The sequence below is a fragment of the Methylobacterium sp. A49B genome (assembly GCF_053346215.1).
On record NZ_JBKFBO010000075.1, the window covers coordinates 1 to 86,040 of the forward strand.

The following is an 86,040-nucleotide window of genomic DNA, read 5'->3' on the forward strand; positions in this document are numbered from 1 at the left end:
CCGGCCGCCGGCCAAGCGCTCGGCGGCCCCCTCCCCGGCCCTCGCCTCTGCCCCCGCGCCCGGTCCGACCCGGCGCGAGCAGCGCGCCGCCGCCTCCGCGACCCTCGCCTCCGGCGTGCAGACCCTGACCGTCGAGCCGGACGAGGCCGGGATGCGGATCGACCGCTTCCTCACCGCCCGCTTCCCGCTCCTGCCCTTCACCCGCGTGCAGACCATCGTCCGCAAGGGCGAATTGCGGGTCGACGGCAAGCGCGCCAAGCCGAACGACCGGCTGGAGCCGGGCATGAGCGTGCGCGTGCCGCCGCTGCGCCTCGACCAGCCCACCGAGCGGCCGCGCAGCGCCGCCCGGGAGCAGGACGACGCCGCCTTCATCCGGTCGCTGATCCTCTACGAGGACGCCGACATGATGATCCTCAACAAGCCCTTCGGCCTCGCGGTCCAGGGCGGTTCGGGGACGGTCCGGCACGTGGACGGCCTGCTCGCCGCCCTCACGGGTCCGGACGGCCAGAAGCCGCGCCTCGTCCACCGGCTGGACAAGGACACGGCCGGGTGCCTGATCATCGCCAAGACCCGGCTCGCCGCCGCGACGCTGGCCAAGAGCTTCCGGTCGCGGGCGGCGCGGAAGATCTACTGGGCGCTCACCGCGGGCGTGCCGCGGGTCCGGCAGGGGCGCGTCTCGACCTACCTCGCCAAGGAGGAGCCGACCGACGCGGACGCGCGGATGCGGGTCGCCAAGCACGGCGACGAGGGCGCGAGCCACGCGCTGACCTACTACGCCATGGTCGATCAGGCCGCCCAGAAGCTGTCCTGGCTGTCATTCAAGCCGGTCACCGGCCGCACGCACCAGCTGCGCGCCCACGCGGCCCATATCGGCCACCCGATCGTGGGCGACCCGAAATACTTCTCTGTCGAGAACTGGGAGCTGCCGGGCGGCATCCAGAACCGCCTCCACCTCCTCGCCCGGCGGATCGTCATCCCGCATCCGCGCACCGGCAAGCCGGTCGACGTGAGCGCGCCGCTCCCGCCCCACATGGCCCAGAGCTGGAACCTTCTGGGCTTCGACGCCGCCCGCTACGACCCGATTGTCGAGGCGCCCGAAGCCTGAGCCAGGAGCCAGGGCACGATCGCGTCCGCGAGGGCGTCGGGGGCTTCAAGCGGCAGCATGTGGCCCGACCCGTCGATCACCGTCAGGGTCGCGCCCGAGATGCGATCCCGGATCTCCCGCGCCTCGTCGACGCTGCGCAGGGCGTCCTGCGCCGCGGCAACCACCAGGGTCGGGCACCGGATCGCGCCGAGTCGGTCGAGGTCGCCGGTGCGTGCCTCTCCGGCCTGACGCAGGAAGACCTCACCGCCGAGTTCGTCGCCCATGTGCCGGATGCGCGCGAGGAGAGCCGCGTCGCCGGCCCGGTCCGGATGCACCGACTGGACGATCGCGCCCCGGCTGAGGCCGCCGAATCCCTGCTCGCGGACATGGGTGACGGCGATCGCCTTCCGCGCCGCCTGCGCGCGGGTGTCGGCCCGCGCCGAGGTCGCGATCAGGACGAGGGCCTGCACGCGCTCCGGCGCGTGGACTGTGACGGCCCGGGCCACGTAGCCGCCCATCGAGAAGCCCACGAGGGCGAACCGGTCCGGGGCGTCTGCCAAAACGCGGAGCGCCATATCGTGGATCGTGGCGTCCTGCGTGAGATCGCCGTGCGTGATGGGACCGACCGGTGCGAGCCGCGGGGCCATGTCGGTCCATAGTTCCGGGCCGGTCATGAAACCGGGAAGCAGCACGAGGTTCATGCCCAGAACCGAACTCCGTCAAATTCACGTCAGCGCCGACCGTCGCGGCGCGGTGTCTTAACGAGGTGTTTCCCCGGATCCAAGGGTCTGGCGTCCTACACGCCTTGGCAACCGGTTGCGGCGCCTCATATGCTGCCCTGCACCCTTCCCACCCCGAAGGGCGATTCCGGACGGTTCGAGATCCTGACGCATGAAGCTCGCGATGCTGGCCTGCCTCGCCGCCCTGTGCCTCATCGGGCCGTCCGCGCATGCCGCGCCGGGTGACGCGCCGAAACCGGCCGCGCCCGCGCATCCGGCGGCACCCGACGAAGCCGGGTCGTCGCAGCCGGCCGGCACACCCGGCGAAGCGACGGCGTCGACCCAGGCTGCGCCCAGGGCCGCCGCGAGCGGCCGCGCCGAGCGCCGGCGGCGGTCCTACGCGGCTTGCAACCGGGCCTCCCATCAGCGCGGCCTGCGCGGGGGCAAGCGGCGGCGCTTCCTGATCCGCTGCCGGCTCGGCTACGAGCGGACCCGCAGCCAAGCCGGCCAGCCGGCCGCCGTCGGCCAGCCGACGCAGCCGGGCCGGAAGCCGTGAGGCGCCCCGACACCCGCGTGGCCGCACGGCGGGGATGCGGGTTGGCGCACCGCCCGCGATGAGGCTCGTCGTCTTCGACGTCGACGGCACCCTTGTCGACAGCCAGCATCTCATCGTGGCGGCACAGGGGGTCGCCTTCAAGGAGAACGGCCTGCGGCCTCCGGAGCGGCGGGAGGCGCTGTCGGTGGTCGGCCTCTCCCTGCCGCAGGCCTTCCGTCGCCTCGTCGGCGAGGACGGCCCGATCGCGGAACTCTCCGAGAGCTACAAGCAGGCCTACAACCGCCTGCGGCTCGATCCGGCGCACGAGGAGCCCCTCTTCCCCGGCATGGCCGAGCTTCTCGCCACGCTGCATGCCCGGGAGGACGTGCTCATCGGCCTAGCCACCGGCAAGTCGCGGCGGGGTGTCGACCGGCTGATCGCGCATTACGGCTGGACGGACTGGTTCGCCACCACGCAGAGCGCCGACGACGCGCCGTCCAAGCCGGATCCCACCATGCTGCGTCAGGCCATGGACGAGGCCGGCAGCGAGCCGGGGGCGACCGTGATGGTCGGCGATACGACCTTCGACATCGCCATGGGCGTCGCGGCCGGCGCTACCTCGGTGGGGGTGGCCTGGGGCTACCACCCGCCCGAGGCGCTCTACGGGGCCGGTGCCGTGACGGTGGTTCCCAGCGCCGCTGCGCTCGAGGAGCGGCTTCTCGGCGGGACCGAAGTGGTGCGGTGACACGGGAGGCTCGCGCGGCGGCCGGAGAACGCCTATCTCGCGGTCATGAGCGATGAGACGACTGACTGGCTCGGGCGACCGGGCGACGGCGAGCAGCCCGATCCGGTGCGGGCAGCCCGCGGCCATGCCAAGCCCGCCCTCCCCCGCCGGTTCTACACGGAGGCGGGATTCGCCGAGGATCCCGACGGCTTCCGCCTGACCCTGGACGGGCGCCCGGCCAACACGCCGGCCCGCAATCCGCTGCGGCTTCCGAACCGGGTCCTGGCTCAGGCGGTCGCGGCCGAGTGGACGGCACAGGACGCGGCGATCGACCCGGCCCGCATGCCGCTGACCCGCCTCGCCAACACGGCGATTGACGGCGTGGCGCCCCGGCACGCGGCGGTCGTGGCCGACCTGTGCGCCTACGCCGGCACGGATCTGGTGGCCTACCGGGCCGGCGACCCGGAGCGGCTCGTGGCGGCGCAGGCCGCCGCGTGGGACCCGGTCCTCGCCTGGGCCCGGGACGAACTCGGCGCGCGGGTGATCCTGAGCCAGGGCGTGATGCATGTGGAGCAGCCGCCCGACACGGTGCGAGCCCTCTCCGAAGCCGTGGCGGCGGTGACGGATCCGTTCGCCCTGGCAGGTCTGCACACCCTGACGACGCTCAGCGGCTCGCTGCTGATCGCGCTGGCGGTCCTGCGAGGCCGCTTGACCCCCGCGGAGGCCTGGGCGGCGGCGCATGTCGACGAAACCTACCAAGCCGAGGTCTGGGGCCGGGACGCCGAGGCCGAGGCGCGCCTCGCGGCCCGCCGCGCGGAGTTCGACGCCGCCGCTGCGTTCGTGCGGGTGCCCGGCTGAGCCGCCGCCTCGCGCAGGCCCCGTCTGCAGATGCAATCGCGCAACATCGCCGCGCTGCGGGAAAAACAGGCGCCGCGCCGGCTGACTCTGCACGAAGACTGACTTAAGGACGCTCTGTCCTGTGTTCGGATCGAGCATGAGCACCAATCAGTTCGACCGCTGCGGTTTCGAGGATGAGCTGGCCGCGCTGATCGCGCAGAACCAGTCTTCCGACGTTCAAGACAAGCGTCAGGCGCTATTCGAGGCGTTATTGGATCTCGAAGATCGCGCGAAGGCCGGCGCTGCCTCGATGTCAGCCTTGCGCAAGATCGCGGAGGCTCGATTCCTCGTCGGTATACTGCGCGATGCCGTGCGCCCCGTCCCGGTGGTCTCTCTGCGGACGGTGCTGCGGGCGCGCGGCCGTGCCGGTAGAGGCTCAGGCGCGCGTGCGCTCGCGGCGGCAGATCTGGACGCCTGAGGAGCCCTGCCGCGCATCCGGCAGGCGCTTATCCCGCGGACAGGGCGGCTCCGATCTTCGCCTCCAGCGCCGCGGGCTTGGTCGCCGGGGCGAAGCGCGCGATGACCCGACCGTCGCGGTCCACCAGGAATTTCGTGAAGTTCCACTTCACCGCCCGCAGGCCGAGCAGCCCGGGTCGGGCCCGGGTGAGATAGTCGTAGAGGGGGTCGGCCCCGGGTCCGTTCACGGCAATCTTGCCGAGCACCGGGAAGGTCACGTCGTAGCGCAGCGCGCAGAAGCGCTCGATCTCCGCGGCGTCACCCGGTTCCTGGGCGCCGAACTGATTGCACGGGAACCCCAGGACTGTCAGGCCGGCATCCCGGTGGCGACGCCAGAGGGCTTCCAACCCCTCGTATTGCGGGGTGAAGCCGCACCGCGAGGCCGTGTTGACCATGAGCAGCACGCGGCCGCGGTGCTGTGCCAGAGGGTAGGAGCTTCCATCGGCGGCGGCGACGGTGAAATCGTGGACGCTTGTCATGCTCGACCACTCGGCCAAAGCGGCCGCGGCTGCAAGATCCGATGCGTCATTCCCAGGGGTGCCGCCCGCCGCGAGGCGTGACAGGCCGCAGCACATGCCGCAGCCCGTTCGCCCTTGGATTTTAATGTGGTTTATAGCTGGGGCCACACGCTTGGCCTATGCACCCGTCAATCGCGGCGACGACCCTCGGCACGGCCGCGAGTGAGGGTTGGCCGTACCCCCCGCCTGGACCTGACCGGGGTGCGTGCATGCCGCGCTTCTACTTCCATGTGCACGACGGCCACTCCGAACTCGACCCGGACGGGACCGAGTTGCCGGACTGGCAGTCAGCCCGGCTGGAGGCCATCCGTCTCGCCGGCGACATCCTGAAGCACGACGCACACCGGATCGCCCTCGGCGAGGATTGGCGCATCGAGGTCACCGACCAGACCGGCCTGATCCTGTTCCAGATGACCTTCCTGGTGGTCGAATCGCCGGTGATGCGGAGAAGCATCGCGGCGGAACGCTGAAGCAGGTCCGCAAGCCGGCAGGCCGCGTGCCCCGGACGATTGCCCGGGCGCCCGCGTCAGGCGGGAACTTTCTCCACGTCGAAGCTCGGGCCCTGCGGGGTCATGCGGTCGCGGGTGACGATGCGCTCGCCGGGGGAGACCACGCCGAGGCTGACGTCGCGGTCGGGCAGGACCATCGTGGTGGTCTTGTTCACGTGGACCAGCACGTGCCGCCGCAGCGGGGCCGAGGCCGCGGCCCAGCGCTTCAGCTGCCCGTAGTAGGGTTCGCGCCGCCACGCGTTCGCTTGGCCGGGATCGACCTGCACATTCATGTTGCGGGTCACGGGATCGAGGCTGAGCACCATCTTGGCGCGGTCGGGCTTCCATTCCGGCCCGAGCCAGCCCTCCGTCATCCAGAGGCAGTGGAACGCCCGGCAATGGTCGGGGCGGGTGGCGTGGATGGCGCAGCCCTGCCCGGCCCGCGTGTGGCGACACCATTGGCCAGCGACGCTCTCCACCGCCGGCACGTCGTAGACCTTGCAGCACAGCGTGCAGGCGCCGCAGGCGCGGCCGGGAGCGGGGTGGGCGACGAAGGCTTCGGGGCTGAGCATGGGGCGTATGGCGCGTGCGGCATGCATCCGGCTGTGGCCGGACGCGGATCCGCCGGGCTACCTGCCGGTGCATCAGGTCGGTAGTGTGGCGGCGGATCCAAGCGGCTTGAGGACCTTGCGACCGATGCTCTCAAATCTCGCGACCCGTGACGTCGAAACCCTGCTCCACCCCTACACCAACCTGTCGACGCACCGGCAGGTCGGCCCGCTGGTGCTGGAGCGCGGTGCCGGCGTCCACGTCTACGACACGGAGGGGCGGTCCTACATCGAGGGCATGTCGGGGCTCTGGTGCACGGCCCTGGGCTACTCGAACGCGGAGCTGGTCGAGGCCGCGCAGGCACAGATGGCGCGCCTGCCGTTCACCCACCTGTTCTCCGGCCGCAGCCACGATCCGGGGATCGAGCTGGCCGAGACGCTCAAGGAGCTGATGCCGGTCCCGACTTCGAAGATCTTCTTCACGTCGTCAGGGTCTGAGGCGAACGACACCCAGGTCAAGTTGACTTGGTATTACAACAATGCCCTCGGCCGCCCGCGTAAGAAGAAGATCATCGCCCGCCAGAAAGGCTACCATGGCGTCACGGTGGCGAGCGCCTCGATGACCGGGCTCGCGGCGAACCACGCCGATTGGGACCTGCCGCTGCCAGGGTTCCTGCACGTCTCCCCCGCACACCACTACCGGGGGGCCGAGGCCGGTGAGAGCGAGGAGGCGTATTCCGCCCGCCTCGCCGCCGAGCTGGAGGAGACGATCCTGCGCGAGGGGCCTGAAACGGTGGCGGCCTTCATCGCCGAGCCCGTCATGGGGGCGGGCGGAGCGATCGTGCCGCCGCGCGGCTACTTCGCGGCGATCCAGGCGGTGCTGGCGAAGTACGACGTACGCCTGATCGCCGACGAGGTGATCTGCGGCTTCGGCCGGCTCGGCACGTGGTTCGGCAGCGAGGCCCTGGGCGTCCGGCCGGACTCCATCTCCTTCGCCAAGGCCCTCACCTCCGCCTACATGCCGCTCGGCGGCGTCAGCATCGACGCGCCGATGTACGACGCGCTTGTCGGCCAGAGCGAGAAGATCGGCACCTTCGGCCACGGCACCACCTATTCCGGGCACCCGGTGGCCGCCGCAGTGGCGCTGAAGGCGATCGAGATCTACCGGCGTGACCGCATCATCGAGGGCGCGGCCGAGAAGGCGCCCCATTTCCAGCGCCGGCTCTCGGCGCTCGCCGACCACGCCATCGTGGGCGAGGCTGGCGGCATCGGGCTGATCGGCGGCCTCGAGATCGTCGCCGACAAGGCCAGCAAGCGGCAATACGATCCAAAGGCCGGTGTGGCGGCGCGTTGCGTCGCCTTCGCGCAAGGAGAGGGCCTGATCGTCCGGGCGCTGGCCGGCGACCGGGTGGCGGTCTGCCCGCCGCTGATCATCACGCCGGACGAGATCGACGACCTGTTCGACCGGCTCGGCCGGGCGCTGGACCGGACACGAGACTGGATCCGCGCCGAGGGGCTGGAGGCGATGCCGGAGTGACGTCCGGGTCCTGCGCCGTTCCGGGTACCTGAACGCGACCCCTCTCCCGGACGCCCGGAACGGAAGTGGACGGTGTTCCGGGACCCGGCACGGGAGGTGGCGAAGCGTCCATCTGGATCAACCAGTGCCGCTGACGTGGCGCCCGCCCGTTCCCTCGGACGGGACCGCGTCCGCAGATCGGACGCGGCGACGGTTCAAACCGCCCCGCGTTGCGCCTCCGGCTGCGCATTTGCCTGGACACCGGTCGGTGTCAGCGGCGTGATTCGGAGCGTCGTGATCCGGTTCTTGGCCTTCCGCAGCACCTGGAAGCGGAACCCGTAGAAGTTGAAGGCCGTCCCCTGGTCGGGAATGGTGCGGGCCTCGTGGATGACGAGGCCCGCGATGGTGGTCGCCTCCTCGTCGGGCAGGTTCCAGTCCATCGCCCGGTTCAGGTCGCGGATCGGCACGCCGCCGTCGACGTTGACCGAGCCGTCGCCCTGCGGCCGCACGCCGGAGACCGTGACGTCGTGCTCGTCGGCGATGTCGCCGACGATCTCCTCCAGGATGTCTTCCAGGGTGACGAGGCCCATCACCTCGCCGTACTCGTCGACCACGAGGGCGAAGTGGGTCTTCTTGGTCAGGAAGGCCTTGAGCTGGGCCCGCAGCGACGTCGTGCCGGGCACGAACCACGTCTCCAGCGCCAGAGCCTCGACCTTGAGGCCGGACGCGTCGCCTCCCGCGGCGTCGAGGGCCCGCAGCAGGTCCTTGGCGTGGAGCACGCCGACGATGTTTTCCGGCGTCCCGCGCCACAGGGGCATCCGGGTGTAGGGCGAGGACAGCACCGCGCGCACGATGTCCTCGGAGGGCTGGTCGGCGTCGATCGCCCGCATCTTGGTGCGGTGGACCATCACGTCGGAGACGGTCAGCTCCGACAGGTCGAGGAGGCCGCCCAGCATGTCGCGCTCGGCCTTGGCGACGCCGCCCTCTCGATGCAGCAGCGCCACCTGCCCGCGCAGCTCGTCGGCTGCGGTGAGGATCGACTGGTGCTCGCCGATGGTGATGCCGAAAGGCTTCAGCATCAGCCGGACGACGTGCTCGATGGCGAGGGCCAGCGGCCCCATGAGCGCCACCGCGAAGGCCACCGGCCGGGCGGTGAGGAGCGCGGCCTGGTCCGGCTTGGAGATGGCCAGCGTCTTCGGCAGCACCTCGGCGAAGACGATGACCAGCACCGACATGCCGACGGTGGCGTAGATCACGCCGCTCTTGCCGAAGAGCGCCGTGAGCACGCTGGTGGTGAAAGCCGAGGCGCCGATCGCCACGATGTTGTAGCCGATCAGCATGGCGCCGATGAAGCGCTCGCGGATCGCCAGAATGCGGTTCACGATCGCGGCCCGGGGATCGCCCGCCTGCTCCAGGGCGTGCATCCGCGCCCGCGAGGCCGCCGTGAAGGCGGTCTCGGCCCCCGCGAAGAAGGCCGAGAGCAGCAGCGAGATCACCACGATGCTCGCGGCGAACCACAGGTCGATATGGGTGTCCATCGGTTCCGTCAGGGGCCCTCGAGCGGCGGGTCGGCCGCCCATATAGCGGGTCCCGCAGCTTATTGCGCGCCGATCCGGCGCACCGTCCACGTCGCCCAGTAGACCGGCCGGCCGTAGAGGCTCGACGCGTCGCGTCCGGAGGCGGTCGGGGCGAGCCGGTCGAGCCAAGTCAGGAAACCGGCCTTGCCCGGATAGATGGCGGGCGTGTCCAGGTTGCCCTGCGCGTCCGTCATCCAGAAATGGGCGCTCCGGTCGTAGCGGCCGCTGCCGTCGCCGCCGGAGCGCAGGCCGAGATAGGCCGGCGAGCGCCCCGCCTCCACGGGATCGGCATAGAGCTTCAGCGCGCCGATCCCGTCGAGGCTCATGTCGGCCGTGTATTGCAGGCAGATATCCGCCACCGGCCCGCCCGGCGCGTTGGCCGGCCTCTGGCAGGTGTAGGAGACCGCCCAGCGCTGCATGCCCTTGGCCCGCGCCACCCGGACGAGGCTGCCGGGCGGCAGCGGCCCGGCGAGCTTCCTGGCGACCGACCAGACCTTCGGGCCGGCGAGATCCTGGGCGGTCCGCAGATAGAGCGCGGTGCGGCGCTTCTCTGGGGGGAGGCCGCAATCCTCGGGGATCACGTCGGTGTAGACGTAGTGATACGTGCGATCGACGATGCTGATGGAGCCGGCCAGCCCGTGCGTCTCGAAGGCCGGCGCCGTGCAGGCGGAAGCCACCGGCTTGCCGGCCTCATCGATCACCGCGGCGGGCGTCGGCGGCTCGCTGCGTCCCCGACCGGCGCCTGCATCGAACGGCGTCCAGGCGAGCCCGTATCCATCGGCGGTACGCGTCCGGATCTCGAAGCTCCGGAAGTCGAGGGTGCGCGCCTCGATCTGGACGCGGCGCCGGACGTCGGCGACCCCTTCGATCGGGCCGTCCCGCTCGGTCCGTCGGCGCCCGCGTCGGCGGCGGCCCTCAGTCTCCGGCTCCTCCGCGCCGGTCACGCCGACGCGCTCCTGGCCGAGGAGGAAGACGTAGCTGTAGGCCTCCCCCGCCCAGTCGCGGCCCGCCACCGCGATCGGGTCGCGGGGACCGATCCCCTCGGCGGACGGCGTCGGCTCGGACCAGCCCCGCCTGCGCGCCCGCTCCTCCGGCAGTTCAACCCAGAATCGGTCCGCCGACGGCGGGAGCGTCGTGGCCAGGGCCTCGAAGGTGCGACCGGTGCGAAGGGCGCCTCCGTCCCGGCTGTCCGTCGCGCGCCGCTCCGGGCAGGCTTCCTCGCCGCGTCGGGCCGCGATTGGAGTCTGTCCCTGAAACACCGCCTGCAGGGGACCGGGGGCCTCGGAGCGGGGAAGCCGCAGGATCTGAACACCGCGCACGAAGGCGCAGGACGCGGGCGAGATCAGCACGCCCTCGGCCTCGGATCCCTCGCGGCAGATCTCAAGATCTCCGCCACCGGTGACGAAACAGCTCGGCGCACTGCCCTCGAAGCCGGCCGGCCGGGCCTCCACCAGCCCTGGCCACACCAACGCTGTGGCGAGAAGGGCGCTGAGCCCGACGGCGCCGGACCGCGCCCAGGCAGCGCGCCCGGACTGGCAGTCTCGGGTCCGGGCAACGACGGTATCGGCGGGCGATGTCCTGGCAGTCTTCAGAGAAACCACGTCTATCGCCAGCGTTGATCCGGGTGTCGGGGAAGTCTCGCAGCCTGTAACGCAGGGTCGACAGGCCGGAAAGGGGCGCGGATCACGCAGGCAGTCCACGGCGCGCGTTCTTGAGGATGGGGCGAACCCGGCGCCCGCTCGTCCGTTGTCGCGGCTTGAGGGCCCCGCGGGTCCGCCCCTGTCAGCGTCCGGAGATCAGCGCATGGATATCGCCGTCGAAACCGTCACCGACATCGTCATGCGGCTGCGCGCGATCGAGGTGAAGGAGGGCAACACCGATCCGGATTCGGGCTCCAACCCGATCGACGACGGCGCGACCGACGTACTGATCTCCGGCACCGACGACGCCACCGAGTCGGAGGTCCGCGGCATGATCGCCGGGCTCGACGACGATTCCCGCGCGGAGCTGCTGGCCCTGTTCTACGTCGGCCGCGGGGACATGGAGCCGGAGGAGTGGGGTGAGGCGGTGCGCTTTGCCCGCGAGCGCGAGGCCGCCGGCGAGGGTGTGGTGCCGACCCTGCTGGGCTCCCCGATCGCCGGCGATCTCCTGGAGGAGGGTCTCGACGCCCTCGGGCTCAGCCCCGAACTGCCGCAGGCCTGACCCTCTGAACGGCGGGCGGTGCCATGGCCTCGCGCGTGCGCAAGGGCGCCACGAAGGCGCTGCGGGTCCTCACCCGCCCGGTCCGCCGTGCGCAGGGCTACGGAGGCAAGGGCCGCGGCGGGCTCGTCGTGGAGCCCTATCGCGGCTACGGCTCCCGCGACGAGGTGTTTCTCATCGGCCGGGTCTTCCACCAATCGCCCGGCATCCCGGGCGAGGATCCCGAGTCCCTCCGGGCGCAATGGCGCGACCTGCGCCGCCGAATCGCCCGGCGCAAGGTAGCGGGCGTGACCGTGACCGCCCGGTTCGGCGACGCCGCCACCCGCGTCGAGACCGACCAAGACGGCTATTTCCGCGTGCATCTGCACCCGCGTGCAGCCCTCCCCGCCGAAGGAGATTGGCAACCGGTCGATCTCCTGCTGGAGGCCGAGCCGCCGATCCCCGCCGAGGGCGCGGTATTCATCCCGCCCGAAAGCTGCCGCTGCGTGGTGGTCAGCGACATCGACGACACGGTGATGCGGACCGGCGTCGCCAACAAGCTCAAGATGCTCTGGCGGCTGTTCGTGGAGGATGCCGAGAGCCGGGTCGCCTTCCCGGGCGTGGCGGCGCTCTATCGGGCGCTGCATGCGGGGGCCGGTGGCGACGCGGGCAACCCGATGCTCTACGTCTCCCGGGCGCCTTGGGGCCTCTACGAGATGCTCTCCGAGTTCTTCCAGCGCCACGGCATCCCGGCCGGGCCGGTGCTGTTCCTCAGGGAATGGGGTCTGTCCTGGACCCACCCCCTGCCGCGGCGAGCCACCGATCACAAGCAGGCGCTGATCCGGCACATGCTCGCCCTCTACGGCGACCTGCCCTTCGTGCTGATCGGTGACAGCGGCCAGCACGATCCGGAGGTCTACGCGCAGATCGTCGAGGAAAATCCCGGGCGGGTGCTGGCAGTCTACATCCGCAACGTGTCCCGCGACGCCGCCCGGATCGAGGAGATCGTCCGCCTTGCGGGCGCGGTCGCGCGGGCAGGCTCCAGCCTCGTGCTCGCCGCCGACAGCGTCGCCATGGCCGAGCACGCGGCCGCGATCGGCCTGATCGCGCCGGAAGCCGTGGCCGGCGTGGCCGACGAGCACGCGGCGGACGCGGAGACTGGACCCCGCCGGGAAACCGCCCGCATCACCGCCGAGCCGCCAAATGACAAGGCCGGCGCGGGGGATCCCGCGATCTCGCCCGACGCCATTGCGGAGGCCCTGGTCGGCGATGGCGCCGTCCCCGCGACGGTTGTGGTCGAGCCCGAGGAACCGGCGAGCCTTCCGTCCCTCCGCCGCTGAGCCTGCGGCCAGCTCGGTCGCTCACCGCCGACGGGCCGGCCCGCGGGGCGCCTCACGAAATGTTGCAACGCAGCATCCCGTGTCGCGCGCTTCACATCACGGGCGCGATGACTAGGTTCCGCCGTTCTCAAGCCGGTCCACGCTCTTCGAGGCTCCGGGAGTTCAAACGTGCAAACCTACACCCTCGCGATCGCCGACGGCGTCCTCTTCGCCTGCCTGCCCGACGAGGCCGACATCACGGCCGCGATCACGGACGCGACGGCCACCAGTTACGGCTTCGGCCTGAGCCTCGATATCGTCCGCGGGGCGACGCTGACCGACGCCGCCCGGCCCGACGACGAGGTCGTCTGGCAGGAGGGGTCGGACAGCGAATTGCTGGACGCGCACGGGCGCCGCTACCGCTACGCCGTCCGCCGCGCAGCCTGATCGGCAACCGCAGAAGCCCTGACACGTCGTCGCCCTGCGGTGCTACGGTCCCTCCCACTCGGTTTGGCGGGAGGTGGGATTTGGGGCTGATCTTTGCGGCGGCACAGAACCGTCCCACCGGCCTCTCGTGCCCCGCCTTCCGGAACTCCGCTGCCCGGGCCCGGTATGGCCGGGCGAAGACCGTCCCTGTGCGATCGCCTCGATGGGAGCGGCATTGACCGGGGCCGGACGCAGAGGCGGACTCGCGCGCTTTCTCATCCTCTATGCTGCGCTCTATGGGGCCTATGGCAGCCTCTCGCCGATCCTGCCCGGCTTCCTCGCTGAGCGGGGCCTCGGTCCGAGCGAGATCGGCATTCTGCTCGCCGCGGCCGGCGCCCTCCGCCTCTTGGTCGGACCCGTGGCCGGGTCGTTCGCCGACCGTCACCGGGCCGGGCGTGCGGTCCTGGCGGCAAGCCTCGGCCTCGCCGGGCTTGCCGTGCTGGCCCATCTCCCGGCTGCGGGGTTCGTGCTGCTCCTCGGCCCGGGTCTCGCATACGCCATCGGGACCGCGGCGCCCGCACCCCTCTCCGACGCGCTAGCCCTGGCGGCGGCGCGCGGCGGCGCCGAATTCCAGTACGGCTGGGTCCGCGGCGCCGGCTCGGCTGCCTTCATCGCGGCGACCTTGGCGGCGGGCGGCCTCATCGATGTGGGTGGATTGTCCGCCCCGGTGATGGCGAGCGGAGTCCTGTTTCTCGCCGCAGCGGCCGCGGCCCTGGCCGTCCCATCCGAGCCGTCCGTCGCGCCCGAAGCGGGATCGCCGTGGAGCGACGTCTCCGGCCTGATCAGGCTGCCGCGGTTCCGTCGGACGGTGGTGGCGGCCGCCCTCGTGATCGGCGCGCACGCGATGCATGACGGGTTCGCGATGATCCTGTGGCGCCAGTCCGGAATCGGGCCCGGCACCGCGGGCCTGCTCTGGTCGAAATCGGTCGCCGCCGAAGTCCTGGTCTTCCTCCTCGTCGGCCCGCCCCTGCTGAAACGGATCGGGCTTCCGGCCGGGATCGCGGTGGCGGCCGGCGCCGGTGCCCTGCGCTGGGCGGTGCTGGGTTCCACCACTGCCGTTCCCTGGATCGCCGCCGTGGAGGCACTGCATGGGTTGAGCTTCGCCCTCCTGCACCTCGCCTGCCTAGGCCTGATCGAAGAGGTTACGCCGCCGGACCTGCGCGCCACCGCGCTCGCCCTCTACGGCACCCTGGGCCTCGGCTTGTCGGGCGTGCTCGCCACCTTGGCCTCAGGGGCGCTCTACGGCGCCCTCGGTGCGTCGGGCTTCTGGGTCATGGCGGCGATCAGCCTCGCCGCCCTACCGCTAGCCGCGAGTCTGCGCCGGCCCTGAACGGGCGGGTTCTTTTCCCCGGCCTATGGTACGGACCCGGAACGGAGCCGCCCGAAAAACCCTGCATGCCCTTCGTCGCCGAGATTCTGATCCCGCTCGCCCTCGACACGCCCTACAGCTACGTGGTGCCCGCCGGTTTCGATCTCGCCGCGGGCGACGTGGTGCAGGTTCCCCTCGGGCCTCGCGAGATCGTTGGGGTTGTCTGGGGACTGGCCGAGACCGCCGGCGGCTCGAACCTGCGCCCGGTGACCGGGCGCCTGCCCTATCCGCCGCTCTCCGATCCGCTGCGCAGCCTCGTCAACTGGATCGCCCGCTACACGCTGGCACCGAAGGGCTCGGCGCTCGCCATGGTGCTGCGCCTGCCGGACGAGGCTGCGGCCGCCGAGACCGTCCGGGTCGCCGTGCGCATCACCGACAAGCCGCCCGCCCGGCCGACCGCCGCCCGCACCAAGGTTCTGGCGGTCGCCGCCGACAAGGCGCTCCGCGGCAAGAGCGCCCTGGCGAAGGAGGCCGGCGTCTCGCTCTCGGTGGTCGACGGCCTGATCGACGACGGTGCCCTGGAAGCTGTGGCGGTTGAGCCCGAGCCGGTCGCCCCTTACCCCGATCCCGACGCCCCGCGGGCGCCGCTCTCGCCCGCCCAGGCCGAGGCCGTCACCGCCCTTGTGGAGGGCTTCCCGTGGCGGCGGCCGCTCGGCGAGGACCAGCAGGCCGACAACCGGCCCGTCCTGCTGGAGGGCGTCACCGGTTCGGGCAAGACCGAAGTCTACTTCGAGGCGGTGGCCGACTGCATCCGCGCCGGGCGTCAGGCCCTGATCCTGATGCCCGAGATCGCCCTGACGGCGCAGTTCCTCGACCGCTTCGCCGCCCGGTTCGGCGTGCGGCCGGCGGCGTGGCATTCCGGGATCGGCGGCAAGCGGCGCGAACGCCTCCGCGCGGCCGTGGCCGCGGGCGAGGCGCTGGCGGTGGTGGGTGCGCGCTCGGCCCTGTTCCTGCCCTTCGCCCGCCTCGGCCTGATCGTGGTCGATGAGGAGCACGAGACCGCCTACAAGCAGGAGGACGGCGTCCACTACCATGCCCGCGACATGGCGGTGGTCCGCGGGCGCCTCGAAGGCTGTCCGGTGGTGCTCACCTCGGCGACCCCCGCCATCGAGACGCGCGTGAATGCCGCGAGGGGCCGCTACCGGCACGTCCTGCTGCCCGAGCGCTTCGGCGGCCGCCGCCTGCCCGACATCGCCGCCATCGACATGCGCCTCGACCAGCCGGAGCGCGGGCGCTTCCTCAGCCCGCCGCTGGTGAACGCGGTGAAGCACACCCTGGAGCGCGGCGAGCAGGCGCTGCTCTTCCTCAACCGGCGGGGCTACGCGCCGCTCACCCTGTGCCGGGCCTGCGGCCACCGCTACCAGTGCAAGAACTGCTCGACCTGGCTCGTCGAGCACCGTTTCCGCCGGGCGCTGATCTGCCACCAGTGCGGCTACGCGGAGCGGCGGCCCGAGGCCTGCACCGAGTGCGGCACCTTCGACAATCTCACCGCCTGCGGTCCCGGCGTCGAGCGGATCGCCGAGGAGGCTGCCGCCCTGTTCCCCGACCGGCGCATCGTCGTCCTGTCGAGCGATTTCCCCGGCGGCGCCGAACGCCTCCGGCAGGAGCTGGACGCGGTGGCGGCCGGGGAATGCGACCTCGTCATCGGCACGCAGCTGGTGGCCAAAGGGCACAACTTTCCCGGCCTGACCCTGGTCGGCGTCCTCGACGCCGATATCGGGTTGACCTCGGGGGATCCGCGGGCGGCGGAGCGGACCTTTCAGCTGCTCCAGCAAGTGACCGGCCGCGCCGGCCGCGGCGAGAAGCCCGGCCGCGCGCTGGTCCAGACCTACCAGCCGGACCATCCGGTGATCGCGGCTCTGCTGTCGGGGGATGCCGAGCGGTTCTACGCAGAGGAGATCCAGGCCCGCGAGGCGGCCGGCCTGCCGCCGTTCGGGCGGCTGGCGGCGTTGATCGTCTCGGCGAACGAGCGGGAGGTCGCGGAGGCGCATGGGCAGGCGCTGGCCCGCGCCGCCGAACCGCCGGAGGGCGTGATGGTGCTGGGTCCCGCCGAGGCGCCGCTCGCCCTGGTGCGGGGCCGCTACCGGTTTCGGCTGTTGGTGAAGACCGAGCGCAACGTCGACCTGCAGGCCTACCTGCGCGCCTGGATCGCCCGCGGGCCGAAGGTGCGAGGCAACGTGCGGGTTGCGATCGATGTCGACCCGCAGAGCTTTTTGTAGGACACTCGCCCCTCGGGCGGCGCTTCCCCGGTCGGAGACCGGCGGAACGCGGGCGGTTCCCGGAGGAGCGATCAGTGCTGACTTACACCAAGACGCCGGATTCGAATGTCGCCGAGATCGTGGTCGACGGGAAGATCACCGACGAGGAGATGAACGCCGCGATGACCGCCATGAAGGCGGACCTCGACAAGGGCGGCAAGATCAAGCTGCTTGAGGACATCCGCGCCTTCGAAGGCATGGAGCCGGCGGCCTTCTTCAAGGACCCGCGCTTCGGATTCTCGATGATGAAGAGCGTCAGCCACGTCGCCTTGGTGACGGACGCGCCCTGGCTGAAGGCCCTGGCCGAGACGTTCAACTTCGTCTCGCCGACCCAGATCAAGGTGTTCGAGCGCGCCCGCCTGGACGAGGCGCGCAGCTGGCTCGCCGCAGCTGCCTGAGCGGCCTCACTCGGCCTGCGCGGTGCGGTTGTCGCTGCGCCGCGCGGTCCAGCGACCGGAGCACAGGGAGCTGACTTTCCAAGTGCCCGCGCCGTTGCCGGCCTGGAGCCGCCCCGTCCCGGTGCCGCTCGCCGTCCCGTTGCTGACGGTGAGCCCGACGCTGCCGTCCGCGCCGACATGCCCGCTGACTCGCGCGCCCGCGGCGCCGGAGATCAGCCGCACCTGCCCCTCGCGGATCGCCAGCGCATAGGTGTACCGCGCGCTGCACACGCCACTCTCGGTCACCAGTTCCACCGACCATGTCCCGCTATGCGGACCGGATTCCGCGCGAGCGGGCAGGCATGCGGGGACGAACAGGCCGGCGGCGACAGCCGCAGCGGCGGTCAGCTTGGTCATCGTAGGGCTATCTTTCAGCGATGTGGCCACCGCACAGAGCGGCGTGCCTGGACAGAATCATCGATGGAGGATGACCCGAAGCTGAACGAAAGAAACGGCGAGAGTATGGCCACAGGCCGCATTGATAAGAATTGGCCTCGGCCAGCGCGCTGACGTACGGAATAGTCAAGCTGACGCTGGACAGCATTGAGATTAAATACCAGGTGCACCTGACGTCGGAATTTGTCGGGATTCCTGCGGCGATCTGCCGAGATCGTCGCGGGCGGGTATCGCACCGTCTTTTACAAGTCGCATGCGGCGCCAGCGGCAAGCGACTCGGGATTCGGCAGACCAACGCACGAAGCGTCTGGAGAGAGCTAACGGTGTCGCTCACGCGGCGCTTCGGGTGCCGCGTCCCGGAACGGGTTCCGCTATCGCTCCGCCTGTCCGGTCAGAGGCGCGTCACATGAACCACGGGGTGCCAATCGAGCGCGACGCGATCGCCCTCAGTCCGTCAGCGGCCGGGCTTCCTCCGGCAGCATGATCGGGATCCCGTCGCGGATGGGATAGGCGAGCTTGGCCGACCGGCTAATCAGTTCCTGGCGGGCGGAATCATATTCCAAGGTGCCCTTGGTCAGTGGACAGACCAGGATCTCCAGGAGCTTCGGGTCGACGCGGGTCGCCTCGACGGGCGCGGTGAGGTCATTGGCCATCGTTTGAAAAAACCTACTGCATCGTCGATTCGGGTCCGGAGCCGCGAACCAGCTCCATCTGCGTGACCGCGATCAGGATCTCGGCCCGGGTCTTCAGGTCGGGCGCTTCCAGCATCGCCTGCTTCTCGCGCACACCGAACGGGCTCATCATGCACAGGGCGTTGACCAGCGCCTCGTCGGGCGCCTCGTCGATACCGGCCCAGTCCACCTTGAGGTCGTTCGACTCCACGAAGTCGCGCAGCGCCTTGAGGACACCGTCGCGGTCGACGTGTTCCTCGCCCGCGCGCGGCGCGAAGTCCACCGCGAAGCTGTCGTACGAGACATGGCAGCGCCGATACGCGCTCGCCGAGGCGAGTTCGCTCTCGACGCGGAAGCGGCTGATGCCCGTGAGGGAGATCAGATAACGGCCGTCGCCCGTCTCGGCATACTGCGTAATCCGGCCCGCGCAGCCGACGCGGTACAGCTTCGGCGTCGACGCGCCCGATCCTTCCGGGTCGGGCTGGATCATCCCGATGATCCGGTCGGTGCGCATCGCGTCGTCGACCATCGCGAGGTAGCGCGGCTCGAAGATGTTCAGCGGCATCTGCCCACGGGGCAGGAGCAACGCGCCGGACAGGGGGAAGACGGGGATCACGGCGGGGCAGTCCGCCGGGCCCTTGTAGCTCGCATGCGTGCTCATGGCGCCTCCCTGATGGGCCTGTGCCGGAGCGCGAGCCGGCGCCTCACGAGAACAGAAGCGCCGAGAGCTTGCGCCGCCCGCGGATCGTGTCCGGATCCATCACGCCCCAGGCTTCGAAGAACTGAAGGAGTTGCTTGCGCGCGCCGTCCTCGTTCCAATCCTTGTCGCGCTTGCGCAGCTCGATCAGGTGGTCGACCGCCTGCCCGCGCTCGCCCCGGGCCGCTAGGCCCAGCGCGAGGTCGAACCGCGCCTGATGGGCGTCCGGATTGGCCTCGACCTCCCGCTGCAGCCCCGCGAGATCGCCGAGCGAGGCGGCCTGTTCGGCGAGCTCGAGGGCGGCGCGGATGCCGGCGAGCGCCGGGTCAGAAGCCTTCGCCTCGGGGACCATGGCCAGAACACGCTTGGCGTTCTCGACCTCGCCCGCATCGAGCTGCAGCTTCGCGAGACCAGCCAGAGCCGCGACGTTGTCGGGCTGCTGCTCAAGGATCGCCGCGTAGATCTCCGAGGCACCCGCGAGGTCGCCTTCCTCGATCAGGCCGGCGGCCTCGGCAATGGCTGCCTCGACCGGATCCTGGACGGGGCCGGCGACCCGGGCGATCAGATCCTTGATCTGGCTCTCCGGGACGGCGCCCATGAAGCCGTCCACCGGCTGGCCCTTCTGGAAGACGATCACGGCCGGAATCGACTGGATGCCGAGCTGACCCGCAATCGACGGGTGCTCGTCGATGTTCATCTTCACCAGGACGACCGCGCCGGCCGCTTCCTTGACGACCTTCTCCAGGACCGGGGTCAGCTGCTTGCAGGGGCCGCACCAGGGCGCCCAGAAGTCGACCAGCACCGGGCGCTGCATCGACTCGGCGATCACGTCCTGCCGGAAGCCCGCCGTTGTGGTGTCCTTGATGAGAGTGCCGGTATCGCCGGCCGGGGCGCTGCCCCCGGCAAGGGTGTCGTTGAGCATCGGTCTGGCTTCGGAACCTTTTTGGAAGGAGCGCCTTAAATGGGGCTTCGGGCGCCGTCTGACCAGTCCGGATGGTGTCGGCTGCTCAGCGCGCAGGCGCTGCGGCCGGGGCTCCCGCAGCTGTCTTGGCCGCCGTCACGAAGGTCCCGGCGAACAGGCGCCCGTCCGCCGCGCTCGCCTCGCAGGAGATCGCCGTCCGCCCGGGTTCCGGCGTGGAGAAGCGGCAGGCGCCTATGGCAAGGGTTGGCGCACCGTCCTTGCCGACGACCACCGCGTTGATCGGCTGCAGCGGGTCGGTCTCCTCCGTCGCCTCCTGCTGGGCGCCGTTGCCGCTGAAGCTGACCGCCGGACCGTCGGCAGTGCTGAAATCGAAGCTGGTGCGGTTGCGGCTCACCGCATTCGTGAGGACGTTGCTGCAGGTCGCGCTCAAGTCCTTCTCGGCGATCACGAGCTTCTCGCAGGTTCCTTCCAGCCGCAGCGCGGCCTGGGCGTGCGCTGCCGAGGGCAGGCTGAAAAGGGCGCAGAGCAGCGCGAGGCGCAGGCTGTTGATCATGGCGATCGGGGGTTCCTCCGGTTGGGATCCGAATTAGGCGCGCGGCGCCGGCCGTCGAGGGTTGCGCCGGCCCAGCGGACCAGCCGTGACCCGTGGCGCCAGGGATGCTTCAGCCGAACCGTCGCGCCCGATCGTTTGGGGCCGAGAAATCCAGATCCGGGCCCAGCGGCACGATGCGCGTCGGATTGATGGTCGGATGACTCTCGTAATAGTGCCGCTTGATGTGCAGGAGATTCACGGTGGGCGCTACACCGGGGAGCGCGTATAGGTCGCGCAGGTAGTTCGACAGGTTCGGGTAGTCGGCGATCCGGCGCTTGTTGCACTTGAAGTGCCCGACATAGACCGCGTCGAACCGGACCAGCGTGGTGAAGAGACGGATGTCGGCCTCCGTCAGCCGCGCGCCGAGAAGGTAGCGGCCACGGTCGAGGCGCTGCTCCAGGGCATCGAGCTCGTCGAACAGGGCCTGGACAGCGTTGGCATAGGCGTCCTGCGCGGTGGCGAAGCCGGCCTTGTAGACGCCGTTGTTCACGCGGTCGTAGACGCGCGCATTCACGGCGTCGATGTCGGCTCGCAGGTCATCGGGATACAGGTCGGCGCCCGTGCCGGTGAAGGCGCCGTCGAGCATCCGCAGGATCTCGGCGGATTCGTTGGACACGATCGTGTCGCGCTCCCGGTCCCAGAGGACCGGGACGGTGACGCGGCCGCTGTATGTCGGGTCGGCCGCGAGATAGACCTCGTAGAGGCGCCGGGCGTTGTGGATCGGGTCAGGCGTCGCGCCGGGCGTGTCACCGAAGACCCAGCCCTCCGAACCCATAAGTGGATCAACAACCGAGACGGAGATCGCATCCTCCAGCCCCTTCAGCGCGCGACCGATCAGGGTCCTATGCGCCCAGGGGCACGCCAGCGACACGTAGAGGTGATAGCGGCCGGCCTCCCCGCGGAACCCGCCCTCCCCGCTCGGGCCAGGAGATCCGTCGGCCGTCACCCAGTTGCGGAACGACGACGCCTTGCGCTCGAAGCGACCGCCCGTCGAGGCCGTGTCGTACCACTGGTCGCGCCAGACGCCGTCTACCAGGAGGCCCATGGGTCATGTCCCGATGCAGGAGGATGGTCGAGACGAGATGGGCGTCGCGACCGGCCGGAAAAGGGCTACCGCGCGCGATCCGCCACGCGGTTCCCGGCGCCGTGCGAGTTCCGCGCAAGGCAGGGCTGCGTGACCCCTTCTGTTGCGGTGCAGCAAGATTGTCCATGGTGAGCGCACGGGCCCGTGGATGAGCGTCGTCATCGCGTCCGGTGCCTGGCAAGAGCCGATGGAGGTGAAGTGATGTCGTTCGCGCTGGTGCCCGTCGCCGAGGCGGCCCTGTTCACGTTCGGGTGCGTGATGATCCACGCTCTGCGACGCCACGCGGACGTGGTCACGGCGACGCTTGCCTGCCTCGTGACCCTGCTCGTGCTGATGATCGGGATCGCCTACGCGCCGGAGTCCTTCGCCAAGTATCAGGCCGCGAGCCTCGGCGATTTCGCCCGCGTGGAGCCGGCGCTCTACTGAGCCGCGGCGGGCGAATCCCCAAGCCTGCCGGTCTGGATCCGCGCGAGGCGCCCGCCCGTCCCGCGCTGGCCGGCGACCGCCACGTCGAAGTCGTCCCGCGGCACCCGGGCCAGGAAGCGCTCGGCCAGCTCGAACAGCAGGATGTCGGGCCGAACCCGCGCGATGTAGTCCCAATCCAGGCTCGACGACCAGACGAAGTGGACCTCGCTGAAGCTCTCGGCGAGCATCCCCGTCAGCAGGAACGGGTCGAAATGCGCGCAGGAATCGCCGAACAGGACGAGGCGCCGCGGGTCGGCGCCCGCCGACCGGTTCCGGTAGACGACATGCGCGCCGACGTGGACCTCCCGGTCACGCCCCTCGGCCTCGTAGGCGGCCAGCAGAGCGCCGACCTCGACCCGCTCGGCGTCGCGCTGCAGCATGAAGCGCTCGATCCGCTCGCGCGGGCGGTCACGGAGCTTCTCGCCGATGTCCATGACCTCGTCGGAGACGATCTCGGGCCGCGCACCAATGTCGGCCGGCGGGATCGCGCCGAGGGCCCGCATGATCTCACGATAGGCCAGCAGGCACCCGCGCACCGTCCAGTGCGTATCGGTGCGCAGGTACAGCGGCACCGGCCCATTCCGGGCCGCCCGAAGCGGCGCCAGGAGATCGAGGTAGGCCGGATTCCGGGCGAGACCTCGGGCGAGACGTCGGGTCGAGGCTTTCGCCGGGGCGTAGCGAAGGCCGTCGGTCTTGTCGTCGTAGACCGAGAGCTTCTCCGGGACGATGACGTGCAGGCATCGGATACCCAGGCTCTCCGCTCGGATCGCGCGGGCCTTGATCAGCCGCGTCCAGGCGCGGAGCAGCAGCCAGTGGCGCAGCCCGCCCCGGTAGCGGTCCATGACGCGGTTGGTCCCTCCGGTGAGAAACAACCAGCCGTCGCGGCCGACATGCACGCTCTCCCTGCCTGAAGACATGACGGTGCTTTAGCCGCACCAGGATCGGGCGCCTAGACCGGACCCGGTGCGGCGAAGGCGCGTTCGACAGACATGCCTTCCTCGTCCGCCCTGGCGCTCGAAGTCCTCGAAGTCCCGGAGACAACGCGCCGTCTCCGCCCCACCCGTCTGTGGCAGCCGCGCCGGATCCTGGTCACGCCCGCCGCCCTGGAGCATGCGCACGGACGCGCCATGGTGGCCCGCGCCGAGGCGCAGGGCCTGCCGGTGGAGCGGCTCGCGTCCAACCGGATCCCGAGCCCGCGCGAGCCGGATCCGCGCCGCGCCTACGTGGCCGCCAAGGCGACCCTCGCCATCACGGTGGCGCCGCCAACAAAGCTGCGGCTCCAGCCGATCCCGCCCTCGGCCGATTGGCGCTTCGACCTCGCCGAGGGCTGTCCGGCCCATTGCCAGTACTGCTACCTCGCGGGCTCGCTCCAGGGGCCGCCCGTGACCCGCGCCTACGCCAATTTCCAGGCCATCCTGGGTAACCTCGCCGCTTATGCGGGCCAAGGCGCCGTCACCTCGAACTCCGCGGAGCGGGCCCACGAGGGGACCACCTTCGAGGCGTCCTGCTACACCGATCCCCTCGGGATCGAGCACCTCACCGGCTCGCTCTCGGCGGCGATCCGCCACTTCGGGGCCTGGGACGCGCCGGTGCAACTGCGCTTCACCACCAAGTTCGCCGCGATAGGCCCGCTCCTCGACCTGCCACACAACCGGCGCACCCGCATCCGCTTCTCGGTCAACGCCCGGACTGCGGCCCGTTACGAGGGCGGCACCGATTCACTCGACGCGCGGCTCTCCGCGATGGGACAGGCGGCGCGGGCCGGCTACCCCGTCGGCCTGACCATCGCGCCGATCCTGCCCGTGGCCGGTTGGGAGGAGGCCTATGCGGATCTGGTCCGCGAGGCTGCGGCGGCGGTGGCGGACGTGCCCGGCCTCGACCTGACCGCCGAACTGATCACCCATCGGTTCACCCCCGTCTCCAAGGCCGTGCTGCGCGGCTGGTATCCGGGCTCGGACCTGCCCCTCGACGAGGCGGAGCGTGTGGAGAAGCGCACCAAGTTCGGCTCGGTGAAGCATGTCTTCCCGAAGCCGTTGATGCAGGCGATGCGCGCGCATCTGACGGCCTGCCTTGCCCGCGACCTGCCGGCGGCACGGGTGCTGTACTGGACCTGAGCGGGTCCGGGCGCCATGTCGCCGGCCATGATGGACGCCGCCCCCCTGATCCTGACGCTCGCCTTCGACGCGCCGACCTTCGCGCGGTTCGACGGCGAGCGCCGACGCTACTTTCCCGAAGCCCTGAACCGCATCCCGGCCCACGCGACGCTGTTCCACCACCTGCCGGGCGACCGGGAGCGGGGCGTGATTGAGGCGATCACCGCGCTCGCCCGCACCGTCCCACCCCCTGAGGTCGCCGTGACGGGTCTGCGCTTCACCGGGCGCGGCGTCGCCTACGTGCTCGAATCCGAGGGACTCGCCGGCTTCCGGGCCCGGCTCGCCAAGGGCTTCGAACCCCACCTCACGGCGCAGGACCGCCAGGGCTGGCGCCCGCACGTGACGGTGCAGAACAAGGTCGCGGCGGAGACGGCCCGGGCTCTCCACGCCGACCTGTCGGCGGGTTTCGTGCCCTTCCGATTCACGGCACCGGCGACCTTGCTGTGGCGTTACCTCGGGGGGCCTTGGGAACCCTTGGCGCGCCTGCCGTTCGGGGAGAATGCCTGATGCGAGTAGCGTCCCGATCGGAACTGGCGTCATGAGGGCGCCTAGCAGCTTGCGGCACAACCGGTTGACCGAGCCCGCGATGGCGGTCTGGCTTCGGCTCCGCCTCAACGAGGTCGGCCCCCTCGTGGCCCTGCTCGGCCTCAGCATCCTCGGCTACGGATTCTTCTACCTCGCCCACGAGGTCGGCGAAGGATCCACGGCCGCACTCGACCGCAAGATCCTGCTGGCCCTCCGCAACCCGGCCGATCTCGCCGACCCGATCGGGCCGCCCTGGCTCGAGGAGACGATGCGCGACATCACCGGGCTCGGCAGCGTGTTCACGGTGCTGTTCATGACCTGTGCGGTGGCCGCCTACCTGGCGGTCTCCGGGCGGCGGCGGATCGGCTTCTACGTGCTGGCCGCGGTGGGCAGCGGCGAGCTGGTCTCGACAGTCCTGAAGGTCTTCTATCAGCGACCGCGTCCGGACCTCGTCCCGCACGGCATGGAGGTGTTCACGGCGAGCTTCCCCAGCGGCCACGCCACCATGGCGGCCATCGCCTATCTGACGCTGGCGACCCTGATCGCCCGAGTGGAGCGCAATCTGCGCGCGAAGGCGCTGGTCCTCGTCCTCGGCGTGACGGTGACGCTGCTCGTGGGCATCAGCCGGATCTATCTCGGCGTGCACTGGCCGAGCGACGTGCTGGCCGGCTGGTGCATCGGCGCGGCCTGGGCTTCCCTATGCTGGTTCGTCGCCCTGCAACTCCAGCGCCGCGGCGAGGTCGAGGCGCCGGACCCGCCGCCACCCGCCTGATGGCACCGCGGCGGTGTCGCCGCGCTCGGCGAGGACAGCGGCGCGTCCGCGCGCCGCGCCGAGGGCTGGAAACGGTAGCGCGGCCAGCGGCGTTCACCGTGGCGCGGTCGTCGGTGATTCTCGGGAGACTCCCCAAGCACTTTCCGGCCCGCAGCCGCGGCGTCTCGGCGCCGCTTCCCCCGATCCGGCAACACGGCGAGGCCCATGGCGGACGACACGCGGCTCTCTCGACGCAACCTCCTCGCGGCTGGCGGTGCCCTCGCGGGCGCCGCTGTGGGAGGGGGCGCACAGGCGGCGGCGCCGGCGCCGTCGGTCCCGGCCGATACCGGCGCGGTCCAGGGCGGCCGGGTCATGTTCCCGAACTGGCGCGGCCAGGGCGACCGCCCCCCGGCGCCGACGCCCGCGCCGCAGCCGCCGAGCCAGCGCGTCGGCTACTGCGTCGTCGGTCTCGGGCGCCTGAGCCTCGACGAGATCCTGCCGGCCTTCGGTGCGACCAAGCGGTCACGGCTCGCCGCGGTGATGTCGGGCTCTCCCGACAAGGCCAAGCTGGTGGCGCGTCAGTACGGGCTGCCTGAGAGCGCGGTCTACGGCTACGACGAGTGGGACCGCCTGAAGGCCGATCCGGACGTCCAGGCCGTCTACGTGGTCACGCCGAACGGCGTGCACCGGGACAACGTCGTGGCGGCGGCTGGCGCGGGCAAGCAGGTGCTCTGCGAGAAGCCGATGGCGGTCTCTTCGCAGGAGTGTCGCGACATGATCGCGACCTGCGCGAAGGCGAACGTCAAGCTGATGATCGCCTATCGCTGCCAGTACGAGCCGCACAACCGCGCCGTGATCAAGATCGCCCGCACCGGCGAGTTCGGCCGGCCGCGGATGATCCAGGCCTTCAACGGCCAGACAACCGGGCTGCCGGAGCAGTGGCGGCTCCGGAGGCCCCTGGCGGGCGGCGGCTCGCTTCCGGATATCGGGCTCTACTGCCTCAACACGAGCCGGGCCGTGCTGGGGGAGGAGCCGGACCTGATCCAGGCGCAGATCCACTCGCCGGACGATCCGAAATACCGCGAGGTCGAGGAGACGGTGAGCTTCACGATGCGGTTTCCGTCCGGCGTGATCGCGCAGTGTCTGACGAGCTACGGCGTCTACGAGGCGCGCTCGCTGACGCTCCACACCAGCAATGCCTCCGTCGATCTCCAGAACGCCTTCGCGTACGATGGGCAGCGCCTGTATATCGGCCACAGGGACGGCAAGAGCGCCGCGCGGGACGAGAAGGTCCTGAGCGCCAAGAACCAATTCGCCCTGGAGATGGACCACTTCTCCCGCTGCATCCAAGAAAACCTGCGGCCGCGCACGCCCGGCGAGGAGGGCCTGCAGGATCAGGTGCTCATGGAGGCGATCTACGAGGCCGCCCGCACCGGCGCGCCGGTGAAGGTCGGGCCGCCCGAGGGTGCGGGCGCCGGCCTCGACGTCACGCGGGGGGCGGAGCCGGAGGAGCCGAGCTGAGGCGCCTCAGAACGGCAGCAGGATATCCACGATCTGCTGGCCGTAGCGTGGCTGCTGCACGTCGGTGATCTGGCCGCGGCCGCCATAGGCGATGCGGGCCTGGGCGATCTTCGTCGAGTCGATCGTGTTGTCCGACTCGATGTCCTCCGGCCGGACCACGCCGGCCACGATCATCTCGCGCACCTCGAAATTGACGCGGATCTCCTGCTTGCCCTCCACCACGAGGTTGCCGTTGGGCAGGACCTGGGTCACCACTGCGGCGACGTTGGTCGTCACGGATTCCGCGCGCTGGACCGATCCCGCGCCGTCGTTGGCGGTCGCGGAGGTGGCCGACAGCAGCGCCGTGCCGCCGACACCGAGGGACTTGCCGACGGCGTTGTTCTCAAGGCCGAGAGCGTTCGGCAGGCCGAAGCTCTCGGTGTTGGCCCGCGAGCGCTTGGTCTCGTTGCTGATGTTCGCCTGATCGGTGACGTTGACCTTGACGGTCAGGATGTCGCCGAGCCGCGCGGCCCGCTGGTCCTTGAAGAAGGCCCGCGAGCCGGTGCGCCAGAGCGAGTTCGGCGCGTACGAGACCGGCTGCACGTCGGGCATCGGCATCCGCACCGGCTTGTAGCCCGGCTGGCTGGTGGGATCCTCGATCGCCGACAGGGCCGGGGTCGCGCCGACCTGCGAGAGCCGGTCAGCGGTGTTGCACGCACCGAGCGCGCCCGCGATCAGCGCGGCGGCGAGCGGGTTCAGGACGAGGCGGCTGGCCATCGGGCAATCACTCTTCGACGCGTACGGAACGGATGCTCAGCGCAGGGAGGCGGTCGCCTGGACCGGCGCGGCGGCGGCCTGCTGGGCCGCGGGGTTCGGGCTCACCGAGACCCGGCCGGGCCCGACCACGGTGGCCTGGAGCACCTTCTTGGAGGCGACGTTGACGACGTTGACGACGGCGCCCATCCGGCCGCCCTCATTGGCCAAGCCGCGCATCGACAGGCTGACGCTCGCGGTCTCGTACACGATGGTCACGCTCTCGCCCCGGGCGACGAGTTCGGGCGGAGCGGTGTCGGAGACTCGGAGCGCCGTGCCGGCCGGGAGCGGGTGCTGGGCGACTTCGCCCAGGATCGCGGTGCCGCTGGCCTGCGCGTCGGCCGCCACCGCCTCGCGCGGACGGCGTTCCATGATCACGTCGCCCTCCTTGACGGCTTCCCCGCGGTTGAGGCCGCGGGTCAGCACCGCGACTTCGCGAAGCTCGATGACCACGCCGGAGACCCGCAGCGAGGCCTGCCGCTCGCCCAGGCTGACGAGCCCCGCCACCCGGCGGGACCGCGGATCGTAGGTCAGGTCGAGGGCGGCCGGCTGGCCTTCGAGATCCGCCGGGGCGAGGAGGACCGGGATGTCGCCGTCGAACCGGACGGCCACGCCGCGGGGGTCGAGGCCGAAGCCCGCCTGCAGGCCCTGCTTGAGCGCGGCCTCGAGCTCCGGCGGTCCCAGGCGCCGTGCGGCGCGCTGAACGGCGATCTGCAGCCGGCCGCCGGTTTCGAGGCCGGCGAGGCCCAGCGCCGAGGCCGCGTCGACGATGCGGCGGGTCTGGATCGTGCCGGTGGCCCCCAGGGCCGGGGCGCGGAACAGCGGGCGCGCGGCGATCGCTGCCGGCGCGCCCTCGACGAGGTCGGCGAGCGTCAGTACGTCGCCCCGGGCAGTGATATCGCCGCGCAGCCGCAGGCCGTCCGCCCGCGCCATGGCGGGGATGGCCAGGGCGCCGATCGCCGCGAACGTCAGGAAAGCCAGCACGGCGCGCAGCAGTACGGCCGCGCCGAGAGGCGCCGCCCGCGGGCGGGCGCGGCGGACGATCGGGCTGAGGTCGCTCTCGTCCGCCGTCGTGCTGACGAGCGAGAGGGCGACGGGCTCGTGGGGCATGCCGGCATACATCGTCGGGGACCTGGGCGCGCGCGTCAGCTGCGGAACATCTGGGTGGTGGTGGAGAGCATCTGGTCGGCGGCGGTCACGACCTTCGAGTTCATCTCGTAGGCGCGCTGCGCGGCGATCAGGGACGAGATCTCCGTGACGGCGTTCACGTTCGCCTCCTCCAGGTAGCTCTGCTGGAGGTTGCCGAAGCCCTCGGCGCCCGGCAGGCCGCTGATCGCCGGCCCGGAAGCCGCAGTCTCGATGAACAGGTTGTCGCCGATCGATTCGAGGCCGACCTTGTTGACGAAGCGCGAGAGCTGGAACTGGCCCAGCGCCTGCGGCGCCGTCTGCCCGGGAAGGGTCGCCTGCACGGCGCCGGTGGCGCTGATCGTCACCGCGGTCGCGGTCTGCGGCACGGTGATCGCCGGGTCGAGCAGGTAGCCGTCCCGGGTGACGAGCTGGCCCGAGGCCGACAGGTCGAAGGAACCGTCCCGGGTGTAGGCGGTGCGGCCGTCCGGCATCGTCACCCGGAACAAGCCCTCGCCGCGGATCGCGACGTCGTAATCCTTCTCTGTCGACGAGAGCGTGCCCTGCGACATCACCCGGGCCGTCGAGGTCGTCTTCACGCCCGAGCCGAGGGCGAGGCCGGCCGGCAGCTGGGTGTTCTGCTCGGAGGTCGATGAGCCGGCCCGGCGCAGGTTCTGGTAGAGCAGATCCTGGAAGTGCACCTGCTGGCGCTTGTAGCCGGTGGTGCGCAGGTTCGCGATGTTGTTGGAGATGACCTGGACGTTGAGTTCCTGGGCCGCCATGCCGGTGGCGGCGGAGTAGAGGGCGCGCATCGCTCGAGGCTCCCTTACGCGACGTCGGCGAGGCGGCGGATCGCCGTGCCCCGCAGGTCGTCGAGGCGGGAGATCATGCTCGACACCATGGCGTAGGAGCGGTTCACGTCCATCAGCCGGGTCATCTCGATGACCGGCCGGACGTTCGAGCGCTCCAGCGCGGCGGGTTCCAGACGGCCCTCGAGGCCGGCCGGCCGCGCCGGGTCGGGGGAAGCGTAGAGGTTCGCCCCCTCGTTGGTCAGCCGCTGCGGGTTGGCGAAGGTGACGAGCTTGATCTTGCCGCGGATGCCGAGATTGGTCGACACCGTGCCGTCAGGGCCGATCGAGAGGCCGGTCTCCTGCGGGTTGATGGTGATCGGGCCGCCGTCGCCCGCGACCTTGTAGCCGTCGCTGGTCACCAGCGCGCCCTGCGGGTCGATCTCGAACGCGCCGTTGCGGGTGTAGCGCTCGCCCTGCGGCGACTGCACGGCGATGAAGGCCGAGCCTTTGATCGCGACGTTCAGGGGGTTGCCAGTCTGCTCGACCGGGCCCTGCCCGAGATCGAGCGTCGTGCCCTGATCGATCACGTAGGAGAGGCGCCGGTCCGGCCGGGCGAAGGAATCCGCGCTCGCCACCGGCATCAGGTATTCCTGGAAGCGGCTGTTGCGGGCCTTGAAGCCGGTGGTCGACACGTTCGCCATGTTGTTGGCGATCACGTCCAGCTCGCGCTGGAGCGCCACTTGGCTCGACACGCCGACGAAGAGGGCATTCTGCATCGTGGACCCGGGGACTCGTGCGCCGCGGAGGCGGCAACGATCCATTCAGCATACGTCGTGCCACGGATTTCCCACCGAATTTGCCCTCTGAATTGAAGGGCTTGGGTCGGATTTCGGTCACCATGCGCGAAGGACTGGCGCGCCCCGCGGCAAACCTGGCCCGGCAGGAATTGCCCGCTTAACGGCACGTTAACCCTGATGCTCCGATATCCGGGTGTACCGGGCCCGCGGCTTCCCGCGAGAGAGCATTATTTCATGGCCAAGAAGCCCAAAAAGGCCCCCGCCGAGGCTGGCGAGGCCGGAGCCGAGGCAGCCCCGAAGGGCAAGAAGAAGCTCATGATCATGGTGGCCGCCGCGGTCCTCGTGGTGGGCGGCGGCGCGGGCGCCTACCTGATGATGGGACATGGCGGTGGCCACGGCGACAGCGCTGAAGCCGCGTCGGGCGGCGGCCACGGGGGCGGCGACGGCAAGGGCGTCGGACCGGACGGCAAGAAGCAGGTGGTCTTTGTAGAGGTGCGGGAGATGCTCCTGAACCTCAGCCCGGAGATGCCCCAGGACAAGTCCCGGTTTGCGAAGGTGCGGCTCGCCCTCGAATTGAAGGACAGCAAGGTCGAGGAAGAGGTGAAGCCTCTGATGCCGCGCGTCGAGGACGCGTTGCAGATCTACATGCGCGAGCTGCGCGCCAGCGACCTCACCAGTTCGGTGGGCCTGTTCCGGCTGCGCGAGGAGCTGCTCCGGCGCATCAACATCGCCCTCTTCCCCGCGAAGGTGGAGGCCGTGCTGTTCAAGGACGTGATCGTCCAATGATCCGGCCGCTCACCCGTCCCGCCGCCAGGGTCTGATCGAGCGCGCCTGATGGAACCCGAGGACGAACTCCCCGAGGACGACTGGTCGGCGGCCCTCCTGGAGCAGGGCGCCGAGAGCGGCGACACGTCGCTCGCCGAGGAATGGGGTGCCGCCCTCGCCGAGCAGGGCACGACGCGCAACGCGGGCGACGTCGCCGCCGAATGGGCGACGATGATCGAGGATGGGGAGAGCGACAACCTCCCCGAACTCGCCGGCAACGACCGGGTGCTGAACCAGGACGAGATCGACGGCGTCCTCGGCTTCTCCATGCGCGAGCTCTCGGCCTCCGGGGCCGGGGGCGTGCAGGCCATCGTCGATTCGGGCGTCGTCCAGTACGAACGCCTGCCGATGCTGGAGATCGTCTTCGACCGGATGATCCGGTTGCTGTCGACCTCCCTGCGCAACCTGTTCCAGGACAACGTCGAGGTGACCCTCGACAACATCACGTCGGTGCGGTTCGGCGACTACCTTAACGCAATCCCGCTGCCGACCCTGCTCGGCGTGTTCCGGGCCGAGCAGTGGGAGAATTCCGGCCTCGTCACAGTCGACTCGAACCTCGCCTACGCGACCTTTGACCTGCTGCTCGGCGGCAAGCGCGGCGGCTCGTCGAGCCGCCTCGACGGGCGGCCGTTCACCGCCATCGAGATGACGCTGGTGCGCCGCCTCGTGGAGATCGTGCTGGGCGACTTGGAGATGTCGTTCCAGCCGCTCTCGCCGGTGACCTTCGGCATCGACCGGATCGAGACCAACCCGCGCTTCGCCACCATCACCCGGCCCGGTAACGCCGCGATCCTGATCAGCCTGCGCCTCGACGTCGACGGGCGCGGCGGCATGCTGCAGATCCTGTTCCCCTACGCGACGATCGAGCCGATCCGGGAGCTGCTCACCCAGAGCTTCATGGGCGAGAAGCTCGGCCGCGACCAGGTCTGGGAGGGGCACCTCGCCACCGAGATCTGGCAGGCCGACGTGACCATGGAGGCGGTGCTGCACGAGATGATGCTGCCTCTGAAGCAGGTCATGAGCCTCAAGGTTGGCGAGACGCTGATGTTCGACGCCAAACCGTCGGACCTGATCACCGTCCGATGCGGCGACTGGGCGCTGACGCAGGGCCGGATCGGCCGGGTCGACGGCCACATCGCCGTGCAGGTCACGCGCCCGCTGCGACGCTCGCGCACGACGATCCAGGCCTACGAGGCCTCGATGAACAACCGCTCGGACAGCTGAGCCCTGATGAGGGTCCCGACATGAGTCTCTTCGTCACCCTCGCCGCCGACATCCTGGTCGCCGTCCTGCTCGCGGCGACGATCGTGACCTCGCTGCGGCTGTCGCGACGGATCAGCCAGCTCAAGGGCGACGAGACGGCTTTGCGCCAGACCATCGGCGATCTGATGGTGGCCACCGGCACCGCCGAACGCGCCATCGCGGGCCTGCGCGCGGCGGTCGACGACTCCGATCGCATCCTCAATACCCGCCTGGAGACCGCCACGGCCCGCGCCGCCGAGCTGTCCCAGCAGGTCGAGGCCGGCGAGCACGTGGTGGCGCGCATCGGCGCCATCGTGGCGCAGATGCGGACCGTTCCGGCCCGGCCGGAGCCGCCACCCGCTCCGCCCGCGCCCGCCCCGGTCCCGGCCGCGTCCCGGCCAGAATCCAGCAGCCCGAACGGCGAGCGCCTCGGCGCGGCCGCCGCCGCCGCCCTCGCCATGAGCGAGCGCGCCCTCGCCCGTGTCCGGGCCCGCGCCGCGTGACCGGGGTCAAGGCCCCGAAGCTTCCACCACCGAAGCCTGAACCCGCCCCCAAGCCGGTTCGCACCGACACGGCGCTGCGGCGCTCGCGCCTGAAGCCCGTGCGGCCGATGCGGCTGCGCCTCGTCGATGCCGTGGCCCTGGCGGCGGGCGGCCTCCTCGTGCTGAAGCTCCTGACCCTCCTGCAGGCCGGCTTGCCGGAGACCGGCGCGCTGCCGGAATACGGCCGGGCGGTGGCGCGGGCGCGCACAGGCTACGAGCCCCCCGATCCGGCCACGACGGGATCGGTGGGGGCCAGGGAGGACCCAGCCGCGGCCGAGAAGGCCGTCGAGCCGCCCGCGCCGGCCGCCGCGCAGCCGGCGGCCGCGCAGCCGGCGACCCCGCCCTCCGTCCCGCCCACTGAGCGCGCCTTGCTGGAGAAGCTCGGCGCCCGGCGCGACGCCCTGCGCCAGAAGGGCGACGAGCTGGACCTGCGTGAGAAGATGCTCGGCGAGGCCGAGCGCAAGCTGGAGACCGGTCTCGGCGACCTGAAGAAGGCGGAGGACAAGGTCGATTCCGTCACCAAGGCGAAGGAGGAAGCCGAGAAGCAGGGTCTCAAGAACATCGTCACGATGTACGAGTCGATGAAGCCCAAGGACGCGGCCCGGGTGTTCGACCGCCTCGGCCACGACGTGCTGGTGCCGATCGTGCTGGCCATGAACCCGCGCAAGATGGCCGAGGTGCTGGCGGTGATGCAGCCCGATACGGCCGAGCGCCTGACCGTGGCGCTGGCCAACCGCGCCCGGGGCGGCGGCGTGCAGGCCCAGGCCGGTCCAGGGCTGCCGGCGAACGAACTTCCCGCGATCGATCCGGGGCCGCCGGCGCGATAGGCCGGCGCGCGTCCGGCGACATCCTGGGGACCAATGGCCGATGGTGCCGCCCCGGCGCCGCGGTGTAGGGTCCCTCGCCAACGACAATCGCCCCGGTCAGCGGGTGATGCTCTGGGAGAAACGGGATGTCCGAACCAGCAACCCTGCGCGGCCTGTCAGGCCTCAGCCGGGAGCCGGCCGCGCTCAAGGGCTCGGCCCTCGTGATGATCGACCTCCAGCAGACCTACCGCGAGGGTGTGATGCGGCTCGACGGCGTCGAGCCGGCGTTGCGCGAGGCGGAGGCGCTGCTGGCGCGCGCGCGCGCGGCCGGCATCCCGGTCTTCCACGTCCGCCACGATGCCGGTCCGGGCACGCCCTACGACGTGACGGCGCCGATCGGCCAGATCAGTCCAGAGGTGGCACCGCAGGGCGAGGAGCCCGTGATCACCAAGGCCTATCCGAGTTCGTTCGTCGGCACCGATCTCCAGGCGCGCTTGGAGGAGGCGGGCGTGAAGGACCTCATCCTGGCGGGCTTCATGACGCATATGTGCGTCAACTCCACGGCCCGCAGCGCCTTCAACCTCGGCTTTCGTCCGACCGTCGTGGCCGCCGCAACGGCGACCCGCGACCTGCCCGCGCCGGACGGCAGCGTGGTTCCCGCGCCCCAGCTTCAGGCCGCGAGCCTCGCCGCGCTCGGCGACCTCTTCGCCGTCGTGGCGCGTCGACAGGCCGACATTCCCGATTAGGGCGCTGCCGGGACGGCTCAGGCCGACCTCTGACCCAACGCGGCGACCACCTCCACGAGGCTCGGCCGCCGGTCCGGATCCGGCTGCGTGCAGGCCTCCACCAGAGCCTGCAGCCCGGGCGGGGGCGCCTCGCAGCGGTCGAGCACCTCGCCGATCAGGATGCCGACCGCCCGCACCTCGATCCGCGCCAAGCGGGCGCCCGCGTCTCCGCCCGGCAGCGCCGAGGCGGCGCCGAAATCGCTGAGCACAGCCGCGCCGGTGCCGGCATCCCACAGGGTGTTGTGGGCGTAGACGTCGCCGTGAAGCAGGCCGCGTCCGTGCAGGTGGGCCACGGCGCCCGCCACCGCGCGGGTGATCCGCAGGGCCGCCTCCGGGCCGACGCGCAGATCCGCATCGTAGATGTCGCGGCTGCAACTCGCGAGGCTCGGCGGTCCGGCGAGCACCCGCCAGTGGGTTGGGAGAAGCCGGAGCAGCAGCCCCTGCGCGCCGTCGGGATGGCCGTCGAGGCGGCCCAGCGCTCCGGTCAGCGCCGGATGCGTGCCGGCGGCGAGGCAGGCCTCCATCTCGCGCTCGGGCAGGCCGTCGCTGGTCATGGCGCCCTTGAACAGCTTGAGCGCGACCACCTCCCCGCGCCACCCGGCGCGGTGTACCCGTCCCGAGGCGCCCTCCCCGAGAAGGTCACCGACCTCCAGATCCGCCCACGGCACCCGGGGCGCCGGGGCGGGCTCCGTCGCCGGCTCGGCGGGATTACCCGCGTAGGCGATCCAGGCGAGCCGTGGCAGGCGGGTCAGCCAGGATGGCAACGTCTCGATGCGGTTGCAGGCGAGCCGGATCAGCTCCAGGTTCGATGCGCCCGCGAGCGTCTCCGGCAGCGCGCCGATGCGGTTGCCGGCCAGCATCAGCTTCTGAAGGCGTGGGCGCTCGCTGAGAGTTCCGGGCAGATGCTCGATCCGGTTGTCGGTGAGCGTGAGCCAGCGCAGGTCGCGCGGCAGGGCCTCGGCCGGAACCGCGCTGATGCCGCAGCCACGGAAGCCGAGCTGGCTCAGCGTCGGACAATCGCCCAGCACTGGCGGCAGGCGCGCAAACGGGTTGCCGGAGCCGAACAGAACCCGGAGGCGGCGCAGCCGCCCGAGATCCGCAGGAAGGTCGGTCAGGCTGCCACGGCCGAGATCCAGCACCTCCAGCGTGTCGGCCAGGGCGAAGACCTCGCGCGGGACCTCGGTAAGCCCGTCCGGCAGGCGCAGCTCCCGCGCGCCGCCGAGATCGCCGCGCCGCAGGGCCGCGAGAGTATCCGACCGGTCCAAGCGTCAGCCCCGCTTGAAAAAGGCGTCGGCGGCGCCCTGCGCCGCCTGCTTGGCGGATCGGGCTGCCTCGATCCGGGCGATTTCGGCCCGCAGGAGTGCGATGCGCTCGTCGAGGTCGGAGAGCGAGAGCGTGTCGAGGGATTGCCCGACCTCGTGGGTCACGGGCCTGCGCGGCCGGTCTTCGTCATCCCGCATGCTGTCCCTCCTTCAGGAACGGCCGTCCGGCGCCGTCCCACGGCAGGCCCAGATGGCCCGCCACCGTGGCGCCGATATCGGCGAAGCTGTCGCGCCGGCCGATGGCGCGGCCGGCGATGCCCGGCCCGAAGGCCAGGACCGGGACCTGCTCGCGGGTGTGGTCGGTCCCGGTCCAGGTCGGGTCGTTGCCGTGGTCGGCGGTGATCACCGCGAGATCGCCCGGGCGAAGCGCCGCCAGGATTTCAGGGACGCGCGCGTCGAACGCCTCCAACTCGGCCGCGTAGCCGGGCACGTCGCGGCGGTGGCCGTGCTCCGTGTCGAAATCCACCAGGTTGACGAAGATCAGGCCGCCGTCCGGCAGGTCCTGCAGGGCCTCGAGGCCGGCCTTGAGGCAGGCGGCATTCGGACCGGGCTTGATCTCGCGGCCGGTGGCGCGGTGGGCGAAGATGTCGCCGATCTTGCCCACGCTCACCACCGCGCGGCCGGCCGCCTCCGCCCGATCGAGGAGCGTGCGGCCCGGCGGCTCCACGGCGAAATCCTTGCGGTTGCCAGTCCGGCGGAAGCCTGTCTCCGGCGAGCCCACGAACGGCCGCGCGATCACGCGGCAGACCCGGTAGGGATCGCACAGGCGCCGCGCCACGCGGCACAGGTCGTAGAGCTGCTCCAGCCCGAAGACGTCCTCGTGGGCGGCGATCTGGAACACGCTGTCGGCCGAGGTGTAGCAGATCGGCCGCCCCGTCCGGAGGTGCTCGGCCCCGAGTTCGTCGATGATGGCGACGCCCGGTGCATGCCGGTCTCCGAGGATTCCCGGCAGACCGCCCTCGGCAATCAGGGTCTGCACGAGGTCGGTCGGGAAGGCCGGCGTCGTGTCGGGGAAGTGGCCCCAGGGCTCGGGCAGGGGCAGGCCGGCGATCTCCCAGTGGCCGGAGGGCGTATCCTTGCCGGCGGCCGTCTCGACGGCGTGGCCGTAGGCGCCTCCCGGGGGGCCCTCAGGGGCGAGATCCGGCGGAATCCGGCCGGACGCTCCGGCCGCGGCGAGCCCGAGCCCCAGCGCTGCGAGGTGGGGCAGCCGCAGCGGTCCGGCGCGGAGCCCCGCGCGGTCGCCGCGCCCGGCCGCGCAGGCCTCGGCGATGTGCCCGAGCGTGTCGGAGCCGGCATCGCCGTAGGCCTCGGCATCCGGCGCCCCGCCGATGCCGACGGAATCGAGGACGATGATGAGCGCGCGCGCCACGGTCAGGCCGGCTCCAGCTCGGCCGGGGCGTCGCTGTCGAGGGCGAAGGCGGCCTTGAACAGGGCGCGGGTATAGGCGGTCTGCGGGTTCGCGAAGATCGACTCCGCGGCGCCCTCCTCGACCACGCGGCCGTTCTGCATGACCACGACATAGTTGGCGAGCGCCCGAACCACCTTCAGGTCGTGGCTGATGAACAGGTAGGCGAGGCCGCGCTCGCGCTGCAGGTCGCGCAGCAGCGTCACGATCTGCGCCTGGACCGAGCGGTCGAGCGCCGAGGTCGGCTCGTCGAGCACGACGAAGCGGGGGTTGAGCACCATGGCCCGCGCGATAGCGATCCGCTGACGCTGACCGCCGGAGAACTCGTGCGGGTAGCGGTCCATGGCGGCCGGATCGAGCCCGACATCGGTGAGCGCCTTCGAGACCACGGCGCGGCGCTCGGCCCGGGAGCGGACGGCACCCTGGACCACGAGACCCTCGGCGACGATGTCGGCCACCGACATGCGCGGCGAGAGCGAGCCGTAGGGATCCTGGAAGACCACCTGCATGTCCCGGCGCAGGGGGCGCATCTGCGCCACGCCGTAGCCGTCGATGGCCTTGCCCAGAAACACGATCGGACCTTCCGAGCCGGTCAGCCGCAGCAGGGCGAGGCCGAGCGTCGTCTTGCCGGACCCGGACTCGCCGACGACGCCCACGGTCTCGCCGGCGCGGACCCGGAGGGAGACGCCGTCCACCGCCTTGACGTGGCCGGCGACGCGTCGGAGCAAACCCGCCTTCAGCGGGAACCAGACCTTGAGCGGACCGGCCTCGACGAGCGGCGGGGCATCGGCCGGGACCGGGTTGGCGCGGCCCTTCGGCTCCGAGGCGATCAGGCGACGGGTGTAGTCGTGCTGCGGGTTCGCGAAGACCGCCCGGGTCTCGCCTGCCTCCACGATCTTGCCCTTCAGCATCACGCAGACCCGGTCGGCGATCCGCTCAACGATGCCGAGATCGTGGGTGATGAACAGCATCGCCATCCCGAGGCGCTTCTGCAGGTCGGCGAGCAGCGCCAGGATCTGCGCCTGCACGGTGACGTCGAGCGCCGTGGTCGGCTCGTCGGCGACGAGGAGATCGGGCTCGCAGGCGAGCGCCATGGCGATCATCACCCGTTGGCGCTGGCCGCCGGAGAGCTCGTGCGGGTAGGCGCCCATGCGGCGCTCCGCGTCGCGCAGACCGACGAGGTCCAAGAGTTCAAGGATCCGCCGCCGGGCCGCCTTGCCGGTGAGCCCACGATGGAGGCCCAGCACCTCGCCGATCTGCCGCTCGATCGTGTGGAGCGGGTTGAGCGACGTCATGGGTTCCTGGAACACCATGGTGATGTCGGCGCCGCGCACATCGCGCATCGCCCGCTCGGGCAGGCCCGCGAGGTCGCGGCCCTTGAACAGGATCCGCCCGCCCGGGCGGGCCGCGCCGTCGAGGAGCCGCAGGATCGCCAGCGCCGTCACCGACTTGCCCGATCCCGACTCGCCCACCAGCGCCACGGTCTCGCCCCGACGGATGGTGAAATCGACGCCGTCGACCGCCACCGTCTCGCCCTCCCGGGACCGGAAGGCGACGGACAGTCCCTCGACGGAGAGGAGCGGCTGGGTTTCGGACATGGGCCCCTTATAGCGCGCCGGAGCGCGGACCCTAGTCTATCGTGCGGTCACGCCGCGACCCGATCGGTCTCACCCCTCGGATCCGCGCGCCAAAGCACACGACACCGGATGACGCAGGCCCGCCTGAGCCTTCCAACCCTTGCCCTCATCCTGAGGTGCCGGAGTGAAAGCGCAGGCCTCGAAGGAGGCCTCCAAGAATCGCGCGGCCGGCTGGAAGCCTCCTTCGAGGCCGCTCCGCGGCACCTCAGAATGAGGTGGGCGAGTGGGATCACCTCATCACGCCGCCAGGAGCGCGGTCGTGTACGTTACCCGCGCACCCGAGCGTCGGGTGAGGAGGTCGTCATGAGCGCGCACGGCGAAGCGTTTGCCGCGGAGATCTGGGCGGCGCTCGACGGGCCGCCCGCGGCCCTCGCGTCCCTACGCTTCGACGGGGCCGGCGCCCTGCCCTCGGCCTTCGCGGTCACCGATCTGGCGGCCGGCTCGATCGCCGCCGCCGGGCTCGCCCTCGCGGAGGTCGCGGGGGCGACGGGTTCCGTGAGCGTCGACCGACGGCTCGCCTCCTTCTGGTTCGCGGCCTCGCTCTGTCCGGACGGGTGGCGCGTCCCGCCGCCGTGGGACCCCGTGGCGGGGGATTATCCGACCCGGGACGGCTGGATCCGGCTCCACACCAACGCCCCGCACCACCGGGCGGCGGCCGAGCGGGTGCTCGGCACCCAGACGGATCGCGCCGGGATGGCGCGGGCGGTGGCGGGCTGGGACAAGGCCGAGCTGGAGGCGGCGATCCTCACGGAGGGCGGCTGCGCGGCCGAGATGCGCGGACTCGCCGAATGGATGGCGCATCCGGCGGGGCATGCCGTGGCCACAGAGCCGCTGGTGGCACTCCAGCCCGTTGCCGGCCGGTCGCCTTCGCGCTGGAGCCCCCGGGCCGGACGACCCCTCGCGAACCTGCGGGTGCTCGACATGACGCGGGTCCTCGCCGGGCCGGTGGCGACCCGCTTCCTCGCGGGGTTCGGCGCGGACGTGCTGCGGATCGATCCGCCCGATTGGGACGAGGCCCCGCTCGAGCCGGAGATGACGTTGGGCAAGACCTGCGCCCGGCTCGATCTGCGCCGGGCGGCGGACCGGGCGGTCTTCGAGGGGCTGCTCGCCGGCGCGGACGTGCTGGTCCACGGCTATCGTCCCGGTGCCCTTGACGGGCTCGGCTACGGAGAGGCGACGCGGGAGAGGCAGTCCCCCGGCCTCGTCGAGGTCTGTCTCGACGCCTACGGCTGGTTCGGTCCCTGGGCGGGGCGGCGCGGCTTCGACAGCCTCGTCCAGATGAGCTGCGGGATCGCCGCGGCGGGGCAGGACTGGACGCAGGCCGACCGGCCGGTGCCGCTCCCGGTGCAGGCGCTCGACCAGGCCACCGGCTACATGATGGCCGCGGCGGTGCTGCGGCTGCTCGCGCGCCGGCTCTCGGACGGCGTTGGCGGCCGGGCCCGGCTGTCCCTTGCCCGCACGGCGGCCTTTCTCGCGGGGGCCGTCCCGGCCGAGGCCGCCGGACCGCTCGCTCCCGAGACGAAGGCCGATCTAGCGCCCGAGGTGGAAACGACCTTCTGGGGGGCTGCCCGGCGCCTGCGGCCGCCGGTCTCGGTGGCGCACGCGCCGATGCACTGGACGCGGGCCGCGCGCCGGCTCGGAACCGATGCGCCGGCCTGGGACGATGCGCCGGCTCCGTGATAAACCCCGAGATCGAGTGGCCCGACGGCTTTTCGCGCGGATTGATCCGCAACCGAAGGTCGCTACAAGCGCCGGGGTGGCTATCTCCCCCCTGCGCCTCGGCGCGCTGCTCGCGCTTCTCATCCTGTTCACGGCGCGCCCCGCCGCGGCCGTTCCGTCCGAGGGCGCGACCGAGACCGTCGAGCAGGCGCTCTGCCGCCTCATCGACGAGTCCGCGAAGGCCCGCAGCCTGCCGGTGCCGTTCCTGACCCGGCTGATCTGGCGCGAGAGCAGTTTTCGCGTGGGCGTCGTCAGCCCGGCCGGCGCGCAGGGCGTCGCGCAGTTCATGCCGGGGACCGCGCGGGAGCGCGGGCTCCTCGACCCCTTCGACCCCGAACAGGCGATTCCGCACGCCGCCCACCTTCTGGCCGACCTGAAGAGGCAGTTCGGCAATCTCGGTCTCGCCGCCGCGGCCTACAACGGCGGCGCGGCGCGGGTGAGCAAGTGGTTGTCCGGCGACGGCGGCCTGCCGGCCGAGACTCGCGCCTACGTGGCCGCCATCACGGGCGTGCCGGCGGAGGATTGGCGGACCGGACCCGGCAAGGCGATCGAGTATCCCGAGGGTGTCGCCCCGGCCAAACCGGAGAAGGACGCGAAGGAGGCGAAGGAGGCAAAGCCGGAGGCGCCGCAGACCTGCCTGCAGGTCACCGCCAGCCTGCGCATCCCGGCCCGCGGCGACCGCTTCGCCCTCGGCCTCAACGAGGGCCCGGCCGCGCCGTGGGGCATCCAGCTCGCCGGCAACTTCTCGAAGGCGCTCGCCCTCCAGAGCTTCAACCGTGCCCGCAGCAGCTATGCCGGCGTGATCGGCGAGGTCCGACCGATGATCATCGGGACGCGCCTGCGCAACCGCGGGACCCGGGCCTTCTACCGGATCCGCATCCCAGCGCAGAGTCGGCAGGCCGCCGACGACCTGTGCGGCCGCATCCGCAAGGTCGGCGGCGCCTGCATCGTGCTGCGCACCTGATTTTCCGCGATCCGCCCCAGGAGCGTCATCAATCCGCCCTGAGAGCGGTGCCGTATGGGCCCGTCGGGACAACCGGATGGGATATGACACGGCTCCTCACCGCGCTCGCCAGCCTACTCTGCCTCGGACTCGCCGCCTTCGGGTTCACCGCCGCCTCGCCGCTCGCCCTGTTCGACGCGATCGGCCCGCGCGATCCGGGGGGGCGCCTCGCAGCGAAGGACCAGCCCTTCGGCGAGGGGCCGCGGCGGCGCCTCGACGTCTACGTGCCCGTCGCGGCGGCCGAGAACGCGCCGGTGCTCGTCTTCTTCTACGGCGGCTCCTGGCAGAGCGGCTCCAAGGACGACTACGCCTTCGTGGGGCACGCCCTGGCCGCGCAAGGCTTCGTCACGGTGCTCCCGGATTACCGGCTCTTCCCGGAGGCGCCGTTCCCGGGCTTTCTGGAGGACGGGGCCGCGGCCGTGGCCTGGGTGCGGGAGAACATCGCCGGCTATGGTGGCGATCCGCGCCGGATCGTGCTCGCCGGCCACTCGGCCGGCGCCTATAACGCCGTGATGCTCGGCCTGGATCCCCGTTACCTCACGGCCGCCGGAGTCGATCCCAAGGTGATCAAAGCCGTGGCGGGCCTGTCCGGCCCCTACGATTTCCTGCCGCTCGACCAGGACACCACCACCAAGGTTTTCGGGCAGGCGCCCGATCTGCCCGCCACGCAGCCGGGGAGCTTCGTCGGCCCGCTGTCGCCGCCGGCCTTCCTGGCGACCGGCGAGGCCGACACGGTGGTGAAGCCGCGCCACACGGTCAGCCTCGCCGCCAGGCTGCGGGCCGAGCACGTGCCCGTGCAGGAGCGGATCTACGCGGGGCTCGACCACAAGGACACGCTGCTTGCCCTGTCGGTCACCTTCCGGTCGAAGGCGCCGGAACTCGCCGAGATGGCCGCCTTCCTGATGCGGCAATCGGCCGGCCGCTCGCAGTACACGATGCGGCGCTGAGCGGCGCATCAAGGTTATCGCGCGATTGATCGGGGCACACGTCGGTTTGCCATCGCCTCAGGGCTGCCTGCCGCTAGTATGAGGCAGGCCGCACGGCGCGGCCCTCGCGGTGGGACGACATGGCTTCTGCGGACGCGGCGATCGGGGTTCCGGCCGACGGGCGGCAGCGCGGCATCGCCGGCCGCGACGTGCCGGACGTCGTGCGGGTACTCCTCAACGGCGCCGTCTTCGTCCTGCTCTGGAACCACCTGTGGCTCGTGGATCTGGCGGACCGGTCGTCCCTCGCGGCGGCCGAGGACGGCAGCGCGCTGACGCAGCTGCTCTTCCTCGTGACGGGTGGCGTGATGGCCTGGGCCATCCACCGGATCGGGATCCGCCACCTGCGTTCCCTCGCGACTTGGCCGCTGATGGCGTGCGGCCTCTGGCTCGCGCTCACCGCGCTGCTGTCGATCGAGCCGAGCCTGTCGCTGCGGCGGCTGACCCTGCTGGCGATCGCCGCCGGGCTGTCGGCCGGCGTTCTGATCGTCGCGCGCTCGCCCCGGCAGCTCGCCCTGACCCTCGCGGGCGCGGCCCTGGTGATCCTGATCGCATCCTATCTCGCGGTGGCCCTGGTGCCGAACCTCGCGATCCACTCGGCCTTCGACGTCAATTCCGATCCGAGCCATCCCGGCCTCTGGCGCGGGATCTTTCCGCAGAAGAACGAGGCCGGTGCCGCCATGGTCATCCTGGTGATCGTCGGCCTGTACGTCGCCACCGCGGCCAGCCGCGTGCTCGGCTGGACCATCGTGCTCCTGGCCGCCGGCTTCCTGGTGGCGAGCGGCTCGAAGACCGCGATCGCCCTCCTGCCGGTGATCCTCGCCGTCACGGGCCTCTGTCAGGTCTTCACCGGCGGCTTCGCCCGGTCGCTTCTGCTTCTCGGCCCGGTGATCGGGTTCTCGCTGATCTCGATCGGTTCCGTCCTGGTGGCGCCGATCCGGGACGCCGTCGGGGCGCTCCTCACCGACGCGACCTTCACGGGGCGCAGCGAGATCTGGCAATTCGCCATCGACAACATCTTCATCCGCCCCTGGCGCGGATGGGGGATCGGCGCGTTCTGGATGACCGAGCGCACCATGTACGGCGGCTCCGAGGAGCTGACCTGGGTGAACAGCGCCAACCACTCGCACAACGCCTATCTCGACACGGCGCTGATCGGCGGCTTCCCGTTCCTCGCCCTCACCGTCGTGGCCTTCGTGCTGGCGCCGGTCCGCGACCTACAGCGCGCGGCGGGCGGCACCCGGCTCGACGCCGAGACGCTGCTGTTCCTGCGCCTGTGGTTCCTCGGCCTCGTCTCGGCCTCCTTCGAGACGGTCCTGTACAATGGCAACAACGCCACCTGCTGCATGTTCATGATGGCGGTGTTCGGCCTGCGCCTGCGGACACGCTACGCCATCGCGGCCAACTGAGCGCAGGCCGCGGGCCTCAGTCGGGCAGCGCGAAGACCAGCAGCGCGTCGCCGGTACCGAAGCCGGCGGCCTTCGTGAACGACGCGCCCCCGGCCGCCACTGCCAGGTACTGCTTGCCGTCCAGCGCGTAGGTCATCGCCGGCCCGCTGATGCCGGCGCCGCACTGGAAGCGCCAGAGCACCCGGCCGTCGCGCGTGTCGTGGGCGTCGAGGTGGCCGTCCTCCTCGCCGGAAAAGACGAGGCCGCCGGCGGTGGCGAGGGTGCCCGCCGACAGGCGGCTCGCGGACCGCACCGACCACGCGATCTTGCCGCCATCGGCGAGATCGACGGCCGTGAGCGTGCTGAAGGACGGCTCGCCCTTGGCCTCGCTGGTCTCGGTGTAGCGGATCTCCGGGCGCCCCGGGGCCGCCGGCACGGTCTTGACCGTGTAGGTTGTCGCACCGTGGCGCACCTGCACGTAGGCCAGCCGCCCGTCATAGGCGGTGGGCGGCCAGGAGACGGCGCCGAGGGGCCCGGGCGCCACCACGGTCCCCTGCGGGGTCGGAGACGCGAACAGGTTCTTCTGGTCGACCAGCGGGGCGGAGCGCGCGATCAGTTTCCCCGTCGCGCGGTCGTGGACGTAGATCCAGCCGGTCTTGCTCGCGGAGGCGACCGCCTTGCTGCCGTTCGGCCCGTCGAGCAGGAAGGGCGGCGCGGCGACGTCGTAGCCCCACTCGTCGTGCGGCACCTGCTGGTAGTACCAGCGGAGCTTGCCGGTCTTCACGTCGAGGGCGACGAGGCACATCGTGTAGAGGTTGTCTCCGGGCCGGGAGAGGCCGAAATTCTGCGGCGCCGGGTTGCCGGTCCCGAGGAAGATCAGCCCGAGATCGGGATCGAAGGCTGGCGTCATCCAGAGCGAGCCACCGCCCACGCGCCAGGCGTCGCGGTTGGCCGGCGCCGCCGCCTTCTCCGCGGCGATGTCGCGATGCAGCGGCGTGCCGTCGGCGATCGCTTCGACGAAGCCGCCCTCCCAGCCTTCCGAGGGGGTGACGTACCAGCGCCACCGCTCGTCACCGGTCCTGGCATCGTAGGCGGCGAGCCAGCCGCGCCGGCCGTAGCCGCCCTCGATGCCGACCACCGAGCCGCCGTCGAGGCCGCCCGTCTCGTCCTCGATATGGAGTCCGTAGCCGGCGCCGGTCACGCCGACGATCACGAGGCCGTCGGCGACCAGTGGCGGCATCTTGAAGCCGAGGCGGCTCGACCCCTGCACCGGCTTGCCGCCGAGCGTCGCCGCGAGGCCCGAGGCGGTCTCGGTCTCGCCCTCCTCCGGGCGCACCGCCTCCTTGTCCCAGACCATCCGGCCGGTCTTGGCGTCCAGCGCGATCAGGCGTCCGTCCATGGTCGCCTCGAAGACGAGGCCACCGGACACGGCGAGCCCGCGGTTCGAGGGCGGCCCGAAGATCTTCTCCGTGCGCGGCTTGTGCGTGTAGGTCCAGACGGGCTTGCCGGTCTTGGCATCGAGCGCCGCGACGTTGTTCTGCGTCGTGGAGACGTAAAGGGTGCCGTCCACCATCACGGGCTGGGCCTGGAAGTAGCCCGTGACGCCGGTCTGGAAGAGCCAGGCGGGTCGCAGCCGGGCGACATTGTCGCGGTCGATCTGGGTCAGATCGGAGAAGTTGCGGTTGCTCGGATCGTGGCCGAAGGCCGGCCATGGGGTTTCGGCGGCGGAGGCCGCGAAGGCAGCAGACCCAGCATAGCTGGCAAGCAGGGCAACGCCGATCCAACGCGACAATTTCTTCTCCCGATAAGACGCATGTCGCGCCGGAAACACATTCGATTCCGGGTATGGCCCCGCTAGCGCTTCGCCACCCCGTCGAGCTGGGCCGGCGTCGCCTGCGCGCCCATCGCCCGCGCCATATCGGCGGCGCTCTGGCCGGAGATGTCGCGGCGCTCCGGGTCGGCCCCGTGCCGGAGGAGGAGATCGACCATCTCGGTCCGGTCGAACATCGCCGCCGTCATCAGGGCGGTGCGGGTGCCGTCGCCGACCCCGTCCACCGCGGCACCGTGCTGAAGCAGCAGCCGCGCGATAGCCAGATCGTTCTTGAAGGCCGCGCCGGCGAGCGGCGTCTGGCCGCGGTCGTTGGCTAGCTCCGGGTCGCCGCCGGCCTCGAGGATGATCCGGGCCGCCGCCTCCTGGCCGCTATAGGCGGCGAGCATCAGCAGGCTGTCGCCCTTGTCGTTGCGCAGGTTCGCCGGCAGCCCCTGGCCGAACAGATCGGCCAATTCCTCGGCGTGGCCCATCCGAGCATACTGGAAGACCCGGGCGGCGAAGGCGAGGGTGTCGTCGTCGAGGGTGGGGCGTGCGTTCGTCTCGGATGCCATCGCGTGCTCGTTTCTCACCGAGGTCTGATCTGGGCCCCTGCGGCACTGGCGTCCAGCGTCGCCGGGAACAGTTTCGCCGGCACGCTCGTTCCAGCCGCCAACGCGGGCTGGGATGGCCCGGCCCTTCCGGAGCGCCACGATGCCCCGCCCGTTCGAACCCTTCGCCGATGCGCTGCGCACCGCGCGCGAGATCGTTCGGGATCGCGGAGGCACCCTCGCGGAGGCAGCCGTGCAGGCGGATCCCCGCGCCTACGACGAGGCCTGTAACGCCCTCGTGGTCCGGATCGCGCAGGCGATCGTCGATGCGGGCGATGCCGCGGCCACCCATCGCGCCGGCCGGGACAACGCGGCAGCATGAGGCTCCGGCGGCGGCCAGTCAGCCGCGCCGCCGCCCGCCGCCGCCCTTGTACTTCGGCTTCTGCCCGCCGAGCCCCTGGGTCGAGCGCGGCTTCGGCCTCTCCTGCCAGACCGGTGCGAGGCCGCCCACCGGCAGCTCCCGGTCCGTCCCTGGGCCCATGTTGTCGAGGTCGGGCTTGGCGATGCGGCTGCCCCCTGCCCCGCGCGGCGGCTTCCGGCCGAACTTGCCGGCCTCGCGCTCCACATCGCCCTGCCGGGCCATCGGATCGTCCGAGACCAGAAGCTCGGTGGCCTGAAGCCGCTTGAGCTCGTCGCGCAGCCGCGCCGCCTCCTCGAAGTCGAGATCGGCGGCGGCCGCGCGCATGCGCTTCTCGAGGTCCGCCATCACGGCCTTGAGGTTGTGGCCCACCGTGATGGCATCCTTGGCCAGACCGGTATCGACCTGGACGTGGTCGCGCTCGAACACGCTGCTGAGGATGTCGGCGATGCCGCGTTTCACGCTCTGCGGTGTGATGCCGTGCTCGGCGTTGTAGGCGAGCTGCTTGGCGCGGCGGCGCTCGGTCTCGGCCATCGCCCGCTCCATCGAGCCGGTGATGGTGTCCGCGTAGAGGATGCAGCGCGCATCGGCGTTGCGGGCGGCGCGGCCGATGGTCTGGATCAGCGAGGTCTCCGACCGGAGGAAGCCCTCCTTGTCGGCGTCGAGGATCGCCACCAGGGCGCATTCCGGGATGTCGAGGCCCTCGCGCAGCAGGTTGATGCCGATCAGCACGTCGAAGGCGCCGAGCCTGAGATCGCGGATGATCTCGATCCGCTCCAGCGTGTCGATGTCGGAGTGCATGTAGCGCACCCGCACGCTGTTCTCGTGCAGGTACTCGGTGAGGTCCTCCGCCATGCGCTTGGTCAGCGTGGTCACGAGCGTCCGGTAGCCGGCCTGCGCCACTTCGCGGACCTCGCCCAGCAGGTCGTCGACCTGACTGCGGGCCGGGCGCACCTCGATCACCGGGTCGACGAGGCCGGTCGGGCGGATCACCTGCTCGGCGAAGACGCCGCCGGTCTGCTCCATCTCCCACTTGCCGGGCGTGGCCGAGACGTGGACGGTCATCGGCCGCATGGCGTCCCACTCCTCGAAGCGGAGCGGGCGGTTGTCGAGGCAGGAGGGCAGCCGGAAGCCGTACTCGGCGAGCGTCGCCTTGCGGCGGAAGTCGCCCCGGTACATGCCGCCGATCTGCGGTACGGTGACGTGGCTCTCGTCCGTGAAGACCAGGGCGTTGTCGGGCAGATACTCGAACAGGGTCGGCGGCGGCTCGCCCGGCTTCCGGCCGGTGAGGTAGCGGGAATAGTTCTCGATGCCGTTGCAGGCGCCGGTGGCCTCGATCATCTCGATGTCGAAGGTGCAGCGCTGGTCGATGCGCTGCGCCTCGATCAGGCGGCCCATCTTGATCAGCTCCTCGATGCGGCCGTTCAGTTCGGTCTTGATGCCCTTGATCGCCTGCTGCAGCGTCGGGCGCGGCGTGACGTAGTGCGAGTTGGCGTAGACCTTCACGAACTTCAGCTCGGAGATGGTCTTGCCGGTGAGCGGGTCGAACTCGACGATGCTTTCCACCTCGTCGCCGAACAGACCGATCCGCCAGCCGCGGTCTTCCAAGTGGGCCGGCCACAACTCGATCGAATCGCCCCGGACCCGGAAGGTGCCGCGGGCGAAATCCGACTGGATGCGCTTGTACTGCAGGGCCACGAGGTCGGCGATGAGCTGGCGCTGCTCGATCCGCTCGCCGAGCGAGACCGTGAACGACATCGCCGTGTAGGTCTCGACCGAGCCGATACCGTAGATGCATGAGACCGAGGCGACGATGATGACGTCGTCGCGCTCCAGCAGGGCGCGGGTGGCGGCATGGCGCATCCGGTCAATCTGCTCGTTGATCGAGGATTCCTTCTCGATGAATGTGTCGGAGCGCGGGACGTAGGCCTCCGGCTGGTAATAATCGTAATAGGAAACGAAGTATTCGACGGCGTTGTCGGGAAAGAACGCCTTGAATTCGCCGTAGAGCTGCGCGGCCAGCGTCTTGTTGGGCGCCAGGATCAGGGCCGGGCGCTGCGTCTCCTCGATGATCTTGGCCATCGTGAAGGTCTTGCCCGAGCCGGTGACGCCGAGCAGCACCTGGTCGCGCTCGTGGGCCTGCACGCCGGAGACCAGTTCGGCGATGGCCTTCGGCTGATCGCCGGCCGGCGTGAACTCGGATTTCAGCGTGAACCGGACGCCGCCCTCGGATTTCTGCGGGCGCTCAGGCCGGTGCGGGACCCAGGTCTGGCCGTTCTTGAACAGCGGGTTGCCCTCGGTGAGCAGCCGTTCCAAGGCCGTCACGGTCGCCGAGGCGCCGCCGTCGCTGCCGGGATCCGGCAGGTCGGCGCCCTCCGGAGCGGGGCCGTCCTCGGGCGGTGTCAGGCCGAGCGCCTGGGCGAGGCGCGGATCGACATCCGCGGCGTCTCCCAGCGCGTAGCCGGCCTGCGGCGCCTCCGCGAAGCCGTCGCGGGCGATCTCCGCCCGGCGGGTGGCGGCCTTCCCTCCGGCCTTGCTGGAGCCCCCCGCGGGCGTGTCGCGCCTCGCCCTGCCCGGTCGCGCGGGCTTCCCGGGTGCTGCTTCCGGCGCTGCTTCGGCCGGCGGCGGCCGGTTGCGATTGAGAGCGGGATTCAGCAACTCGGCCAGATAGGTGTCGAGCGGTTTCAGCTCGGGCTTCGAGGCCTTGGCGGACGTGCTCAAGACGGAAGCGGTGCGCGGTTTCTTCGGCGTCGGCATGTGCCCAATATGGTTCCGGCACGCGCCCGGAGAAACCCCGTGCCCTACGGTGTTTGACGATCATTGATCGCTCTCTGCCCGATCCGGCGTATTTCGGGCGCCGGGCCGAGACCTGGCACGCAATTGCAACTTCTAGGTAGAATTCGCCGCGCGCCGGTCTCGACGGACGGGATCAAGCCTGAAACTATTCGGACCGATGATCCGAGCGGACGGGTTGCGACAATCATGTTCGGCCGATACTTTGTGATGCAAAGCATGCTGCGGCGCGGGGATTGAGCCACGTGCAGGACCTGGACAAGGCGCTGGCCGACATCGTCGCGATCCGCTCGCAGATCGCGCGGGATACGGCGTTCCGCGGTCTCGGCGCCGCGACCGTCGCCGGCACCGGCGGCTTGGCGCTCGCCTGTGCGGCCGGACAGGCCCTGTGGCTCGGCGATCCATCGGCCCGGAGCGGCCTTTTCTTCGGCCTCTGGGTTGCGGCGGCGCTGGTGGCCTTCCTGATGATCGGCATCGAGGCGATCCGGCGCAGCCGCCGCCTGCATTCCGGCCTCGCCGACGCGATGGTTTGGAACGCGATCGAGGTGTTCCTGCCGGCCGCCGGCGCAGGCGCCTGCCTCGCCTTGGTGATCGCGCGGTTCGCCCCCGGCGAGGTCTGGATGCTGCCGGGCCTGTGGCAGGTGCTGGTGGGCCTCGGCCTGTTCGCCTCGGCGCGCATACTGCCCCGGGCGGTGCAGGGCGTCGGCGCGTGGTACCTTCTCGCCGGTCTCGTCGTGCTGGCGGTCTCGGCGGAGACGCACGCCCTCTCGCCCTGGACGATGGGTCTGCCTTTCCTGGTCGGCCAGGTGTGGCTGGCGGCGATCGTCCATCACGGCGCCCGATCCTTCGATGACGAGCCTCGATGATGGCCTCCGATCGGGACGACGGACGCTTCTCCTACGAGGGGCTCGACAGGATCATCCACGAGCGGGCGCGGCTCAGCGTGCTGACCTCCCTGGTGGCGCACCCGAAGGGCCTCCCGTTTCCGGATCTCAAGCGCCTGTGCGGTCTCACCGACGGTAACCTGAGCCGCCACCTCGCGGTGCTCAGCGAGGCCGATCTGGTGAGCCTGGAGAAGGGCTTCTCCCACAATCGTCCCCAGACCGTGTGCCGTCTGACGGCGATCGGGCGCCAGCGCTTCATCGGCTATCTGGGCGTGTTGGAGCAGGTCGTCCGGGACGCCGCGTCCGCGGCCGAGCGCGGGCCCGATCCGGGCCGACGCGGCCTCGATCCGGCCACGAAACCGGCGTGAGACTGCCGGATCCTCCCAAGATTGTTAATGCCGAACCGATAGACTTCAGAAGACGCGGTCATGCCGGGAGACTTTACGATGCAAAGCGAAGCAGCGCCGAAGGCCCTGCACGCCGCGATCATCATGGACGGCAACGGGCGCTGGGCGACGCAGCGCGGCCTGCCGCGGCTGGCCGGCCATCATCGCGGCGTCGAGGCGATCCGCCGCACCGCCGAAGCCTGCCCGGACCACGGCATCGGCACGCTCACGCTCTACGCCTTCTCGGCGGACAACTGGCAGCGCCCGGCCGAAGAGGTCGGCGGCCTGATGCGGCTGCTTCGGTCCTACCTGCGCAACGAGACCCAGCGGCTCGCCCGCACCGGCACGCGGCTCAGCGTTGTTGGCCGCCGCGACCGGCTGCCTGAGGGTATCCCCGCGGCCATCGCGGCGGCCGAGGCCGCGACCGCCGCGGGCACGCGCCTGCACCTGCGCATCTGCGTGGACTACTCGGCCCGCGACGCCATCATCGCGGCGGCGCAGCGCCTCCAGGGCGCGGAGGAGCCGACGCGCGAGAGCTTCGGCACCCTCGTGGCGGGCCCGATGCACGGGTCTCCGGTGGATGTCGATCTGCTGATCCGCACTGGTGGCGAGCAGCGGCTCTCCGACTTCATGCTGTGGGAGGCGGCCTACGCGGAGCTGATGTTCACCGAGCGGATGTGGCCCGAGTTCGGTCCCGACGATCTCGCTGCAGCCGTGGCCGAGTTCGCCCGGCGCGAGCGCCGCTTCGGAGGCCTGAAGGTGCCCGCGGTCCCCGCCGCCGCGTGAGCGCGCTTGACGGGCGGAGCCCTGCGCGCAGAGGGTTTCCGGCATGACCGAGACCCTCGTCAACCGCCGCATCCTGCTCGTCATCGGCGGCGGCATCGCGGCCTACAAGGCCCTCGACCTGATCCGGCGCCTGCGCGAGCGCGGCGCCAGTGTCTGCCCGTTGCTGACCGAGGGCGCGCAGGAATTCGTGACCCCGCTGGCCGCGGCGGCGCTGGCCGGGGAACGGGCGCATACCGACCTGTTCGACCGCGCGTCCGAAGCCGAGATCGGCCACATCAGGCTGGCTCGCCAAGCGGATGCCGTGGTGGTGGCCCCGGCCACCGCGAACCTGATGGCCCGCATGGCCGGCGGCCACGCCGCCGACCTCGCGACGACGGTGCTGCTGGCGACCACCCTGCCGATCCTGATCGCGCCAGCCATGAACGTGCAGATGTGGGCGCACCCGGCGACCCGCCGCAACCGCGCGACCCTGGAGGGCGACGGCGTGCGGATCGTCGGCCCCAACGCGGGGAAGATGGCGGAGCCGGAGAGCGGCCCCGGCCGCATGGCCGAACCCAACGAGATCGCGGATGCCGTCGAGCGGCTCCTGGCGGAAGCCTCGGGCCCCCGGATCCTCGCGGGCCGGCGCGTGCTCGTCACCTCCGGTCCGACGCACGAGCCCATCGATCCGGTCCGCTACATCGCCAACCGGTCGTCGGGCCGCCAGGGTCACGCCATCGCGGCGGCGGCCGCCCAGGCCGGCGCCGCCGTGACCCTCGTCTCCGGGCCCGTCGCGATCCCCGATCCACCGGGCGTCGCCGTCGTGCGGGTCGAGAGCGCCCGGGAGATGCTGGCAGCGGTCGAGGCGGCGCTGCCGGCCGACATCGCCGTCTTCGCCGCCGCGGTGGCTGACTGGCGCCCGGAGCGCGAGGCCGGCGCGAAGAAGATCAAGAAGGACGGCACGGGGCCGGCGCCGCTGCCGCTGGTGGAGAATCCCGACATCCTCGCCACCATCGCCCGCATGTCCGCGGGGCGTCCGCCCCTCGTGATCGGCTTCGCCGCCGAGACGGACGCGGTCCTCGACCACGCCCGGGCGAAGATCGCCCGAAAGGGCTGCGACCTGATCGTCGCCAATGACGTCTCGGCCGCGGGCGGAGTCATGGGCGGCCTCGCGAACGCGGTCCACCTGATCGGCCGCGATGGCGCGGTGGAAACGTGGCCGCGCCTGGACAAGGACGAGGTCGCTCGGCGGCTGATCGCACATCTCGCGACGATGTCGGCCGGCTGAGGCGCGTCGGGACGGCCGCGGGCCGCCTCCCTGGCCTCTACCGGCGGGAGCCGATAGAAGGCCTGCCGACGGCCGGCGCGGACGGCGCCGGCTCCAGGGAGAAACCATGCCTCGCCTGTCCCTCATCGCCGGAGCCGCGTTGTTCGCCATGACCACAGCCGCCAATGCCGAGATCGTGACCCTGCCGTCCGGTCTGCGATACCAGGATGAAGTCGTCGGGACCGGTCCGGAGCCGAAGGCCGGTCAGCAGGTCACCGTCCAGTACACGGGCTGGCTCGACGAGGGCGGCAAGAAGGGCAAGAAATTCGACTCCTCGCGGGATCGCAACCAGCCCTTCAGCTTCCCGCTCGGGGCCGGCCAGGTCATCAAGGGCTGGGACGAGGGCGTCGCCACCATGAAGACCGGCGGCAAGCGCACGCTGATCATCCCGCCGCAGCTCGGCTACGGCGCCCGGGGCGCGGGCGGCGTGATCCCGCCGAACGCGACCCTGATCTTCGACGTCGAACTCCTCGGCGCGAAGTAACGGCCGGGCTGCGCGACGGAGAGAGTCTCGAGAGGATGCTGTTCGCGCAGCTGCCCGACGAGCTGTTCAAGCCGCTGGCTTCGGCGAGCCGCGGCTTCAACGCCGCCCTGCTCCTCCATCTGCACCGGCGCGTCCTGGGGGCGGAGCCGGTGCGCAAGGCCGAGCTGCTCGCCGAGATCGGCGACTTTGCGGCGGGCTGGAGCGACCCGGAAGTCGGCGGCGACGAGCCGATCTCAGCCGACCCGGCCGAGCGGCGGGCGACGCTCTACCGCCGCCTTCTCGAAACCGGCTGGCTGATCGAGCGCCGCGAGCGCTACGTGCCGGTGGTCGAGTTCGACCCCGAGGCACGCCTCCTCCTGGAGGAATTGTCCCGCCTCGAACGGGGCGAGACGCGATCCTACGGCGGCGCTGTTCTGGAGGTGCTTGGCGGCCTCGAGAGCGCCCTGTCGGATCCGGGCAGCCGTTCGGAGGCGCTCGCGAACGCGGCCCGGGCGGCGGCGGCCTTCCTGTCGCACGTGCGCGGGCTCGCGGCCGGCATGCGCAAGGTCGAGGAGCGGATCCTGCGCGAGCCGGACCGCGCCAAGACCTTCCGGCTGTTCTTCGAGGAGTTCGTCGAGCGTCACCTGATCAGCGATTACCGGACGCTGCACACCCGCTTCAACCCGTTCCGCTTCCGGGCCAGCGTCGTGCGCGAGGCCGGCCGGGCGCTGCGCGACGCCCTCACGGTCCGAGCGCTGGCCGAGGGCCTGATCCGGGAGGGCCGCAGCCCCGATCTCGACGCCGCGCAGCGGGCCGTGCGAGCGGATCTCGCGCAGATCCTCTCCGTCTTCGAGGGGCTCGACAACCATCTCGACGCGGTCGACGCCGTCGTCGCGCGCCTGGAGCGCCGGATCGGCGCCGCCCTCCACGTGATGGACCGGCCGGACCCGAGCGGCGTCGAGCGCGCCGCCGCGATGCTGCGCGCCATCGGCGGATCGGACATCGCCCCGGACGTGCCGGCGGATGTCTCGCAGCTGCGGCCGCCGATCGGTCACGCGCACCTGCAGGCGCCGCGCGCCCGCAAGGCCGCGATCGACGTCGAGCCGCTGCCGGATCTCGAGGACGATCCCGTGGTGGACGCCTTCGCGGCCGCCAAGGCGGCGTTCCGCCGCCGTACCACCGTGACGCCAGAGAGCATGACCGCCTTCGTGGAGGCCCGGCTCGGCAGCGCCCTCACCCTGCGCGGCTCGCAGGTCGTGATCGCGGGCGTCGACGACTTCATCGTGTTCCAGCGCCTGCGCGAGATCGACGTGCTGTTCGACGCGCGGCTCGGCGCGCGCTACGCCGTGACCCGGCTACCCGAGCGGGTCGCCAACGGCTGGCTCGACTGCCCGGATTTCGTGGTGGAGCGGCGACGCGGTGCTTGAGGGATTCCGGGCTATCATCGACGGCGACGAGCCGCCGCCCCCGGGCGCCCGCGCGCCCGAGGCCGAGGAACTCAGCCGCGCGCTCCAGGTGCTGTTGAAGGGGCAGGTGATCTACGCGGACACGCAGGGCATCGGCCGGTCCTACGAACTGGCGCGGCACTACGCGCCGTTCTTCACCGACTACTTCGCCTGCCTCGGCTACGCCCTCACGGTCTCGCACCGCGACCAGATGGTCTCGCTCAGCCCGGCCGCGGACGCGCCGCGCCACGACATCGTCTCGGAGCGCCTGCGCAAGGACGAGACCCTGGTGCTGCTAACGCTGCGGCTCTTGTACGAGGAGGGCCTTCGCGACCACCGCGCCGGCACGGACGGCATCGTCGAGTGCACCACCGACGAGATTGTCGAGAAGATCCGGACCGTGGCGCGCAACGAGCCGCCCGAGGAGGTCCGGCTCGCCGATATCCTGCGCCTTTACGCCAAGCGCGGCGGGCTGCGGCTGGGCGAGCGCGACCGGGTCGAGCGGGTCACGCCGCTCTCGCTCCTGCCGGGCCTGGCCGTGCTCGCTTCCGACGCGTGGCTGGAGCGCCTGCGGACCTGGTCGGAGGCCGCCGAGACCTGACGGGCCGCCGCGCTCAGGCGTTGCGGACCATCGCCAGGAAGGTTTCGACCTCCGTCCCGAGCTGTCCCGCCTGCCCGGCCATTTCCGCGGCCGAGGCCAGGACCTGCGCGGCGGCCGCCCCCGTGTCCTCGGCGGCGCCGGCAACGTCGCTCGCGTGGACGGTGGCGGACTGCGTCCCGGACGCCGCCTCGGCGACGTTGCGGACGATCTCCTGCGTCGCCGCGCCCTGTCGCTCCACGGCCGCGGCGATCGAGGCGGCCATGGCGCTGATCTCGCGGATGCGGCCCGCGATGCCGCCGATGGCGTCCACGGCGTGACCCGTAGAGTCTTGGATCGCCGTGATCTGAAGCGCGATCTCGGCCGTGGCCCGCACGGTCTGATCGGCCAGCGCCTTGACCTCCGCGGCGACCACCGCGAAGCCGCGGCCCGCCGCGCCGGCGCGGGCGGCCTCAATCGTCGCGTTGAGGGCAAGCAGATTCGTCTGGCTGGCGATGGCCGCGATCATCTCGACGACGCGGCCGACGCGCTGGGCGGCGGCGCTGAGATCCTGGACCACGCGCGCCGTCTCGGCCGCCTCGCCGACCGCGCGATGCGCCAGATCGGTCGATGCGCCGGCCTGACGGCCGATCTCAGAGATCGACGACCCCAGCTCCTCCGCGGCCGTTGCCACTGTGGCGACGTGGTTCGAGGCCGCCGCGGCGGTCGCGGCCGCGCTGGTCGACCGGCCCGCCGTCCGCGTCGCCGTCGCGGTCAGACCCTCGGCCGTCGCCCTGAGGCGCCCGGCCGCCTCCGCGAGGGAGCCAGTGATCCCGCCGACCGTGGCCTGGAACCGCGCCGCGAGATGTTGCGCCGCCTGCCGGCGCTGCGCCTCGGCATCGGCACGGGCCTGCGCGGCCTCCGCCTCCAGGGCTCGGGCGCGCAGCATGTTGCCTTTGAACACGTGCACGGCGGCCGCCATCGCGCCGATCTCGTCCCGGCGACCCACCGACGGGAGCCGGCACTCCGCGTCGCCGTCGGCCACGCGGCGCATCGCCGCCGTCATCTGTGCGAGCGGCCGCGACACCCCGAGGGCCGCGTAGAGCATCGCGGCCGACGCGATCAGCAGCGTGGCCATCAGGATGATCTGCGTCCACCGTGCGGCGCTCGCTTGGCTCTCCCGGGCCGCGCGGCCGGCCTGGTCGACGCGCTGGACGTGGAAGTCCGCCAGCGCGTGCGCCGCCGCCAGGGCGGCGGCGTAGCGGGTGTTCATCGCCCCGCGGTAATAGGCCATCGCCTGCTCGCGCTGATCGAGCGAGAAGGCGCGCAGGCGGTCCCAATCGTAGCCCTGCAGCTTCAGCTTGGCCACGAGATCGTCGTAGAGGCTCTGCTCGTCGGGCCCGGTGACCAGCGCGCGATAGGCCTCCACCTGCCTGCCGCGCTGCGCGATGAGGTCGTCGACCTCCTTCCGGCTCGCCGCCCGCTCCGACTCGGTGTCCGCCGTCGCGAAGCGGACCTGCAGCAGCCGTCCGCGAACAACCAGTGCTTCGATTCTCTGAGCAGCATTCATCGCTGGAAGAGCCGTATCGAGCAGCTCCCCGAGACGACCGTCGATGAGTTTCAACTTGTAGAAGGCGATGCCGCCCTGGACGGTCGCGGCCAACAGCAGCATGAAAACGAGAGCGCTCAGTTTCCGGCTCAGTTTCATGCGTGGCGACTCTTCCGAGCTTGTCCGTTGATCGCCATGATGCATGGCCTGAACTGACTGGCAAGGCGGTTTGTCGCGGCGGACGACTGCAGGGGCCTCCGGCGCGGGTCCCGCGCTTGCATACGCGGGCGAACCCGGCCAACAGGGCCGGTCATGTCCTCAGGAGCGGCCTAGCCCCACCCGCATCGTGTACGTCCTCACCGACATCGCCATCTCGAACTGGTACCTGATCCGCCGCGAGCAGATCCGCCTGCGCGGCGCCGCCGCGCTCGTCGGGCCCACCGGCGCTGGCAAGTCCACGATCTTCGACGCGGTCGGCACGGTGCTGGCCGGCAACAACGCCAGCCGCCTCGCACTCAACGCCTCGGCGTCCGGGCGCAGCGCCCGCACCGTGCGCGACTACTGCCTCGGCTGGATCAGCGACCCGGCGGAGGGCGGCCGCCCGACCCGGGAATCCTGCGAGACCGTTCTGGCCCTCGTCTTCGAGAATCCAGCTTCGGGCCGCGTGATCACGGTCGGCCTCGCCCTGGCAGCCCGCGCGGTGGAGCCGAAGGAGACGGTGCTGTCGCGGTTCATCGCGGTCGGGCACCGGTTCGAGATCGCGGACTATGCCCGGACAGCGCCCGGAGGAAGCTTCACCGCCCCGTGGACCGAGATCGCCGCGGACCTGCGCGCCCGGGCGGCGAGCTTCACCGAGTACCGGACGTCCGGCGAGCGCTTCACGGCCGATGTCCTGGCCACCCTGCGCGAGGGCGCGCCCGCGCCAGAGCCGCGCCACTTCCTGCGCAGCTTCGCCAATGCGGTGGCGTTCAAGCCGATCTTCGACACCAGCGCCTTCGTGCGGGCCTTCGTGCTCGACCCGGAGCCCCTCGACGTGGAGCGCGTGCGGCTCTCGATCGCCAACTGGCGCCGCCTCTTGGAGACGATCGCCGAGCTGGAGAGCCGCCTCGCGCGCCTGCGCCGGCTGCGCGACCGCTACGACGCCTGGAGCGAGGCAGTGCTCGCCACCGCCGTGCACGAGCTGCGCGCGGCCTGCGCGGAGCTTCGCCGCCGCAGCCTCGACCTCGTCGCCGTTCGAACGCGCCTGCGCGAGGGTGCCGACACCCTGCGCATCGCCCGCGAGCGCGCCGCCGCGAGCCGCGGCTACGTGCGCGAGATCGACGGCGAGATCGCCGAAAAGAAGGCGCTCGCCGCCGCCAGCGCCGCCGAGGGGCGGCTCGCCGCCTCGACGCTCGGCCTCTCGATGCTCGACCGCGACCGGAAGGAGCTGGTCGCCCGCACCGCGGACCTCGTCGGCCTCGTGGGTCAGATGGGCAAGCTCCAGCCGGTCGCGCCGATCCTGCGCCAGACCTGCCCGCAGGCGGCGCGCCTCGCCGAGGCCTGTGCCCGCGCTGGCCTGCGGCGGGAGGCCCCGCCGGAAGAGAGCCTGCGCCTCGACGGCCCGCTGGCCGAGCTCGTGGACGGGCTCGCGCGGCTGCCCGAGTTCGACGAGGCGCTGGAACGCGCCGCCGAGGACGCGGCGCTGAAGGCCCGCGCCCAGGAGAGCGAGGCCGAACGGACGGCACCCCGTACCGGTGCGGGCCCGGCGGCGCGCCTGTCCTCCGACACACTGGCGTTCCGCGGCGAGCTGGGGCGCAAGGGCATCGAGGCGGTGCCGATCTGCGAGCTGGCCGAGATCGTCGATCCGGCCTGGGGCCCGGCCCTCGAAGGGCTGCTCGGGCGCGCCCGCGAGGCCCTGGTCGTGGCGCCGGACCGGCTGAACGAGGCGCTCGGCGTCCTTCAATCCGGCCGCGACCGGTTCCACCGCTGCATCCTGGTCAAGACCACCGACACCGCCAAGCAGCGGGCACGCCGCTACGATGACGGGCCGCTCACCGTGATCGAGACCAGCGATCCGCACGCGGAGGCGTTCCTCGGCGTGCGGCTCGGGGGCTACGACCTCGCCCGCGACGATGCGGAGCTGGCGCGCCTCGCCCGGGCGGTCGCGCCGAGCGGGCGGACCACGGCCGGCATGGCCTACTCGGTCACGCGCAGCGTCGACTTGCTCATGACCCGCGGCCATCGCGGCCCGACCGCCGACGGGCGCAAGGCCCACGAGGCCGCGGTGGCCGAGGCGCGGCGGCTGCGCGGCGAGGCCGCGGTGCTGCGGGAAGCGGCTCGCACCGCCGCCGCGATTCGCGCCAGCATCGCCCGGGGCCTCGACGATGTCGAGGCGCTGCGGGCCGAACTCGACGGACTCGACGGGCGGCGCCGCACGCTGCAGACCGAGCGTGCCGACATCGAGAAGCGCGACACGGCCGGGATCGCCGCCGAGATCGCCGCGCTGACTGCGGAGCGCGCGGGCTACCTGCGCGAGCTGTCGGAGGAACTGGAGCCGAAGCTCGACCGCCTGCTCGCCGACGAGGCGGCCCTGCGCGCCCGGCTGGTCACCATGCGCGAGGCGGCCCGCGCGGCGCTGTCGGGCCGGCGCGCGGCCCTGCGCCAGCTCATGGGCGGCGATGCCGCCCGGGTGCGCCTCGCGCGCGCCGAGCCCTTCGACCCGACGGTGATCGTCGAGGCGCGGCGGGCCCTGGCGGGCCTCGACGCCAAGGCCGCCGGGTCACGGGCGACCGCCGAACGCGGCCTTGCCCGGGAATCCGCCGAGGCGGCCCGCTCGCACGGGCGCATCGCCGAGCGCGAGCTGGCGGAGGCCTGCGCGGCTTGGCGGGTGGAGAACCCGCTGAACGCGGGCGACGCGCCGGCGATCGACGGCTTCGCCTGGGTCCGGCGGGAATACGAGGCCGTCGAGGGGCACGAACTGCGGCGCTACCGGGCGCAGGCCGAGCGGGCCGAGGTCGAGATGCGCCGCCTCATGACCGAGGATCTGCTGACGCGCCTCGCCGACCGGTTCGAGCGGGTCCATGCCCGGTTGGAGGCGCTCAACGAGCGACTCTCGGCCCGCAGCTTCACCGGCCAGATCTACGCGTTCGAGGCCGCGGTGGACCGCCGCTACGCCGCCGTCCACGCGCTGGCCACCGAGACCGCGCGTTCTCCGGAGGCCGCCCAGGCGCTGCTGGCCGGCGAGGCGGAGGGTCCGATGGCGGCGGCGCTGGAGGAGATCACCGCCTTGATCGCCGGAGACGAGGATGCGGGCCGCCTCGCGGATTACCGCAACTACTTCGTCTACGAGATCGGCATGCGCGACCGTGCGGGCAACCGCACCACCATGTCGGCGCGGGCGCTCCGCGGCTCGGGCGGCGAGGCGCAGGCGCCGTTCTACGTGGCGATCGCCGCCTCATTGGCGAGCGCCTACTATCCGGGCGATCGGCCGGGTGACGAGAACCCCGGCCTGGGCCTGTGCCTCCTCGACGAGGCGTTCTCGAAGCTCGACGTGCGCAACAGCCAGGCGCTGGTCGATCTCTACCGGGCCTGGGGGCTGCAGCTGCTGATCGCCGCCCCCGAGGACAAGCGCACGACGCTGACCGAGGTGATGGACACCATCGTGACGGTCTACAAGAGCCCGGATCTAACCTCCGTCCGGATCGAGGCCGAGCATCCGCTGGAAGCGGCGCGGCGCGCGCTGCACGCGATCAATCCCGATCAGGTCGGGATCGAGGGATTCCGCCAATCGGATGCGGCGGAGTGAGCCCGGCAGGCCAAGCGCTCGGTCACGTCCGGTCATGTCCAGTGTTGTCGCTTCAGGCTCGCCGCCGCGTTTCGGGCTGACCGGGCCGGGCCCGGACGCCGACGCGGCGGTGAAGCCGGCGAGCGAACGGGCATCTCGGGGCGCCTTCCGCGATGCCCTATGATCAGGTTTCGAAAACCGTATTCATTTGACCGGATGTCTACCAAAAGTCACTCCATGTTAATCCTCAATCTGCAACTTTTAGATGTAGTCTCCGGATCGAGGAGCGGCCTGCCCTGAGGGCCGCATCGCGACAGCCGATCCGCCAAGCGGAAGCCGCACTTGCCATGTTCGCTGCCCTGAATTCCCGTGAAGCGCATGCCAAGCTCGCGGCTCTCGACCGCGTCCAGGGCGTCATCGAGTTCGACCTCACCGGTCGGATCCTCTCGGCGAACAGCAACTTCCTCGATGTGGTCGGCTACACGCTGCCGGAGATCGTCGGCCAGCACCACAGCCTGTTCATGGATCCGGTCCAGCGCGAGACGGTGGACTACCGGGCCTTCTGGGAGCGCCTGCGGGCCGGCTCGTTCGAAACCGGGCAGTTCCAGCGGGTCGGCCGCGGCGGTCGTCCGATCTGGATTCAGGCCTCCTACAATCCGATGCTCGACATCCGCGGCCGGCCCTACAAGGTGGTGAAGTTCGCCACCGACATCACCCGGCAACGGACCGAGGAGGCCGACCGGGCCGGGCAGATCGCGGCGATCCACAAGGTTCAGGCGGTGATCGCCTTCGATCTCGACGGCACCGTGATCGAGGTGAACGACAACTTCCTGGCCGCGATGGGCTACGGGCGGGAGGAGGTGGTGGGCCAGCACCACAGCCTGTTCGTCGAGCCCGGCTATCGCGAGAGCGAGGCCTACCGGGCGTTCTGGGCGGCCCTGCGGAACGGCACCTATCAGGCGGCCCAGTTCCGGCGCCTGGGCAAAGGCGGCCGCGAGGTCTGGATCCAGGCCTCCTACAACCCGATCCTCGACGCCGCCGGTCGGCCCTACAAGGTGGTGAAGTTCGCCACCGACATCACCGACCAGGTCCGGCTGCTGTCGGATCTTCGTGTCATGATCGACCGGAATTTCGGCGAGATCGAGCACGCCGTGGCTCATTCCACCGAGGCTGCCGCGCTGGCTTCTTCGGGCGCGGACTCGACCTCCGGCAACGTGCAGACCGTGGCGGCGGCGGCCGAGGAGCTGGCGGCTTCCGTGGCTGAGATGTCCCAGAGCATCGTTCGCTCGCAAGGAGCCACCGACACCGCCTATGCCTGTGTCCAGGACGCGGACGGCCACACCAAGCGGCTGGCCGACACGGCCACCGCGATGACCGGCATCGTCGGCCTGATCCAGAACATCGCCGGGCAGATCAATCTGCTGGCGCTCAACGCTACGATCGAGGCGGCCCGGGCCGGCGAGGCCGGGCGCGGCTTCGCGGTCGTCGCCTCGGAGGTGAAGGCGCTGGCCGATCAGGCTGCCCGCGCTACGGGGCAGATCAACGGCGAGATCGCGAGCATCCAGCGGGTCTCGCAGGAGGTGGTCGGGGCGCTGGGCTCGATCGGCGCCTCGGTCTCGGTGATGCGCGAGACCGTGGTGGCCACTGCCGCCGCCATCGAGGAGCAGAGCGCGGTCACCCGCGACCTCGCCGAGAGCATGCAGAGCGCGGCGGGCGCGGTCACGGCGATCACCGGCAATATCGGGGCGATCGTCCAGTCGGTGGCCGACGTCTCGCGGGCGGTGGATACGACGCGCGAGGCCGCCAAGGTTCTGGCGCGCTGACCGGAGCGCGAGCGTCGCGTCGGGGCCATCGCAGATCGCATTAGACGATTTCGCTCGCCCTGGATCGATTGCCGGATCGATCCGCCTGTCATTCCCGGGCTCCGCAGGCGAGCCCGGAATCCAGAATCACAGACAGCGCAAGTCCTTGCGCGCCAGGCGTTTCTGTCCTCCGGGCTCCGCTTCGCGAGGCCGGAAAGACGAGGTTGGGGTTTGGCCGTCGCTGCAGAACCCCAACTCCTCTCAGCGTCGGGGCCACTCTGAAGCCCGTGGCGAGCGCCGCTCTTAAGGCAGCGCTTGAACCAGCTCTCGGAAGCGGTTGCCGCGGATCTCGAAATTCCGGAACTGATCGTAGGACGCGCAGGCCGGCGAGAGCAGGACCACCGGCTCGGGCGCACCCGAGGCGGCGGCGTTCTCGGCGGCCTTCGGGACCGCCACCTCCAGCGTCTCGCAGCGCGTGTAGGGAACCGCCCCCTCGAGGGTCGCCGCGAAGGCATCCGAGGCCGCGCCGATGAGGTAGGCGTGGGCGACCCGCTCGAAATATGGCACCAGCGGGAAGATGCCGCCGTCCTTGGCCTTGCCGCCCAGGATCCAGTGGATGTCGCGGAAGGCCGTGAGCGCCTTCTCGGTGGAATCCGCGTTCGTCGCCTTGGAATCGTTGACGAACAGCACGTGGCCGCGCCGCCCGACTTCCTCCATCCGGTGCGGCAGGCCCGGGAACGTGCTCAACCCGGCCTGTATCTGCTCGGCCGACAGGCCGAGGGCACGCGCCACCGCGACCGCGACGGCCGCGTTCTGCCAGTTATGTGCGCCTCGGAGAGAACCGATCCCGTTCACATCGGCGAGCGGTGTGCCGTCCGGTTCTTGGATGATCCCGTCGCGGACCGTCAGGGCATCCGTACAGAGTGCCTCGGCGTGCGGGACGTGGACGCGCACGAGGTCGCCCTGGTGCCGGTCGGCGATGGCGCGGCTCGGGCCGTCGTCGATGCCGACGACCGCGAGGCCGGCCCCGCGGATCAGCCGCTCCTTGATGGCGGCGTACTGCTCCATCGTGCCGTGGCGGTCGAGGTGGTCCGGCGTGATGTTCATCAGCACGCCGACGCTCGGGTCGAGGCCCGGCGTCAGGTCGATCTGGAACGACGACATCTCGATGACGTGGACGCGGTCGGCGGACGGCGGCTCCAGCGACAGGATCGCGGTGCCGATATTGCCGCCCATCTGCACGTCGCGGCCCGCCTGGGCGAGGACATGGGCGACGAGGGCGGTGGTGGTCGATTTGCCGTTGGTCCCGGTGATCGCCACGAACGGCGCCGCCGGCGCATGCGCCCGCCGCTCACGGCAGAACAGCTCGATATCGCCGATGATCTCGACGCCCGCCTCCCGCGCGAGCCGGACGCTCCAGTGCGGTTCGGGGTGGGTCAGCGGCACGCCGGGGCTGAGCACGAGGGCCGCGAAGCCGGACCAGTCGGCCTCGCGCAGGTCCTGCGTCTCGATCCCGGCCTCGCGCGCGCGGGCGAGGCTGTCGTCGTTGTCGTCCCAGGCCCGCACGCCGGCCCCGCCCGCGTTCAACGCCAGCGCCGTGGCGAGACCGGAGCCGCCGAGCCCGAACAGGGCGACAATCTTGTCCTGGAAGACGGTAACGGGTGTCATGCGGAACTCTGGATGCGGCAGGGCAGGCCGCTGCTCCAATCCTCCGCCTCATCCTGAGATGCCCGCGTGCGGGCCTCGAAGGAGCCCTCCAGCCGGCCGCGCGATCCCTGGAGGGCTCCTTCGAGGCCTTCGCTCCGCTTCGGCGCCTCAGGATGAGGGTCAGGACGGGGTCGGCCGCTCAATACGGACGTCTAGCACATTTTTCAGCGGAGCTTCAGCGTCGCCAACCCGGCAAGCGCCAGGATCACCGCGATGATCCAGAAGCGGATCACGACCTGCGGCTCCTTCCAGCCCTTCTGCTCGAAATGGTGGTGGATCGGCGCCATGCGGAAGACGCGCTTGCCGGTCAGCTTGAACGACGCGACCTGGATGATCACCGACATCATCTCCAGCACGAACAGTCCGCCGACGATGGCCAGCACGATCTCGTGCTTGGTCGCCACCGCGATCACGCCGAGCAGACCGCCGAGCGCCAGGGAGCCGGTATCGCCCATGAAGATCTGGGCCGGCGGCGCGTTGAACCACAGGAACCCGAGGCCGGCGCCGATCACCGCGCCGCAGACCACCGCGAGCTCGCCGGTGTCGCGGACGTAGTTCACCTGCAGGTAGCTCGCGGTGAACGAATTGCCCACGAGATAGGCGATGAACCCGAAGGTGCCGCAGGCGATCATCACCGGGACGATGGCGAGCCCGTCCAGCCCGTCGGTCATGTTCACGGCGTTGCCCGCCCCGACGATCACGAAGGCGCCGAACAGGGCGTAGAACAGGCCGAGGTTCAGGAGCGCGTCCTTGAAGACCGGGAAGGCGAGCTGGTTCTGGAGCGCGGCGGGCGAGTAGACCGAGATGATCGTGCAGGCCGCGATGGCGATCATCGCCTCCAGCGAAAGCCGGAACTTGCCGGAAAAGCCTTTGTGCGACTGCTTCGTCACCTTGAGGTAGTCGTCGTAGAAGCCGATCGCCCCGAAACCGAGGGTGACCGTTAGGGTCACCCAGACGTAGTGGTTGCGCGGGTTGGCCCAGAGCAGGATTGCCACCACGGCGCCCGCCAGGATCATCAGGCCGCCCATGGTCGGCGTCCCGCGCTTCGTCAGCAGGTGCGTCTGCGGCCCGTCCTCGCGGATCGGCTGGCCCTTGCCCTGGCGCAGGCGCAGCAGCGAGATGATCCAGGGTCCGAACCAGAACACGAACAGGCCCGCCGTGAACAGCGCGCCGCCCGTGCGGAAGGTGATGTAGCGGAACACGTTGAACGGCGTGAAGGTGCTGCTCAGTTCCGAGAGAAGATAAAGCATGCGGGCGCTCGGCCCCTTTGTTCAGGCACGGGTTTCAGGGGGCGGTGCCGACCGTTGACCAACGCTCGGGCCCGCCGGTCACGGGGCGGTCGCCAGGGCGCGCCGCGTCGGGTCGACCGCGTAGCGGGCTTTCAGCGCCTCGACAATCCGGCCCATGCGGCTGCCGTTCGAGCCCTTGATCATCACGGCGTCGCCCGACCGCAGGGTCCGGGCCAGGGGCTCGATCAGGTCTGCGGCGGTGTCGGCCACGGCGCCGCGGCGGCTCACCGGCAGGGCCTCGAACAGGTGGCGCGTCAGGGGCCCGGCCGTGAACACGAGGTCGATCCGGGCGGCCTCGATCGCCTCCGCGAGGCCGCGGTGCAGGTCGGGCGCGGCGGCGCCGAGTTCCAGCATGTCGCCCAGCACCGCGATCCGGCGCCCGCGTGGGCCGGTCTCGATGCCCGCCAGCGTCGCCAGCGCCGCGCGGACCGCGACGGGATTGGCGTTGTAGCTCTCGTCCACGAGGTAGGCGGTGCCGCCGCCGATCTCGAGGGCGGTGCGCTCGCCGCGGCCCGCCGGCGGCGCCAAGCTGCCGAGGGACAGGGCGGCGCGGGCGAGATCGGCCCCGAGGCTGTGGGCTACCGCCATCACGCCGAGGGAATTGAGCGCCGCGTGCCGTCCGGCCGTGCCGAGCTTGTAGGTCACGGGTTGCCCCATCACCACCGTGTCGACCACCGACAGGTCGGGACGCAGGACGATCTTCAGGGCGCGCACGTCGGCCTCCGGGTGCTCGCCGAAGGTCACCACCCGGCCCGCGCGGGAGGCCTGCGCATGGGCGGCGAGCCGGTCGAAGTGTGGGACGTCGCGGTTGATCACGGCCACGCCGCCGGGCTGCAGTCCCGAGAAGATCTCGCCCTTGGCGTCCGCGATGGCGGCCAGCGAGGCGAAATGCTCGATGTGGGCGGGCGCGATGATGGTGATCAGCGCGATGTCGGGCCGGACCTGGGCGGTCAACGGCACGATCTCGGCCCCGTGGTTCATGCCGATCTCGAACACGCCGTAGCGTGTCTCGCGCGGCATCCGCGCCAAGGTCAGGGGCACGCCCCAATGGTTGTTGTAGGAGGCCGCCGACGCGTGGGTCTCGCCCTGCTCGGACAGGACGTGGCGCAGCGCTTCCTTGGTCCCGGTCTTGCCGACCGAGCCGGTAACCGCCACGACCTTGGCGTCGGTGCGGGCGCGGGCCGCCGCGCCGAGGCGGACCATCCCCGTCAGGACCGGGTCGGGACCGTCCGCCGGCACCGCCAGGACCGGTCCGTGCGCCGCGAGATCCGCCGCGCGGGCCTCGTTCACCACCGCGGCGCCGGCGCCGCGGCCGAGGGCGTCGGCGACGAAGTCGTGACCGTCGCGGGCCTCGCCGCGGATGGCGAAGAACAGGTCGCCGGGCTGGATCGTGCGCGTGTCGATCGAGGCGCCGCCGATCGCGCGGTCCGCGCCGATCAGGCGTCCGCCGGTGGCGGCTTCGAGTTCCGCGCGGGTCCAGAGTGCGGTCATGGTCAGCCCCCTGTCGCCGTCAGGCCGCGGTCCCGGTGATCGCGGCGCGCAGGACCGCGTGGTCCGAGAACGGCAGCGTCCGATCCCCCACGATCTGGCCGGTTTCATGACCCTTGCCGGCCACCACCAGCACGTCGCCGGGCCGGAGCCGGCCAACGGCGCTGCGGATCGCTTCTTCCCGGTCGCCGATCTCCTCGGCCCCCGGCGCCGCCGCCAGGATCGCCTGCCGGATGGCGGCGGGCTCCTCGGTGCGGGGATTGTCGTCCGTGACAATGACGTGGTCGGCGAGCCGCTCGGCGATCGCGCCCATCAGCGGACGCTTGCCCCGGTCGCGGTCGCCGCCACAGCCGAAGACCACGACCAGCCGCCCCGAGGCGAACGGCCGGAGCGCGGTCAGCACGCTCTCCAGCGCCTCGGGCTTGTGGGCGTAGTCGACGAGGCAGAGCCCGCCCCGCGCCTCGCCGATCCGCTCCATCCGGCCCGGCACGCCGGTCAAGTGGTCGAGGGCCGCGAAGACACCGTCGGGATCGGCGGCACCCGCTGGCGTAGCCAGCGCGAGGCCTGCGGCCACCAGCGCGTTTTCGACCTGGAACTCGCCGACGAGGGGCAGGCGCAGATCCCGGGCGCGGCCCTCGAACATGACGCGGACGCCCTGCGCGAAACCTTCGGTCCGGACGGTTTCGACGTGCAGATCCCGGCCGCCGCGGCCCACCGTGCGCACGGGCCGTCCCGCGCCCTCGGCCGCGGCGATCACGCGGTCGGCATAGGCGCCGTCGGCGTTGACGATCGCCGGGCATCCGGCGGGCAGCAGATCCGTGAAAAGTCGAAGCTTGGCCGTGAGATACTCCTCAAGGCTCGCGTGATAATCGAGGTGATCCCGGCCGAGATTGGTGAAGCCCGCGGCGTCGAGGCGCACGCCGTCGAGCCGGCGCTGCTCGATCCCGTGCGAGGACGCCTCCATGGCGAGGTCGGTGATCCCCTCGGCGGCGAGGCGCGCCAGCGTCCGGTGCAGCGTCACCGGGTCGGGGGTCGTCAGCGAGCCGTACTGGGCAGCGCGGTTGGTGACGATCCCGACGGTGCCCAGACTCGCCGCGTCGCGGCCGAGGCGCGCCAGGATCTGGCGCACGAAGTCGGCGACCGAACTCTTGCCGGCGGTCCCGGTCACCGCCACGACGGTCCCGGGCTGCGCGCCCGCGAGGCGGGCCGCCGCGAGCGCCAGGGATCGGCGCGCATCGGCGACCGGGATCCAGGCGACGGTCTCGGGCAGGTCGGCGGGCCGCGCCCCCTCCCCGGCCACCGCCGCGGCGCCGCGCTGCGCCGCCTGCGCGGCGAAGCGGCGCCCGTCGGCCTTCGTGCCCGGTACGGCGACGAACACGGTCCCGGTGGCGACCTGCCTGCTGTCGGCCGTGAGGTCCGAGACCCTGAGGTCTGATACCGGGCCGGCGGCCTCGGGGAACAGGTCGGCGAGACGCGCGCTCATGCCTCCAACCTCACGGGCCGCCGAGCTGGTTGATGTGGTAGGCGTTCAGCTTGACCATCTGGGGGAACGGCCTCGTCGGCGGCTCGAATTGCGGCGGCAAGCCGAGGATCGGCGCCACCCGCTCGATCACCTTGCCGGTGACCACGCCGGAGTTCCAGGCCGCCGTGGCGTAGCCGCCCGACTCCGGCAGGCCCTGCGGCTCGTCCATGATGGTGACGAACAGGTACTTCGGATCGTTCATCGGCGCCGCCGCCATGAAGGTCGTGAACAGGCGGTTGTGGATGTAGCGGCCGCCGATGACCTTCTCGGCCGTGCCGGTCTTGCCGCCCACGAAGTAGTACGGGATCGCCGCCTTCTTGGCCGAGCCCTCGGAGGCGTTCAGGCGCATGATGTAGCGCATCGCCTCGGAGGTCTGCGCCGACAGGACATGGGTGGACCGGGCCTTGTCGTCCGGGTTCGCCTTGAGGAATGTCGGGGTGATCAGGTCGCCGCCGTTAGCGATGGCCGCCACCGCCGCCGCCGCCTGGATCGGCGCCACCGCGATGCCGTGGCCGAACGCGATGGTGATGGTGTTGATCTCCGTCCAGCGGGACGGGACGATCGGCGCCGCGCTCTCCGGCAGCTCCGTGCGCAGCCGGTCGAGCAGGCCCATCTTCTTGAGGAAGGCCTTGTGCCCGGTGACGCCGACACCGAGCGCCATCTTGGCCGAGCCGATGTTGGACGAGTGGGTGAACACCTCCGGCATGGTGATGACGCGGTTGGTGCCGTGATACTCGTGGATCTTCTGGCGGCCCCAGTTCAGAACGCCGCCGCGGGTGTCGAAGGTCGAGTTGACGTTGTACTTGCCGGAATCGAGCGCCATCGCCAGCGTCATCGCCTTGAAGGTCGAGCCCATCTCGTAGACGCCGACATTCATCCGGTTGATCCGGTCCGGCGAGAGCGCGTCCTTCGGATCGTTCGGATCGAAGTCCGGCATCGAGACGAGCGCGATCACCTCGCCGGTCTTCACGTCGAGGATCATCGAGGCGCCGGCCTTGGCCTTGAAGTGGTCGATGCCCCAGGCCAGCTCGTCGCGCACGGCGAATTGCGCGCGCAGGTCGATCGACAGCTGCACCGGCTTGAGATCGGCCTGCTTGTTGACCAGCCCAAAGCTGTTGAGTGCCTGCAGGCCGGTGGAGTCGATGTACTTCTCCATCCCGGCGATGCCGACGCCGTCGAGGTTGGTCGCGCCCAGGATGTGGGCGGCGGCGGTGCCATTCGGGTAAACCCGCTTGTGGTCGGGCAGGAAGCCGATGCCCGGGATGCCGAGCCGGTGGACCTCGGCCTGCTGCTTCGGGGTCAGTTCGCGCTTCACCCAGACGAAGCCCGCGCCGCTCCGGCCCTTGCGGGACGCCAGCTTGGCGCGCAGCTCCGTGGCGTTGAGTTCCGGCAGGACCGCGGTGAGCAGTTCCACCGCCTCGTCCTTGTCGTAGATGTTGCCGGGCTCGGCGAAGACCGAGACCGTGCGGATGTCGGTCGCCAGGATCTCGCCGTTGCGGTCGACGATGTCGGGCCGGAAGGCGGTCGAGGAGGCGGCCGCGACCCGGTGTTCCTGGCTCGGCGGATCCCCGAAGATCGCCATCATGAGGAGCTTGGCCGAGATCGTCCCGAACACGCCGACGAAGACCAGCCCGACCAGGGCGACGCGCATGTGCGAGCGCTCGATGGCCAAGCGGAACATGCTGCGCACGAACGCCTTGGCGCGGTCGGCCCGCGACACCGGTTCGAGGGCCACCTCCTCGATGGGGCGCGGCGCGGTCGCGGCGTGCGCCCGCGCGGCGGCCTCCAGGATCGCGGCCTCGTGCTCCGACACGCCGGCCTCGGCCGGCTCCGCCGCGGCGGTCGCGTCTAGGGTCAGGTCGACATCTTCGGACACGGGCGACTACCTCGAAGCCGTCGTCGGGGTGCGGGTCGTGGTGACGGTGCGGGTGATCGCGCCGGTGGTGCGCGGCTCGATCGAACCCTTGTCCTTGGGCGTCGCCGTGGCGGCGAGCAGCCGGCCGATCTCGTCGCCGCGCTCGGGCCGGGCGGGCAGGTCCGAGAGGCGCGCCAGATGGCTTGTCCCGATCGGCTCCAGCGCGAGGTGCTTGTCGACGGCCGCCTGGAGGCGGTCGGGCCGGGTGAGGAGCTGCCACTCGGCGCGCAGCACCGCGATTGCCTGCCGCTCGGCGTGGAGCGCGGTCTTCAGCTTCGACACCTGAGCGCCCTGATAGAGCGTGTCGTACTTGATCGAGTAGGCGTAGATCGCCGAGGCCACGAGGCCGGCGACCGCCAGGAGGTTCAGGAGGCGGATCATCGGCGCTGGCCCCCGCGGGCGGCATCCGGCAGGCTCGCCAGGGCGGTCAGCGCCGCCAGCGGCTCCGGCACGTCGGATTCGGTGCGCTCCGCCGCCCGCAGCTTGGCCGAACGGGCGCGCGGGTTCCTCGCGGTCTCGGCCTCGCCCGGCAGGACGGGACCCTTGGTGACGGGGCGGAAGCTGCGGACCGCCTCGGCCGCGGCGCCGGGCAGGTGGCGCGAGCCCTGCGCCGACCGGCCGCTCCGCGCGGCGAAGAACTGCTTGACGATCCGATCCTCCAGCGAGTGGAACGTCACGACCGCGAGCCGGCCGCCGGGCGCGAGCACGCGCTCGGCCGCGTGCAGGGCGCGCACCAGTTCGCCGAGCTCGTCGTTGACGGCGATGCGCAGGCCCTGGAAGGTCCGCGTCGCCGGGTGGATGTGGCTGCCGGGCTCCGCCCGCACGACGCCGGCGACCAAGTCGGCGAGCTGCGCGGTGGTCTCGATCCGTCCCCGGCGGCGGGCCTCGTGGATGGTCCGCGCCACCGCGCGCGAGCGGCGCTCCTCGCCGTAATGGTAGATGATGTCGGCGAGCACGGCCTCGTCGGCCTCGTTGACGAGGTCCGCGGCGCTCGGGCCATCGTTGCCCATGCGCATGTCGAGGGGGCCGTCGTTGCGGAACGAGAAGCCGCGCTCAGGCGCGTCGAGCTGCATCGACGAGACGCCGATATCGAGCACCACCCGGTCCACCCGCGCGATGCCCGCGTCGGACAGCAGCCTGTCGAGGTCGCCGAAGCGACCCGGCAGGAGCCGCAGACGGCCGCCGGCCTCCGCGACCAGGTCCTGACCGCCCGCAATTGCCGTGGGGTCGCGGTCGATGGCGACGACCTCCAGCGCCGGGTCTGCCGCCAGGAGCGCCCGGGTGTAGCCACCGGCCCCGAACGTGCCGTCGACCGCGATACCGCCCTCAGTCCCGAGCGTCTCGACGACCTCGTCGAGGAGCACCGGAACATGCGGCTGTGTCGATGCTTCGGCGGCGGTGCCGGGTCGGGTCGACCGCTCGGGCGACGGGCGGCGCCGGCTCATGCGCGCCTCGTCGGCGCGGCGCGCAGCGGGTCGGGATGGCGTCGCCCGCCGGTGATGCGGGCGCGGATGCGGCTGGTGCGTCTCATGGTGCCCTGTGCCGGGCCGCGCGGGCGCGGCGCGCGTGACGGGAACGGCACCGGATGCGGAGCGCGCAAGACGCCGCGCACGGACGGGACCTGCACGGTGGCAGGGGGCGCCCGGCGATCCGATACACGCCGTTGACGGGAGGATGCCGGGTATCATGGGCCTCGGAGGATCGTCAACGCACGGGCTTGGCGCTGCCGCGCGGACCGATCTGACCCCGGCAAGGTTAACCGAAGGTTTTCGCCGCGCTGGAATCTTCCGGCGCCGCGCGCCTCCGCGCGCCTGTCGGTGGGCCGCTAAGGCTCTGACCGGAAAAGACTTATCATGGCGTGGATCAGCCGGCCTGTAAGCCGGGTTCTGTAGGGCCGGCACGCTCGCGCGCACCGACGTGGCGGCCATTCCTCTGGGACGGTCGTTGCCGACCGCCTCGAGCAACCAACCCGGGCGACTGGCCTGGAGAGCCGGCCTGCCCTTCTCGCGAAGGGCGCGCCGCCCCTATTCGGTCTTGCTCCCGGTGGGGTTTGCCATGCCGTCCGCGTTGCCGCGTCCGCGGTGCGCTCTTACCGCACCCTTTCACCCTGACCCCGGACGGGTCCGGGGCGGTCTGCTTTCTGTGGCACTGTCCCTGGGGTTACCCCCGCCGGACGTTATCCGGCACCGTCTCTCCATGGAGCCCGGACTTTCCTCCCCCGACGCTCGCGCGTCGGGAGCGGCCGCCCGGCCGGCTGATCCGGGCGCAGATGCGCCCGCGGCGTCGTCCGGGTCAAGAGCGCGGGCCGGTCACCAGGTGCCGGTGTTCTCCATGGAGGTCCAGGGCTCCTGTGGCTCCTTCGCGCCGCCCTTCTGGAGAATCTCGATGGAGATGCCGTCCGGCGACTTGACAAACGCCATGTAGCCGTCGCGGGGCGGCCGGTTGATCGTCACGCCCTTCTCCTGCAGCTTCGCGCAGAAGGCGTAGATGTCGTCGACCTGATAGGCGAGGTGGCCGAAGTTGCGCCCGCCGGTGTAGGTCTCCGGATCCCAGTTGTAGGTGAGCTCGATCAGCGGCGACCTCGTCGCCGCCGCGCGCTCGGCGTCGCCCGGCGCAGCCAGGAACACGAGGGTGAATCGGCCCTTGTCGTTCTCGACGCGGCGGACCTCCTTCAGGCCGAACGTGTCGACGTAGAAGGCGAGCGCCCGGTCGAGATCGGCCACGCGGACCATGGTGTGCAGAAATTCCATTTGGCGTTATCCCGTTGTTTTCAGTGTGTTTTTTGCTGACTCTGACAAGAAACTGGCGCGCTCGCCCCTGCAAGGCGGGAGCCGGACACAGGCTATCGATCCTCGCGATAGCTAGCGCCGGGCGGTGTGGAAGGTAGGCCGGATTCGGAAGCGGGCGCGAATCATCCGCCGCTCTCTTGCCAGGTCGGATTGGACAGTCTGGTGGACGTCTCGCCGATCTCAAACGTCGGTCCCGTTGGCTAACCATCTGATGGACGACATGTTCGATTGACGGCCGCATGCGTGGGCTGATCAGGAGGAAGGCAAGTGGTCTCGTATATGTGCCGATATCTGCACCGCAGAGCTGGCCTTCTTTCGTGGCGGCAGGACCGGAACCACGCGCCCGGAGCTGGCCGAAAGCAGCTGATCCGCTTCAGCGATCCTTCGCCAAAAAGACAGACAGGCCACAACCCTATGCAGGGATGACATTTTCAGCGTCTGACGTGATCGCAAAAGCTGTTCATTTTGGATCCGTCTACTCAAATTCAAAATTCTGGGAGCGAACTCGAACAAACTCCTTATGCCATCGTCTGTCGGGGTTGCGCGCATCCTCTGATCGTCATGCACGGGTAAAATCGCTTGCCTGACTATACTGGCGCAACGTCAGTTCGCATGTCACGCTGCATGTTTCTCGGCTTGAGGTGGCCATCCACGAAGCTGCCGGTCTCCGCGAGAGCCGCGCGCCCCTCCGCAAGGTTCGGGAAGAACAGGTGCCAAGCGTGGATCATCGCGGGCCAGATGCGAAGCGTGACGCTCACGCCCGCGCTGCCGGCCGCGCCGGCCAGACGCACCGCATCGTCGAGGAGGGTCTCGTCCGAGCCGACTTGGATCAATGTCGGTGGCAGGCCCTTCAGATCGGCGTAGAGGGGCGAGGCCAGCGGGTTCTGGGGATCCGCGCCGTTCAGATAGGCCTCCGCAAGTTCGGCGAGATAGAGGCGCTGGATCATGGGATCCGCCGCCGCCTTCGTCCTGTAGCTGTTGCCGCGCAGGGCCAAGTCGATCCAGGGTGAGGAAAGCCAGAGACATCCGGGCAGCGGGTCGCCCGCCTCTCGCAGGCGCAACGCGGCAGCGACGGCGAGGCCGCCGCCCGCGCTCTCTCCGCACAAGGCGATCCGTTCGGGCGAGATCCCCTGCTTCAGCACGAACCGGTAGCCCGCCACCGCGTCGTCGAGGGCGGCGGGGAACGGGTGCTCAGGGGCGAGACGGTAGGCGAGTGCCAGGGTGCGGACGCGGGCTTCCTGCCCCACGCGCGCAACGACGTGGCGATGACTGGCCAGGGACCCAGCCATGTATCCGCCGCCGTGAAGGAATACGAGGACGCGCTCGGGATCGCCACTTGGGCAGAGTGTCCACTCACCCGGCACGCCGCCCGCATCGACGGGGGTAACGCGGAGACCGGGTGGGAGCGCATCGGGTCGGCCGAAGCTGTCGAGCCGGGCGCGCCGCGCCGCGAGATCCGCCGGCCTTGGCTGCGCCCGCAGGAAAGCCCGGATCGCATCGATCTCGCTGCCCATCGCGGTTCCGCCCTCTACAGCATGAAGCGATCGAAGAAGGCCGCGAGTTCGGCGCCGGCGTCGAGGGGCAGCACATGCGCGACGTGCTGGTCCGGCCGCACGACGACGATGCAACCGTCCGCCCGCCGGATGCCGCGCAGTGCGAAGATATCGCCGGCCTTCGGATCCGGGCAGAAGACCTTCTCACAGTCGACGAGGCCGTAACGCCCCTTCGACGGTCGCAGCAGCGGAGGCGTTGCTCCCAGATCCACCTGACGGTGATCCTGCTGCAGGATCGCCCGCACGTCGATGACGGAATCGATGTCGGCGCCCGCGGGCGTGAACCGCCGGATGGGCGCGTCGTCCGCTTCGGCCAGGTACGTGCACAGGGCGCGCAGTCGCGAGGACTGCGCGTCGGGCGGCGCCGGATCTGCGAACAGGAACAGGCGCCAGCGGCCATCCGCCTTGACGGTGTGACCGAGCTGGAGGGGCTTGGCGTCGGCGAGCCGGATCACCGGCGCCGAATGAAAGCGCATCCCGATCGTGAAGCCCTCGGCGAGGTTCTGGTGTGTCGGCTGGCCGGTGAGGAGGGACGGTGGGTAGCAGGTCTCGGTGCCGGCGGTGAAACGGCCATGCTTGACGAAGTATCTCTCAAACTCGGCCGGATCGACGCCGTCGCCGCCCGTCGCGCCGGATGGCCTGGGCGGGGCGCTGAACATGCGGGCGAACGCGCGGTCGAAGTCGATGAGTTCCTGGGCGACGGCGCGGCGCTCCGTCGAGTAGGTCTGGAGGATCCGTGGTGTGCACTGCCCGCGGATCACGGCGGCGAGCTTCCAGCCGAGGTTGAAGGCGTCCTGCATCGAGACGTTCATGCCCTGACCGGCTTTCGGGCTGTGCGTGTGGCAGGCATCGCCGGCGATGAAGATCCGGGGCGAACGAACTTCACGGTCTGCGGGGCCGACATCATCGAAGGCTTCGCAGAGCCTCTGCCCGATCTCGTAGACCGACCACCATGGGACTTCCTTCACCTCCAGCAGGTAGGGGTGCAGGATGCGTCGCGCCGCCGCGATCAGGTGATCGACCGTCACCGCGTCCCTTGCCAAGCGCCGGTTCACGTCGAGCTTGTCGAGCTCGATGTACATGCGCACGAGGTAGCCACCTTCGCGCGGGATGATCAGGAGGCTGCCCTCGTTGGCGGAATGGATGGCTGCCTTCAGGCGGATGTCCGGAAAGGTCGTCACGGCAAGTACATCCATGACGCCCCACGCCTGATTGGCGGAGTCTCCGTGCACCGTAAGGCCCAGAGCGCCACGCACGGCGCTGTGCGCCCCATCGCAGCCGACGACGTACTGCGCGCGTATGGTCTCGATGGCTGGGGTCTGCGAATCGTCGATGCGTTCCAGCCTTACGGCGACCGGGTGGTCGGAGCCGCTCGGTGTCTCGATGCCGTCGCCCTCTTCGGCGTCCGTGAGCGCCAAATCCAGGAAGCTGCGTCCGTAGCTCGGCTCCAGGCGGGTCGGCGCGTTCTGCATCGTCGTGAGGAAGAAGTCGTGGACCCGCGCCTGGTTCATGATGACGTGCGGGAACTCGGACAATCCGTCCTCCGTATCCACGATGCGGCCGGTGCGGGTGATCACGTCCGGCTGACTGGGGTCAGGGTTCCAAAAGCAGGTTTCGTTGACCCAGTACGCCTCCTTGAGGACGCGCTCGCTGAAGCCGAAGGCCTCGAACATCTCCATTGTCCTGCAGGCGATCCCGTCGGCTTGGCCGACGAGCAGGCGGCCGCGCTTCCGATCGATGATCCGGGTCGTGATGTCGGGAAAGGCCGCCAGTTGCGCAGCGAGCGTGAGACCGGTTGGTCCGCATCCGACGATCAGGACGTCGACCAGTTCCGGCAAGACACCATCCGGGTGCGGAGCCTTTCCTGCCGCTGATGATTCGGCGATCGCCGGATCCCCGGACTTGTAGCCGTTGAGATGGAACTGCATCCGCGCAATTTCTCGGCCTGCTGACGGGGGCCTTGGACGGTCTTCAGCGTCGGATCCGTTTCGGCACCTTCATCTAAACACAGTTGTAGCGAGGGCGACAGTCTCACGGCCTTTCCAGATCAGTGTCCTGCAATATAAGGGACGCACGCTCTGTGATGTCCGACAGCGGCCGGCGCCTTGAGCGCAGCGCGCATGAAACTCGATCTCGCCCAAGGTCGCTTGCAGTGCTCCGGCACGGGTTTCTAATTTTGGGACTAATACAGCCAACTGATCCCAGGCGCCTTCCGCATTTGTCTTACGCCTAGACGGACCCGCACAGCCGCCACAATTGCCGAACCGGCTGCCCGGACTTGGCCGATTCTGCTGAAAAACTCGGGTGCTGCGGAGGTCGTCGTGAGGTGACTCACTCCTGTCGAGAGACGGAGATCGAAGCAGATGATGGGACCTCGGCAAGTCGAACAGGGTGCCCTGTTCTACGAGTTCTCGCTCGATACCCACGTCCCCGTCGACCATCTGCTGCGCGCTAGTGATCGCTGCGTTGACCTGTCGGACCAGCGCCCGCACGGTCTCGCGATCGATTGGCCCGGTCGCTTCCAGAAAGAGGACGCGGCGCCGCTCCGCGCCTTCCGGCCGATCCGTGGGCATGAGCCCTTTATACCAACGCTTCGCCATCCCGGCGCGACGGCGGCGACTGCGATGCCCTGCCTAGCGTTGAAAGCGGTGCTTTAACGAGGTCGGCAGGGGCCTCCGCGATCATCGGGACCGGCATCCGAGCCGAAGCGCGAAGCCCGGCATGCGTCCGCCGCCCGGTCCTCCCACGGGCGGTCTGGCCGCTCGCGCCAGCACGCGCGGGCTGCCGGACCTCGCCTCCAGGACTCTCCTCCAGGGCGGGCCGGGCCCCCCGTTCCTTGCCGTCTCGAACCGTCTCGAGCCATCGGGCGACAGACCCTCATCGGTCTCGCCAAGCTTTGCTGATCTGATCCATCAGCGGCTTCGTCAGATAGGACAGCACCGTGCGGTCACCGGTCTTGAGAAAGGCGTCGACCGGCATGCCGGGCACGAGCCGGATCTCGCCCAGACGCACGCGCTCGCTATCGGAGACCCGGATTCGCGCCTTGTAGAAGCTCAGGCCCGTCTTCGGATCCTGCGTCACGTCGGCCGCGACGCGATCCACGAGCCCGCTGATCTCAGGCGTCGTGCGCTGATTGAGCGCCGAGAAGCGCAGGGTCGCGAGCTGATCGATCTGCACGTGGTCAATATCTTTTGGCTCCACCCGGACCTCGACCGCGAGCTCGTCCGCCTCGGGGACGATCAGCATCGCGGGTTCGTTGGGTGTCACGAGTCCGCCCACCGTGTGCACGGTCATCTGGTGTACGACGCCATCCTGCGGCGCCCGAAGATCGGTTCGCCGGAGTTGGTCGAGGGCGGCTGTCCGCTTCTCCTCGTATTCCGACCACTTGCTCCGGATCTCAGTCAGATCCCTGCTCACCTCGTTCCGCATGTCCTCATCGACCTGCATGATCTGCAGCTCGACCTCGTTGATCTTGCCCTTGGTCTGCGCGAGCGAGGCGGCTAAACGGCCGCGATCTCCCTCCAGTCGCGCAGCTTCGCGTTCGAGGGAGGTAAGGCGCGGGAGCTGGACCAAGTTCTTCTGCCAGAGCTCGCGGATGCCTTTCAGCTCTTGGTCCACTGCGGAGACTTCCCGCGTCTTCGCGGTCATCTGATCGTTGATCCCGGCAATCTCCTGGCTGAGCTGAGCGATGCGTTCGCGCAGCTGAGCCTTGCGACCTTGTCGCGCCTTGCCGCGCGCCAGGAACAAGCGGGTCTCGCTGTCGATGAGGCGCGCGACCGCGTCGTCCGAGGAGGCGCGGGCCTGGAGATCGGAAGGGAAGTTGAGGGCGATGTCGCCGTCGCGCTCCGCCTCCTCGCGCGTCCGCTTGGCCGCGAGCGCGTCCATCGCGCGGAAGACGGTGTCGAGGATCGCCCGTGGCTGCGTCTCGTCGAGCCGCACGAGGATGTCGCCGGACCTGACGTGGTCGCCTTCGTGCACGCGGAGCTCGCCGACGATCCCGCCGATCGGATGCTGGACCTTCTTCACGTCGCTCTCGACCACGAGCCTTCCGGACGCGATGACCGCGCCGCCGATCTGCGTGAAGCTTGCCCACCCGCCGACGCCGCCGACGAGCGTCGTGACCAACAGGGCGGTGAAGCGGACCTGCCGTCGGATCGCCGCCCGGGACGCGTGACCGAGGGGCGGTGACGCATGCTCTGCTACGACGCGCATCGGAATGGCGGTGGGCATCCTGTCCCCCTAGGGTGTGAAGCGGTCATGACAGCCCGACGCGATGGGCGGGTGCGCGGCGGACCGGGACGGCGGGTTGGACCGGTCCGACTGGAGGAGATGTTGTCGTACGAGCGTGCCGCGGGTCCGTGAGCCAGGTCACAGAGCGGGTGGGGTCCGATCCGGGCGTCGCGCTACGGGAGGGTCGCGGCGAAGCGGTGCATGATGACTGCCCGGCCGCCGCGCACGACCTCGAAGGTCGCCACATAGGTCCCCGCGCGAAAGCCCTCGGTCGGACGCCGCCTCCCGGCGAAGACCAGGGATTGCGCGCGTGGATTGGCGAGCGGCGGCAAGCGGTTCTCAGCGAGGATCTGTCCGTCCGGAGCCCGCACGACGAGACGCTGCACGTCGCCGGCCTCGAGGCTGATCGCCCGGACCCAAGCGACGAGGGTCTCAGCGCGTGCACCGATGGGACTGGCGGCGTCGGCCTCGACGGCAGCCATCGTCACGGGGCCGTCCGAGAAGCCGGCGTTGAGGACCGTTCCGGAACGGTAGCGAAGGCTCGCCCCGACCGATTCATCCCAGAGGCTCGCGTCGCGGCCGGCCTGGGCTGAATTCTCGATCGCGAAGGGATCGACGGGTCGACCGGCCTGGCGAACGGTGAAATGGAGATGCGGAAACTCCGTTGCGCCGGAGAGGCCGACATGACCGATGACCTGACCGGCCGTCACGGCCTCGCCGGGCCGTACCGTCACACTGCCCTGAGCCAGGTGGCAATACTGGGTCTCGTACGCGTCCGCATGCGCGATGACGAGCCCGTTTCCGCACTCGACGCCCGCAACCTTCGCCATCCCGGTGTCGCGAACCGAGACGTCGGGCGCGTCGTTGCGGACGCGGAGCACGGTGCCGGCGGCCGCCGCCCGCACGGCGCCGAGCGGTCCCGCCGCGGCGGCGGATGAAGGTAGGCGGAGGTCCGTTCCGTCATGCTGATCGTAGGTTTGCGAACCGCCGGTGTAGTCGCGGGCTGAGGGACCGGGATCGCGATCGACGTAGTGCTGGACGAAGCAGGTTCGGCCCGGTTCGCAGGCGAGCGGAAGCTGCAATCGAAGTGGATCGGCACCTGCTCGCGTCGACCCAAGAGTCGTCACGAGGAGGCAGGCGAAGACGCGCGACGCTCGCATGATCGGCTCACTTTCCAGGAAGTTTGACGTGATGGTCTCTGGATATCCGAGGGGGATCGCCCTGCCCTACCCGGGCGAGACGCCGAGACGCGTGGCGACCTCGCCCGGCGAGGAGCGGCGGGCTTCGCGGCTGCCGGCGGACGCGGAAACGGCCCGCTTGAGGCTACCGCTGATCCAATTCGGCGGCAGCAGGTCACCATCCGCGGTGACGATCCAGGGCTGCCGGTCGGGATGGGCTAGGACGGCGGCCGCCGCAGCGATCGCTTCGCGCAGGCTGGCGAACTGCATCGGTTGCCGTGAGAGGAAGCGGGCCGCTCCGGCGTGCCAGACCTTGAGGGACGCGGGACGTTCGAGGGTTTCGACTTCCATCGCCCGGATTCCTTGTGCGGTGGCGGCGCGCGGCCCCCGAGGGGATCCGCCGGCCTCAGGTGCAGGTCACCTGCTCCTGTTCAGGCCCTGAATCTTCCACTCGCTCGGGCCGAAGACTGTGAGCGACATCACCGAGTCGGGCGCGAGGACAGGCGTCGGGAAACGCATCCGGCGGTCGCGGTCGGCCCGGTTCCACGCGCAGGCATCCCGCGCAGCAAAGACTGGATCCCCTGTGCGGAGCGACGGCCGCTCCGGCCATTTCGATCGGATCGCGCGAGGCGTCTGCCGTGGCCGCCGGCCGGGATCGGCGCCGCTGGTCGGCACAGCCCGGCGGAGCCGGAACATATCGACCGCCGGAAAGCCGCGGAGCCGACGTGATCCCGATCACAGTTCGCCGCGGCACTGGCGGTTCATATCGGTCCAACGACACGCGGCAGACGCGAGACCGCCACCGCGATGCAATCGCCGAAGCCTACTCGAGGAGACCGGTCATGTTCGAATTCTTGAAGAAGAGACTCCGGGCGCAGTCTTCCAAGCGGGTCACCGAAGTGGGCTGGACCATCGCCGATACCAAGGCGGCCATGATCTGGGACGACCCGGAGCCGTTCCGGCGAGACCTCGGCCGGGCCGCCTCGGCCAAGTCGGTCCAGGGTTGCCCCGCAGCGATCGATTTCGACGCCCGTCACATCGTGATCCGGTGCCCCGTCGACCTCCATCTGCGCATCAGCCTCGAGGAGGGCCGTGCGCCGGTCCTGGAGAACGTGGACGGCGCCCGCAGCACGATCCGCCCCAAGCACATCGGTCAGATGGTGAGCATCGTGAACCCGGCCGAATGGCGCCATCCGAAGCGGCCGATCCTTCAGATCATCACGCCCTACCTCTTCCTCTCGGACGAGGTCGCCTACATCAACCAGCTGCCGCCGTTCCTCGACTATCAAGCCGACCCGCTTCCAGGGACGCTGATCAGCGGCCGCTTCCCAGTCCACATCTGGCCGCGTCCCCTGATGTGGGCCTTCGAGTGGCATGATACTTCGAAGAACCTGATCCTGCGCCGCGGCCAGCCCTGGTTCTACGTCCGCTTCGACACCCTTGATCCCTCGAAGCCGACGCGCCTCGTGGAGGCGGAAATCACGCCGCAGGTGCAGCGCTACATCGACGACATCAGCGGCGTCACGAATTACGTGAACCGCACCTACGCGCTGTTCGAGCGGGCCAAGCGGCGGCGCCCCGAGCAGTTGCTCGTTCCGCGCACGGACCGGAAGGCGTCTCGTTCAGCCGCCAAGTGCCCGATGGCCGCCTGAGCGCGCTGGGACGAGCCTGGACAAGCTTGGCCAGTCGACACCACAGACCGGCCCGCCCTGCCTCGAACGCTTCCTGTGTAAGCCTGCTCACGAGCTCCCGGCCCGGTTGATCGCAGTTTCTGGCATCCGGGCCGGGCCGATTGCTCACTCTCAAAGTCCGCGACCCAAGTCATGCCGGGCTTGTTCGGCCAGTCCATACAGCAGAAGGACGATGTGCGATGAAACCGGCTTCCGTCGAACTCGGCGCGGCACTGTCGAGCTGCCGCTCGGCCCTGGTCAGCCTCATCGTCACCAGCGGCCTCCTCAACATTCTGTACCTGACCGCCTCGTTCTTCATGTTGCTAATCTCCGACCGTGTTCTTCCAAGCCGGTCTGTGCCGTCCCTCGTCGGTCTCGTACTCCTGGCACTCATGCTCTACGCCTTCCAGAGTGCCCTTGAGGCGCTCAGGGGCCGCATCCTGAGCCGGATCGGCGCCGTGCTCGATGAATGCCTGAGCCCGCGGATTTTCGACGCGCTGGTGCGTGGTCCGCTGGAGAGCGGGGTGCTCGCCAACGGCCAGATGCCGCTACGGGATCTCGATCAGGTGCGCGGCTTCCTCGGAGGCTCGGCACCGACGGCACTCTGCGACCTGCCCTGGATGCCGCTCTACTTCATCATTTGCTTCCTGTTTCATCCGATGATCGGCTTCGCCACCGTGTCGGGCGCGCTTCTCCTCGTCGTGATCACCCTGATTGCGGACCGCCTTACGCGCGGCCCGTCGAAAGTCGCGACCGAGCACGGTCAGCGCCGGAACAGCGTGACGGACGCCAGTTGCCGCAACGCCGACGTCCTGATCGCGATGGGCATGCAGGGCCACTTCGCGGCCCGGTGGCACGATGCCCACTCCCAATACCTCCTGGCGCAGCAGCGCATGAGCGACGTCGCGGGCGCCGCTAGTGCCGTCTCGAAGGCGGCCCGGATGGCGCTGCAGTCGGGTGTCTTGGCGCTCGGCGCCTATCTGGTGATCCGCGGCCAGAGTTCGCCCGGCATCATCATCGCCTCGTCGATCCTGCTCGGCCGCGCCCTGGCGCCGCTCGATGCGACGATCGCGAACTGGAAAGGTGTCGTCGCCGCGCAGCAGAGCTGGGGCCGCCTCGCCGATACGGTGACCAAGGCGTCGGCCACGCGGCCTGCCTCCACCCTGCCGGCGCCGATGCACGTGCTCAAGGTCGAGGGCGTGAGCGTGGCCCCTCCCGGCAGCACGCGTCTGACGGTGAAGGAGGCGGGGTTCACCTTGAAGGCGGGGCAAGCGCTCGCCGTCACCGGCCCGAGCGGGTCGGGCAAGTCGACCCTGATACGAGCGCTGGTCGGCATCCTGCCTCTGGCCCGAGGAACGGTCTGGCTCGATACCGTGCCGCTCTCCCAGTGGCAGGCCGCAGATTTCGGACGCCACGTCGGATACCTTCCCCAGGAGGTCTCGCTGTTCGCTGGCACGGTGGCGGAGAATATCGCGCGCTTCGCGCCAGGGGCGAACCGTGCCGAGATCGAAGAGGCCGCGCGGCAGGCAGGGGTCCACCAGCTGATCGAGAATCTGCCGGAGGGCTACGATACGGTGTTGGGTGATGGTGGCACGGGCCTGTCGGGCGGCCAGCGTCAGCGCATCGGCCTCGCTCGCGCGCTCTTCGGCTCTCCGTTCCTCCTCGTCCTCGATGAGCCGAATGCCAACCTCGACGGCGAGGGCGACGCTGCCTTGACCCGGGCAATTCTCAGCGTCCGGGCTCGCGGCGGCATCGTCATCATCGTGGCCCACCGGATGAGTGCACTGACGGCTGTCGACGTGATGCTGACGATCGAGAGCGGCCAGGTCACGGCTTTCGGGACCAAGGATGAAGTGCTCAGCAAGATCCGGCGTCCGTCGAGCGGCGAGGTGAAGACCGTTCGGACCGATGCCGGTTTTGGTCGCCCGGCGGCGCACCATCCGGAGATGCACCTCGTGAAGGAGAGCGCCTGACATGGTCGGGCGTTCGGCGAAGAGGCCGGGATCCGACTCGAACACCGTGGAAAGTCCTCTGAGCGGGTGCTCCGATTATCCGACCGCCCGCATCTGATTGGCGAAGGCATGCTCCAGATGGCCGTCGCAGCGGCTGCCTGCTCCGGACCAGCGGTCGCAGCTACAACCCTACGCAACGCCGTGCTTCGACATGCCGGCCTGCCCCCACGCCGATCTTGAACTTTGATCCGGACTTGGCTTGAACCGGAAGCCGTCAGCCCGCCGAGGCAGCAGAACAGATAGACGACCGAAACTGCGGGTCTGCAGAGACTGCCGCGCCCGCTGCCGCGCCTTCACGCTCTGCGGAGGATGGGCGAGTCAGTCGGTCCCGGGTGTTGTTGCCCCTCAAGATAGGACAACGTCTCCTGGGTTGATCAAGCAACGAATTCGTGCAGAAATCAACAGCCGAACGCACGATGAGTGTGAAGGTCGTTATAGTGCCCTAGCCAAGTGAGAAGCTGGCGCATTACGCTGTCGTCATCCGGCAGCACTGAGATACGCAGGTCGTCGCGTTTCAAAGTTCATACGAACACCTCGGCCATGCCGTTGCTCTGTGGGCTCTCGCGCGGGGTCGTCTTCGGCACCAATCCGAGTTCGCGGGCGAAGCGGCGGGCGTCGCGAGCCGAGGCCGTGCGCGGGGTGGTCGCGGTGCGCGACACCCGGCCTCGGTGGTCTCGAGGACGCCGACCACCATGAGGGGGCAGCCGGATATCGTCTGTCAAATCGAGTACCAGCGAATACACATGACGCCCGTCGTGGTCGCCGGGTAGCGCACCACCCCGCAATTGCCGCAGTCGAGCGCGGACGCGACCCAGACCCGTTCGTCGTTCTCGGCCGCAATCTCCTGCCCGTCCGAGCATCCGCGCGTCTTGCGCACGGCCACCGCCACCTTGCCCTCGGAACGGAGCGTCGCGACTCCGCCCCCGTGTCGCTGCAGCCGCAGGCCGTGCAACTTCATGACCCATTAGCGTGCCTCGCGTGCGGTGGCGCGTGCAGCTCGGAAGCCGACTCCGCGACTTTGCCGGCACCGCCGACCGTGAGCGCGCCGCGCTCCATCAGCCGACTCCTCGTGAAGGCGCTGTTCGGGAGTGAAGGGGCCTTCGGCCGGACAGCGAGTCAGTGCTGGCTCCTGTATTGATCTGACCGCGCGGCCATCCACCTCCGCGCATGTGAAGTTTAGGGGAGAACGGAGAAGCGCATGCTGCTCGATCCCTCGTCGTTACAGGTGCGATGATGTATCGCCTGAGTGTATTTTTAGATTGCCGGACAACGTATTCCTACTTCGCGCGCAATTGCAGCCCGAATTGAGTCCAGATGCCCTGTCGAACGCCGGGCTTTTATCGCGGAGACCTTGCTGTGTGCTGGGCGTGAAACGGGCGTTCGACAAACAAACTGACGGAGAGAGCTTGTCCGAGCGGCACTGAGAGCGGTTCACCCGGATTGTGCTTCCGGCATGACGCCAGGGCCCGCTTTAGCGACAGGCGTGTCGGCCAGGAAACAAGTCCAATCAACGACCGAGCGATCCAGCGTGATCTTGGTCACGGAATCCGCGACGACAGCATCATAAAACAAGGACGACTTCGACGGGGTATCCCCAGATCAAGTCTCACAGATCGCAGAAAAATATCCGCGGTCCATGGATAAGACGCAGGGCAGCGAGGCACAGCCTCACAGAAAATGGAGTACCTCACATGACCAAGATCTTCGGCACTTCTGGCGACGACATCATCTACGGTGGGAGCGGCAACGACACCATCTACGGTGGTGGCGGGAACGACACCATCTACGGTGGCGGTGGCAACGACACCGTCTACGGTGGCAAGGGCAACGACACCATCTACGGTGGGGCTGGCAACGACCACCTCTACGGTGGTGCGGGCAACGACACCGTCTACGGTGGCAAGGGCAACGACACCATCAGCGGCGGGTCGGGCAACGACCACCTCTCCGGTGGGGCGGGCAACGACACCGTCTACGGTGGCAAGGGCAACGACACCGTCTACGGTGGGGCTGGCAACGACCACCTCTACGGTGGTGCGGGCAACGACACCGTCTACGGCGGCAAGGGCAACGACACCATCAGCGGCGGGTCGGGCAACGACCACCTCT

79 protein-coding genes and 1 other RNA gene are annotated in these 86,040 nt (G+C 70.5%); 40 read left to right on the plus strand and 40 right to left on the minus strand.

What is annotated here, in order from left to right; genetic code table 11:
• On the plus strand, positions 1 to 1,105 hold a 1,105-nt coding region (locus ACLBX9_RS09185), incomplete at its 5' end, for an RluA family pseudouridine synthase (RefSeq protein WP_447718701.1).
• On the opposite strand, the gene ACLBX9_RS09190 is transcribed toward ACLBX9_RS09185, so the two are convergent.
• Positions 1,072 to 1,785 carry an alpha/beta fold hydrolase gene (locus ACLBX9_RS09190; protein ID WP_447718702.1) on the minus strand — a complete coding sequence of 238 codons (714 nt, stop codon included), beginning with the start codon at positions 1,783 to 1,785 and terminating at the stop codon, positions 1,072 to 1,074. The genes ACLBX9_RS09185 and ACLBX9_RS09190 overlap by 34 nt on opposite strands.
• Positions 1,786 to 1,975: 190 nt before the next feature.
• Between ACLBX9_RS09190 and ACLBX9_RS09195 the strand changes: the two genes are divergently transcribed.
• The 4 genes from ACLBX9_RS09195 to ACLBX9_RS09210 all read left to right on the plus strand — a co-directional run bounded on the left by ACLBX9_RS09195 (position 1,976) and on the right by ACLBX9_RS09210 (position 4,377).
• Positions 1,976 to 2,359: a hypothetical protein gene (locus ACLBX9_RS09195; protein ID WP_447718703.1), complete on the plus strand. Its 384-nt coding sequence runs from the start codon at positions 1,976 to 1,978 to the stop codon at positions 2,357 to 2,359.
• 58 nt (positions 2,360 to 2,417) lie between these two features.
• Positions 2,418 to 3,083 carry an HAD-IA family hydrolase gene (locus ACLBX9_RS09200; RefSeq protein ID WP_447718704.1) on the plus strand — a complete coding sequence of 222 codons (666 nt, stop codon included), beginning with the start codon at positions 2,418 to 2,420 and terminating at the stop codon, positions 3,081 to 3,083.
• A gap of 45 nt (positions 3,084 to 3,128) precedes the next feature.
• Entirely contained in the window at positions 3,129 to 3,920 is a 792-nt protein-coding gene (locus ACLBX9_RS09205) for an ATP12 family chaperone protein (RefSeq protein WP_447718705.1), read from the plus strand.
• A gap of 136 nt (positions 3,921 to 4,056) precedes the next feature.
• Positions 4,057 to 4,377: a hypothetical protein gene (locus ACLBX9_RS09210; RefSeq protein WP_447718706.1), complete on the plus strand. Its 321-nt coding sequence runs from the start codon at positions 4,057 to 4,059 to the stop codon at positions 4,375 to 4,377.
• A 28-nt stretch (positions 4,378 to 4,405) separates the two neighbouring features.
• Here the strand turns inward: ACLBX9_RS09210 and ACLBX9_RS09215 are convergent, their stop codons facing one another.
• Positions 4,406 to 4,894 (minus strand): glutathione peroxidase, encoded by a 489-nt coding sequence (locus ACLBX9_RS09215; RefSeq protein WP_447718707.1) that lies wholly within the window; start codon positions 4,892 to 4,894, stop codon positions 4,406 to 4,408.
• A gap of 248 nt (positions 4,895 to 5,142) precedes the next feature.
• On the opposite strand from ACLBX9_RS09215, the gene ACLBX9_RS09220 reads away from it, so the two are divergent.
• Positions 5,143 to 5,403: a DUF6894 family protein gene (locus tag ACLBX9_RS09220; protein ID WP_010687209.1), complete on the plus strand. Its 261-nt coding sequence runs from the start codon at positions 5,143 to 5,145 to the stop codon at positions 5,401 to 5,403.
• Between the two features lie 56 nt (positions 5,404 to 5,459).
• Here ACLBX9_RS09220 and ACLBX9_RS09225 read toward each other — a convergent pair whose 3' ends face one another.
• Positions 5,460 to 5,993 carry a hypothetical protein gene (locus ACLBX9_RS09225; RefSeq protein WP_010687210.1) on the minus strand — a complete coding sequence of 178 codons (534 nt, stop codon included), beginning with the start codon at positions 5,991 to 5,993 and terminating at the stop codon, positions 5,460 to 5,462.
• Between the two features lie 124 nt (positions 5,994 to 6,117).
• Here ACLBX9_RS09225 and ACLBX9_RS09230 point away from each other — a divergent pair, with 124 nt between their 5' ends.
• The gene (locus ACLBX9_RS09230; protein ID WP_447718708.1) at positions 6,118 to 7,506 is read left to right on the plus strand and encodes an aminotransferase; all 1,389 of its coding nucleotides are present in this window, start codon (positions 6,118 to 6,120) and stop codon (positions 7,504 to 7,506) included.
• A 194-nt stretch (positions 7,507 to 7,700) separates the two neighbouring features.
• Here the strand turns inward: ACLBX9_RS09230 and ACLBX9_RS09235 are convergent, their stop codons facing one another.
• Positions 7,701 to 9,023 (minus strand): HlyC/CorC family transporter, encoded by a 1,323-nt coding sequence (locus ACLBX9_RS09235; RefSeq protein ID WP_447718709.1) that lies wholly within the window; start codon positions 9,021 to 9,023, stop codon positions 7,701 to 7,703.
• Positions 9,024 to 9,082: 59 nt separating this feature from the next.
• A complete protein-coding gene (locus tag ACLBX9_RS09240; protein WP_447718751.1) occupies positions 9,083 to 10,528 on the minus strand; it encodes a hypothetical protein in 1,446 nt (481 codons plus the stop codon).
• 337 nt (positions 10,529 to 10,865) lie between these two features.
• Here ACLBX9_RS09240 and ACLBX9_RS09245 point away from each other — a divergent pair, with 337 nt between their 5' ends.
• From ACLBX9_RS09245 to ACLBX9_RS09270, 6 genes are all read left to right on the plus strand, one after another.
• Positions 10,866 to 11,264, plus strand: a complete 399-nt coding sequence (locus tag ACLBX9_RS09245; RefSeq protein WP_010687214.1) for a DUF3775 domain-containing protein — start codon at positions 10,866 to 10,868, stop codon at positions 11,262 to 11,264.
• 23 nt (positions 11,265 to 11,287) lie between these two features.
• Positions 11,288 to 12,580, plus strand: coding sequence for an App1 family protein (locus tag ACLBX9_RS09250; RefSeq protein WP_447718710.1), 1,293 nt, complete (start codon positions 11,288 to 11,290; stop codon positions 12,578 to 12,580).
• Positions 12,581 to 12,748: 168 nt separating this feature from the next.
• Entirely contained in the window at positions 12,749 to 13,006 is a 258-nt protein-coding gene (locus tag ACLBX9_RS09255) for a hypothetical protein (protein WP_447718711.1), read from the plus strand.
• A gap of 202 nt (positions 13,007 to 13,208) precedes the next feature.
• Entirely contained in the window at positions 13,209 to 14,375 is a 1,167-nt protein-coding gene (locus tag ACLBX9_RS09260) for an MFS transporter (RefSeq protein ID WP_447718712.1), read from the plus strand.
• A gap of 65 nt (positions 14,376 to 14,440) precedes the next feature.
• Positions 14,441 to 16,633, plus strand: a complete 2,193-nt coding sequence (locus tag ACLBX9_RS09265; protein ID WP_447718713.1) for a primosomal protein N' — start codon at positions 14,441 to 14,443, stop codon at positions 16,631 to 16,633.
• Positions 16,634 to 16,707: 74 nt separating this feature from the next.
• Entirely contained in the window at positions 16,708 to 17,070 is a 363-nt protein-coding gene (locus tag ACLBX9_RS09270) for a SpoIIAA family protein (RefSeq protein WP_010687219.1), read from the plus strand.
• Positions 17,071 to 17,076: 6 nt separating this feature from the next.
• Here the strand turns inward: ACLBX9_RS09270 and ACLBX9_RS09275 are convergent, their stop codons facing one another.
• From ACLBX9_RS09275 to ACLBX9_RS09300, 6 genes are all read right to left on the minus strand, one after another.
• Positions 17,077 to 17,466 carry a hypothetical protein gene (locus tag ACLBX9_RS09275; RefSeq protein ID WP_010687220.1) on the minus strand — a complete coding sequence of 130 codons (390 nt, stop codon included), beginning with the start codon at positions 17,464 to 17,466 and terminating at the stop codon, positions 17,077 to 17,079.
• Positions 17,467 to 17,951: 485 nt separating this feature from the next.
• On the minus strand, positions 17,952 to 18,158 hold the full coding sequence (locus ACLBX9_RS09280) for a Trm112 family protein (protein ID WP_010687221.1): 207 nt from the start codon (positions 18,156 to 18,158) through the stop codon (positions 17,952 to 17,954).
• Between the two features lie 13 nt (positions 18,159 to 18,171).
• Complete coding sequence (locus ACLBX9_RS09285) at positions 18,172 to 18,837, minus strand: LON peptidase substrate-binding domain-containing protein (RefSeq protein WP_010687222.1); 666 nt, start codon at positions 18,835 to 18,837, stop codon at positions 18,172 to 18,174.
• A 43-nt stretch (positions 18,838 to 18,880) separates the two neighbouring features.
• Positions 18,881 to 19,795, minus strand: coding sequence for a thioredoxin (trxA, locus tag ACLBX9_RS09290; protein WP_010687223.1), 915 nt, complete (start codon positions 19,793 to 19,795; stop codon positions 18,881 to 18,883).
• Positions 19,796 to 19,880: 85 nt separating this feature from the next.
• Complete coding sequence (locus tag ACLBX9_RS09295) at positions 19,881 to 20,348, minus strand: hypothetical protein (RefSeq protein WP_447718714.1); 468 nt, start codon at positions 20,346 to 20,348, stop codon at positions 19,881 to 19,883.
• A 109-nt stretch (positions 20,349 to 20,457) separates the two neighbouring features.
• The gene (locus tag ACLBX9_RS09300; RefSeq protein ID WP_447718715.1) at positions 20,458 to 21,432 is read right to left on the minus strand and encodes a glutathione S-transferase family protein; all 975 of its coding nucleotides are present in this window, start codon (positions 21,430 to 21,432) and stop codon (positions 20,458 to 20,460) included.
• A gap of 240 nt (positions 21,433 to 21,672) precedes the next feature.
• On the opposite strand from ACLBX9_RS09300, the gene ACLBX9_RS09305 reads away from it, so the two are divergent.
• Positions 21,673 to 21,897 (plus strand): hypothetical protein, encoded by a 225-nt coding sequence (locus tag ACLBX9_RS09305; RefSeq protein ID WP_010687227.1) that lies wholly within the window; start codon positions 21,673 to 21,675, stop codon positions 21,895 to 21,897.
• Here the strand turns inward: ACLBX9_RS09305 and ACLBX9_RS09310 are convergent.
• Positions 21,891 to 22,853: an alginate O-acetyltransferase AlgX-related protein gene (locus ACLBX9_RS09310; RefSeq protein WP_447718716.1), complete on the minus strand. Its 963-nt coding sequence runs from the start codon at positions 22,851 to 22,853 to the stop codon at positions 21,891 to 21,893. The two genes, ACLBX9_RS09305 and ACLBX9_RS09310, sit on opposite strands and share 7 nt — an antisense overlap.
• Before the next feature lie 72 nt (positions 22,854 to 22,925).
• Between ACLBX9_RS09310 and ACLBX9_RS09315 the strand changes: the two genes are divergently transcribed.
• The 4 genes from ACLBX9_RS09315 (at position 22,926) to ACLBX9_RS09330 (ending at position 26,886) form a co-directional block, all read left to right on the plus strand.
• The gene (locus tag ACLBX9_RS09315) at positions 22,926 to 24,050 is read left to right on the plus strand and encodes a spore photoproduct lyase family protein (protein WP_447718717.1); all 1,125 of its coding nucleotides are present in this window, start codon (positions 22,926 to 22,928) and stop codon (positions 24,048 to 24,050) included.
• Between the two features lie 27 nt (positions 24,051 to 24,077).
• On the plus strand, positions 24,078 to 24,596 hold the full coding sequence (locus ACLBX9_RS09320) for a 2'-5' RNA ligase family protein (RefSeq protein WP_447718752.1): 519 nt from the start codon (positions 24,078 to 24,080) through the stop codon (positions 24,594 to 24,596).
• Between the two features lie 31 nt (positions 24,597 to 24,627).
• Positions 24,628 to 25,386 (plus strand): phosphatase PAP2 family protein, encoded by a 759-nt coding sequence (locus tag ACLBX9_RS09325; RefSeq protein WP_039894839.1) that lies wholly within the window; start codon positions 24,628 to 24,630, stop codon positions 25,384 to 25,386.
• Positions 25,387 to 25,590: 204 nt separating this feature from the next.
• A complete protein-coding gene (locus tag ACLBX9_RS09330; RefSeq protein WP_447718718.1) occupies positions 25,591 to 26,886 on the plus strand; it encodes a Gfo/Idh/MocA family protein in 1,296 nt (431 codons plus the stop codon).
• Positions 26,887 to 26,892: 6 nt separating this feature from the next.
• Here ACLBX9_RS09330 and flgH read toward each other — a convergent pair whose 3' ends face one another.
• Genes flgH through flgF form a run of 4 tightly spaced genes read right to left on the minus strand, consistent with a single transcriptional unit; the run spans position 26,893 to position 30,370 of the window.
• Entirely contained in the window at positions 26,893 to 27,642 is a 750-nt protein-coding gene (gene flgH, locus ACLBX9_RS09335; protein ID WP_010687233.1) for a flagellar basal body L-ring protein FlgH, read from the minus strand.
• Between the two features lie 36 nt (positions 27,643 to 27,678).
• The gene (flgA, locus tag ACLBX9_RS09340) at positions 27,679 to 28,788 is read right to left on the minus strand and encodes a flagellar basal body P-ring formation chaperone FlgA (protein WP_447718719.1); all 1,110 of its coding nucleotides are present in this window, start codon (positions 28,786 to 28,788) and stop codon (positions 27,679 to 27,681) included.
• Positions 28,789 to 28,823: 35 nt separating this feature from the next.
• A complete protein-coding gene (flgG, locus tag ACLBX9_RS09345) occupies positions 28,824 to 29,615 on the minus strand; it encodes a flagellar basal-body rod protein FlgG (protein WP_010687235.1) in 792 nt (263 codons plus the stop codon).
• Positions 29,616 to 29,629: 14 nt separating this feature from the next.
• Entirely contained in the window at positions 29,630 to 30,370 is a 741-nt protein-coding gene (flgF, locus tag ACLBX9_RS09350) for a flagellar basal-body rod protein FlgF (RefSeq protein ID WP_010687236.1), read from the minus strand.
• Positions 30,371 to 30,625: 255 nt separating this feature from the next.
• Between flgF and fliL the strand changes: the two genes are divergently transcribed.
• The 5 genes from fliL (at position 30,626) to ACLBX9_RS09375 (ending at position 34,552) form a co-directional block, all read left to right on the plus strand.
• Positions 30,626 to 31,177 carry a flagellar basal body-associated protein FliL gene (gene fliL / locus ACLBX9_RS09355; protein WP_447718720.1) on the plus strand — a complete coding sequence of 184 codons (552 nt, stop codon included), beginning with the start codon at positions 30,626 to 30,628 and terminating at the stop codon, positions 31,175 to 31,177.
• Between the two features lie 45 nt (positions 31,178 to 31,222).
• Entirely contained in the window at positions 31,223 to 32,440 is a 1,218-nt protein-coding gene (gene fliM, locus ACLBX9_RS09360; protein WP_085988068.1) for a flagellar motor switch protein FliM, read from the plus strand.
• Positions 32,441 to 32,460: 20 nt separating this feature from the next.
• Complete coding sequence (locus tag ACLBX9_RS09365) at positions 32,461 to 32,961, plus strand: DUF6468 domain-containing protein (protein ID WP_447718721.1); 501 nt, start codon at positions 32,461 to 32,463, stop codon at positions 32,959 to 32,961.
• Positions 32,958 to 33,827: a MotE family protein gene (locus ACLBX9_RS09370; RefSeq protein WP_447718722.1), complete on the plus strand. Its 870-nt coding sequence runs from the start codon at positions 32,958 to 32,960 to the stop codon at positions 33,825 to 33,827. The genes ACLBX9_RS09365 and ACLBX9_RS09370 overlap by 4 nt, the downstream gene beginning before the upstream one ends.
• A gap of 125 nt (positions 33,828 to 33,952) precedes the next feature.
• Positions 33,953 to 34,552 carry a cysteine hydrolase family protein gene (locus ACLBX9_RS09375; protein WP_447718723.1) on the plus strand — a complete coding sequence of 200 codons (600 nt, stop codon included), beginning with the start codon at positions 33,953 to 33,955 and terminating at the stop codon, positions 34,550 to 34,552.
• A gap of 17 nt (positions 34,553 to 34,569) precedes the next feature.
• Here the strand turns inward: ACLBX9_RS09375 and ACLBX9_RS09380 are convergent, their stop codons facing one another.
• Genes ACLBX9_RS09380 through ACLBX9_RS09395 form a run of 4 tightly spaced genes read right to left on the minus strand, consistent with a single transcriptional unit; the run spans position 34,570 to position 38,916 of the window.
• Positions 34,570 to 35,856: a leucine-rich repeat-containing protein kinase family protein gene (locus ACLBX9_RS09380; RefSeq protein WP_447718724.1), complete on the minus strand. Its 1,287-nt coding sequence runs from the start codon at positions 35,854 to 35,856 to the stop codon at positions 34,570 to 34,572.
• Positions 35,857 to 35,859: 3 nt separating this feature from the next.
• The gene (locus ACLBX9_RS09385) at positions 35,860 to 36,051 is read right to left on the minus strand and encodes a DUF1192 domain-containing protein (RefSeq protein ID WP_010687243.1); all 192 of its coding nucleotides are present in this window, start codon (positions 36,049 to 36,051) and stop codon (positions 35,860 to 35,862) included.
• Complete coding sequence (locus ACLBX9_RS09390; RefSeq protein WP_447718725.1) at positions 36,041 to 37,282, minus strand: phosphopentomutase; 1,242 nt, start codon at positions 37,280 to 37,282, stop codon at positions 36,041 to 36,043. The genes ACLBX9_RS09385 and ACLBX9_RS09390 overlap by 11 nt, the downstream gene beginning before the upstream one ends.
• Before the next feature lie 2 nt (positions 37,283 to 37,284).
• Entirely contained in the window at positions 37,285 to 38,916 is a 1,632-nt protein-coding gene (locus tag ACLBX9_RS09395) for an ABC transporter ATP-binding protein (protein WP_447718726.1), read from the minus strand.
• 342 nt (positions 38,917 to 39,258) lie between these two features.
• On the opposite strand from ACLBX9_RS09395, the gene ACLBX9_RS09400 reads away from it, so the two are divergent.
• The 4 genes from ACLBX9_RS09400 to ACLBX9_RS09415 all read left to right on the plus strand — a co-directional run bounded on the left by ACLBX9_RS09400 (position 39,259) and on the right by ACLBX9_RS09415 (position 44,069).
• On the plus strand, positions 39,259 to 40,635 hold the full coding sequence (locus ACLBX9_RS09400) for a CoA transferase (RefSeq protein WP_447718727.1): 1,377 nt from the start codon (positions 39,259 to 39,261) through the stop codon (positions 40,633 to 40,635).
• Positions 40,636 to 40,711: 76 nt separating this feature from the next.
• Positions 40,712 to 41,638, plus strand: coding sequence for a lytic transglycosylase domain-containing protein (locus ACLBX9_RS09405; RefSeq protein ID WP_447718728.1), 927 nt, complete (start codon positions 40,712 to 40,714; stop codon positions 41,636 to 41,638).
• 83 nt (positions 41,639 to 41,721) lie between these two features.
• Entirely contained in the window at positions 41,722 to 42,624 is a 903-nt protein-coding gene (locus tag ACLBX9_RS09410) for an alpha/beta hydrolase (RefSeq protein WP_447718729.1), read from the plus strand.
• Between the two features lie 119 nt (positions 42,625 to 42,743).
• Complete coding sequence (locus ACLBX9_RS09415; protein ID WP_447718730.1) at positions 42,744 to 44,069, plus strand: O-antigen ligase family protein; 1,326 nt, start codon at positions 42,744 to 42,746, stop codon at positions 44,067 to 44,069.
• Between the two features lie 16 nt (positions 44,070 to 44,085).
• Here the strand turns inward: ACLBX9_RS09415 and ACLBX9_RS09420 are convergent, their stop codons facing one another.
• Together ACLBX9_RS09420 and ACLBX9_RS09425 are read right to left on the minus strand one after the other, a co-directional pair.
• Positions 44,086 to 45,840: an outer membrane protein assembly factor BamB family protein gene (locus tag ACLBX9_RS09420; RefSeq protein ID WP_447718731.1), complete on the minus strand. Its 1,755-nt coding sequence runs from the start codon at positions 45,838 to 45,840 to the stop codon at positions 44,086 to 44,088.
• A gap of 62 nt (positions 45,841 to 45,902) precedes the next feature.
• Entirely contained in the window at positions 45,903 to 46,430 is a 528-nt protein-coding gene (locus ACLBX9_RS09425) for an ankyrin repeat domain-containing protein (protein WP_010687250.1), read from the minus strand.
• Between the two features lie 139 nt (positions 46,431 to 46,569).
• On the opposite strand from ACLBX9_RS09425, the gene ACLBX9_RS09430 reads away from it, so the two are divergent.
• Positions 46,570 to 46,788: a hypothetical protein gene (locus tag ACLBX9_RS09430; RefSeq protein WP_010687251.1), complete on the plus strand. Its 219-nt coding sequence runs from the start codon at positions 46,570 to 46,572 to the stop codon at positions 46,786 to 46,788.
• Positions 46,789 to 46,806: 18 nt separating this feature from the next.
• Here ACLBX9_RS09430 and uvrB read toward each other — a convergent pair whose 3' ends face one another.
• Positions 46,807 to 49,581 carry an excinuclease ABC subunit UvrB gene (gene uvrB / locus ACLBX9_RS09435; protein ID WP_010687252.1) on the minus strand — a complete coding sequence of 925 codons (2,775 nt, stop codon included), beginning with the start codon at positions 49,579 to 49,581 and terminating at the stop codon, positions 46,807 to 46,809.
• A 281-nt stretch (positions 49,582 to 49,862) separates the two neighbouring features.
• On the opposite strand from uvrB, the gene ACLBX9_RS09440 reads away from it, so the two are divergent.
• From ACLBX9_RS09440 to ACLBX9_RS09470, 7 genes are all read left to right on the plus strand, one after another.
• Positions 49,863 to 50,483 (plus strand): hypothetical protein, encoded by a 621-nt coding sequence (locus ACLBX9_RS09440; RefSeq protein ID WP_010687253.1) that lies wholly within the window; start codon positions 49,863 to 49,865, stop codon positions 50,481 to 50,483.
• The gene (locus ACLBX9_RS09445) at positions 50,480 to 50,869 is read left to right on the plus strand and encodes a transcriptional regulator (protein ID WP_083920330.1); all 390 of its coding nucleotides are present in this window, start codon (positions 50,480 to 50,482) and stop codon (positions 50,867 to 50,869) included. Before ACLBX9_RS09440 ends, ACLBX9_RS09445 begins: the two co-directional genes overlap by 4 nt.
• A 78-nt stretch (positions 50,870 to 50,947) precedes the next feature.
• Positions 50,948 to 51,673, plus strand: a complete 726-nt coding sequence (locus ACLBX9_RS09450; protein ID WP_010687255.1) for a di-trans,poly-cis-decaprenylcistransferase — start codon at positions 50,948 to 50,950, stop codon at positions 51,671 to 51,673.
• Positions 51,674 to 51,716: 43 nt separating this feature from the next.
• Positions 51,717 to 52,940 (plus strand): bifunctional phosphopantothenoylcysteine decarboxylase/phosphopantothenate--cysteine ligase CoaBC, encoded by a 1,224-nt coding sequence (coaBC, locus tag ACLBX9_RS09455; protein WP_010687256.1) that lies wholly within the window; start codon positions 51,717 to 51,719, stop codon positions 52,938 to 52,940.
• Between the two features lie 106 nt (positions 52,941 to 53,046).
• On the plus strand, positions 53,047 to 53,463 hold the full coding sequence (locus tag ACLBX9_RS09460) for an FKBP-type peptidyl-prolyl cis-trans isomerase (protein WP_010687257.1): 417 nt from the start codon (positions 53,047 to 53,049) through the stop codon (positions 53,461 to 53,463).
• A gap of 35 nt (positions 53,464 to 53,498) precedes the next feature.
• Positions 53,499 to 54,869 carry a Wadjet anti-phage system protein JetA family protein gene (locus ACLBX9_RS09465; RefSeq protein WP_447718732.1) on the plus strand — a complete coding sequence of 457 codons (1,371 nt, stop codon included), beginning with the start codon at positions 53,499 to 53,501 and terminating at the stop codon, positions 54,867 to 54,869.
• Positions 54,862 to 55,488 (plus strand): DUF4194 domain-containing protein, encoded by a 627-nt coding sequence (locus tag ACLBX9_RS09470; protein WP_447718733.1) that lies wholly within the window; start codon positions 54,862 to 54,864, stop codon positions 55,486 to 55,488. Before ACLBX9_RS09465 ends, ACLBX9_RS09470 begins: the two co-directional genes overlap by 8 nt.
• 13 nt (positions 55,489 to 55,501) lie before the next feature.
• On the opposite strand, the gene ACLBX9_RS09475 is transcribed toward ACLBX9_RS09470, so the two are convergent.
• On the minus strand, positions 55,502 to 57,172 hold the full coding sequence (locus tag ACLBX9_RS09475) for a methyl-accepting chemotaxis protein (RefSeq protein WP_447718734.1): 1,671 nt from the start codon (positions 57,170 to 57,172) through the stop codon (positions 55,502 to 55,504).
• A 187-nt stretch (positions 57,173 to 57,359) separates the two neighbouring features.
• Here ACLBX9_RS09475 and ACLBX9_RS09480 point away from each other — a divergent pair, with 187 nt between their 5' ends.
• Together ACLBX9_RS09480 and ACLBX9_RS09485 are read left to right on the plus strand one after the other, a co-directional pair.
• Positions 57,360 to 60,797 (plus strand): SbcC/MukB-like Walker B domain-containing protein, encoded by a 3,438-nt coding sequence (locus ACLBX9_RS09480; protein WP_447718735.1) that lies wholly within the window; start codon positions 57,360 to 57,362, stop codon positions 60,795 to 60,797.
• 326 nt (positions 60,798 to 61,123) lie between these two features.
• The gene (locus ACLBX9_RS09485; RefSeq protein ID WP_447718736.1) at positions 61,124 to 62,599 is read left to right on the plus strand and encodes a methyl-accepting chemotaxis protein; all 1,476 of its coding nucleotides are present in this window, start codon (positions 61,124 to 61,126) and stop codon (positions 62,597 to 62,599) included.
• 282 nt (positions 62,600 to 62,881) lie between these two features.
• On the opposite strand, the gene murD is transcribed toward ACLBX9_RS09485, so the two are convergent.
• From murD to ACLBX9_RS09555, 14 genes are all read right to left on the minus strand, one after another.
• Positions 62,882 to 64,246 carry a UDP-N-acetylmuramoyl-L-alanine--D-glutamate ligase gene (murD, locus tag ACLBX9_RS09490; protein ID WP_447718737.1) on the minus strand — a complete coding sequence of 455 codons (1,365 nt, stop codon included), beginning with the start codon at positions 64,244 to 64,246 and terminating at the stop codon, positions 62,882 to 62,884.
• A gap of 203 nt (positions 64,247 to 64,449) precedes the next feature.
• Entirely contained in the window at positions 64,450 to 65,535 is a 1,086-nt protein-coding gene (gene mraY, locus ACLBX9_RS09495; protein ID WP_010687264.1) for a phospho-N-acetylmuramoyl-pentapeptide-transferase, read from the minus strand.
• Positions 65,536 to 65,613: 78 nt separating this feature from the next.
• Positions 65,614 to 67,065, minus strand: a complete 1,452-nt coding sequence (locus ACLBX9_RS09500; RefSeq protein ID WP_447718738.1) for a UDP-N-acetylmuramoylalanyl-D-glutamyl-2,6-diaminopimelate--D-alanyl-D-alanine ligase — start codon at positions 67,063 to 67,065, stop codon at positions 65,614 to 65,616.
• 19 nt (positions 67,066 to 67,084) lie between these two features.
• The gene (locus ACLBX9_RS09505) at positions 67,085 to 68,545 is read right to left on the minus strand and encodes a UDP-N-acetylmuramoyl-L-alanyl-D-glutamate--2,6-diaminopimelate ligase (protein ID WP_447718739.1); all 1,461 of its coding nucleotides are present in this window, start codon (positions 68,543 to 68,545) and stop codon (positions 67,085 to 67,087) included.
• 10 nt (positions 68,546 to 68,555) lie between these two features.
• Complete coding sequence (locus ACLBX9_RS09510; RefSeq protein ID WP_010687267.1) at positions 68,556 to 70,460, minus strand: peptidoglycan D,D-transpeptidase FtsI family protein; 1,905 nt, start codon at positions 70,458 to 70,460, stop codon at positions 68,556 to 68,558.
• Between the two features lie 6 nt (positions 70,461 to 70,466).
• Positions 70,467 to 70,880 (minus strand): cell division protein FtsL, encoded by a 414-nt coding sequence (ftsL, locus tag ACLBX9_RS09515; protein ID WP_010687268.1) that lies wholly within the window; start codon positions 70,878 to 70,880, stop codon positions 70,467 to 70,469.
• Positions 70,877 to 71,944: a 16S rRNA (cytosine(1402)-N(4))-methyltransferase RsmH gene (rsmH, locus tag ACLBX9_RS09520; RefSeq protein WP_447718740.1), complete on the minus strand. Its 1,068-nt coding sequence runs from the start codon at positions 71,942 to 71,944 to the stop codon at positions 70,877 to 70,879. Before rsmH ends, ftsL begins: the two co-directional genes overlap by 4 nt.
• A 414-nt stretch (positions 71,945 to 72,358) precedes the next feature.
• Positions 72,359 to 72,757, minus strand: an RNA gene (rnpB, locus tag ACLBX9_RS09525) — RNase P RNA component class A.
• A gap of 51 nt (positions 72,758 to 72,808) precedes the next feature.
• Positions 72,809 to 73,249 (minus strand): VOC family protein, encoded by a 441-nt coding sequence (locus ACLBX9_RS09530; protein WP_447718741.1) that lies wholly within the window; start codon positions 73,247 to 73,249, stop codon positions 72,809 to 72,811.
• Between the two features lie 626 nt (positions 73,250 to 73,875).
• On the minus strand, positions 73,876 to 74,802 hold the full coding sequence (locus ACLBX9_RS09535) for an alpha/beta hydrolase (protein WP_447718742.1): 927 nt from the start codon (positions 74,800 to 74,802) through the stop codon (positions 73,876 to 73,878).
• A 14-nt stretch (positions 74,803 to 74,816) separates the two neighbouring features.
• Complete coding sequence (locus ACLBX9_RS09540; protein WP_447718743.1) at positions 74,817 to 76,769, minus strand: FAD-binding monooxygenase; 1,953 nt, start codon at positions 76,767 to 76,769, stop codon at positions 74,817 to 74,819.
• 949 nt (positions 76,770 to 77,718) lie between these two features.
• Positions 77,719 to 79,053, minus strand: a complete 1,335-nt coding sequence (locus ACLBX9_RS09545) for an HlyD family type I secretion periplasmic adaptor subunit (RefSeq protein ID WP_447718753.1) — start codon at positions 79,051 to 79,053, stop codon at positions 77,719 to 77,721.
• Positions 79,054 to 79,244: 191 nt separating this feature from the next.
• The gene (locus tag ACLBX9_RS09550; protein ID WP_447718744.1) at positions 79,245 to 80,153 is read right to left on the minus strand and encodes a M23 family metallopeptidase; all 909 of its coding nucleotides are present in this window, start codon (positions 80,151 to 80,153) and stop codon (positions 79,245 to 79,247) included.
• A 144-nt stretch (positions 80,154 to 80,297) separates the two neighbouring features.
• Positions 80,298 to 80,600, minus strand: a complete 303-nt coding sequence (locus tag ACLBX9_RS09555; protein ID WP_447718745.1) for a hypothetical protein — start codon at positions 80,598 to 80,600, stop codon at positions 80,298 to 80,300.
• A 491-nt stretch (positions 80,601 to 81,091) separates the two neighbouring features.
• Here ACLBX9_RS09555 and ACLBX9_RS09560 point away from each other — a divergent pair, with 491 nt between their 5' ends.
• Positions 81,092 to 81,901 (plus strand): hypothetical protein, encoded by an 810-nt coding sequence (locus ACLBX9_RS09560; protein ID WP_447718746.1) that lies wholly within the window; start codon positions 81,092 to 81,094, stop codon positions 81,899 to 81,901.
• A gap of 218 nt (positions 81,902 to 82,119) precedes the next feature.
• Positions 82,120 to 83,892 (plus strand): type I secretion system permease/ATPase, encoded by a 1,773-nt coding sequence (locus ACLBX9_RS09565; RefSeq protein ID WP_447718747.1) that lies wholly within the window; start codon positions 82,120 to 82,122, stop codon positions 83,890 to 83,892.
• Between the two features lie 560 nt (positions 83,893 to 84,452).
• Here ACLBX9_RS09565 and ACLBX9_RS09570 read toward each other — a convergent pair.
• Together ACLBX9_RS09570 and ACLBX9_RS09575 are read right to left on the minus strand one after the other, a co-directional pair.
• Positions 84,453 to 84,590: a hypothetical protein gene (locus tag ACLBX9_RS09570; RefSeq protein ID WP_447718748.1), complete on the minus strand. Its 138-nt coding sequence runs from the start codon at positions 84,588 to 84,590 to the stop codon at positions 84,453 to 84,455.
• Between the two features lie 59 nt (positions 84,591 to 84,649).
• Positions 84,650 to 84,889 (minus strand): hypothetical protein, encoded by a 240-nt coding sequence (locus ACLBX9_RS09575; RefSeq protein ID WP_447718749.1) that lies wholly within the window; start codon positions 84,887 to 84,889, stop codon positions 84,650 to 84,652.
• 733 nt (positions 84,890 to 85,622) lie between these two features.
• Between ACLBX9_RS09575 and ACLBX9_RS09580 the strand changes: the two genes are divergently transcribed.
• Positions 85,623 to 86,040: calcium-binding protein (locus ACLBX9_RS09580; RefSeq protein ID WP_447718750.1), on the plus strand; the 418-nt coding region annotated here is incomplete at its 3' end.

What these genes read in the sequence shown, in the direction of transcription:
- ACLBX9_RS09190 (WP_447718702.1), bottom strand. Translation starts at nt 1,785, where the DNA reads ATGAACCTCGTGCTGCTTCCCGGTTTCATGACCGGCCCGGAACTATGG.
- ACLBX9_RS09195 (WP_447718703.1), top strand. Translation starts at nt 1,976, where the DNA reads ATGAAGCTCGCGATGCTGGCCTGCCTCGCCGCCCTGTGCCTCATCGGG.
- ACLBX9_RS09200 (WP_447718704.1), top strand. Translation starts at nt 2,418, where the DNA reads ATGAGGCTCGTCGTCTTCGACGTCGACGGCACCCTTGTCGACAGCCAG.
- ACLBX9_RS09205 (WP_447718705.1), top strand. Translation starts at nt 3,129, where the DNA reads ATGAGCGATGAGACGACTGACTGGCTCGGGCGACCGGGCGACGGCGAG.
- ACLBX9_RS09210 (WP_447718706.1), top strand. Translation starts at nt 4,057, where the DNA reads ATGAGCACCAATCAGTTCGACCGCTGCGGTTTCGAGGATGAGCTGGCC.
- ACLBX9_RS09215 (WP_447718707.1), bottom strand. Translation starts at nt 4,894, where the DNA reads ATGACAAGCGTCCACGATTTCACCGTCGCCGCCGCCGATGGAAGCTCC.
- ACLBX9_RS09220 (WP_010687209.1), top strand. Translation starts at nt 5,143, where the DNA reads ATGCCGCGCTTCTACTTCCATGTGCACGACGGCCACTCCGAACTCGAC.
- ACLBX9_RS09225 (WP_010687210.1), bottom strand. Translation starts at nt 5,993, where the DNA reads ATGCTCAGCCCCGAAGCCTTCGTCGCCCACCCCGCTCCCGGCCGCGCC.
- ACLBX9_RS09230 (WP_447718708.1), top strand. Translation starts at nt 6,118, where the DNA reads ATGCTCTCAAATCTCGCGACCCGTGACGTCGAAACCCTGCTCCACCCC.
- ACLBX9_RS09235 (WP_447718709.1), bottom strand. Translation starts at nt 9,023, where the DNA reads ATGGACACCCATATCGACCTGTGGTTCGCCGCGAGCATCGTGGTGATC.
- ACLBX9_RS09245 (WP_010687214.1), top strand. Translation starts at nt 10,866, where the DNA reads ATGGATATCGCCGTCGAAACCGTCACCGACATCGTCATGCGGCTGCGC.
- ACLBX9_RS09250 (WP_447718710.1), top strand. Translation starts at nt 11,288, where the DNA reads ATGGCCTCGCGCGTGCGCAAGGGCGCCACGAAGGCGCTGCGGGTCCTC.
- ACLBX9_RS09260 (WP_447718712.1), top strand. Translation starts at nt 13,209, where the DNA reads ATGGGAGCGGCATTGACCGGGGCCGGACGCAGAGGCGGACTCGCGCGC.
- ACLBX9_RS09265 (WP_447718713.1), top strand. Translation starts at nt 14,441, where the DNA reads ATGCCCTTCGTCGCCGAGATTCTGATCCCGCTCGCCCTCGACACGCCC.
- ACLBX9_RS09275 (WP_010687220.1), bottom strand. Translation starts at nt 17,466, where the DNA reads ATGACCAAGCTGACCGCCGCTGCGGCTGTCGCCGCCGGCCTGTTCGTC.
- ACLBX9_RS09280 (WP_010687221.1), bottom strand. Translation starts at nt 18,158, where the DNA reads ATGGCCAATGACCTCACCGCGCCCGTCGAGGCGACCCGCGTCGACCCG.
- ACLBX9_RS09285 (WP_010687222.1), bottom strand. Translation starts at nt 18,837, where the DNA reads ATGAGCACGCATGCGAGCTACAAGGGCCCGGCGGACTGCCCCGCCGTG.
- trxA (WP_010687223.1), bottom strand. Translation starts at nt 19,795, where the DNA reads ATGCTCAACGACACCCTTGCCGGGGGCAGCGCCCCGGCCGGCGATACC.
- ACLBX9_RS09295 (WP_447718714.1), bottom strand. Translation starts at nt 20,348, where the DNA reads ATGATCAACAGCCTGCGCCTCGCGCTGCTCTGCGCCCTTTTCAGCCTG.
- ACLBX9_RS09300 (WP_447718715.1), bottom strand. Translation starts at nt 21,432, where the DNA reads ATGGGCCTCCTGGTAGACGGCGTCTGGCGCGACCAGTGGTACGACACG.
- ACLBX9_RS09305 (WP_010687227.1), top strand. Translation starts at nt 21,673, where the DNA reads ATGTCGTTCGCGCTGGTGCCCGTCGCCGAGGCGGCCCTGTTCACGTTC.
- ACLBX9_RS09310 (WP_447718716.1), bottom strand. Translation starts at nt 22,853, where the DNA reads ATGTCTTCAGGCAGGGAGAGCGTGCATGTCGGCCGCGACGGCTGGTTG.
- ACLBX9_RS09315 (WP_447718717.1), top strand. Translation starts at nt 22,926, where the DNA reads ATGCCTTCCTCGTCCGCCCTGGCGCTCGAAGTCCTCGAAGTCCCGGAG.
- ACLBX9_RS09320 (WP_447718752.1), top strand. Translation starts at nt 24,078, where the DNA reads ATGATGGACGCCGCCCCCCTGATCCTGACGCTCGCCTTCGACGCGCCG.
- ACLBX9_RS09325 (WP_039894839.1), top strand. Translation starts at nt 24,628, where the DNA reads ATGAGGGCGCCTAGCAGCTTGCGGCACAACCGGTTGACCGAGCCCGCG.
- ACLBX9_RS09330 (WP_447718718.1), top strand. Translation starts at nt 25,591, where the DNA reads ATGGCGGACGACACGCGGCTCTCTCGACGCAACCTCCTCGCGGCTGGC.
- flgH (WP_010687233.1), bottom strand. Translation starts at nt 27,642, where the DNA reads ATGGCCAGCCGCCTCGTCCTGAACCCGCTCGCCGCCGCGCTGATCGCG.
- flgA (WP_447718719.1), bottom strand. Translation starts at nt 28,788, where the DNA reads ATGCCCCACGAGCCCGTCGCCCTCTCGCTCGTCAGCACGACGGCGGAC.
- flgG (WP_010687235.1), bottom strand. Translation starts at nt 29,615, where the DNA reads ATGCGCGCCCTCTACTCCGCCGCCACCGGCATGGCGGCCCAGGAACTC.
- flgF (WP_010687236.1), bottom strand. Translation starts at nt 30,370, where the DNA reads ATGCAGAATGCCCTCTTCGTCGGCGTGTCGAGCCAAGTGGCGCTCCAG.
- fliL (WP_447718720.1), top strand. Translation starts at nt 30,626, where the DNA reads ATGGCCAAGAAGCCCAAAAAGGCCCCCGCCGAGGCTGGCGAGGCCGGA.
- ACLBX9_RS09365 (WP_447718721.1), top strand. Translation starts at nt 32,461, where the DNA reads ATGAGTCTCTTCGTCACCCTCGCCGCCGACATCCTGGTCGCCGTCCTG.
- ACLBX9_RS09375 (WP_447718723.1), top strand. Translation starts at nt 33,953, where the DNA reads ATGTCCGAACCAGCAACCCTGCGCGGCCTGTCAGGCCTCAGCCGGGAG.
- ACLBX9_RS09385 (WP_010687243.1), bottom strand. Translation starts at nt 36,051, where the DNA reads ATGCGGGATGACGAAGACCGGCCGCGCAGGCCCGTGACCCACGAGGTC.
- ACLBX9_RS09395 (WP_447718726.1), bottom strand. Translation starts at nt 38,916, where the DNA reads ATGTCCGAAACCCAGCCGCTCCTCTCCGTCGAGGGACTGTCCGTCGCC.
- ACLBX9_RS09400 (WP_447718727.1), top strand. Translation starts at nt 39,259, where the DNA reads ATGAGCGCGCACGGCGAAGCGTTTGCCGCGGAGATCTGGGCGGCGCTC.
- ACLBX9_RS09410 (WP_447718729.1), top strand. Translation starts at nt 41,722, where the DNA reads ATGACACGGCTCCTCACCGCGCTCGCCAGCCTACTCTGCCTCGGACTC.
- ACLBX9_RS09415 (WP_447718730.1), top strand. Translation starts at nt 42,744, where the DNA reads ATGGCTTCTGCGGACGCGGCGATCGGGGTTCCGGCCGACGGGCGGCAG.
- ACLBX9_RS09425 (WP_010687250.1), bottom strand. Translation starts at nt 46,430, where the DNA reads ATGGCATCCGAGACGAACGCACGCCCCACCCTCGACGACGACACCCTC.
- ACLBX9_RS09430 (WP_010687251.1), top strand. Translation starts at nt 46,570, where the DNA reads ATGCCCCGCCCGTTCGAACCCTTCGCCGATGCGCTGCGCACCGCGCGC.
- uvrB (WP_010687252.1), bottom strand. Translation starts at nt 49,581, where the DNA reads ATGCCGACGCCGAAGAAACCGCGCACCGCTTCCGTCTTGAGCACGTCC.
- ACLBX9_RS09445 (WP_083920330.1), top strand. Translation starts at nt 50,480, where the DNA reads ATGATGGCCTCCGATCGGGACGACGGACGCTTCTCCTACGAGGGGCTC.
- ACLBX9_RS09450 (WP_010687255.1), top strand. Translation starts at nt 50,948, where the DNA reads ATGCAAAGCGAAGCAGCGCCGAAGGCCCTGCACGCCGCGATCATCATG.
- coaBC (WP_010687256.1), top strand. Translation starts at nt 51,717, where the DNA reads ATGACCGAGACCCTCGTCAACCGCCGCATCCTGCTCGTCATCGGCGGC.
- ACLBX9_RS09460 (WP_010687257.1), top strand. Translation starts at nt 53,047, where the DNA reads ATGCCTCGCCTGTCCCTCATCGCCGGAGCCGCGTTGTTCGCCATGACC.
- ACLBX9_RS09465 (WP_447718732.1), top strand. Translation starts at nt 53,499, where the DNA reads ATGCTGTTCGCGCAGCTGCCCGACGAGCTGTTCAAGCCGCTGGCTTCG.
- ACLBX9_RS09475 (WP_447718734.1), bottom strand. Translation starts at nt 57,172, where the DNA reads ATGAAACTGAGCCGGAAACTGAGCGCTCTCGTTTTCATGCTGCTGTTG.
- ACLBX9_RS09485 (WP_447718736.1), top strand. Translation starts at nt 61,124, where the DNA reads ATGTTCGCTGCCCTGAATTCCCGTGAAGCGCATGCCAAGCTCGCGGCT.
- murD (WP_447718737.1), bottom strand. Translation starts at nt 64,246, where the DNA reads ATGACACCCGTTACCGTCTTCCAGGACAAGATTGTCGCCCTGTTCGGG.
- mraY (WP_010687264.1), bottom strand. Translation starts at nt 65,535, where the DNA reads ATGCTTTATCTTCTCTCGGAACTGAGCAGCACCTTCACGCCGTTCAAC.
- ACLBX9_RS09500 (WP_447718738.1), bottom strand. Translation starts at nt 67,065, where the DNA reads ATGACCGCACTCTGGACCCGCGCGGAACTCGAAGCCGCCACCGGCGGA.
- ACLBX9_RS09505 (WP_447718739.1), bottom strand. Translation starts at nt 68,545, where the DNA reads ATGAGCGCGCGTCTCGCCGACCTGTTCCCCGAGGCCGCCGGCCCGGTA.
- ftsL (WP_010687268.1), bottom strand. Translation starts at nt 70,880, where the DNA reads ATGATCCGCCTCCTGAACCTCCTGGCGGTCGCCGGCCTCGTGGCCTCG.
- rsmH (WP_447718740.1), bottom strand. Translation starts at nt 71,944, where the DNA reads ATGAGCCGGCGCCGCCCGTCGCCCGAGCGGTCGACCCGACCCGGCACC.
- ACLBX9_RS09530 (WP_447718741.1), bottom strand. Translation starts at nt 73,249, where the DNA reads ATGGAATTTCTGCACACCATGGTCCGCGTGGCCGATCTCGACCGGGCG.
- ACLBX9_RS09535 (WP_447718742.1), bottom strand. Translation starts at nt 74,802, where the DNA reads ATGGGCAGCGAGATCGATGCGATCCGGGCTTTCCTGCGGGCGCAGCCA.
- ACLBX9_RS09540 (WP_447718743.1), bottom strand. Translation starts at nt 76,769, where the DNA reads ATGCAGTTCCATCTCAACGGCTACAAGTCCGGGGATCCGGCGATCGCC.
- ACLBX9_RS09545 (WP_447718753.1), bottom strand. Translation starts at nt 79,053, where the DNA reads ATGCGCGTCGTAGCAGAGCATGCGTCACCGCCCCTCGGTCACGCGTCC.
- ACLBX9_RS09555 (WP_447718745.1), bottom strand. Translation starts at nt 80,600, where the DNA reads ATGGAAGTCGAAACCCTCGAACGTCCCGCGTCCCTCAAGGTCTGGCAC.
- ACLBX9_RS09560 (WP_447718746.1), top strand. Translation starts at nt 81,092, where the DNA reads ATGTTCGAATTCTTGAAGAAGAGACTCCGGGCGCAGTCTTCCAAGCGG.
- ACLBX9_RS09565 (WP_447718747.1), top strand. Translation starts at nt 82,120, where the DNA reads ATGAAACCGGCTTCCGTCGAACTCGGCGCGGCACTGTCGAGCTGCCGC.
- ACLBX9_RS09575 (WP_447718749.1), bottom strand. Translation starts at nt 84,889, where the DNA reads ATGAAGTTGCACGGCCTGCGGCTGCAGCGACACGGGGGCGGAGTCGCG.